This window comes from Candidatus Nomurabacteria bacterium, from assembly GCA_023898565.1.
Classification (GTDB): domain Bacteria; phylum Patescibacteriota; class Minisyncoccia; order Phycocordibacterales; family UBA918; genus OLB19.
This window is the reverse complement of the sequence record CP060228.1, coordinates 857,850-951,732: the sequence shown is the minus strand read 5'-3', so window position 1 is coordinate 951,732 and position 93,883 is coordinate 857,850. Positions and strand designations below refer to the sequence as shown.

Annotated in this window: 112 protein-coding genes (1 of these 112 running past the window's edge); 40 read left to right on the top strand and 72 right to left on the bottom strand. The window is 46.9% G+C overall.

Annotation, left to right across the window (positions count from 1 at the left end; all coding sequences use genetic code 11):
- Window positions 1–188 precede the first annotated feature (188 nt).
- Both H6780_04890 and H6780_04885 read right to left on the bottom strand, forming a co-directional pair.
- The gene (locus H6780_04890; protein USN88794.1) at window positions 189–2,054 is read right to left on the bottom strand and encodes an FAD-binding oxidoreductase; all 1,866 of its coding nucleotides are present in this window, start codon (window positions 2,052–2,054) and stop codon (window positions 189–191) included.
- Window positions 2,055–2,154: 100 nt separating this feature from the next.
- Window positions 2,155–2,538, bottom strand: a complete 384-nt coding sequence (locus tag H6780_04885) for a hypothetical protein (protein ID USN88793.1) — start codon at window positions 2,536–2,538, stop codon at window positions 2,155–2,157.
- A gap of 99 nt (window positions 2,539–2,637) precedes the next feature.
- Here H6780_04885 and H6780_04880 point away from each other — a divergent pair, with 99 nt between their 5' ends.
- The 3 genes from H6780_04880 (at window position 2,638) to H6780_04870 (ending at window position 5,015) form a co-directional block, all read left to right on the top strand.
- A complete protein-coding gene (locus tag H6780_04880) occupies window positions 2,638–4,344 on the top strand; it encodes an AAA family ATPase (GenBank protein ID USN88792.1) in 1,707 nt (568 codons plus the stop codon).
- Between the two features lie 9 nt (window positions 4,345–4,353).
- Window positions 4,354–4,749, top strand: coding sequence for a tryptophan-rich sensory protein (locus H6780_04875; GenBank protein ID USN88791.1), 396 nt, complete (start codon window positions 4,354–4,356; stop codon window positions 4,747–4,749).
- A gap of 65 nt (window positions 4,750–4,814) precedes the next feature.
- On the top strand, window positions 4,815–5,015 hold the full coding sequence (locus H6780_04870; GenBank protein USN88790.1) for a hypothetical protein: 201 nt from the start codon (window positions 4,815–4,817) through the stop codon (window positions 5,013–5,015).
- Window positions 5,016–5,531: 516 nt separating this feature from the next.
- Here H6780_04870 and H6780_04865 read toward each other — a convergent pair.
- Entirely contained in the window at window positions 5,532–6,167 is a 636-nt protein-coding gene (locus H6780_04865) for a DNA-3-methyladenine glycosylase 2 family protein (protein USN88789.1), read from the bottom strand.
- Window positions 6,168–6,185: 18 nt separating this feature from the next.
- Between H6780_04865 and msrB the strand changes: the two genes are divergently transcribed.
- From msrB to truB, 4 genes are read left to right on the top strand one after another with little or no spacing between them, the layout of a single operon-like run.
- Window positions 6,186–7,517, top strand: a complete 1,332-nt coding sequence (msrB, locus tag H6780_04860) for a peptide-methionine (R)-S-oxide reductase MsrB (GenBank protein USN88788.1) — start codon at window positions 6,186–6,188, stop codon at window positions 7,515–7,517.
- Between the two features lie 60 nt (window positions 7,518–7,577).
- A complete protein-coding gene (locus H6780_04855; GenBank protein ID USN88787.1) occupies window positions 7,578–8,810 on the top strand; it encodes a glutaredoxin in 1,233 nt (410 codons plus the stop codon).
- 16 nt (window positions 8,811–8,826) lie between these two features.
- A complete protein-coding gene (locus H6780_04850; GenBank protein ID USN88786.1) occupies window positions 8,827–9,777 on the top strand; it encodes a calcium/sodium antiporter in 951 nt (316 codons plus the stop codon).
- On the top strand, window positions 9,778–10,476 hold the full coding sequence (gene truB / locus H6780_04845) for a tRNA pseudouridine(55) synthase TruB (GenBank protein ID USN88785.1): 699 nt from the start codon (window positions 9,778–9,780) through the stop codon (window positions 10,474–10,476). It begins immediately after the preceding gene.
- 25 nt (window positions 10,477–10,501) lie between these two features.
- Here the strand turns inward: truB and H6780_04840 are convergent, their stop codons facing one another.
- Both H6780_04840 and H6780_04835 read right to left on the bottom strand, forming a co-directional pair.
- A complete protein-coding gene (locus tag H6780_04840) occupies window positions 10,502–10,957 on the bottom strand; it encodes a hypothetical protein (GenBank protein USN88784.1) in 456 nt (151 codons plus the stop codon).
- Window positions 10,958–10,977: 20 nt separating this feature from the next.
- Window positions 10,978–11,430, bottom strand: a complete 453-nt coding sequence (locus tag H6780_04835; GenBank protein USN88783.1) for a GatB/YqeY domain-containing protein — start codon at window positions 11,428–11,430, stop codon at window positions 10,978–10,980.
- A gap of 204 nt (window positions 11,431–11,634) precedes the next feature.
- Here H6780_04835 and H6780_04830 point away from each other — a divergent pair, with 204 nt between their 5' ends.
- The gene (locus H6780_04830; protein ID USN89264.1) at window positions 11,635–12,714 is read left to right on the top strand and encodes a DNA recombination protein RmuC; all 1,080 of its coding nucleotides are present in this window, start codon (window positions 11,635–11,637) and stop codon (window positions 12,712–12,714) included.
- 87 nt (window positions 12,715–12,801) lie between these two features.
- The gene (gene rplU / locus H6780_04825) at window positions 12,802–13,134 is read left to right on the top strand and encodes a 50S ribosomal protein L21 (protein ID USN88782.1); all 333 of its coding nucleotides are present in this window, start codon (window positions 12,802–12,804) and stop codon (window positions 13,132–13,134) included.
- 48 nt (window positions 13,135–13,182) lie between these two features.
- Here the strand turns inward: rplU and recR are convergent, their stop codons facing one another.
- From recR to H6780_04810, 3 genes are all read right to left on the bottom strand, one after another.
- On the bottom strand, window positions 13,183–13,791 hold the full coding sequence (recR, locus tag H6780_04820) for a recombination protein RecR (GenBank protein ID USN88781.1): 609 nt from the start codon (window positions 13,789–13,791) through the stop codon (window positions 13,183–13,185).
- A gap of 184 nt (window positions 13,792–13,975) precedes the next feature.
- Complete coding sequence (gene dnaB / locus H6780_04815; protein ID USN88780.1) at window positions 13,976–15,364, bottom strand: replicative DNA helicase; 1,389 nt, start codon at window positions 15,362–15,364, stop codon at window positions 13,976–13,978.
- Between the two features lie 129 nt (window positions 15,365–15,493).
- Window positions 15,494–16,945: a cysteine--tRNA ligase gene (locus H6780_04810; protein ID USN88779.1), complete on the bottom strand. Its 1,452-nt coding sequence runs from the start codon at window positions 16,943–16,945 to the stop codon at window positions 15,494–15,496.
- Between the two features lie 87 nt (window positions 16,946–17,032).
- Between H6780_04810 and H6780_04805 the strand changes: the two genes are divergently transcribed.
- The 3 genes from H6780_04805 (at window position 17,033) to H6780_04795 (ending at window position 19,593) form a co-directional block, all read left to right on the top strand.
- Complete coding sequence (locus H6780_04805) at window positions 17,033–18,370, top strand: S41 family peptidase (GenBank protein USN88778.1); 1,338 nt, start codon at window positions 17,033–17,035, stop codon at window positions 18,368–18,370.
- A 71-nt stretch (window positions 18,371–18,441) separates the two neighbouring features.
- Window positions 18,442–18,882 (top strand): 50S ribosomal protein L9, encoded by a 441-nt coding sequence (gene rplI, locus H6780_04800; protein ID USN88777.1) that lies wholly within the window; start codon window positions 18,442–18,444, stop codon window positions 18,880–18,882.
- 198 nt (window positions 18,883–19,080) lie between these two features.
- Window positions 19,081–19,593: a peptidylprolyl isomerase gene (locus H6780_04795; GenBank protein ID USN89263.1), complete on the top strand. Its 513-nt coding sequence runs from the start codon at window positions 19,081–19,083 to the stop codon at window positions 19,591–19,593.
- 135 nt (window positions 19,594–19,728) lie between these two features.
- Here H6780_04795 and rpmA read toward each other — a convergent pair whose 3' ends face one another.
- Window positions 19,729–20,010, bottom strand: coding sequence for a 50S ribosomal protein L27 (gene rpmA, locus H6780_04790; GenBank protein USN88776.1), 282 nt, complete (start codon window positions 20,008–20,010; stop codon window positions 19,729–19,731).
- Between the two features lie 49 nt (window positions 20,011–20,059).
- Between rpmA and H6780_04785 the strand changes: the two genes are divergently transcribed.
- The 8 genes from H6780_04785 (at window position 20,060) to H6780_04750 (ending at window position 25,832) form a co-directional block, all read left to right on the top strand.
- Window positions 20,060–20,419, top strand: coding sequence for a hypothetical protein (locus H6780_04785; protein ID USN88775.1), 360 nt, complete (start codon window positions 20,060–20,062; stop codon window positions 20,417–20,419).
- A gap of 21 nt (window positions 20,420–20,440) precedes the next feature.
- The gene (locus tag H6780_04780) at window positions 20,441–20,752 is read left to right on the top strand and encodes a hypothetical protein (protein USN88774.1); all 312 of its coding nucleotides are present in this window, start codon (window positions 20,441–20,443) and stop codon (window positions 20,750–20,752) included.
- A gap of 2 nt (window positions 20,753–20,754) precedes the next feature.
- A complete protein-coding gene (locus tag H6780_04775; GenBank protein ID USN88773.1) occupies window positions 20,755–21,351 on the top strand; it encodes a hypothetical protein in 597 nt (198 codons plus the stop codon).
- A 62-nt stretch (window positions 21,352–21,413) separates the two neighbouring features.
- Complete coding sequence (locus H6780_04770; GenBank protein USN88772.1) at window positions 21,414–22,148, top strand: TIGR00730 family Rossman fold protein; 735 nt, start codon at window positions 21,414–21,416, stop codon at window positions 22,146–22,148.
- Between the two features lie 13 nt (window positions 22,149–22,161).
- Window positions 22,162–23,415, top strand: a complete 1,254-nt coding sequence (locus tag H6780_04765) for a hypothetical protein (GenBank protein USN88771.1) — start codon at window positions 22,162–22,164, stop codon at window positions 23,413–23,415.
- A 7-nt stretch (window positions 23,416–23,422) separates the two neighbouring features.
- Window positions 23,423–24,262, top strand: coding sequence for an ROK family protein (locus H6780_04760; protein USN88770.1), 840 nt, complete (start codon window positions 23,423–23,425; stop codon window positions 24,260–24,262).
- Window positions 24,263–24,302: 40 nt separating this feature from the next.
- Entirely contained in the window at window positions 24,303–25,073 is a 771-nt protein-coding gene (locus H6780_04755; GenBank protein USN88769.1) for a slipin family protein, read from the top strand.
- Window positions 25,074–25,412: 339 nt separating this feature from the next.
- Window positions 25,413–25,832: a hypothetical protein gene (locus H6780_04750; GenBank protein USN88768.1), complete on the top strand. Its 420-nt coding sequence runs from the start codon at window positions 25,413–25,415 to the stop codon at window positions 25,830–25,832.
- A 47-nt stretch (window positions 25,833–25,879) separates the two neighbouring features.
- On the opposite strand, the gene H6780_04745 is transcribed toward H6780_04750, so the two are convergent.
- Complete coding sequence (locus H6780_04745; GenBank protein ID USN88767.1) at window positions 25,880–26,302, bottom strand: DoxX family protein; 423 nt, start codon at window positions 26,300–26,302, stop codon at window positions 25,880–25,882.
- A 66-nt stretch (window positions 26,303–26,368) separates the two neighbouring features.
- Here H6780_04745 and H6780_04740 point away from each other — a divergent pair, with 66 nt between their 5' ends.
- The 4 genes from H6780_04740 (at window position 26,369) to H6780_04725 (ending at window position 28,606) form a co-directional block, all read left to right on the top strand.
- On the top strand, window positions 26,369–26,827 hold the full coding sequence (locus tag H6780_04740) for an EVE domain-containing protein (GenBank protein USN88766.1): 459 nt from the start codon (window positions 26,369–26,371) through the stop codon (window positions 26,825–26,827).
- A gap of 75 nt (window positions 26,828–26,902) precedes the next feature.
- Window positions 26,903–27,241 carry a hypothetical protein gene (locus H6780_04735; GenBank protein USN88765.1) on the top strand — a complete coding sequence of 113 codons (339 nt, stop codon included), beginning with the start codon at window positions 26,903–26,905 and terminating at the stop codon, window positions 27,239–27,241.
- A gap of 172 nt (window positions 27,242–27,413) precedes the next feature.
- Window positions 27,414–28,196, top strand: a complete 783-nt coding sequence (gene murI / locus H6780_04730) for a glutamate racemase (GenBank protein ID USN88764.1) — start codon at window positions 27,414–27,416, stop codon at window positions 28,194–28,196.
- A gap of 92 nt (window positions 28,197–28,288) precedes the next feature.
- Window positions 28,289–28,606 carry a hypothetical protein gene (locus H6780_04725; protein USN88763.1) on the top strand — a complete coding sequence of 106 codons (318 nt, stop codon included), beginning with the start codon at window positions 28,289–28,291 and terminating at the stop codon, window positions 28,604–28,606.
- 822 nt (window positions 28,607–29,428) lie between these two features.
- Here the strand turns inward: H6780_04725 and H6780_04720 are convergent.
- From H6780_04720 to speD, 19 genes are all read right to left on the bottom strand, one after another.
- Window positions 29,429–30,685, bottom strand: coding sequence for a Glu/Leu/Phe/Val dehydrogenase (locus H6780_04720; protein ID USN88762.1), 1,257 nt, complete (start codon window positions 30,683–30,685; stop codon window positions 29,429–29,431).
- Between the two features lie 234 nt (window positions 30,686–30,919).
- A complete protein-coding gene (locus H6780_04715; GenBank protein USN88761.1) occupies window positions 30,920–32,227 on the bottom strand; it encodes a peptidoglycan DD-metalloendopeptidase family protein in 1,308 nt (435 codons plus the stop codon).
- Window positions 32,227–33,690 (bottom strand): glutamate--tRNA ligase, encoded by a 1,464-nt coding sequence (locus H6780_04710; protein ID USN88760.1) that lies wholly within the window; start codon window positions 33,688–33,690, stop codon window positions 32,227–32,229. Before H6780_04710 ends, H6780_04715 begins: the two co-directional genes overlap by 1 nt.
- Entirely contained in the window at window positions 33,680–34,792 is a 1,113-nt protein-coding gene (locus tag H6780_04705) for a UDP-N-acetylglucosamine--N-acetylmuramyl-(pentapeptide) pyrophosphoryl-undecaprenol N-acetylglucosamine transferase (GenBank protein ID USN88759.1), read from the bottom strand. The genes H6780_04710 and H6780_04705 overlap by 11 nt, the downstream gene beginning before the upstream one ends.
- Before the next feature lie 24 nt (window positions 34,793–34,816).
- Window positions 34,817–35,926: a cell division protein FtsW gene (locus H6780_04700; protein USN88758.1), complete on the bottom strand. Its 1,110-nt coding sequence runs from the start codon at window positions 35,924–35,926 to the stop codon at window positions 34,817–34,819.
- 4 nt (window positions 35,927–35,930) lie between these two features.
- On the bottom strand, window positions 35,931–36,989 hold the full coding sequence (locus tag H6780_04695; GenBank protein ID USN88757.1) for a hypothetical protein: 1,059 nt from the start codon (window positions 36,987–36,989) through the stop codon (window positions 35,931–35,933).
- A gap of 2 nt (window positions 36,990–36,991) precedes the next feature.
- Window positions 36,992–37,975 (bottom strand): D-alanyl-D-alanine carboxypeptidase, encoded by a 984-nt coding sequence (locus H6780_04690; GenBank protein ID USN88756.1) that lies wholly within the window; start codon window positions 37,973–37,975, stop codon window positions 36,992–36,994.
- Window positions 37,972–38,496 carry an SMC-Scp complex subunit ScpB gene (locus tag H6780_04685; protein ID USN88755.1) on the bottom strand — a complete coding sequence of 175 codons (525 nt, stop codon included), beginning with the start codon at window positions 38,494–38,496 and terminating at the stop codon, window positions 37,972–37,974. The genes H6780_04690 and H6780_04685 overlap by 4 nt, the downstream gene beginning before the upstream one ends.
- 47 nt (window positions 38,497–38,543) lie before the next feature.
- On the bottom strand, window positions 38,544–39,272 hold the full coding sequence (locus H6780_04680; protein USN88754.1) for a segregation/condensation protein A: 729 nt from the start codon (window positions 39,270–39,272) through the stop codon (window positions 38,544–38,546).
- Window positions 39,273–39,301: 29 nt separating this feature from the next.
- Complete coding sequence (locus tag H6780_04675; protein ID USN88753.1) at window positions 39,302–40,732, bottom strand: leucyl aminopeptidase family protein; 1,431 nt, start codon at window positions 40,730–40,732, stop codon at window positions 39,302–39,304.
- A 1-nt stretch (window position 40,733) separates the two neighbouring features.
- A complete protein-coding gene (locus H6780_04670; GenBank protein ID USN88752.1) occupies window positions 40,734–41,045 on the bottom strand; it encodes a hypothetical protein in 312 nt (103 codons plus the stop codon).
- Between the two features lie 70 nt (window positions 41,046–41,115).
- The gene (gene aspS / locus H6780_04665; GenBank protein USN88751.1) at window positions 41,116–42,468 is read right to left on the bottom strand and encodes an aspartate--tRNA(Asn) ligase; all 1,353 of its coding nucleotides are present in this window, start codon (window positions 42,466–42,468) and stop codon (window positions 41,116–41,118) included.
- 240 nt (window positions 42,469–42,708) lie between these two features.
- Window positions 42,709–43,071, bottom strand: a complete 363-nt coding sequence (locus H6780_04660; GenBank protein ID USN88750.1) for a hypothetical protein — start codon at window positions 43,069–43,071, stop codon at window positions 42,709–42,711.
- A gap of 11 nt (window positions 43,072–43,082) precedes the next feature.
- A complete protein-coding gene (trpS, locus tag H6780_04655; protein ID USN88749.1) occupies window positions 43,083–44,027 on the bottom strand; it encodes a tryptophan--tRNA ligase in 945 nt (314 codons plus the stop codon).
- A 46-nt stretch (window positions 44,028–44,073) separates the two neighbouring features.
- Window positions 44,074–45,750, bottom strand: coding sequence for a HAMP domain-containing histidine kinase (locus H6780_04650; GenBank protein ID USN88748.1), 1,677 nt, complete (start codon window positions 45,748–45,750; stop codon window positions 44,074–44,076).
- A 5-nt stretch (window positions 45,751–45,755) separates the two neighbouring features.
- Window positions 45,756–46,169, bottom strand: coding sequence for a hypothetical protein (locus tag H6780_04645; GenBank protein ID USN88747.1), 414 nt, complete (start codon window positions 46,167–46,169; stop codon window positions 45,756–45,758).
- Between the two features lie 74 nt (window positions 46,170–46,243).
- Window positions 46,244–47,167, bottom strand: a complete 924-nt coding sequence (locus tag H6780_04640) for a DMT family transporter (GenBank protein ID USN88746.1) — start codon at window positions 47,165–47,167, stop codon at window positions 46,244–46,246.
- Window positions 47,168–47,196: 29 nt separating this feature from the next.
- Window positions 47,197–48,507 carry a hypothetical protein gene (locus tag H6780_04635; protein USN88745.1) on the bottom strand — a complete coding sequence of 437 codons (1,311 nt, stop codon included), beginning with the start codon at window positions 48,505–48,507 and terminating at the stop codon, window positions 47,197–47,199.
- A gap of 8 nt (window positions 48,508–48,515) precedes the next feature.
- Window positions 48,516–48,923 (bottom strand): adenosylmethionine decarboxylase, encoded by a 408-nt coding sequence (gene speD, locus H6780_04630; protein USN88744.1) that lies wholly within the window; start codon window positions 48,921–48,923, stop codon window positions 48,516–48,518.
- A 111-nt stretch (window positions 48,924–49,034) separates the two neighbouring features.
- Here speD and H6780_04625 point away from each other — a divergent pair, with 111 nt between their 5' ends.
- Complete coding sequence (locus H6780_04625; GenBank protein ID USN88743.1) at window positions 49,035–49,454, top strand: hypothetical protein; 420 nt, start codon at window positions 49,035–49,037, stop codon at window positions 49,452–49,454.
- 44 nt (window positions 49,455–49,498) lie between these two features.
- Here the strand turns inward: H6780_04625 and H6780_04620 are convergent, their stop codons facing one another.
- Window positions 49,499–49,972, bottom strand: coding sequence for a hypothetical protein (locus H6780_04620; GenBank protein ID USN88742.1), 474 nt, complete (start codon window positions 49,970–49,972; stop codon window positions 49,499–49,501).
- A 75-nt stretch (window positions 49,973–50,047) separates the two neighbouring features.
- Entirely contained in the window at window positions 50,048–51,244 is a 1,197-nt protein-coding gene (locus H6780_04615; protein ID USN88741.1) for a hypothetical protein, read from the bottom strand.
- Window positions 51,245–51,310: 66 nt separating this feature from the next.
- On the opposite strand from H6780_04615, the gene H6780_04610 reads away from it, so the two are divergent.
- The 5 genes from H6780_04610 (at window position 51,311) to H6780_04590 (ending at window position 54,159) form a co-directional block, all read left to right on the top strand.
- Window positions 51,311–51,865 carry a hypothetical protein gene (locus tag H6780_04610; protein ID USN88740.1) on the top strand — a complete coding sequence of 185 codons (555 nt, stop codon included), beginning with the start codon at window positions 51,311–51,313 and terminating at the stop codon, window positions 51,863–51,865.
- A gap of 75 nt (window positions 51,866–51,940) precedes the next feature.
- The gene (locus H6780_04605; protein ID USN88739.1) at window positions 51,941–52,576 is read left to right on the top strand and encodes a hypothetical protein; all 636 of its coding nucleotides are present in this window, start codon (window positions 51,941–51,943) and stop codon (window positions 52,574–52,576) included.
- Between the two features lie 114 nt (window positions 52,577–52,690).
- Complete coding sequence (locus tag H6780_04600) at window positions 52,691–53,029, top strand: hypothetical protein (GenBank protein ID USN88738.1); 339 nt, start codon at window positions 52,691–52,693, stop codon at window positions 53,027–53,029.
- Window positions 53,026–53,430: a hypothetical protein gene (locus H6780_04595; protein USN88737.1), complete on the top strand. Its 405-nt coding sequence runs from the start codon at window positions 53,026–53,028 to the stop codon at window positions 53,428–53,430. The genes H6780_04600 and H6780_04595 overlap by 4 nt, the downstream gene beginning before the upstream one ends.
- A 135-nt stretch (window positions 53,431–53,565) precedes the next feature.
- Complete coding sequence (locus H6780_04590; GenBank protein ID USN88736.1) at window positions 53,566–54,159, top strand: VTT domain-containing protein; 594 nt, start codon at window positions 53,566–53,568, stop codon at window positions 54,157–54,159.
- 33 nt (window positions 54,160–54,192) lie between these two features.
- On the opposite strand, the gene H6780_04585 is transcribed toward H6780_04590, so the two are convergent.
- The 17 genes from H6780_04585 to H6780_04505 form a co-directional block, all read right to left on the bottom strand.
- Window positions 54,193–54,615 carry a YigZ family protein gene (locus tag H6780_04585; GenBank protein USN88735.1) on the bottom strand — a complete coding sequence of 141 codons (423 nt, stop codon included), beginning with the start codon at window positions 54,613–54,615 and terminating at the stop codon, window positions 54,193–54,195.
- Window positions 54,616–54,668: 53 nt separating this feature from the next.
- Window positions 54,669–55,730 (bottom strand): molecular chaperone DnaJ, encoded by a 1,062-nt coding sequence (gene dnaJ / locus H6780_04580; protein USN88734.1) that lies wholly within the window; start codon window positions 55,728–55,730, stop codon window positions 54,669–54,671.
- Between the two features lie 246 nt (window positions 55,731–55,976).
- Complete coding sequence (gene dnaK, locus H6780_04575; GenBank protein USN88733.1) at window positions 55,977–57,872, bottom strand: molecular chaperone DnaK; 1,896 nt, start codon at window positions 57,870–57,872, stop codon at window positions 55,977–55,979.
- Window positions 57,873–57,989: 117 nt separating this feature from the next.
- Complete coding sequence (locus H6780_04570) at window positions 57,990–58,589, bottom strand: nucleotide exchange factor GrpE (GenBank protein ID USN88732.1); 600 nt, start codon at window positions 58,587–58,589, stop codon at window positions 57,990–57,992.
- A 267-nt stretch (window positions 58,590–58,856) separates the two neighbouring features.
- Window positions 58,857–59,099 carry a hypothetical protein gene (locus H6780_04565; protein USN88731.1) on the bottom strand — a complete coding sequence of 81 codons (243 nt, stop codon included), beginning with the start codon at window positions 59,097–59,099 and terminating at the stop codon, window positions 58,857–58,859.
- A 373-nt stretch (window positions 59,100–59,472) separates the two neighbouring features.
- The gene (gene rpsI, locus H6780_04560; GenBank protein USN88730.1) at window positions 59,473–59,877 is read right to left on the bottom strand and encodes a 30S ribosomal protein S9; all 405 of its coding nucleotides are present in this window, start codon (window positions 59,875–59,877) and stop codon (window positions 59,473–59,475) included.
- 4 nt (window positions 59,878–59,881) lie between these two features.
- Entirely contained in the window at window positions 59,882–60,247 is a 366-nt protein-coding gene (locus tag H6780_04555; GenBank protein USN88729.1) for an uL13 family ribosomal protein, read from the bottom strand.
- Between the two features lie 5 nt (window positions 60,248–60,252).
- The gene (rplQ, locus tag H6780_04550) at window positions 60,253–60,609 is read right to left on the bottom strand and encodes a 50S ribosomal protein L17 (protein ID USN88728.1); all 357 of its coding nucleotides are present in this window, start codon (window positions 60,607–60,609) and stop codon (window positions 60,253–60,255) included.
- Between the two features lie 5 nt (window positions 60,610–60,614).
- Window positions 60,615–61,571, bottom strand: a complete 957-nt coding sequence (locus tag H6780_04545) for a DNA-directed RNA polymerase subunit alpha (protein USN88727.1) — start codon at window positions 61,569–61,571, stop codon at window positions 60,615–60,617.
- A gap of 40 nt (window positions 61,572–61,611) precedes the next feature.
- Window positions 61,612–62,226 (bottom strand): 30S ribosomal protein S4, encoded by a 615-nt coding sequence (gene rpsD / locus H6780_04540; protein USN88726.1) that lies wholly within the window; start codon window positions 62,224–62,226, stop codon window positions 61,612–61,614.
- A 6-nt stretch (window positions 62,227–62,232) separates the two neighbouring features.
- Window positions 62,233–62,664 (bottom strand): 30S ribosomal protein S11, encoded by a 432-nt coding sequence (rpsK, locus tag H6780_04535; protein USN88725.1) that lies wholly within the window; start codon window positions 62,662–62,664, stop codon window positions 62,233–62,235.
- 34 nt (window positions 62,665–62,698) lie between these two features.
- Entirely contained in the window at window positions 62,699–63,076 is a 378-nt protein-coding gene (gene rpsM / locus H6780_04530; GenBank protein ID USN88724.1) for a 30S ribosomal protein S13, read from the bottom strand.
- A gap of 7 nt (window positions 63,077–63,083) precedes the next feature.
- Window positions 63,084–63,200, bottom strand: coding sequence for a 50S ribosomal protein L36 (gene rpmJ / locus H6780_04525; protein USN88723.1), 117 nt, complete (start codon window positions 63,198–63,200; stop codon window positions 63,084–63,086).
- 22 nt (window positions 63,201–63,222) lie between these two features.
- Window positions 63,223–63,450, bottom strand: a complete 228-nt coding sequence (gene infA / locus H6780_04520; GenBank protein ID USN88722.1) for a translation initiation factor IF-1 — start codon at window positions 63,448–63,450, stop codon at window positions 63,223–63,225.
- A 58-nt stretch (window positions 63,451–63,508) separates the two neighbouring features.
- Window positions 63,509–64,855: a hypothetical protein gene (locus H6780_04515; protein ID USN88721.1), complete on the bottom strand. Its 1,347-nt coding sequence runs from the start codon at window positions 64,853–64,855 to the stop codon at window positions 63,509–63,511.
- 25 nt (window positions 64,856–64,880) lie between these two features.
- Window positions 64,881–66,113, bottom strand: coding sequence for a hypothetical protein (locus H6780_04510; GenBank protein ID USN88720.1), 1,233 nt, complete (start codon window positions 66,111–66,113; stop codon window positions 64,881–64,883).
- Between the two features lie 110 nt (window positions 66,114–66,223).
- The gene (locus H6780_04505) at window positions 66,224–68,164 is read right to left on the bottom strand and encodes an alanine--tRNA ligase (protein USN88719.1); all 1,941 of its coding nucleotides are present in this window, start codon (window positions 68,162–68,164) and stop codon (window positions 66,224–66,226) included.
- Window positions 68,165–68,306: 142 nt separating this feature from the next.
- On the opposite strand from H6780_04505, the gene H6780_04500 reads away from it, so the two are divergent.
- Genes H6780_04500 through H6780_04465 form a run of 8 tightly spaced genes read left to right on the top strand, consistent with a single transcriptional unit; the run spans window position 68,307 to window position 73,900 of the window.
- Window positions 68,307–68,540 carry an AtpZ/AtpI family protein gene (locus tag H6780_04500; GenBank protein USN88718.1) on the top strand — a complete coding sequence of 78 codons (234 nt, stop codon included), beginning with the start codon at window positions 68,307–68,309 and terminating at the stop codon, window positions 68,538–68,540.
- 1 nt (window position 68,541) lies between these two features.
- Window positions 68,542–69,291 carry a F0F1 ATP synthase subunit A gene (locus tag H6780_04495; protein ID USN88717.1) on the top strand — a complete coding sequence of 250 codons (750 nt, stop codon included), beginning with the start codon at window positions 68,542–68,544 and terminating at the stop codon, window positions 69,289–69,291.
- 60 nt (window positions 69,292–69,351) lie between these two features.
- Window positions 69,352–69,567 (top strand): ATP synthase F0 subunit C, encoded by a 216-nt coding sequence (locus H6780_04490; protein USN88716.1) that lies wholly within the window; start codon window positions 69,352–69,354, stop codon window positions 69,565–69,567.
- 45 nt (window positions 69,568–69,612) lie between these two features.
- Entirely contained in the window at window positions 69,613–69,993 is a 381-nt protein-coding gene (locus H6780_04485) for a hypothetical protein (GenBank protein ID USN88715.1), read from the top strand.
- Window positions 69,980–71,452: a F0F1 ATP synthase subunit alpha gene (locus H6780_04480; protein USN88714.1), complete on the top strand. Its 1,473-nt coding sequence runs from the start codon at window positions 69,980–69,982 to the stop codon at window positions 71,450–71,452. Before H6780_04485 ends, H6780_04480 begins: the two co-directional genes overlap by 14 nt.
- Window positions 71,449–72,300, top strand: coding sequence for a F0F1 ATP synthase subunit gamma (locus tag H6780_04475; GenBank protein ID USN88713.1), 852 nt, complete (start codon window positions 71,449–71,451; stop codon window positions 72,298–72,300). The genes H6780_04480 and H6780_04475 overlap by 4 nt, the downstream gene beginning before the upstream one ends.
- Entirely contained in the window at window positions 72,297–73,670 is a 1,374-nt protein-coding gene (locus tag H6780_04470) for a F0F1 ATP synthase subunit beta (protein USN88712.1), read from the top strand. Before H6780_04475 ends, H6780_04470 begins: the two co-directional genes overlap by 4 nt.
- A complete protein-coding gene (locus tag H6780_04465) occupies window positions 73,667–73,900 on the top strand; it encodes a hypothetical protein (protein ID USN88711.1) in 234 nt (77 codons plus the stop codon). The genes H6780_04470 and H6780_04465 overlap by 4 nt, the downstream gene beginning before the upstream one ends.
- Here the strand turns inward: H6780_04465 and H6780_04460 are convergent.
- From H6780_04460 to H6780_04360, 21 genes are all read right to left on the bottom strand, one after another.
- A complete protein-coding gene (locus H6780_04460) occupies window positions 73,893–75,722 on the bottom strand; it encodes a hypothetical protein (protein ID USN88710.1) in 1,830 nt (609 codons plus the stop codon). The two genes, H6780_04465 and H6780_04460, sit on opposite strands and share 8 nt — an antisense overlap.
- The gene (locus H6780_04455; protein USN88709.1) at window positions 75,700–76,287 is read right to left on the bottom strand and encodes a bifunctional (p)ppGpp synthetase/guanosine-3',5'-bis(diphosphate) 3'-pyrophosphohydrolase; all 588 of its coding nucleotides are present in this window, start codon (window positions 76,285–76,287) and stop codon (window positions 75,700–75,702) included. Before H6780_04455 ends, H6780_04460 begins: the two co-directional genes overlap by 23 nt.
- A gap of 11 nt (window positions 76,288–76,298) precedes the next feature.
- Window positions 76,299–76,601 (bottom strand): hypothetical protein, encoded by a 303-nt coding sequence (locus H6780_04450; GenBank protein ID USN88708.1) that lies wholly within the window; start codon window positions 76,599–76,601, stop codon window positions 76,299–76,301.
- 4 nt (window positions 76,602–76,605) lie between these two features.
- A complete protein-coding gene (locus H6780_04445; protein USN88707.1) occupies window positions 76,606–76,863 on the bottom strand; it encodes an MGMT family protein in 258 nt (85 codons plus the stop codon).
- Window positions 76,864–76,893: 30 nt separating this feature from the next.
- On the bottom strand, window positions 76,894–77,229 hold the full coding sequence (locus H6780_04440) for a hypothetical protein (protein ID USN88706.1): 336 nt from the start codon (window positions 77,227–77,229) through the stop codon (window positions 76,894–76,896).
- 53 nt (window positions 77,230–77,282) lie between these two features.
- Window positions 77,283–78,068: a PD-(D/E)XK nuclease family protein gene (locus H6780_04435; GenBank protein USN88705.1), complete on the bottom strand. Its 786-nt coding sequence runs from the start codon at window positions 78,066–78,068 to the stop codon at window positions 77,283–77,285.
- 79 nt (window positions 78,069–78,147) lie between these two features.
- A complete protein-coding gene (locus tag H6780_04430) occupies window positions 78,148–78,681 on the bottom strand; it encodes a hypothetical protein (GenBank protein ID USN88704.1) in 534 nt (177 codons plus the stop codon).
- Window positions 78,682–78,772: 91 nt separating this feature from the next.
- A complete protein-coding gene (locus H6780_04425) occupies window positions 78,773–79,606 on the bottom strand; it encodes an ATPase (GenBank protein USN88703.1) in 834 nt (277 codons plus the stop codon).
- Window positions 79,607–79,657: 51 nt separating this feature from the next.
- Window positions 79,658–80,719: a tRNA 2-thiouridine(34) synthase MnmA gene (gene mnmA / locus H6780_04420; GenBank protein USN88702.1), complete on the bottom strand. Its 1,062-nt coding sequence runs from the start codon at window positions 80,717–80,719 to the stop codon at window positions 79,658–79,660.
- 27 nt (window positions 80,720–80,746) lie between these two features.
- A complete protein-coding gene (mltG, locus tag H6780_04415) occupies window positions 80,747–81,781 on the bottom strand; it encodes an endolytic transglycosylase MltG (protein ID USN88701.1) in 1,035 nt (344 codons plus the stop codon).
- 6 nt (window positions 81,782–81,787) lie between these two features.
- Complete coding sequence (locus tag H6780_04410) at window positions 81,788–83,122, bottom strand: hypothetical protein (GenBank protein USN88700.1); 1,335 nt, start codon at window positions 83,120–83,122, stop codon at window positions 81,788–81,790.
- Between the two features lie 72 nt (window positions 83,123–83,194).
- Entirely contained in the window at window positions 83,195–84,220 is a 1,026-nt protein-coding gene (locus H6780_04405; GenBank protein ID USN88699.1) for a hypothetical protein, read from the bottom strand.
- Between the two features lie 91 nt (window positions 84,221–84,311).
- Complete coding sequence (locus H6780_04400; GenBank protein USN88698.1) at window positions 84,312–87,140, bottom strand: leucine--tRNA ligase; 2,829 nt, start codon at window positions 87,138–87,140, stop codon at window positions 84,312–84,314.
- A 103-nt stretch (window positions 87,141–87,243) separates the two neighbouring features.
- Window positions 87,244–87,456: a hypothetical protein gene (locus H6780_04395; GenBank protein USN88697.1), complete on the bottom strand. Its 213-nt coding sequence runs from the start codon at window positions 87,454–87,456 to the stop codon at window positions 87,244–87,246.
- Between the two features lie 16 nt (window positions 87,457–87,472).
- Complete coding sequence (locus H6780_04390; GenBank protein ID USN88696.1) at window positions 87,473–87,823, bottom strand: hypothetical protein; 351 nt, start codon at window positions 87,821–87,823, stop codon at window positions 87,473–87,475.
- A 12-nt stretch (window positions 87,824–87,835) separates the two neighbouring features.
- Window positions 87,836–88,066, bottom strand: coding sequence for a hypothetical protein (locus H6780_04385; protein ID USN88695.1), 231 nt, complete (start codon window positions 88,064–88,066; stop codon window positions 87,836–87,838).
- The gene (locus H6780_04380) at window positions 88,059–88,307 is read right to left on the bottom strand and encodes a hypothetical protein (protein ID USN88694.1); all 249 of its coding nucleotides are present in this window, start codon (window positions 88,305–88,307) and stop codon (window positions 88,059–88,061) included. The genes H6780_04385 and H6780_04380 overlap by 8 nt, the downstream gene beginning before the upstream one ends.
- A 2-nt stretch (window positions 88,308–88,309) precedes the next feature.
- Window positions 88,310–89,227: a hypothetical protein gene (locus tag H6780_04375; GenBank protein USN88693.1), complete on the bottom strand. Its 918-nt coding sequence runs from the start codon at window positions 89,225–89,227 to the stop codon at window positions 88,310–88,312.
- 22 nt (window positions 89,228–89,249) lie between these two features.
- The gene (locus H6780_04370) at window positions 89,250–89,657 is read right to left on the bottom strand and encodes a hypothetical protein (protein USN88692.1); all 408 of its coding nucleotides are present in this window, start codon (window positions 89,655–89,657) and stop codon (window positions 89,250–89,252) included.
- Window positions 89,658–89,671: 14 nt separating this feature from the next.
- The gene (locus H6780_04365; GenBank protein ID USN88691.1) at window positions 89,672–90,142 is read right to left on the bottom strand and encodes a hypothetical protein; all 471 of its coding nucleotides are present in this window, start codon (window positions 90,140–90,142) and stop codon (window positions 89,672–89,674) included.
- A gap of 69 nt (window positions 90,143–90,211) precedes the next feature.
- Window positions 90,212–90,700, bottom strand: a complete 489-nt coding sequence (locus tag H6780_04360) for a hypothetical protein (GenBank protein USN88690.1) — start codon at window positions 90,698–90,700, stop codon at window positions 90,212–90,214.
- 116 nt (window positions 90,701–90,816) lie between these two features.
- Between H6780_04360 and H6780_04355 the strand changes: the two genes are divergently transcribed.
- Window positions 90,817–91,086: a hypothetical protein gene (locus tag H6780_04355; protein USN88689.1), complete on the top strand. Its 270-nt coding sequence runs from the start codon at window positions 90,817–90,819 to the stop codon at window positions 91,084–91,086.
- A 309-nt stretch (window positions 91,087–91,395) separates the two neighbouring features.
- On the opposite strand, the gene H6780_04350 is transcribed toward H6780_04355, so the two are convergent.
- Genes H6780_04350 through sppA form a run of 3 tightly spaced genes read right to left on the bottom strand, consistent with a single transcriptional unit; the run spans window position 91,396 to window position 93,670 of the window.
- Window positions 91,396–91,617, bottom strand: a complete 222-nt coding sequence (locus tag H6780_04350) for a DUF167 domain-containing protein (protein USN88688.1) — start codon at window positions 91,615–91,617, stop codon at window positions 91,396–91,398.
- 58 nt (window positions 91,618–91,675) lie between these two features.
- Window positions 91,676–92,773, bottom strand: coding sequence for a redox-regulated ATPase YchF (ychF, locus tag H6780_04345; protein USN88687.1), 1,098 nt, complete (start codon window positions 92,771–92,773; stop codon window positions 91,676–91,678).
- Between the two features lie 54 nt (window positions 92,774–92,827).
- On the bottom strand, window positions 92,828–93,670 hold the full coding sequence (gene sppA, locus H6780_04340; GenBank protein USN88686.1) for a signal peptide peptidase SppA: 843 nt from the start codon (window positions 93,668–93,670) through the stop codon (window positions 92,828–92,830).
- A gap of 86 nt (window positions 93,671–93,756) precedes the next feature.
- Between sppA and H6780_04335 the strand changes: the two genes are divergently transcribed.
- Window positions 93,757–93,883 carry the beginning of a hypothetical protein gene (locus tag H6780_04335; GenBank protein ID USN88685.1) on the top strand. 407 nt of this gene lie beyond the right edge of the window, so 127 of the gene's 534 nt are visible here — the first part of the coding sequence; it begins with the start codon at window positions 93,757–93,759; the stop codon falls past the right edge of the window.

The window sequence follows — 93,883 nt, the reverse complement described above, 5'->3', positions numbered from 1 at the left end:
TACGGGGAATCGAACCCCGATTTCATGGATGAGAACCATGTGTCCTAGCCGTTAGACGATAGGGCCAAATTTATGGTGGCGGATGCCCATAAATTTGGCCCTAGTTATATCAAAAAAACCAAAGAGAGGAAAGGGGTGTTGGTGGGGAGTCAATTAAAAAACTGCGCTCTTGGCGCAGTTTTTTAATTTTAATTGTTTCTTGTTCGCATGCTTTCCTTGATGTCGAATCGTGGATTTACTTTCTTGCCAGGATTGAAGATGTCGTCTGGATCGAAAAGGGCTTCGGTCTCTTTGAAGAGTTCGAGCATTTTCTTTGAGAACATCTTCGAGAGGTGCGGGGTGCGGATGATGCCGTCGTTGTGTTCACCACAGATGTTGCCGTGGAATTTTACTGCTGTGCTGAAGAACTTTTCAGACATCTTTTCTACCAGGGCAGGGGTGGTCTTGTTGGTGAAGTCTAAGAGCGGGTAGAAGTGGAAGTGGCCGTTGCCGCCGTGCCCGTGCACTGCTGCAGTGACATTGAATTCCTTGAGAAGTGCCTTTACTTGAATGAAGAACTTTGAGAGATTTTCTGGCGGAACGGTCATGTCTTCAAGGAAAGCGGCTGGGCGCTTGGTGGTGTCTTGGAACTTAGAAAGGGTGTAGCTTGCGCGGCGAATCTGCCAGAACATTTCTGCTTCGACTGGATTGTTTACCACACGTGCTCGCACGCCCTTACTACTGATGCTCTCGGCAATTTCAGCGGCAGGGGTGGCGTCGGTCGTATCCTCATCGAGGGTGATAAGCACGGTAAATTCTGGTGTCTTACGGCGGAATCGCACGTGGTACGTGGTGTACATTGAAAGCATGACACGGTAGTACGCAGCGCCACTGAGTCGGTCTTTGAAGAAGCTCGGATTGCGGAGTGCTAGGTCGAAAGTGAGTGCATCAAATACTTCAACATTGATCGGATTGAACGTAAGTGCTTTTACAATTGCATCAGCCGCATCTTCAAGATTGAAAATAGGCACAGCAATGAGCGTGGTGTTCTTCGGAATACGAAGCGCACGCATGGTGATGCTTGTCATGATGCCGATAGTGCCCTGACTACCAGAAATGAGGCGAGTGAGATCGAAGCTGCCTTCACCTTTCTTAAACTTCGTCACACCCTGTGGCATCACGTTCCAGAGTGGGTAACCAGCACTATTCTTTTTGGTTTCAGGCTTGTTCTTTTGGATTTCTTTTTCATTTTTCTTGATGAGCTCAAATACTTCGCGCGCGATACGAGCATGCTCGTGATCTTGTTTGATGAGTGCTTGGAACTCACGGTAGGAAAGCGGCTTGATGGTGTAGGTGTGTCCATCGTGTAGTACAACATCCAGTGATTCTACCCAGTCAGCACAGTGGCCATGGCGAAGTGAGTCAGGGCCAGCGGCGTTGTTGGCGACTGAGCCGCCGACACTACAAATATCCTTAGAAGCTGGGTATGGTGGGAGATAGGCATCATGTTCTTTCAGTTTCTTTTCGACGTCGCGCCACATTGCGCCTGGTTCACAGGTGAAGGTGATTTTGTCTTTCTTCTCAACCACTTCGCCAATGTGGCGGAGGTGAGCGCAGACATCAATCACGATGGAGTCGGTGAGTGAACCGCCGCCAAGGCCAGTCCCGGCTGCGCGTGGGGTAAGTGAAAGAGATTCGAAGCGTTTGGTCTCTTTGCCGACTACGGTAGTTGCAATTTCAACGTCGCGGCGGTTTTTTGGCTGGAGTACTACCTGTGGTCGAATGCTGAAAATACTCTCATCGGTACTGTAGGTATCAAGCAAGTCTTTTTTGGTCGAAATACCACCGCGGAAGCCAGCTTCGCGCAGGGTTTTTTCGATGAGTAAGTGACCGAGTGGGTTACGTTTTACGTCGGTGGTCTTTTGGATTTTCTTTGCTACATTTGCAATTGCAGCAGCTGATGGCTTCTTACTAGTAACTGCTTTTCGCGCAGCGCGCTTTGCCGGTGCTTTCTTTTTAGCAACGGTTGTTTTTGTACTTTTTACTTTTGTTGTACTACCTGAAGAACGTGGCATTACTACTAGTATACCGTGTATATTGTTTCGTTCAGTTTGTTTTTCACATATATAAGAAAACAACCGCCTCGAGTGAGGCGGTGTTGGTGACGATGGCTCGTCAGTATGAGGCGGTGTCTTCGTGCACCATTTTTTCTTCAGCGTCGCTTAGCATGACTGCAACGGCCGCTGGGTTAATCAAGAAGAAAGGCTTTTTGTGGTTGGTTTTAAGGCGCACGATGTCCATGATGCGCTCGTGGAGCATGCGCATCTTATAGTTTACGAGATCCATGTATTGATTGCAGTCATCTGCCGCTTCCGTCCTCTTGAATGCCTCGAGGTGTTTATCAGCGTCTTGCAGAAGTTGGTAATACTCGGCAATGAGCTGTTTGACTTCGTCGGTCAAGACCTCCGAAAGCTGCGCAATAATCTTGTAGGTTCCTTCCGCAGGTTGCATCGAGAACGGAATGGTAAGTACTGCCGGCATGGCGCCGTCTTGAGCCATGGTTTTCTCCTTGAAAGTGGATGGAACAAAGTCAGTCCGTATTCTTGCTGCTAAAAGAGGTTTTGTCAACGTAAATTTACCTATGGTATCCTTACGCCTATGACACAAGACCGCGCGCTGGATATTCTGAAGACGGGAGCAAATGCTTTTCTCACTGGTGAACCCGGGGCGGGCAAGACGTATGTAATCAATCAGTACATTGCCTGGCTGGAGGCGGCTGGGCTTAGTGTAGCGGTGACGGCTTCGACTGGTATCGCAGCCACGCACATTGGCGGCATGACTATCCACTCCTGGAGCGGCTTCGGGGTGAAGAATGAACTGACTCCGTACGACCTCGACCAAATCGCTGGACGCGAACGCGTGGTGAAGCGAATTAAAAAAGCGCATGTATTGGTGATTGATGAAATCTCCATGCTCGATGGTCGCGGGCTTGATATGGTAGATCAGATTGCTCGCACGGTGCGGCAGTCTAGTGAGCCGTTTGGCGGGCTGCAGGTGGTGTGTATTGGTGACTTTTTTCAATTGCCGCCGGTGACACGGCAAGGCGACATTATGGTGTATGCCTTTGAGAGCAAGGCGTGGCTCAATATGAAGCCACTCATTTGCTATCTCACCGAACAGCATCGTCAGGAAGACGAGATGCTTTTGGGGCTACTTGGTTCAATTCGTCGTAATGAAATTGAAGAGGAACACTACACCTTACTACAGGAGCAAACTGAAATTGCCTACGAGAATATCGAGCCGACGCGCCTCTATACGCACAATGCCGATGTGGATTCGGTCAATGCTGGTGAGCTGGTGAAGCTTCCGGGTGGCGCCAAGCGCTACACCATGAAGGGGACAGGTAATAAGCAGCTCGTGGAAGCGCTCGCCAAAAACTGCCTCTCACCTGAGCAGCTCATTCTCAAGGAAGATGCAATGGTGATGTGTACCAAGAATAATTTTGAAGCGGGATATGTAAACGGTACACTGGCGCGCGTGATTCGCTTTGATGAAGGCTTTCCAGTGATTGAGACGCCAGACGGACGAGAAATTCTCATTAAGCCAGCTAGTTGGGAAATGATGGAAGACCAGAAAGTCTTGGCGGCGATTGAGCAGCTGCCGCTGCGCTTGGCGTGGGCGATTACCGTACATAAAAGCCAGGGGATGTCGCTTGATGCGGCGGAGATTGATCTCTCGCGAGCCTTTGTGTATGGACAGGGGTATGTGGCGCTTTCGCGTGTGCGTTCACTAGATGGGCTCAAGGTTTTGGGGATGCATCCAAATGCGCTTCAGGTAGATCCAAAGGTGGTGGACTATGATAAAAAATTCCATCAGGAATCGGAAATGGCCGAAGACGCCTTTATCGAAATGGATGATAGTGAAGTGCTCGAAATGCATGAGCGCTTTGTGGTAGCGCACGGCGGCAAAGTACCGGCCGATGATGAGGTGGGTGTGGTGCGTAGTGGTGCAGCGCGCGTGAAGGCCGAGAGTACGTATGCAGTCACTAAAGATATGCTACTTGAAGGAAAGGGGATTCACGACATTTCAGTCGCGCGCGACCTTACCGAGACAACTGTCTGGACGCATGTAGAGCGTCTCGTCGAAGATAAGGAGCTTACCTCAGAAAACATCGCACACCTCGAGCCAAAAGATATCGACTGGCGCGAAGCGCGTGAGATTTTGTTTACCGCCATGGACCATCACGGCACCGAAAAACTCAAGCCAATTTATGAAGCAGCAGGAGAGAAGTATGACTATGTCTGGGTGCGTTTGGCACGGATGCAGTATTTGCTTGAAGGGGTAGGTGGTGAGTCGGTGTGGTAGTTTATATATATGAACGAACAAGAAATTTATACTACTTGGCTGCAGCCGAGCTGGGCGCCGCCGGCTGAGGTGTTTGGTCCGGTGTGGGGTGTGCTTTATTTGCTGATTGTGGGGAGCTTTGGGTACGTCTTTTGGCAGGTGTGGCGCGGTGCGTGGCCAAAGTATGTTGCACTACCTTTTGCGCTCAATCTCGTTTTTAATCTTGTATTTACCCCGATTCAGTTTGGTCTCCAAAATCTCTGGTTGGCAGCGCTTGATATTGTGCTGGTATGGGGGACTATCGTATGGGCAATGTGTGCAGTCTGGCGGTACTCAAAAACGATTGCGTATCTACAAGTTCCGTATTTGCTGTGGGTGAGTTTTGCAACAGTCTTGCAGTTTTCGATCACATACTTGAATTGGTAGTTTGTCCGTTGACAAAACTGTTGTATATCCTATGTTTAGTATAGGTTTTTCTTGGAGCTAGAGTCATGATTAGTGGCGTAAGTAATAACAGTGTTTTTTCGATTGGTGTTATGTACTTCATGGTGATGTCAGTTATTTCATTTGGAATCACCCTCATTGCACACCACTCAAGTTTCCCGTTTGGCGTAACGCTCCTTGCTGGAGTGGTAAGTTTTGTATCGTTCATTATTGGTTTGTTGTATGCTCTTGATAGGATTCAGGAGTAGCAACTTTCTCAGGCACCCCTCTTTCTGAGGGGTTTGCTATTATATGCTGTATGTTTGGTTGGGGGAGAAAGCGTAAGGGGGCGCGGCGGCGCACTACAAGAGCACTTCCATTTTTATGGTCGACTAAAGTCTCCCTAAAAATTAGGTCGCGCCGCCGCGCCAGTAGTGTGACAAAACACTACGTAGAAAATAAAGAAGCAGCGCGCGAGCTGGTGCTCGCGCGCCTGGCGCATTTTAATACACATTACAATCTCAAGTGGAATCGTGTCGCGATTCGCAATCAGCGCCGCTGCTGGGGGACGTGTACTTCGCTCAAAAATCTCAATTTTAATTACAAAATTCTCCTCCTGCCGCCACATCTCCAGGACTACATCATTGTGCATGAGTTGTGTCACCTAAAAGAGCTTAATCATGGGCAGGCGTTTTGGGATTTGGTGGGGGAGCAGATTCCTGACTATCAAGCGCGCGTTGCGGAGCTACGCGCTATCGACACGCTTGGACATTCTGTGGCTGTGCTTACTGCGGTGCAGGCTCGTTATCAAGCGCATGCCATAGCGCCAGTGACGCCAGTGTCTGATGTGGCGACCAGCGCTCCACAGTCGTGCGAATCTTGCGGACATAGTGTGGTTTGTAGTTGTACTGCTGGAGCAGGCTCTTCATAAGTCCGAGGTCGCCATAGGAAAAGACATCTGCTCGGGCGAGTGAAAAGATGAGAAACATCTCGGCCGTCCAGCGACCAATGCCGTAGAGTTTGATCAGTTCGGTGATGATTGCTTCGTTTTCAAGATGCACGAAATTCCCGTAGGGAATTTCGTGCCAAACCTCAGCGTTGTGTTTTAGGTACTTGGTCTTTTGGTTTGAAAGTCCGCAGGCCTTTAGCTCGTCAAAGTCTGCATTCTGTACATTTTCAGGAGTAAGTCTACCAAGAAAATTAGTGACGTTTTTCCGCACCGAAGCAGCTGCTTTGGTGCTAATCTGCTGTCCGATAATGGCATTCATGAGGCTGGTGAAGTGCTCATCTGGTTTTTTTGGAGTGGGAATTCTAAGCGAGCGGTTTGATTTGAAGGCGTTCGTAAGTAGCTGATGCATGACTCCGTCAGCTTGTTTGAAATATTTGAGCGCCGCAGCAGTATCAATTGATGAGTTAATCATTACGTAATACTACACAGTATGGATTTTTTGAGTAGTCTCTTTATTTCAATCGCAGCACTTTTTGGCTTTGGTCAAAATACGCCAGAGCCTGTCCCTGCTCCGGTGTCGATAGAGGAGGTAGTAACGCCCGGTAGTGAAGAAGTTGCAGTTAACGACACCATGTCTGAGGCGTTTGAGACAGCTAATGAGACAGTGGTAGTAGAGGAGGAAGACTCTCCCGCTTCGCCAGACGAGGAGGTAAAGACGTTGCCAGAAGTAACAAGTATTGCCGCTACGTCAAAGCCGGTGGTGGAAGATTCTCCGTTGCCGCCAGCCACTCCAAATGTGCAGACAATGGTTGTGGCCGGCGGCTGTTTTTGGTGCGTTGAGTCTGATCTAGAGAAGGTGTCAGGAGTTATTAGTGTCGTGTCTGGGTATTCTGGTGGCACCACTGAAAATCCTACGTACAAAAATTACGGTGCAGGTGGTCACCGAGAAGTAGTAGAGGTTTCATACGATGCTAATGTAGTGTCGTTTGAAGATATTTTAATCGTGACCATGAAAACTACGGACCCGACCGATGATGACGGGACTTTTCATGATCGAGGAGATAAGTATTCTTCAGCCTTTTACTACGAAACTGCTGAGCAGAAAGAAATTATTGATAACTTGATTGCTGAAGTGAACGAGCATGGTCCGTATGACAAGCCGCTTGCGATTGATGTGGAGAAGCGACAAACATTCTGGCCAGCAGAGGAATACCACCAAGATTATTATAAGGGCACACTGTCTCATCTAAAGTATCAGTATTACCGCAATGCTTCAGGTCGAGATGATTTTATTATTAAGTACTGGGGAATTAATGATCATCGTTCGGATTTGCCGTGGCGCAACCAATCAACCATCACTAACCAATCATATATGTGGGATGCATACAAAAAACCAGCCAAAGAGGTTCTTGAAGAACAGCTGAGTGAGCTGGCATTTAAAGTGACGCAAGAAGAAGGGACTGAGCGTGCCGGCACCAGTCCACTTGATAAAAATTACGAGCCAGGAATTTACGTTGATATTCTTTCAGGTGAACCGCTGTATTCTTCAAAAGATAAATATGATTCTGGTACCGGGTGGCCGTCATTTACGAAGCCAATTTCTGAAGCGGCGGTAACTGAGCATGAGGACAAAAAGCTATTTTCAACCCGTACCGAAGTTCGCTCAGCGATTGCAGATAACCATCTCGGCCATGTCTTTACTGATGGTCCCAAAGACAGTACTGGACTGCGATACTGTATGAATGGTGCGGCGCTCAAATTTATCCCACTCGGTGAGATGGAAGCGGCTGGGTATGGTGATTTTATCAAGTATGTTGAGTAATTAAGAAAGCAGGGCCGGCGCCTACGGCGCCGGCCCTGCTTTCGTGTTACTATGCTGTTCATGAGAAAAATTCTGGCGAGCCTCGGTGCTCTCGTGGTCCTCTTCGGACTTTTTACTAGCCCAATATCAGCGCAAGAAGAAGCGCCGATGGTGACCGAAAATCCGACCGTCTTTATCTTTGGCCGCGATGACTGCGGATTCTGTAAGAAGTTATTTGCCTGGATAGAAACACAGGATGATTTGCGGTATGAATACTTGAACATTGTGACTGATTCACAGGCACGAGATTGGTATGATCAGGTCGCTGAAAAACACGAGGCAGCGAAAATTACTCCAATTACCGTAGTTGGTGAGCGGGTAATTGCTGGATTTGATGGTCCTGATACTACAGGCGCGAGTATTCGTGCGGCTGTTGAAGCGGCAAAAAAAACGGACATCAACTCCATTCAGGCTCACTTAGAACGTGCGCCGCAGCAAGAAGTGATCCTTGGTGGTGGTTGTACAGACCTTGAATGTGAGTTGGGCACAGATCAAATGGGTTACATTTTTGATTTGCCGTTTTTTGGAGTGGTTGATCTTAAGTCGTTCTCGCTCTTCTCGCTCTCCGCTATTCTCGGGGTGATTGACGGCTTCAATCCTTGCGCGATGTGGGTGCTTATCACTTTCCTGGTTATTCTGTCGCAAGCTGGCAGTCGCCAGAAAATGATCTTCTTAGCGGGCATCTTCATCGTGGCTGAGGCAATCATGTACAACCTTATTCTCAATGTTTGGTACAAGACGTGGGACTTTATCGCGCTTGATCAGTATGTGACGCCATTTGTGGGCGTGCTCGCACTTGGTGGTGGTATCTTCTTCTTGCATCGCTGGAATAAGAATAAGTCAGCGGATTTAGTTTGTGATATTACGGACATTGAGTCACAATCACGCACCATTGATAAGTTCAAGGCGATTGTAAACCAGCCAGTTACCATTGCGTCAATTGCGGCGATTCTTGTGATTGCGTTTTCAGTGAATATTATTGAGTTTGCGTGTTCAATCGGTATTCCGCAGGCGTACACCAAGATTCTTGAGCTTAATATGCTGACCTTTATGGAGCGTCAGTGGTACATCTTTATCTACACTATTGGCTACATGGTTGATGATTTAATTGTGTTTGGTCTCGCAATTTGGGGCTATGGAAAATTACAATCACACGGTGGTAAGTACGCACAATTATCACTCTTGATTGGCGGGCTGCTCATGCTTTTGCTTGGGGCAGTGTTGGTCGTTAACCCAGCGCTTTTGGTGTTATAAGGTATACTCAGTCAATATGGATTTAATACAACTGGCACAGTGGAGTGGAATATTATTGGTGGCACTTTTTGTGTTGATTCGCGGCGCCGATCTTTTTATTGAAGGAGCCAAGCAGATCGGCGCCGCGCTCGGCATGAGTTCGTTCGCGATCGGAGTCTTGATTGTGGGTATTGGCACATCGCTGCCTGAACTTGCTTCCTCTATTGCTGCGGTTTTAGCTGGGTCTTCAGAAATTGCGATAGCGAACGCTGTTGGTTCTAATATCACCAACATCCTTTTGATTGTTGGTGTGCTGGCGGCGCTTGGAGGTCCTGTCATGATTAACAAGAATCTGTTAAAGACCGAATTGCCAATTTTTTTCATTGCGACGGTGCACTTTGTAGCTAGTGTGTACGACGGTGTAATTGATCGCGTAGAGTCAGCACTTTTATTTGCAACATTTTGTGCTTATATCTGGTACTTATTTTCTTCAGACAACGAAGCCAAAAAGGAAATGGCCGTTAAAAATGGCAGAGGGAAAATCACGCTTCGTTCAGTTGTCTTTACTATTTGTGGTGTAGCTGCAGTACTAGTTGGTGCAAAGTACACCGTAGATATGGCGGTAAATATCGCAACCGGGCTCTCCATTCCAATTGGTCTTGTTTCAATCGGAGCGATTGCGATTGGTACGTCACTTCCTGAGCTTTTTGTGTCTCTGCAGGCACTTAAGACCAAAGAAACTGACCTTGCGATTGGAAATATCTTTGGCTCAAATGCCTTTAATATTTTGATGGTGGTCGGTATTCCTGGTCTTATTATGCCGCTTGAAGCAGGTGAGGTTGTTATGGAACTTGGTATTTGGATTTTTGTGGCCGCCTCACTAATTCTTTTTATCAACGGTTTGGCCAGACAGGTACAGAAATGGGAGGGTGTGGCCATGCTCATTTTCTTTGTCTTCTTCTTAGTTAAACTAGTAGCATTTGTGTAGATGAATTGGGAGCAAGAAATACTACTCATAGATAAACCTAAAGGAATCACGTCATTTGACGTGATTCGTCGTTTGCGTCGGCGGTATTCGGCTGAACATGAGGGGGTGAAAGCTCCCAAAATGGGACATGCAGGGACACTCGACCCACTGGCCACTGGACTGATGATTATTGGGGTTGGGAAGGGCACCAAGCAATTAACGTCACTTACGAAGCTCGAGAAAGAGTATGTGGCCGAAGTGCGCTTAGGTGAGCGACGCAGTACGGGAGACTTGGAGGGTGAGGTGTTGGAAGTGAAGGACGTGGTTGAGATGGCGGAGATTTTGCAAAGCAAAATCTCCGCCATCCTCACCGACATGCTCGGCGAACTGACACTCCCTGTTTCTGCGTACAGCGCGATAAAAGTAGACGGTATACCAATGTACAAACGAGCACGCAAGGCCGAGCGGAAGGGAGAAGTGGTAACCGAAGTGCCAGTGCGCACTATGCGTGTTGATGAGGTAGGGTTGGTCGATGTGTCTGTCGGCGGCGGCCGAGCAGTGGCAACTATTCGTTTTGCGGTCGGCTCGGGCACCTACATTCGCTCGCTCGCCGAAGAGCTCGGCCGCCGCCTTGGCTACCCAGCCACTCTCCAAAATCTCCACCGCACTAGAGTGGGTGAGTTCGCAGTTAAGGATGCATATACTCTTCAGAATAAATAAACCCGCGTACTGTTTGCGGGTTTAATTAATATCGTTCAGCTTTCATTTCTTTGATCTGCCGATTGATTTTTGCACGAGCCTCCGCAATCTCTTCCTCAGTGGTATTGAGTGTTCGTACGGTAGGAGGAATTGCTTCAGGGTACTCACTTTCTCGATTCATGTCTGTCAATATAGCATCGACTTCATTTGGGTCGTAGGGTAGAGTGTTTTCGAGATGATTTTTTTCTCTCGTGGCTTCCCATTCTTTTCTCTCGTAATCGATAGCCTTGCTTTCTTCATCAAAAAGCCTCGTCTTTTCATGGTCTGCTTTTCGCAGCTCCTCGAGTTCTGACTGCAATTCAGCTAATCGCCCCGCAAGCTCCCTTGCACCATCTATGTCTGAAGAGAGATTGCAACCATCAATCTGACGTTTCAAACTGCTAATGTCATCAAGAAGTTTTTGCGTGTGATTTGGTGGAAACGAGTTCTCAAATGATTTCATGGTAGTAATTCCTTATCTCTTTAGAAAAGTGATTCTGCTACTGACTTTACATCAGAACCATCGGCTTTGCCAGCCAGCTCTTTCATCACTGCACCAACGAGCACGCCAAGCTTGTTCTTGTCTTCAATCCCAAGTTCGGCCTTCTTCGCTTCTGCTACTGGGCGGATTTCTTCCTGACTCATCATCTGCGGAAGATAACTTTCAAGTACTACCAATTCCTCTTTTTCTGGCACTGCTAGCTCTGGGCGATTAGCGGCTTCGTATTGCTCAATTGAGTCTTTGCGCTGCTTTGCAAGGCGCTTGATTACGGCGAGCACTTCGTCGTCCCGGAGCATGTCCTGTGGCGTGCGGCTGGTTGCTACAAGTTCATTCGTGAAGGCGGTCAACATGCTGCGAACGGTACGCAAGCGCACCTGCTCCTTGGCTTTCAATGCTTCTTTGAGTTGGCCTTTTATCTGTTCGTGTAGTGACATAAATGATTTGTTTAGACTATTGTAGTATACCTTCAACAGACACGAGTCAAGCTCTCCGCTCGCAACGGATTTTAATAAAGAGGCTTCGCCTCTTGACAAAAACCCTGCTTCGCGAGGTCTGTTTCAGGTATCCTACAAGAGTCTCCTTGATAGATTGTCTGTAATTTTATCATGGTAAAAAGGAAATGGTATGATGTACCGCATATGGAAATTGTTTTGATTGGTCTGATAATAGTGCTTTTGTTGGTGAATGTATTTGTGGTCTATAAGTTGCTGCAGCCGAAGGAAGAAAGGAAAGATGATTCTGAGAGTATGCTGCTCTTGCAGCAGCAGCTCCAAGAGATGTCTCGCACTATGGACACTCGTTTGCATGAGGCCAATAAGGCGATGCAGGAGGGGAGTCGATCGCAATTTCGTGAAAGTCGAGAATTGATTCAGGAAATCAATAAAGAGATGAATGAACAGCTGCGCAATGTGGTGCAGAAGACGACTGAAGTGAGTGAGAGCTCCAAGCAGGTCTTTCAGGTGGCTGATCAGCTGAAGGAGCTGCAGAATATTCTGAAAAACCCAAAGCAGCGCGGTATTCTCGGTGAATATTATCTCGAGACAGTGCTTCAAAATGTACTCCCGCCGGAAAGCTTCCAGATGCAGTACTCTTTTGATGATGGTGAGATTGTTGATGCGGCCGTGTTTGTAAAAGGGAAGGTGATTCCGGTTGACTCTAAGTTTTCACTTGAAAACTACAATCGTTTTGTCGAAGCAGCCGACGGGGCGGAGAAGGTGCAGTTTGAAAAAGCCTTTGTAAATGATCTCAAACTCCGTATTACTGAAACTGCCAAGTATATTCGTCCGTCAGAAAAGACGACTGACTTTGCGTTTATGTTTATTCCCCATGAAGGAATTTATTACGACCTGCTGTCTAACAAAGTCGGGGCCGGGGAGGAAAATCTCATTCAGCGCGCAGCAGGTAAGTATAAGGTGATTATCGTGTCGCCAACGTCATTTTTGGCGTATCTACAGACAGTGCTTCAAGGGCTCAAGGCACTTGAGATTGAAGAGCGAGCGCAGGATATTATTAAGAATGTGGAGAAGCTCTCCGGGCATATTGCGAAGTATGAGGATTATTACCAAAAGCTGGGGAATACACTGGCTACGACGGTCAATCACTACAACGCTGGCTACAAAGAGCTCAATAAGATTGATAAGGACGTAACCCGAATTACAGGGGAATCAATCGATATGGACGTGCTCACGCTCGATAAGCCGCAAAAGCAGGATGAATAAGCTCTCGGCGCGCCCTTTGGGCGCGCCATTCACTGCCCAGCCCAGCTATTGCAAAAAACAACTATTTCTAGTACTATAGCGCGCACTATGGCAACAGAAACAACCAACACAGCACCATTTGCGGTTATCGCTACCGGCGGTAAGCAGTACGTGGTTCGCGAAGGTGATACTTTGCAAGTTGAGCTCCTTGGTGATCATAAGGAGGGCGATAAGATTGAGTTTGATACCCTCATGACTGATGATGGTAGCAAGGCAGCAATCGGCGCTCCAACTACTGGTACTAAGGTAAAGGCTACCTACCTAGGCGAGAAGAAGGGTCCTAAGTTGACTATCATCCGCTACAAGGCTAAGAGTAACCGCGACCGACGCATTGGACATCGTCAGCATTACGCTTTGATCAAGATTGATTCAATCAAATAATAAAACCTCCCAACCGGGAGGTTTTATTATTTTAATGGTCAGAATTAATTAGTTGCGATTATTGAGTGCACTTTTGATGGTCTCTGGGTCAGCGTATTCGAGCTCGCTGCCGGTTGAGAGGCCGCGGCCGAGGTGGGTGAGCTTGGTGGTTTCAGGCAGTACTGGAGAGAGAATTGACTCCACAAAACGAGCGGTGTTTTCACCGTCGGGATTGATAGAAAAGCCAAGAATGATCTCAGTAAGACCTTCGGGTAGGCGAGCCTCGACAGTTGCTTTGAGGGCGGCGCCACGAAGCTTGTTGTTTTCAGAGTTATGTAACAGTGGCACGGTGCCCCCAAGTACGAAGTATAGGCCGTCATATACTCCCGCGCGTTCAATGGCTTGTACGTCGCTATCACGTTCCACCACCAAGAGGCGGTTGTGATCACGGTTTTGCGAATTGCAGATAGAGCACGTAGTGCCTTGTTGGCTTACGTAAAATCGGTGACAACTCGCACATTCCACCACGCTACCTTTGAGCTCTGAGACTAGCCGTGCAAGCTCCTTGGTGTCTGCTTCGGGCATAGTAAGTACATAAAACGCAAAACGCTTCGCTTGTCGCGCGCCGACGCCTGGGAAGGATTCAAAGAGAGAGATGAGCTTGTCGAGGTTGTTCATGAAGGTTGATTATAACACTGTGATTTTCAGTGAGAAAAGGAAGACTTATTGATTTCCACGAACGTATCAGCCTCCGGCGGGCTGATACTGACGCTTCGCCGAAGACTTTCCCAAAAAAAGACCAAGCTCTTCGGCTCCAGAGTTTCGCTGCAACCAATAAGTCTTCCTTTTTGTGGCAAGCAAATTAAAAATCATCGCCGCCGCCATGTCCGCCGCCGGCTGCAGCGTGGTGAGTGTCGAGATTAAGGAAGCGTACATGCTGACCGTCGAAGTAGAGTTCGGCTGCGCCTACGGCGCCGTTACGATGCTTCTCGACGAGAATCTCAGCGATGTTTGGTCGCTCGGGTTCTTTGTCTTTGTTCATCTTGTCTTCACGATGGATGAACATCACAACGTCGGCATCCTGCTCGATTGAGCCAGAGTCACGGAGGTCGGAAAGGCGTGGCTTACCGCCACGTTGTTCAACTGCACGCGAAAGCTGGGAGAGAGCGATAACAGGAATCTCCATCTCCTTAGCCAAAATTTTGAGCGACCGAGAAATCTCGGTAATTTGCTGCACCATGCTGTCACTGCCCTTGGTGAGAGTGGGGCTCATGAGTTGGAGATAGTCGACAATTAACATGTCGAGGCCGTACTCATTTTTAAGGCGCCTGGCAGCAGAGCGCATTTTTACGATGTTCATTGACGCTTCGTCGATAATGTGGATTGGTGCTTTGCTGAGTTTTTCCATGGCCTGCTGAAGTGCTTCGTACTCACTGTCACTCGACAGTTTTCCGGTGCGTAACTTCCATGAGTCTACGCCAGACTCAGCTGCGAGCATGCGATCCACGAGCTGCTGGTCAGACATTTCAAGAGAAAAAATACCGACATGGGCACCGCCGATAAGCGCTGCGTTACGAGCGAGGTCGAGCGCAAAGGTAGTTTTACCCATAGACGGTCGCGCTGCCAAAATGACCAGGTCAGACTTCTGAAATCCGGCGAGAAGGTTATCAAGGGCAGTAAAGCCAGACGGTACACCACGCTTTTCTTGTGGGTTTTCTGCGAGGTGTTCAAAGCGTTCCCAGGCTTCATGCAAAGCGCTTCCAATCGGGCGGAATTTTTGTGATGAAGGCGCCTGCGTAGCTTGGAAGATTTTTTTCTCAGCTTGGTCGAGCGCTTCGTCTACCGTCTCTGGGTCAGAGTAGCCGATTTCAGCTATGTCGTCAGCGGCATGAATGAGGTTGCGTAGGGTGGCTTTGTTTTGCACCTGAGTCGCATAGTACATGGCGTTACCGGCTGCTGGTACCTGCTCGATGAGTTCAGTGATATACGCAGCACCGCCCACGCGGTCGAGCTGGTTCATTTCTTTAAGTGTGGTAACGACAGAGACGGTGTCAATTGGATTGCCACCGGAGAAGAGGGTAGCAATCGCCTTGAAGATCATGGCATGCTTGTCAGCGTAAAAGCTCTCAGGCCAAATAGTCACGGAGATGTCGTGCATCACATCGGGTTTGAGAATAATGGCTCCGAGAAGGGCGCGTTCGGCGTCGACGTTTTGCGGCGGAGTGCGCAGTGAGCGATTGTGTTCAGACATACGTGATTAGAATTCTATCACGCAGTGATGTTGCTGAGAGTTGACGTGTTTTACACATGGTTGTGGAGGGAGGGGATAAACCAAAGCGGCGCCCACTTCGTGGGCGCCGCGCTGGTTTATCTTTTATTACTATACTTTTGTCACTTTTGGTCCTTGGGCAGTGTCTTCAATTTCGTAGCCTTCCAGCTTGATTTTGTCGCGGAGTACATCCGCCATTTCCCAGTTGCGAGCAATGCGCGCTGCCTCGCGCTCATCGATGAGCGCTTGAATTTTTTCGGGCAAATCATCCGAACCAACCACCCCAAGAGAGCGTACACCATCGTAGATGTCGTCAGACAAGCCAATATCGAGCACTTCGTCCATCGACATCAGCGTGCCACATTTTACTTTGTTATCGAGCTTAGTGTCTTTGAGCATTTCCCACAGCACGGCAATTGCGCCGGCAGTGTCGAAGTCGTTGGCGAGGCAGGTGTCAAAGCGTTCTAGGTACGTACTGTCTGGCGTAGCAGTTTTCTGCTTGAAGTCTTCATAGACATGACGTTTGAGGCGGAAGAGGGCTTGCTTGGCGGCCTTCAGTGCCTCCCAGGAGAAATTAATCGGTGAACGGTAGTGGGCAGTAAGGAGCCAGTAGCGGTAGTCATCGCCGGAAAAGCCGCGATCACGCAAATGGCGCATGGTAATAGTATTGCCGAGTGACTTCGATACCTTGGTGTTATCGATAGTGATAAACGCATTGTGCATCCAGTATTTCACAAACTGCTTTCCCGTGACTGATTCGCTTTGGGCGATTTCGGCGTTGTGGTGGACGGGGATGTGGTCGATGCCACCGGTGTGAATATCAATCTGCTTACCAAGCGTGTCCATGGCCATAGCCGAACACTCAATGTGCCACCCCGGAAAACCTTTGCCCCAGCGACTGTCCCAGCCAAGCTCACCCTTTTTCCAAACGGCAAAATCAGCCGGATGTCGCTTTTCAGTATTTACTTCGACGCGAGCGCCGCTTTTTAGATTTTCTAGATTAATTTTGCCGAGACGGCCGTAGGTCGGGAATTTGGCAATATCAAAATACACGCCGTCTGAGGTTTCGTAGGTAAAGCCTTTTTCGTCGAGTGATTTTACCAGTGCGATTTGCTTCTTTACGTATTCGCTGGCGCGGGCGTAGGTAGTGGGTGGCAAGATACGGAGTTCATCCATGTCTTCTTTGAAGGCTTTGATGTAGCGCTCAGAGAGCTGTGTCATGGCGTCAAGCGTGACCGGAAGTCCTTCACGTTTAAGGCCTTTCATCATTTTATCTTCGCCAGCGTCACCGTCGTCGGAGAGGTGGCCGAAGTCAGTGAAATTTATGGTGTGCTCTACGAGGTAGCCATTTCGAATCAGCGTACGCTTCACTATGTCAGCAAACACATACGACCGCAGATTGCCAATATGGGCGTAGTCGTACACGGTTGGACCACAGCTGTACATTTTTACGGTCTTGTCGCTGAGGGGAGAAAAAACTTCTTGCTTGCCAGACTCGGTATTGAGCAGGGTAATATCTCTAGTGATCACAGGTGTTTTGGGTCCAAATAAACGGCTAAACATGAGGATAGTGTAGCAGAAACTGAATTAAAATCACGTGTCACCAGACATCATTTTGGCCTCAGTCTGCTTTGTGCGATAATAGCGCTAATGTCATTTGCACCTAAAAATATCCCTGTAGCCAGAACGGAAAAAACGCAAGGTCGTTCTAGCTGGGGTCTTGGAATTTCACTTGCGTTCTTGTTTGCACTTGGTGCATTTATTTCTGGGATGCAAATCGGACGTGGCGTTTGGGTAAGTTCTTCAGCGCAACCAGCTAGTCTCTTTAGTATTTTTAGTGCCAATGGTCAAACGAAGGCAGCAATAGAAACTCGCCCAGACTTGGCTGAATTTTGGAAGGTGTGGGACTTGCTCGAAGAGAAATTTGTCGTAAGTAGCTCCACCAGCAAACAAACAGATGAAGAACGCATCCAAGGTGCAATAGACGGCTTGGTTGATTCTTATGACGATCCGTACACAGTGTACATGCCTCCAGCTGATGCAGAGAAATTTAGTGAAGATATTTCTGGCAACTTCAGCGGTGTTGGTATGGAGGTTGGTTTACGCGACAAGATTATTACAGTCATCGCACCGCTCCCTGATACACCGGCCGAGCGAGCGGGAATGATGGCGGGAGATGCAATCGTAAAGATTAACGGCTCAAGTACGGAGGATATGAGTATCGATGAGGCAGTAAGTCTTATTCGCGGTGAGAAGGGAACGATAGTTGAGTTGCAAATATATCGAGAAGGGGCAACTGAATTCCAGACTATCTCTATTACGCGTGATACCATCAATATTCCAACAGTGCGCACCGAGCAAGTTGATGGCACTTTTATCATAGCGCTATATAGCTTCAATGCCATCGCTGAGTCTGAGGTCGCTAAAGCATTAGAAGAGTACACAAAAAGTGGAGCAAAGACTTTGGCGATTGATCTTCGTGGCAATCCGGGTGGCTTTCTGCAGAGTGCAGTAGCTATTGCCAGCTACTTTTTGCCGGCAGGAAAAGTGGTTGTGAGTGAAGATTTTGGTGGAGGAAAAGAAGGGGAAGTATTTCGTAGCCGAGGTCGACAAATTCAACATTTTACCCCGCAAAATCTAGTAGTATTAGTAGATGGCGGCTCTGCTTCAGCTTCTGAGATTTTAGCTGGCGCGCTTAAGGATCACGGCGTTGCAACGGTAATTGGCGCGCAGACCTTTGGAAAGGGTTCAGTGCAGGAGTTGGTAACCCTGGATGATGGCGCATCACTGAAAGTGACTGTAGCTCGCTGGTTGACACCAAATGGTACTTCAATCTCTGATGGCGGACTGTCACCGGACATTGTGATTAGTCGCACAATTGAAGATCGGCAGAATAACGTTGATCCGCAAAAAGAAGCGGCAGTGCGATTTTTGTCTGGTAAAACAGTGATTAGCGAATCGTCTGATTCGATTGAGGCTGGAGAATAAAGGTTGGTTTTGGTATTATATCAACCACAATACACAACCGCGTGTAGTTTACGGGAAGCTAATATAACGATATGAAAGTGATTCTTCTACAAGATGTAGCAAAAATTGGACGGCGCTTTAGTGTGGTTGAGGTGCCAGATGGATACGCCATTAATCAACTTATTCCAAAGAAAATGGCTGAGCCAGCAACAGCTGTTAATCTTAAAAAGATTGAAAAGCGCCAGGCTGATACTACTGCTTCTAAAGAGGCTAACGAAGCACGTTTTGATGCAGCGGTGGCAGCTCTCACTGCAGAAGCATTACTAGTTGCGGCTGAGGCGAACGAACAAGAACACCTCTTTCAGGCCGTGCATGAAGCAGATGTGGTGACGGCTGCAAAAGAAAAAGGAATCGACATAGATGCCGCAATGCTTAAAATTGCCGCACCAATTAAATCTCTTGGCACACATGAAATTGAACTGGTAATCGGCAGTAAGAAGAAAACTATTACTATTCAAGTGGTAAAGAAATAGGTAGGTATGAAGAATGATCTTGCAACACAAGCAAAGCCAATTTTACTACTGCTTGGGGTGTGTGCGGTGCTGGTAGGAGCAGTTGCTTGGCTAATAAACGGGGGTCCTCAGACTGCCGAACTGACCTCATCAGAGACTATCCCAGCACCGCTGACGGCAGAAAAATTAGCAGCGTACGACGTAGATATAACTAATGATATGAATCCTATCGCAGTTCTAAACACCAACATGGGCACAATCGAAATTGAGCTCTTTGAGGATAAGATGCCAATTACGGCAGGTAACTTTAAAAAATTGATTAATGAAGGATATTACGATGGTATTAAATTCCATCGAGTTATGGATGGCTTCATGATTCAGGGAGGAGATCCAATCACTAAGACAAATGAAGTGCTGAAGTATGGTACTGGTGGTCCTGGCTACTCAATTCCAGACGAATTTGTGAAGCATGATTTGCTCTCAAACGTTCGCGGAACACTGGCTATGGCAAATAGTGGTCCAAATACTGGCGGTAGTCAGTTCTTCATCAACCTGGTCGACAACACGTATCTAGACTTTGATAAAGCGCCACTTGAGTCAAAGCATCCTGTGTTTGGACGAGTGGTCTCTGGTATGGATGTGGTGGATGCAATTGGTCAGGTGGAAACAAACATGACCAATCTTCCGCTCGAAGATGTTGTGATCGAATCAGCGACGATAAAGAATCAGTAATAAAAACGCGTTGGCAAAAGCCAACGCGTTTTTATTCGTAGACCGCCCGAGTGAGCAGGTGCTCGTGCTCATGCGTGACGGTTATCATAAGTAAAAGCCGGCGATCCCTTTGGGATCGCCGGCTTTTAAAATTGGTTACGCAGCTTCTACTACGTCAACTGCCTTCTTAGTGACAGTTTTGCCATTGAAGCGAGTCTTGCGCATTTCACGAAATGAAACGACGCCGTCATTCATTGCAAAGAGTGTATGGTCCTTTCCGACCTTCACACCTTTACCGGCTTCAATCTTGGTGCCACGTTGGCGGACGATGATCTGACCAACCTTCACTGACTGACCGTCAGCACGCTTCACACCCAGATATTTTGGCTGTGAATCTTTTAGGTTTTTCGATGATCCCGCGGATTTTTTGGTTGCCATACGGTTACTGTATAATGCTTATGAATTTAACGGGTGGAGTATACGATACATGTACAAAAAACTCAAGTCTTTTTTGGCCGATGACGCCGTTTTTATGGCGCTTTTGATGATTTTGGTTGGTATTGCATCATTTGGTTTAGGACGACAGTCAATGATGGCTAAAAATATGGCTATTTCGAGTGGTTCCGATATGGGTGGGGTGATATTCACTGAGGCGGCGTCGGAAGTACCACAATCGACGGTGACGCAACTTCAGGTCGTTGCTTCAAAGTCAGGTACGAAGTACCATCTGCCTAATTGCCCAGGAGCGTCGCAGATAAAGGAGGAGAATAAGCTGTATTTTGATTCGCCAGAGCTGGCAGAGGCGGCCGGCTACACGCCGGCCGCCAATTGCCCGGGTCTTCAGTAGTTGTGTGTTATGATGAGTTTTATGAAAGAAAACGAGCCTTTGTACTCCAAAATTAATCATTACGAGTCTACGGTGTCTGACGTGCACTTGAGTGACGTGGAGTTCCTTGCCGAAGCATTGCCAGTTCGCGACTTGCTCGCGTCCTTCTCAGCTGAGGAACTGACCGTCCTCGACCAGCAGCTTAACCTAGAAGGTGAAGGGTTCAATATTTTCGGAGTGATTGAAGCAGAACAGGTGAGTGATTTGCTTGCCTGGTTTGGAGAATGGCGTACCGCTGATGCAGACCGTCAGAAGGAATTGGTGACCATAATTATTAAACGCATTACTGAATAGCTATGCTAGTAGTTGATGGAGAGTTTTCCGGCCTAAATTATGACAAACACTCAATTGTCTCGTGGGGGGCGATTGATTTACAGAATCCAGATAATCAATTCTATGCTGAGTGTCGAGTGTGGGATGGTGCTCATATTGATCCCGATGGGCTGGCAGTAAATGGTTTCACAGAGGCAGAAATAACCGATCCAAATAAAATGACCGAGGCAGAATTGGTGCGTAATTTTACCGCGTGGAGCGAGACGATTGCAGATCGTACACTAGCTGGCCAAAATGTTTCAGCCGACCGTGACATGCTGAGAGCAGCAACGCAGCGGGCAGGGTTTGAGTGGAACTTCGCTTATCGCACTATTGATACTCATACGCTATGTTGGATGCATATGGTGAAGCAGGGAATTGTGCCGCCAGTTGACGAAGTTCATCATCGAAGCGCACTAAATCTTGATGCTGTGCTAAATTATTGTGGCATCCCCGATGAACCAGAGCCGCATAATGCGCTCACGGGCGCTAAGTCTCACGCTGAAGTGATTTCGCGACTCTTGTATAGTAAGAAGTTACTTCCCGAATTTGAGCAGTTTGAGATTCCTTGGATAGCCTAGGTTTTGCCCAAAAAGGCGCGGCAGCGAAGCTGCCGCGCCTTTTTAAGTGGTACAATGAGCGCATGTTTGGAAATAATAAGCGAAATACGAAAAAGAAAGGAGAGCAGCCATGCCGCGTAGTGAGTGAGCTCTTAGATCCAGGAAATGTTGATGGTGATGCAGTACAGTCATGGAGAGTGTTTCGTATTATGGCAGAGTTTGTGCAAGGATTTGAGCTTCTACGCAATCACGGTTTAGCTGCTACATTTTGGGGAAGTGCGCGCACCAAGCCGGAAGATCCGTATTATAAGGATGCTGAAGAATTGGCAGCCAAGCTTGCCAAAAAAGGGTTTTCAATTATCTCAGGGGGTGGGCCAGGTATCATGGAAGCTTCAAATGTTGGCGCCTTTAAGGTGGGGGGGAAATCAATTGGTCTTAACATCCAGTTGCCATTTGAACAAAAGCTCAATCCATACACCACCGAATCTCTCAATTTTGACTTTTTCTTCTCACGCAAGGTCATGCTCACTTTTGCTTCAGAAGTGTATGTGTATTTCCCTGGCGGCTTTGGTACACTTGATGAACTATTTGAAATTGTCACGCTTATTCAGACCAAGAAGATTGAGCCAATTCCTGTCATGTTGTATGGCAAAGAGTACTGGACGCCGCTTATAGAATTTTTCCGCAATGATTTGCTTGAAAAACATCAAACGATTAGCCCTGAAGATCTTGATATTTTTGTGGTGGTAGATAGTGTTGATGAAGCAATGAAATATATTGAAAAGAACGTCCGCAAGACTAACGTGCGACAGATTTAACTCAGAGATAACCATGTACTACTCATATTTTGATGCAGATTTTATTACGGATAAAAAGCAGGCAGCGGAGATTAAGCGGTTGTCTGCGTATCGTGAGAAGGTGCAGCAGGTAATTACTGATCACGATTCAGCACAGAATGAATATTCGCTTGCTCATGTGCAAGACCCGGCACTACATGACCAGCTTGATGTGCTCAAAAAGCAGTTTCGAGGCATTAAGCATTTGGTGCTGGTTGGGATTGGCGGACAGAATCTTGGAGTGCATGCGGTACATTCGGCGCTTGATGAAGGAAAGGTGGAGCTTCACATGCTCGACACCACATCAGCGCATAGTATTGGTTTGCTGCTTCAGAAACTCGCGAAGGTAAAGCTCAATCAGCTTGCTGTTTGTATTAGTAGTAAATCTGGTAATACAGCTGAGACGCTCACCAACACCTCAGTACTTTTTGAGGCTCTAGAGGAGCGTTTTAAAAAAGAGATCTACACGCGCTCAGTGTTTATTGGCAATCCTAGCACAGAGCTTAATAAACTCGGTAAACGCGTAGGTGCAACGGTAATCACGATGCCAGAGGTTGTGGGTGGACGTTTTTCGGTAACGACCGAAGCTGGTTTGGTACCGCTGGCTCTTTTAGGACATGACGTTGATGCGTTTATATCTGGTGTGCAGGATGCAACGTCTGAGCAATTTGAGGTGGTGGTAGCGGAAAATGCTGCGCGTGTTTATCAGTATATCCAAAAGGGTTATCGACATTATAACTTTTTTGCATTTGAACCGCGCCTCGCTGCGCTCGGCGCCTGGCACCGCCAGCTCTTTGCCGAAAGTATCGGCAAGGCTGAAGACAGGGCTGGTAAGCCGATAACTAAGGGTATGTTACCAACTATTTCAACATCGGTTGAATTACATTCGATCGGACAGCTCTATTTGAGTGGTTTCCCGGGGGTGTATACAGATTTCGTGACATTCGACGATGACAAGATTGATTATAAAATTTCTAAGAAGGGCGCTGCTAAGGCATATGGTGGGCATACTGTAGCTGAAGTGGCGACCGCTATCTATGGCGGTGTCATGGCGGCGTATCAAGAGAAAAGCCTGCCGTATCGTTCGACGATTTTTGATGAAAATCTGACCTACTCACTTGGTCTTTTTATGGGGATGCGTATGCTCGAAACCATGTACATTGCTGAGCTTATGAATCTACATGCATTTGATCAACCAAATGTTGAACTGTATAAAATTAAAACGAGAGCAATTCTTGGTATTAAGTAAATAGAGTATGTCGTACATTGTATTTGATATTGGTGGTACTAAAACCCGCGTTGGTATCTCAGAAGATTTAGAAACACTTGGTCAAGTTGAATCCTTTAAGACACCGGTGAAGTTTGAAGAGGGTATTGCCAAAATCATCGAAGCTATTAAAAAGTTAACTGATGAAACTCCTAAAGGTATCTCAGGTGGTATTCGAGGTGCGCTTATGGAAGATAAATCTGGCATCCAGAATGATTCAGTGCTCTCAAAATGGGTTGATAAGTCTATCGTAGGTGAAATCCAAAAAACGTTTGATGTGCCTGTGTTCTTGGAAAATGACTCGGCAATTGCTGGGGTAGGTGAGGCAATCTATGGTGCTGGAAAAGATTTTGAGATTGTGGCGTACCACACGATTAGTACTGGCGTCGGCGGGGTGAAGATTGAAAACGGTGAGATTGATATGGCGAGCGTGGGATTTGAACCAGGACATCAAGTGCTTGATATTGACCGCACCATCTTGGGTGAAGATGTTAAGCCGACTCTGGAGAATCTCGTCTCAGGAACTGCTGTTAAGAATCGATTTGGCGTGGAACCCTACGAAATTCCACAAAGCGATGTGCTATGGGACGAGCTGGCCGAATATTTGGCACAAGGGCTACGTAACACGATTTTATACTGGTCGCCTGATGTGATCATTCTCGGTGGATCAATGATTGCTGGTAATCCGCGTATTGAGATTGACCCGATTCGAAAATACGTTGTAGAGACTCTCGATGGTTTTGTTCCGTCACCATTTATTACGATGGCAAAGCTTGGTGACGAGGTGGGTTTGTATGGTGCAATGGGTCTTCTAAAGAAACGACTTTAGGTCTATACTCAGTGTAGGATTATTCAGTAACTATTTTCTTATGGAGATAATTCCAATTGTTGTCGTTGTTATTGCGCTTGCGATTTTGCTGCTACGGGAAGTTAAGCAATATGAACGCGGCGTAGTCCTTACTATGGGTAAGTTTACCAGCTTGCGGAGCCCGGGGTGGAGTATTGTTGTGCCAATTTTCCAACAAATGGAAAAAGTTGATTTGCGCGTAAAAGCGGTTGACGTGCCAGATCAAAAAGTGATTACTCGTGACAATGTCTCAGCAAGTATCAATGCGGTTATCTATTACAAGGTAGCCGATGCTGCCAAGGCTGTTCTTGAGGTGGAAAACTTTCGCTTTGCAGTGTCACAACTTGCACAAACCACTATGCGTAACGTGGTCGGTAGCGCTGCACTCGATGAAGTGTTGTCAGAACGAGACAAGCTATCAGAACGGATACAGCAGATTGTCGATTCCGAGACTGACGATTGGGGAATTCGGGTTGAAAATGTTGAGCTTAAAGATTTTTTTCTCCCGCAAGACATGGAGCGAACGATTGCAAAGCAGGCGGAAGCGGAGCGTGAGCGGCGGGCGGTGATTATTAAAGCAGAAGGGGAGGTGGCGGCTGCAGAAAACATGGCAAAGGCGGCCAGTATCCTTTCTGGTGCCCCTGGTGCACTGCATTTACGCACGCTCCAAAGCCTCAATGATTTGTCGTCTGACCAGTCAAACACCGTGGTGTTTGCTACACCGATAGAAGTATTGCGTGCTTTTGAAGGAGCAAAAGACTGGATGCAGGCAGCGACAAAAAATAAGGAGTAAGTAGTATACGATGCTTAAAAAGAGCCCAAAACAAGGCTCTTTTTTGCTATTTTACAATCACACGAAAGCTAGAAAATGCAATAGATTTGTGCATAAGATTGACAAAATTAATTAAATATGCTTTAATAATAAAAACCCGCGCTGTAATGCTATAGTTTTGCGGTTATCGGTGTCGCACGGTGTATTGATTCCAAGTGGGATCTCCACCAATACGACCAGCTATTGAGGCCACATGATAGGCCAGAAATAGGGAAGTATACATTTCTGTATGCGGTTCCTGTCTCACCGATATTTAAGAGATAAGACCTTTGGCTTATTATATCGACAGTTATTCTCGCGTTGTTTACCGTAGCGACCGTTTCGGCGGTTGATGTAGGAGAGACAGCGTACGGAAACATTGCAGGTGAACAGAAGGTGGCGGTACTGGAGGCAACTCCATTGCCAGAAGCAACTGAAGCAGCCGTTCGATCATATTTTGCAGATGTGCCAATTATGATCGAAGTGGCTCGTTGTGAATCCACGTTTCGTCACCAGCTGGCAGACGGTTCGATCCTTCAAGGTCGTGTCGATCCTGCAGATACTGGGGTAATGCAAATCAATAAGCGTTATCACGAATCAACAGCTACAGCAATGGAGCTCGATCTCGACAATCTCTACGACAATATGGCGTACGCTCGGTATCTCTATGAGAAACAGGGTACGCAGCCGTGGAGCGCGTCGATGCCGTGTTGGGGAGGTTCCCTTGCGGCCAACTTCTAATACAAAACACCGACTCTTTGAGTCGGTGTTTTGTTGGGTGTTTGACTTTAATGCGAAGCTGGTTTGGTGTTTGTACCACCTGGTCCGTAAGCCATGAGGTACAACAGGCCACCAATAATCGCAAGATTTTTAAGTGTTTGGGTTAATTGCATTGGGTCACTAAAATCCATATGTGCAATTAATGTTGCCAGAATCGTGAATCCAATCAGCAGCGCGGAGGCGAGTCCAACGCGCTTCCCGATCATAATTGCACTACCAGCTCCAAGTTTGAGGATGATTACTAGCCAGACGGTCAGAGTGGCCATGGGAATTCCTATGGAATCAAACCAGGCGGCAGTATTGCTTGGTCCACCAATTAAAATGCTAAGGCCACTCATAAAGAAAAGGAATCCAATAAGAATTCTTCCTAGTTTTGTGCCTTTGTCTCGAACAAGGTCTCGTTGAGGTTCATTAAGCATTAATGTTGTCATAGTTAATTTTAGGTAAACTGATAAATCTATTAAAAGTATAGCAGGAAATAGAATATAATTTAGATTATGAACTATTGGTTGATGAAAAGCGAACCAGAGGAATATTCAATCGATGACCTCGAACGAGACAGAGTTGGTTTTTGGGACGGGATTAGAAATTATCAAGTGCGCAATATGTTGCGAGATGAGTTTAAAAAGGATGACTTGGTTTTGTATTACCACTCAAATGCGGGGAAGCAGACAGGCGTTGTGGGAGTGGCAGAGGTGGTGGGGGAGGCAAAGCCAGATCCGACGCAGTTTAATGTGCACAGCCGGTACTTTGACTCAAAATCATCAAAAGAAAACCCGCGATGGCTGGGCGTAGATGTTCGATTTAAAAGTAAGTTCTCAAAACTTATTTCTTTGCCGGAGCTGAAAGCAGATGTTGTATTAGCTGGGTCGCCACTAGTTAAAAAAGGTAATAGACTATCAGTTATCAAGCTCTCAGAGAAACAGTTTATGCATATAGTACAGAACGCAAAGTGATATTGACAAAACTAATATTTGTTATACTTTAAACTAAGTTTTTAGTTCAATTTTTGATGTAAAGAGAGGTTTTCCATGGTGTACGGTATCGCTGTGCGCAAATTGGCAAAACACTTTCAAACGCCGCGCGAGGCTCGTGAGTATCTTGGTCTCCCCGAAGAGGTGAGAGACAAGGACTGGAGTCTTCGACTGTCATATGTGAATGGTAAAGCAGCGGCACATGAGGGTGTTTGGTGGCTGCGGTGTAGTGATTTAAGAATCGTTACAGTGTGTCAGCCGGAAAGGATTGCGGAAGTGCGAGGGAAAACAAGAATTACTCGGGTGATTGGCAGTGTTCCGGGTCAATATTTTCAAATCGAATTTGGAGGTAATGACGATCAAAATGCCTCTAAATCGGAGAAGTCTGTGTTTTAAGACTGATTTGCTCCATTGATGATCGCGATGGAGTGGATCCGCAGTACTTATTCATGGATGCATACGGCCAGGAGGCTATTCTAACTATCAGGCGGAAGCGCTGAACGCGGAGATTGTGACAATGATCTCCGCGTTTTACTTTTTATTCGCACAGTAGGTTATATTTAATATTATGAAAATTGGTCTGTTCGATTCTGGATTGGGTGGCCTCACAATCCTGAAAGCGGTAGTGAAGGAGTTACCACAGTATGATTATGTGTTTTATGGAGATACGGCAAACGTACCGTACGGTGACAAAACTGAGAAGGAAATATACGAACTGACCCAAAAGGGCATTGTTTGGTTATTTGAGCGAGGTGTACGTTTAGTAATTGTGGCGTGTAACACAGCGTCGGCTGAAACAGTGCGAAAGCTGCAAAATGAGTTTTTGCCAGAAGTGTATCCAGGCCGAAAAATTCTTGGCATTATTGTTCCGACAGTTGAAGAGTTGTGTTTTGCTAAGCCGACAAAGGTTCTGTTGATTGCAACAAAGCGAACCGTTGAGTCCAAAAAATATGATATTGAACTTGCTCATAAAGGTGATGGAACGGCCGAGCTTACTTCTGTGGCGACCCCCGAGCTTGTGCCACTTATTGAGCTTGGTGAGCTTGAAGCAGCAACGAGTGCAGCAATAAAAAGAATTGATGCAGCAGGAGAGAGTGAGGTGATAGTGCTTGGTTGTACACACTACACGCAAATTGCAGAGGCGCTTCGTGGGCACTATAGTGATGCTAAGCAAATAATTTCTCAAGATGAGGTGGTGCCAGGTAAGCTGCAGTCGTACCTAGAAAATCATCCTGAAATAGCTAGTACGCTTACAAATACTAGCGAACGAACAATTCACCTAACCCTACACCGACCTGATTATGATGTAATTATGGGGCAATTGCTTGGTGGTGTGTATATGGCCGAGTAAATGCTATTGACTGAATAGTTTATTTTGATACCTTTATACCTCTGGCATTTTGCTAGAGGTAGTTCTTTATATAACCACACAGGAAGGACGCCATGCTGACAGGTGATGAAATTCAGAGTATGTACGTCGATATGCTTGAAGCGGCAGAAGAGGTCGCTGGGCGCACGATTGCAGCCGGAGAACAAATTGCAGCGGTGGTGCTGCAGGTGCAGTCTGAAGTTACCAATGCTGCGTTGGTGCTGTCGGCTGATCGTATGCGTATTCAGCTCAAGGCACTGCATGACATGCAGCATCGGGTCTTTGGCTTGATGCACGAGGTCAATCCGGCTGCTGTCGAAGAAATGCTTTCGAGTTTGCGAAATGATCTCGCAGAAGCTGAAGAGAAGCTGCAGCCGCGCCGCGCCGCATAAGTGGTGGGGGAGGTTACATGAAAATCCATGAGCAAGGTCTCATGGTAACCGTCGGATATCCGACGGTTTTTTATTTGCCTGCGAAAGTCCGTACTGAGAGTGCATATAAATAGGTGATTTAGGGAAGAGGGCCGGTGAGATAATCATTAGTGATAAATCTACAGAAAGTATTTTGTTGAAATGATACTAATTACGAGGGGAAGACTGGCTACAGCTATATTCCCTTATGTCGCACAATATATCTTTTGCGACATAAACAATGCGGTAAATAGGCATTGTATTGCAATGCTGGTTTGGACCCCGAGACTATATATGTCGCATATTGAGTCATGGTACTGTTTATGTCGCCTGCCGTGAGGCTTGTGGTGCTTGTAAATATTTTTATGCGATACTTCGATCATGATTTCTTACTTCTGCAGTTAGATATTTTGCTCGCATCAGTGATACGACTTTAACCCTCTAGAATGGATTTCCCGCCTCTTTGAATGTCCTGTATGCTGCTCATATCGTGTAGATAGTAGCTTTCTGTTTGTGGTCGCGTCTACGTAAATTTTTTTTCAAATTAATTTGTAAATTTTCAGCACGGAAAATGCTTTGCATTGTGCCTAGATGCAAAGCATTTTGATTCCAGCAGTCAGTCTGACTTACTTGGTGAGTGTGTAAAGGGTCTGTAATCACCTCGCCTACTCCCCTGACTTCCCTGATAAAATATTGTGCGACATTCAAAATAAGGAGCGAATTTATGAGTGACTATATTTTGAGAAGTACTCTTATGATATGGCACCCAAGGGTTGGCAAGTTCGTGCGTGCTATTTTATTAGCTCATCTACCTCGCACTTTAATTGCATCAAGGATGCGCTCCATGCCAATTAAAAACGCTGCTTGTCTTAGTGTGCACTGCTCGCGTTCTGCGCGTTCGTAAACTGTCTGCGTAGCATCCTTCATGGCTTCTTCAAGTCGTTCATTTACTGTTCGTTCTTTCCAAACGTCACCGGTTCGATTCTGAATCCACTCAAAATATGATGCTGTCACGCCGCCGGCATTGGCGAGGATGTCTGGGACGATGATCGCGCCGGCTGTGGCGAGAATAGCGTCGGCCTCAGGTGTCACGGGACCGTTGGCCAGCTCAAGGATTACTCTTGCTTTTATTTCTTTGGCATTGCTGGCATGAATTGCGCCATCAAGGGCTGCTAATACGAGTACGTCTACGTCAAGCTGCAAAAGCTCCTCGTTAGTAATGATGCTTATGTCCGCACTTCCGGTTGCGAGGGCACCTGTTTCCCGCTTCACTTTTTCTAGATGATGCACATCACACATGTGTTTGCAGTGTGCGCCGCCGCGTGAATCTGACACGGCAACAATTCGATAACCTCTCTCATGCATCGTTTTGGCAAACTCAGAGCCTGCGTTGCCAAATCCTTGGATTGCAATGGTAATATCGCTCGGTACTTTTCCAGCAAATAAAACCGGTTGGAGTTGTTCTAAGGCGTGAATGCCGCCGCGGCTCGTCGCGTAGCTACGGCCGAGTAAGCCACCGACTTCAAGCGGCTTGCCGGTAATGATCCCGGGTTCGCTTCGGTCCGTTATTGTTTCGTATTCATCAAGCATCCATGCCATAATTTGCGGCGTGGTGTTCACATCGGGTGCGGGGATGTCTTTCTGAATGCCAAATATGTTAGCTTCATTTGCAGCCCGCATGTATGCACGCGAGACACGTTCAAGTTCTGCTTCAGAAAGTGTCTTGGGGTCTATTTGCACGCCTCCTTTTGCTCCACCGTATGGGATATTCACGACGGCGCATTTGAGGCTCATGAGGCTCGCTAGAGATTTTACTTCTTCTAAATCTGCGTCGGGATGGAAACGAACGCCACCCTTAAATGGCCCTCGCGCATTATTGTGCTGTACGCGATATGCGTTTGCTGTCTCTTCAGTTCCATCGTCTCGTGAGAAAGTAAGCTTGGTTTCAAAAATGTGTTGCGGCTCAGTGAAGTGTTTGAGTAAGTCGTCGGTTAGTGCGAGTTTTTCAGCTGCTTCTTTGAGTGTGGTTACGTAATTTTCAAACGGTTTATTAATTGTCATGTATCTAGTACATCGTTTACGATGCGTTTCTTTCAGGTATAAAAAATCGCCAGTGATTGGCGCATGCTACTTTTCTAAGATCATTTACTTTGCCCAGAATCCCGCTCGTTGTGAGCGGGATTCCATTCGGGTAAGTTCCTACGATGCAGTGCATCGCACTTTTATTCTATACCCTATCCCCAGAGTTATCCACTAAAAAAAACCAAGTTATCCCCAGACGAGGTAATGCAGCCTTTAATATGGCGGTAGATACAGCATTGGATCAAGGTAGGCGTCAGTTGCGGCAACTGGTGTGGTGGCCGCTCCACAGCTGGTTACAGTTTTAATCTCGTTAAACTTACGGACGTTTACACCGTCTTTGGCGTATACTGTAAAATGCAAGTGCGGGCCGGTTGAGTAGCCGGTGTTGCCTGAGTAGCCAATAACTTCACCTGTCGTGACCTTTTGTCCAGGAACTACTGAAATGACGTCTTGATGGGCATACAAAGTTGAAAGTCCGTTGGCGTGGTCGATGAGTGTCCACTTCCCCCATGAGTAACAGCCCGGAACGGCGTCGGTATTGCCAGTGGCACGAACAACGCCGGTCAGTGGTGCGTGAATTGGTGTCCCGCGTGGCGTGCCAAAATCAACACCTGGGTGGTACGCACGTCCACCGTAGACACTGGCGTTGCGTGCCGCGAATTCAGTGCCGCCAAAATATTGAGTGATGATGATGTTGGTTAGCGGCCAGTCAAAAACGCGCGTCCCCGCAGTTGGGATGCTGTTTGGATCGAGAATGAACTGTAGCTTAGATTCAAAGTCTCGCATTTCCTTTTCAATTTGCTCCTTTGCCTCTTTTTTACTTGCGAGCAGTTGTTGGTAGTTCTTTTCTTCGTTTTTTGTCACCTCAAGTAGTTTTGATTGCTCCTGCTTATTGTTCACCAGTACAGTGTTTTGATCGGTATACTGATTCTTTAAGCTGCTTAGCTCGTCTCGCTTGTCTTCATTTTGAGCGCGTTTCTCTACCAAAAGCGCCTTAGCAGTGTCAAGGTCCGCCACTTTTGATGCCATGATGTCGCGTACGCTTTCGTGCGCTTCGAAGGTATCCCAGAATTCTGACAAGTGCTCATGTTGCAGCAAGAGCTCAATCAGGCTTTGTTCGCTATCTTTGTACTCTGAACGTATAATTGATGCAATTGCGTCTTCTGTGCTCTCTATGTCTTGCTCGGTACGGGTAATTTCAAGAATCAATTTGTTAATTTCGAGATCCGTTGAGGTAATGAGATTTTCGGTTTTTGATATCTCAGCGTTAACCTTTTTACGTTCTAGTTCGAGTTGGTTGATGGCACTCTGAAGTGTTTTCTTTTCGGCTCCCACCTCTTGGAGTTGTGATTCAAACTGAGCGATTTCTTTTTCAATCTCTGCTAAACGATTGCTGCGTGAATCTATCTCATTACGGAGACGGTCAATTTCTGAGTTTGCGAAGACGGCGCCAGGCGCTACAAACACGAGCTGTGGCAGCAGCACCCCGATAATAAAGGCTACGAACAAACGAAATCGCATTACCCTTCTATTTTATCACAAGCAGTTTTAATCCGTGAAATAGTCTCGTCTTTACCGAGTGTATAGGCGAGTGTGAATGGGTCTGGTGAGCGCTCAAGGCCAGACAGTGACACGCGGAGTGGCCACAGCACTTCCCCTCTTCCCTCCTCTTCTGCAAAGCTCCAAATGGCTGCTTTGATGGTATCTGGCGTGGCAAAGTCCGCGTTAGCGAGGAGTTCGGCTACCTTTTCTAGACGAGCCTTAGCGGGGGTAACTGATTCATCATTCTTCCACTTGAGTAGTGTAGTGTCATACTTTGGTGCATCAAAAAGCCAGCTATACTCCCCTGCTTCATGTGCAGCTTTGATTTCGACTTTGGTGTGAATACGCTCAAAAATACTTGGCGCTAGACGGTCGAGGCGTGTTTTGTTGTACTGTGGCAGACTTTGTACGTCGTCACCAAGAGCGTCAGCAAAGTAGGTTTGCTTGAATGTATCATCCTTTGTGGCGAGATGTTCCTTATTCATCCACTTGAGCTTTTCTTCGTTGAAAGCGCCGCCTGAGCGTTGGACCTTCTCGAGTGAAAAGAGATTGATAAGTTCTTCTCCTGTAAATACTTCTTGGTTGCCGCCGGGGTTCCAACCGATCAGTGCTAGGAAATTGCACATGGTTTCTGGCAAGTAACCATCTTTCTTGTAGTCAAGCAGGTCCTTTGCACCGTCTCGCTTACTAAGCTTCTTCTTGCCGTCTGGGCCCATGATTGGCGGTAGCGTGGCTATGATTGGTTTCTTGATACCTAACGCTTCGTACAGCGTGATGAACTTTGGAGTGCTTGAAATAAACTCTTCGCCGCGCATCACGTGCGTTACATTCATTTCAGCGTCGTCCACGATGTGGGCGAAGTTGTAGGTCGGATATCCGTCGGCTTTGATGAGAATGAAGTCGTCGACCATTTCCGCGCCAGCAGAAAGCTCGCCACGCACGGCATCGTGCCAAGTAACCCGGTTTACGTCAGGTGACTTGAAGCGGAGCGGCTTGGTACCATCCCAGGTTTCGAAGGTCTCAGGACGATGTTTTTTAAATAAGAACGGTCGTTTCTCGGCGTCTGCTTCTGCTCTAAAAGCAGTGACTTCTTCGTCGGTGTATGGATCTGGATATGCGAGTCCTTTGGCAATGAGTCCCTCAGCGTACTTTTTGTAGATATCGAGACGGTCTGATTGCAGGCATGATCCAAATGGACCAGGTTTGTCTGGACCATAATCCCATTCAATGTTTAGCCAACGGAGACTGTCTTCGATGTGTCTGATAGAGCCTTCGACTTCACGGTTTTTGTCGGTATCTTCAATACGTAAAATAAATTCACCGCCATGCTTGCGAGCGAAAAAGTAGGCATAGAGTGCGGTGCGAACTCCGCCAATATGCAAAAAACCAGTTGGTGACGGTGCAAAACGCGTCACGACTTTTTGTGTTGAATTATGATCCATGTTCGACGCCAATAGAGACTAGAATACTAGCAATCTTGTCCTCAGCCCCATCAATGTACATGCTTTTGGCAGCCTGCGCCATTGACTGATACTTTTGCGAATCGTTTAGAATGCTGGCAATTTCTTGGGCGAGTAGATGTTGCGTGAGGTTGTGTTCTTCAATCACTATTGCTCCCCCGCCTCGTGCAAAGGCGTAGGCGTTCGTACGCTGGTCGCGACTAACATCCTCAGGAATAGGGATGATAATGGATGGTTTGCCGTGATACGCAATTTCAAAGAGTGTTGTGCTTCCTGCGCGAGTTATTACCAGAGAGGCAGCGCTTAAGAGCGCAGAAACCATGTCTGGGGCGACGTTACCCTCCAGGTAGTAGTTGCTCTGGAGTGGTGTATTACCGAGAAGTCCTTGGGCAGCGAGGCGCAGTTCTTGAATATTGGCCGGACCAGTTTGGTGGAAGATGCGATACTGTGGTAAAAGGCTATTAAGAGATTGTAGAACAAGGTCATTGATGCGTGTGGCGCCGGTCGATCCTCCAGTAATGTAAATAAGGGGTTTGTCATTTGGAATACCAAGATACTCAAAGGGGTCAGCTGGTGGATTTTTAATTTCCTGGCGCATGGGAATGCCGACGAGCGCAGTTTTTTCCGGAGGAAAAAACTGCGCCGCGTCATCATACGCAATGCCAATATACTGGGCAGCCTTGAGTGCAAGCTTGTTTGCTCTTCCAGGGACAGCATCTGATTCATGAATCACAATGGGAATACGAAGGAGTTTTGCTGCAGTGAGAATTGGTACGCTCGTATAACCGCCCTTGCTGAAAATCACGTCTGGATAGATAAGATAGAGTTTCCAGATGGCAACAAAAACGCCAAAAAAGTTGCGAAACACATCGAGGAAGTTTTGAATTGAAAAGTAACGTCGCAGTTTCCCTGCCGGACACGACACAAAACGTATATCGTGTCGTTCAAGCGCTTCTTTGTCGTAGGGTGATGGCCCGAAGTAATATAGCTCTGGAGAGTACTGTGAAGTACTAAGCTTTTCAGCTACGGCAATAAGCGGATAGAAATGACCGCCTGTGCCACCTCCTACAAAACCAATTCTCATATGGCTCTAGTGTAGCACGTGTCCTTAGCGCAATGTTCGGTATTTTGACACATTGAGCACAATACCCAGCGACGCAAGAGTGACCATGAGTGCTGTTCCGCCATGGCTGATAAAAGGGAGTGGAAGCCCAGAAAGTGGTGCAACTGCAAGCATTGCTCCGATGTTCAGAAATGCCTGTGCGATGATAATCGTAATGAATCCAATAACAAGTAATGTGCCAAAAATATCGTTTGTTTCAGCTGCCGTTTTATAGCCACGCAACGTTAAAAATACCAAACTACAAATGAGCAGCAGTGAGCCTACGAACCCAAATTCTTCAGCGTATACCGCAAAAATAGAGTCGCCGATTGGTTCTGGCAAGTATTCAAATTTTTGAATACTTTGTCCAAAGCCGCGTCCCGTCACTCCCCCCGCTCCAACAGCAATGAGTGACTGCTGAATTTGATACCCGCTGCCAAGCGGATCTGCTTCTGGATGTAAGAAGGTAGTAAATCGATCCATGATGTATGGTCGAAAGATTGCAATTGTCGCTAGCATGAGTACGCCAGACAGAATAATGAGACAAATATCACGCCAGTTCGCTCCAGCTGTTAAATACATAGCCATTCCTGCAAATGCGATAATCATAAATGTATCAGTGTCAGGCTGGGCAAGCATAACAAGTCCTACTACTCCGGTTATTGCTGCAAAGGGGCCAAGGCCAAACCGCCAGTCAGAGATTTTCCCGTGTACTCCCGAAAGCCACGTGGCGAGATATACCACAAAGCCGATTTTAAGAAATTCGGATGGTTGGATAGTGGTAAAACCGAGGTCAAGCCAACGGGTGGCGCCCGCGTGTGTCATCCCTATGCCGGGAATGAAAACTGCCACAGTGAGTAGGAGGCTGCCGGCAAAAAGATAAAATGCGTATTTGCGTAAATTACGATAATACACATTGCTCATAAGTAGCAAAGCTAGACTCCCGCCAATTACTCCGAAGATAAATTGACTGGTCGCTACCGACCCGAAAGTGGCGCCATCGCGCGCCATAAGGCCGAGTGAGGCTGATGAAAAAATCAAAAAACCACCTGCCACCATAAGAATGATAAGGCCAAGCAAAATTGTGTCGATTGATTTTGGTTTTTTGACTGCCATGGTGCTACGCGAGAGTTGCGATGATAACACCTACTACGGCGCATATCAGACTGATAATCCAATATCGCATGGTGACTTTGTATGAAGGCCAACCAATCGCTTCGAAGTGATGATGCAGCGGAGCAATGCGGAATAATTTCTTGCCTGTACATTTACGATATGAAACTTGGAGCACATTTGAGGCAACTGTTGCAATAAGGGGAAAGCCAACAATCGGGAGTAGCACGATACCATTCCCTTCGCCGAGCGTATCGGTCATGAACACTACTGTCGCCAAAGAGAGCGTGAGCGCCATTGAGCCAGTTTCGGTCATCCAGAAGCGTGCTGGTGGAACATTGAACCACAAGAAGGCCATAATAGCGCCCACTACTGTGGCGCAAAAAACAGCGAGATCAAATTGCGATTGCACCACAGCAATACCGGTATACGCTGCAAATATGGAGGCAAATACACCACCAGAAAGACCGTCAATGCCATCGATAACTCCACTTGCATATAGCATGAGTGTCAACAGCACAAAGAATGGAATAATCAAAACGCCTAGTTCAAGCACACCATCAAAAGGAATACTGATGCTGGAAACACCGAGCTTAAAGTAAAACCACCATCCAAGCACGGTAGATAAAATAGTAATTAACCCCAGTCTGATTGACAGTCGTAATCCTTTACCGTCATGAGCCACATCATAAAAATCATTTAAAAAACCGATACATGCTCCTACAAGCAAAGTGGCTGCGGGGATGAGGGTTTGTGATCGGCTAAGGTAGTCAAGACGCGCGAAGATTGAATCTGGAAAAATAGCAGCAAGCGCATATGTGCCCCCAAGTGTGATAAGCACGCTTCCCCAAATAACAATGCCACCCATGCGTGGAGTCTTTGTTTCCTCAGCTCCCTTTAAACGATTGAATTCGGTTGCCTCATGGCCACCGAGCGCTGTTTTACCGCCTTGTTTCTTCCAAACGCGATGCTTATACAAGAAGTGTGTCACGATAGGTGTAATAAAAATACCAATCACAAACGCGAGCAATGAAGGAATTAGTACATTAAGTAAGAGGCTGTGCATAATTATTCAATATTTCCTAGAACATCTTGCGTTGCCTTTACCAAAGCAAGAACATCGCTAAAGCGTTCATCGCGAGTTGATCTCAAAACAGTAATGATAATTGGTCGATCAAAGCCAGCATCAAAAGCGATGGTAAGATTCCCCCCTGCCAAATCTGTAAACCCAGTTTTTGATCCAATCATATTTGGGATTTCAAGGGCTACTTCGTTGGTGTTGCTGATTTCGTGGTATGCTCCTGCTGTATTGTAAATGCGCGCAGCTGCCTCTTGGGTTGGGGTAATGATTTCAGGGTAATGCGTGATGATATATTCCATGAGGAGTGATACATCTTTGGCGCTACCAACAGCGCCAGGTTTTGTGTTCGAGAGATCGAGGCCGGTGGGATTCCAGTACTCGAGTGTATCAAGACCGAGTTCATCAGCGCGGATATTCATTGCGGCTACAAACTGTGCATTAGGATCCTCATCTCCAAGCAATGATCCTACGCTGGCACCGAGTGCGAACGCGGCATCATTGGAAGATGATATAAGTGCGAGTTTACGGAGCTTCTCTGCACTCAAGCGTTCGCCTACTGAAAGGCCGCTACTCCCCTCTTGTTTAATGGCGGAGAGCGGCATGCTTGTCACTGTGTCGTCCGTGATTAATTCGTATGCGACAAGTGTGGTCATGAGTTTTGTAATCGATGCCAGTGGCAAAACCTCATTGGCATTTTTTTCAAAGAGAGCTCGCTGCCCTTTTACGTCGAGTACGTAAGCTGCCTTAGCGCGTAAGGTGACGTTTTCTATAGTAGCTGTGCTGAGGGGGCGCGCTTCTGGAAGGGGTCTAATGGCGGTCTCCATTGGTTCGCTCGCAATCTCCTCTGTATCATTAGAAGGGAGCAGAAGCGCGCCAAAAACACCGACTAATATAAACAGTAAAATACCAAGCTGAGCTAAGATTGGGAAGCGTTGATGCTGCTCATTTGTGTAGTCGGTGAGGTTATTCATGATTCAGCTTTATCAAAGTCATCAATTGCGTTCATAAAATCAGAAAACTGAGGCAGTTCTTGTTTACTGCTTACTCCAAGGTGCGTGAGTAAGGCTGGACTGATGCGGAATTGATAACCGTTGCCAGTGATGGATTCACGGCTAATGAGCCCGCGCATAAGAAGATTACGTAAAATAAATGATGAATTCACACCGCGAATGCGGTCAATCTCAACTCGAGAAATGGGTTCGCGATACAAAATTATCGCCAGCGTTTCTGCACCTGCTTTACCGATGTCGCCATTCATTTCTTGCTTTTGAAGCGATTCGACAAATTCAGAAAGTTCGGAAGCAGTGGCTAAGGTGATTTCAGTTTCAGTTTCAATGAGTCGTACTGCACCGGATTTGAGTCGATTGCGAAGGGTTGTGAGGGCAGCAGAAAATTCTTCTTCTGATACAGCGAAAATCTTCGCAAGTTTTTGCTTGTTCTGTGGGCTCGCTTTATAAAAAAGCAGCGCCTCGATGAGCACGTCTAGGTTCATATGGGCATTCTAGCACGAAATACATGGATTTTAAGGCAATCCTGTGTCTAGTAGTAGCGAGGTGTAGAAGCTCTGTCGAGCTCGATTTCAATGTCATCAAAGCGGTTGTTTTGCGTAATAATCATGTTTCCTTGCTTGAAAAGCTCAAGGACTGCCAAGAAGCTTACAATAATATTTTTATGTTCGGTTTCCCCGGCTCTGATTTCTGAAAATTTTGTGCGCATTTGGTTTTCGATGCGACGCTGGAGCTTGTCCATCATTTCTTCGAGCGAGATGGTTGGACGAACTTTCGCCACTGGCTTTAATTCGGTTTTAGGGAGTGCGCTAAGTACTCGGTACATTGCTGCCTCTAATTCAGTGAGACTACTGTAGTGGTCGGGTGCAAAAAGTGGATTTCGTGGTGGCGTGAATTCTGGTTCGTAGGATTTTTGGTGGCCAAATCTAGATTGTAGCGTAAGTCCGATATCACGATATATCTGATATTGTCTCAATCGTTGCTCAAGATCTTCAATCGTCGCCTCTTCCTCGGTAGTGAGATCAAGCACTGGTAGTAGTGATTTTGATTTGATAAGAAGAAGTGTGGCGGCAAGGGTGACAAACTGCGCAGTGTTTGGCAGTGAGAGTTCTTGCATCATGCTTACCGTCTGCATGTATTCGTCCGTGACTTGTGCGAGTGAGATGTCATTGATAAGTAGCTTTCGTTTTTCAACGAGTTCAATGAGGAGCTCCATAGGGGCCTCAAAGACCTCAGTTTTAATGGCAAAAGCCGTGTTCATGAGAATATTTTAGCACGGCTTAATTTTTGTTAGTTAGTCTCAATAAAGCGGACGAGAAGACGGACAGGTTCCCCAGTTGCGCCTTTAGCAAGCTTGTCGCTAGGGATGCTTTCCATGCGTGGTGCGATATCGATATGTGCCCAGGGTGTTTTCTTGGGAGCAAAGTGAGCGAGGAAAATACCGCCTTCGATACAGCCCGCGTAGCGAGAGAAATTGGTGGCGATATTGCTAACGTCAGCGCGAGTACTCTTAAGCATCGCTTTGTATTCGTCCCAAAGCGGGAGTGGCCACACGAGGTCGCCGGATTCTTCACCGAGTTTTACGAGCGTGTCAGAAAGGGCTTGATCTTTGGTAAGGATTGCCGAGGTATGTTGGCCAAGTGCAGAGAGCGACGCGCCGGTAAGCGTAGCGGCGTCGAGCATAATGCGTGGTGCGAAGTGCTTTTCGGCGTAGGTCATAGCGTCGGCTAAGATGAGGCGACCTTCGGCGTCGGTGTGCAATATCTCCACGGTTTTGCCAGACATGCTGGTGGCGATATCACCGGCGCGCATGCTGCGTTCTGAGATGGCATTTTCAGCGGCTGGAATCACTGCCACCACATTCTTTTTAAGGCCAAGCTTGGCAATCGCGCGCATGGTGCCAATCATGGCTGCACCACCAGACATGTCCATGTGCATTTCGTGCATGTAGCCACTCGGTTTTACATTGAGGCCGCCCGTGTCATAAGTAATACCTTTGCCAATGAGTGCAATTGGCGCCTTGGTTTTGTCTCCTTTCTTGGCTGGTTTCCCGGCGCCCCAGTACTCAATTACAATCAGACGCTCACGGTCTTCAGCTCCTTTCCCGACGGCTTCAAGGAGTCCCATCTTTTCACGCTTAATAGCGGCTGCATTTAGCACCCGCACTGCCGCCTTGGTGCCTTTGAGGATATTCTTTGCCTCCTCAGCGAGCTTGCTTGGAGTAAGGTCGCCGCCAGAGGTGTTGGCGATGTCGCGGGTGTGATTCATCGCTTCGGCCACAATTAGTCCGGCAGCAAACGAGTCTTTTTGTGCCTTGCTACTTACGCCGCAAACAAGAACTTCCTTCAGTACACCTTCGCTTTTCTTGCTGGTTTTGTAGTGGGTAAATTCATATGCGGCGAGCGAAAGATTTTCGGCAATCGTGCGGTAAAACCACGTTTCGCCGTACTCAGCGAGCTTTGGGTAATTGGCATGGTCTAGCTCCAGAGCAATTTCGCTTACTTGGTGTGACTTTGCTGCTTGCACAATACTACGCACGAGTGTGCGGAAGCTACGCGCCGTCATGCTCTTCCCTTTTCCAGCTCCAAGGCGATATTCCAAAACACCATCAGCGCGCTCGACGAGTCGGTGCCAGCTTGGCTTGGCATCAGTAACTACAATTCGGCAATACTTCTTCGCGGCTTCTGAAAGCGGCTTGGTGGTGCTGGTGATTTTTGTCATGTTACTTTAGTGACTTAATATTTACAGGTGTTTTAATGATTGCATCAACAAATAGTCGGTAAGCTTCTCGGGATTCGTTGTGTTCGTTGTGAGTAATTTTAATTCCGAGAATGTGATTATTTTGGCAAGTTAACTCCTTCTTTTTGTGGTTTGTTGTTTGGTCAAACATCCTGTCAAGATACATTCTACGTAAATTGCCCGGTCCGTCTTTTTGATAGAGGCAGATTGGGTCGTTGCATTTTCTGCAAATAATTTTATACAACCTGGAATACCCTCCTCTGCTGTTTTTGTATTCATCAGCAATAAATTTCATTTTTTTATTATAGCAAAAAGCGGGCGGAGCCGAAGGCTCCGCCCGCTTTTTGCTTTGCTGGACTTTGGAATTAAATTTCCGCCGTCTCGCTCTGGTCCTTCGAGGTTAAAGTGTCGATGCGGTTGATGTCGCGTGGGAACATCGTCGCTTCTTTTACGTTCCCTACTCCGCAGAACTTCGCCGTGAGACGTTCAAGGCCCATGCCGATGCCGCCGTGTGGTGGGATGCCGTATTTGAAGGCTTGGAGGTAGAACTGGAACTTGTCTGGATCGAGTCCTTTGCTCTTGAGGCGCTCGATTAGTTCTTCGTACTTGTGCACGCGCTGCCCGCCAGAACACATCTCGAGGCCGCGGAACAAGAGGTCGAAGCTGCGGGTGAAGTCTGGGTCGGCTGGCTCAATATGGGTGTAGAACGGTCGCTTCTTGGTTGGGAAATGTGTTACGAAAACAAAGTCTGAACCAAGGTTTTTGTTGGCGTATTCGCAGAGAAAACGCTCATCTTCTGGTTCGAGGTCTGGTTCTGATGTCTTGTCGACGCCAGTTTCTTTCTTGATAAGCTCCTGAGCTTCATGCAGTGTCATGACTGGAAATTTCTCTGGCGCGAGCGCTTCCTCTACGCCAAGGAGCTTCAGTTCGGCTGCGCAGGTGGTGTTGATGTGTGCAGTAATCGCCTTCATAAGTTCGGTCACCAGTGCAATCACATCAGTGTGGTCTTTGATGAATCCCATCTCGAGGTCGAGCATAGAGATTTCGCTGAGGTGGCGCGTGGTCGCGCTCTTTTCGGCGCGGAAAGTCTGGCCAACCGCAAAGACACGCTCAAAGACACCAACCATAATCTGCTTGTAGAGCTGTGGGCTGGTTGCGAGTGAGGCGTCGACTCCCTTGAAGTACTTCACCTTAAATACCTCCGAACCACCTTCTGCGTCGCCACCAACGAGCTTTGGCGCTTGGAATTCGGTAAAGCCGTTGTCAGTCAAGAAGCGGCGGTACGCGTTTAGGATTTCATGCTGCACTTTGAATATCGCGCGCTCGCGTGGTCGACGCAGTGTCAGTGGTCGGTAGTCGAGCAAGGTGTCGAGGTTGAGTTCACCGTCCATATCAAATGGCATGGCGTCAGATGGGTTGAGAACTTCAACGCCGGTGATTTCGAGTTCGATATCGCCGTTTTGCACGCCTGTGTTTACCATCTTTTCTGGGCGTTGGTTCACCATTCCTTTCACGGCCACTGAGTATTCTTGGGTAAGGTCTTTGGCAACTTCAAGCACTTCAGGCTTGCCGAAAACAACACCTTGAATGATGCCTGAGCGGTCACGAAAATCGAAAAAGGCCATCTTGCCCTGCTGACGTGCAACATTGACGACAGCGTTAATTAAAACTTCTTCTCCAATGTGGCTGTGGAGATCAGCTATGAGTGTTCGTTCCATAAATAATTGCTTTATAGGAACGCAATCGCCCCTATAAATGTATTAACTTAATAATATATTTATAGGGGCGATTCCCATCTGTGATGAGTCGCGGTGCCACCCTACTTCATCCTCGAAGAGGACCTTCTTTGTTCTCGTCATTTGCCTCCACAGTGTCATCTGCTTCTTGGGCGTATAGGTAGCCTAGCTCGAGTTTTTCATTTCGTCAATAAAACGGCCCTTAGGCCGTTTTGAGAAGATTTATCGTTTGAAGGGGTTGCTAATCGAAATCATATAGCTGACACCCGCAGTATCGATGTCGGTGAAATACTTTTCATCTCCAGGCTTGAGTTCGACGAGGAACAGTATGGATGGAGCGAACCGCCGAGGCAACTCGCGCCTTAGAAGCGACAGACACTCTTGTGTCTCCTCGAGTGTCGGGCCGCCCTCAGGTGTGTGTAGCTGTATGAGGAGTTCACTCGGATTAGGATAGCTGCTTAAATCATAAAATGAGTAACCAGCCTCCTCCATGATTGTCTTTACTGCTGGTCCTGCCAAGTAAATAGTGTCCACCTTGTGCTCCAAACAAAGGTACAGTACGTGAGTACTGTACCTTTGTTTCATGATATGTCAACTTAGCGAATACCGATTGAGTGCCGCACCTTGCTCATGGTTTCGTTTGATATTGTGCGCGCCTTTCCTGCGCCAGTTGCTAGTACTGCTTCCACCATTTCATCGGTAATGGTATCGCGCTTTTCGCGCATCGGAGCAATCATAGCTTCGAGGTCTGCTGCGAGCAGCTTCTTGAGATCGCCATAGCGGCCTTTGTGCCTTTCGTAGATTGGATTGAGCTCTTCTGCTGATTTTAGCAAGCGATGAATTGCGTAGACGTTCTCAGGTCGGTCGCCAGCGGAGTCGGTCACGATGCCCATTACAGCCTTTTCAATTTCTTCCTTAGTACCAAAGAGTGGAATGGTATTGCCATAGCTCTTGCTCATCTTTTGGCCATCAGTGCCTGGTACCACGCCCACTCCTTCGAGAATCATTTCTTTTGGTTCTTTGAGTAGCTCACCATAGGCGCGGTTAAATTTCCCGACTGCTTCACGGGTGTACTCAAGGTGTTGTCGTTGATCTTCACCGACTGGCACTACATCTGCATTATAGAGAAGAATATCGGCGGCCATGAGCATTGGGTAGGTAAAGAGGCCGGCGTTTGGTTCGATGCCTTTGGCGACTTTGTCCTTATATGAGTGCGCCTGCATCAAAAACGGCACGGTTACGAGACAGTTAAGTACCCAGCCGAGCTCGGTGTGGTCTTGGTTGTCTGACTGGCGAAAGATGATTGCTTTCTCGGGATCAACACCAATAGCGAGATAGTCGCGTACAACGTTGTACGTATTGGTGCGGAGTGCGTCTGCGTCACGCAGGCTGGTGAGCGCGTGGTAGTCTGCCACCATGATAAAACTCTCGAAATTCTCGTAGCTATCTTTAAAAGGCTTAAGAGCTCCAAAGTAGTTGCCGATATGGAGCGTGCCGCTTGCTTGTATCCCGGTAAGAAGTCGTTGTTTGCCGTTTGTCATAGAGCAATAGTACCAGAAATTGCAGCTCAAACAATTATCTTTCGTTCTACAGCGCAAGTGGGAAGGTGATCGTAAAGCACGAACCTTTGCCGTCGCCGTCTGACGCAGCTTTCACTTCTCCGCCCATAGCTTCAGTCATCATCTTGGCTACATAGAGGCCAAGTCCGGTGCCGTGCACATTTACGCTGTTGGCGTTATCAGCGCGTTCGAATTTTTGGAAAATGGTCAGGAGCGTTTCTTTGTTCATGCCAATGCCGGTATCAATGATATCAACGTGAATTTTTTTGCGCACCACGTCATCCCGAACAAGTACCTTAATACTTCCCTCCTTGGTGTACTTGATTGAGTTGTGAATGAGATTTTGAACAATCTGTACGGTTTTGCCTAGGTCAGCGTGGATAATTCCTCGACTCATAAGATCGCTGCGGAAAATGAGAGATAGCCCGTTTTTAATAGCATCTTGCCGGAGATCGTCACAGATATGCTCAACCTCATCCTTGAGATTAAAATCTGAGTAATTGTATTTCATGTTGCCTGATTCAATTCGAGAAACATTGAGATAGTCTTCAATTGCGTATGTCATGAGCCGGGAAGACTTTTCGATTCTTTGTAGGGGCTCAATGGCGTTTTGTGGCAGTGGTCCGTAGTCGCCGTCAAGTAAAAGTGATGCATAGCCTCGCACAGCTGTGAGTGGGCTGCGTAGCTGATGTGAGGCAATAGACACAAATTCTGATTTCTGCTTATCGAGTGCTTTCAGACGGGTATTTGCTTGTTCAAGATGTTGTGCAAGTCGTTCGATTTCCTTTCGTTGTGCAATCTCCTTTTTGACACTCCTAATCAAAAGTATGCCTGTGACGCCGGTGACAATAAGTGTAATCGCGGTAAGCATCTTGCTTGTGTTGTTGGGAGCAAAAGTGAACTGGGATCCAATCAAGATTACCAAAGCTACAATAAGCGCGCTCGAAGTGGTTATTCCTGCATTGAAAGCTCTAAATTGTACGATTAAAATGCTCATAAAAATCATAAAGATAGTCATTCCGAACAATCCGTACAGTTCTAGGCTTGAGTCTGGGAAGATGCCAAGTCCGGTCAAATACGTGGCGATAAAAGTAAAGAAAGAAAAACTAAATAAGAACGACTCAATACCGATACCCATGAGTACGATTTGTTTGCGGAAACTTCCTTCCGCTTTACGATACTTTGCAATGAGTAAAGCTCCAATCCATCCCATTGCTAAGAAACCTAGTCCAGTGTAGTAGATTTTATAGGCAAGTCCTTCATAGCCAAAGGAATCACACGCAGCGAGATTAAATCCGCTTACACTTACGTCGGTGTGAGCAAATATGAGTACAGGCGTAAGTAGTGCAAGAAAGAGCAGTTTTAATGTAAAGCCAACGTCACGCTTATTGAGGAATACGTAAATAAAGTAAATACTGAAAACAGAAATGAGTGCTTGAAAGACGCCGAATAATGGCCAGGTAAACAAGATGAGATCGCCATGAATATTGGTCCATGCGATGAGGCTGATGAGCGTCCATCCCGAAAAGCAAAGCGAAATCAACAGGAGCAGTCGATTGAGTAGTAAATGCCGTGCGTTAAAGAAAACGAACAAACCAACGAGCAGAGCGATAATGGTGGTTGGAACGTGAGAATAATACAGCAACTGCGGTAGGTCAGAAGTGAAGAAAAAATAAGTTGGTTCATCAAATAAATAACACTCCATACGCTTTACGATTCAGTTAAGGATTCCTCACCTGCCGGTTGGTTGTCGAGAGTATCGCAGGAGATTGTTTCAGTATTTGGGTCGCAGTAACTGACAGTGCAATCATTTTCCCAATCCATACAATAATCAGCCGCTTCGCAATCAGTGACTGAGTCCCCGCAAAGATTGATTAAATCTTCGCCGTATCGCTCTATTTCTGCGTAGTAAAAAAGTTGATCACCGGGACAGAGCGCCAGGTCTTCTACCGCTTCATTTTCACAAAGAACAAAGCAACTTTCAAACTCAGGGTCACAAGAGGCCTCGTATGAGACCAGATAGTTGTGTAGTACTAAGAAACGATAATACGAAGCGGAAACCATCAATATAAAAAGCGGTGTCAGAGTGTACTTCAAAAAGTTGTCTGTAAGGTGCTGCATCATACATCCAAAGAGGACTGACTCTTACGATGAGTATAACAAACACTTTATTTAGAAGTGCGAGTGCGAGTGTATATCTAACCACCAAAGTGTAGCAGCATGTAGGTTCCGATACCGGTGATTACTATTGCAGTAATTTTTTGTGCAAGGTGTCTACCGCCCATTTTCTCGCGCCCGAGTGCTGGGAAGAAAGTGGTTAGGAAAATACCAATAGCAAGTACGAAGAATGGCTGAAGTGACTGTGTGAGCAAGACAAATGCAATTGGTGCCATAAGGTACGCGAAAGCAACTGCGCCATTGCCGAACATATACAGCCCTTCATTGAGTACGTTAAGTGAGAGAATTTTCTTTGAGTTGGCACGCATGGACTCGAGGAAGTGTTTGCGGTAGGTCGGAACAAGTGCAAAGATAAGTAAACCAACTATTTCAAGAGTAACATGCTCCCAAAAGAGTGAGCGCCAGACATTCTCTTCAAGTGCAGCAACTTTGAAAATGACCGAACCTAGCGCCCAGCAGAGAGAAGCGGCTGTCATGAAGAGGATGGTGCGGGTGCGGAGTTTTACCTCCCCCTCCCCATCGAGCTCAAATGAAATAATAGTGGTACCAAGAATAACAATTGCCATGGCTACTAGCTGAATTAAGGTTGGCACCTCATCAAGCAAGAAATAGCCTAGGACAGCGCCAAAGACTGGCACAAGCTGATAGAACACAATCGTGACTGATGCCTCCTCTTCTTCGAGCGCCATCAGGTAAAACCATAGCAGAGCTGTGTTGAGGAGGCCGACAATACACAGAATGAAAATATTGAACGGATCAACATCGAGGACAGTCGGGTCGGCAAAGAAGATAATCGGCAGCGCGAGAATCGACGCAAGTGATGAAAAGATGAGAAGTGTCCCTACTCCACTAACGCTAAAATACTTTTCGAGGAGGTGCTTATCAATGTGATTTGTAATGGCGTACAAGATCGGGCCAATCAAGGCGACGAGAAACCAGGTCATGTGTGTAGTGTATCAGTGTTAGGTAGTAATTATGCAATCCATCCCCACTCACGAAGTGTGGTTTGCTCATGGGTTAGAAAAGCGGAGCCGATATCAGTGCGGTACATCATTTTCGGAATAAAGATTTTTCGTACAATATCGTACGCTTTCGTGCGCGCTTCTTCGACCGTCTTCCCCTTTCCGGTTACGTACAGTGCGTAGCCGTGGTGTCCGCCAAGGAAATGGCGAGTGGAACCATCACTGAGTGTGGTTTTTGATACTTCTTCAAAGTGTACGTGTTGCATGTCTTCGTCAGTAAAATCATCAGCAAAGAAAACGGACATGCCTTTTGAAGTAAGGATGCCTGCACCTGAAGCGTTGTCTGGAGCAAATGGAAACGGTGGTACGGTTACTGATACTACAATCCCGTACTCATCGTGATACTGCAGGTTGTATGCTTCGCCGTCAGCAATGCTTTTTAGCATGTCGCCCCATGGTGAAATCTGCAGTTCACACTGGAGTTCGGTGGATGGGGTGCCAAAGCGCGTAGTGGTCTCAAGTGGCCAGACGCCGTCCTCGTTTACAATACAGCCGACATCGATATCGCCCTTGTAGCCTATCTCGGTGAGGTATGGTTTTAGTTTGGCGAGTGTCGCTTGGAAGATTGGCTGGGACTCGTCTGTCTCATACCACATGAGCGTACCCATTTCAGCTGTGAGCGGCCCGATGCTTTCATTCATCAGCGGCTTGTGCTCCATGTTAATTTCAATCGGACCAACCCAGTCGGTGCCGTTAAAATACCGCGCTACACCGATTTCGATACCGGTCGCTTTCTTCTGGAGGTGGAGTGGTGCAATACCCATGTCTTTGTAGTATTGCAACATATCGAGAATATCTTGCCCGTCTTGTCGGAGTCCTACATAGTTGAGGGCGCTGATGTGCGAGTTTTGTTTAATTACCCATTCGCCTGGATTTTCTTTTACGAAAGTCATCGCTTCGTCGGGGGTGTCGAAATCGAAAGATGGCAGTGTCGCAATACCAGCATCTGCCATGATGCGTTGAAACAGCTCACGGTCGAGCTCAATATCACTACTGGCTTTACTGCCACCAAACACACTATATCCCTCGGCGCGCAGATTATCGGGAGTGTCACCAAAGGTAACATCATCAAACACAATCAGACCGTCCTTTCCTACCCAAGGTAGTTCGTCGTGCCAATTATCAGTGCGCACAGCAAAACCCCGCAAACAGTCGTGGCGGTCTTTGTGTGCGACAAACAATTTAACCTCGTGTCCCTCTTTAATGAGTTGATGAACGACTGCTGAGCCGATAAGTTCTCCTGAGATAAAGAGTACACGCATAGGGAGGATTATTTAGAAATGTCTTCAGCTGGGTATCTGGTACCGCGTGGCAAGACATGGGTTTCAAAATCAGTAATCTTGAAACTGTCCACGAAAAGCTTAGTGAGCTTATCGGTGTCCATTTCGTTTTGACACGTGTAGACGTCGGCGGTAATAAAACCACGATTTGGAAAAGTATGGAAACTGATGTGGCTTTCTGCAATCATCACAAAACCGCTGACACCCCCTGGGTCCTTGCGGTTTTTGGGGCCAACTTCCACAACAAGTGGTTCTGATATGGCGTGCATTCCCATGCTAGCAGGGATTGTTCGCAAGATATCAGTGAGTTTGGTACTGTCTTTGAGTGTGTCTGGGTCTGCTCCGTATCCATCAAACATGAAGTGCAGCCCGAATTGTATTGAATCTTCTGTTGTCATTTTTGGTGCGTATATTTTAAAACAAACAATTGATTTGTCAATGTTCAAGCTGTGTACAAATACGTGTTAATTGACTTTGCTGCTTATTTATGTTATAAAGTAAGCAGTTTTTTGACCCCATACCTAAAGGAGATTCAGATGCTGGACATCAAAATCAAAACCATTCCGCATGAACATCAACGATACAACACTGTTGGTGACTATCAGACTGATGAGGGTGGTAAGACGACCATTCTCGTCTCCGATATGGGCAACGACTCTTGGTCGCTTGCCATCGGCTTGCACGAGCTCATCGAGAGTCATCTGTGCAAGCTGGCAGGTATTTCCGATGAGGTCATCGACAAGTTTGACCAATGGTTTGATGAAAATCGCGAGGACGATTGGCCGGAAGAGCCCGGCGACCATCCGTTCTGTCCGTACTACAAGCAACATCAGTTTGCTTCTCTCATTGAACGTCAGTTCATTCATGAGGTTGGCGAGAACTGGCAGGACTATGACGGCACCATCATTGACATGATGGATCGCGACTGAATTCGTCCCTCCTCTTTCTTAAACGCAGCTTCGGCTGCGTTTTTCTATACGACGTACAAGATTGCGAGTGGCGCCAAGAGCCACCAGAAGAAGAATTCTTTTGGGGCAAAGAGTGACTGAAGTGGTGTGTCGGCGTTAAGTAGCTCCCCTACTGATAATAATTGGAAACAAATGGCGATGGTGAGCACCGTTGCACCAAACGACAGGAGTAGTTTCTTCCCCATGCTTTCAAAACGTTTTTCTTGAAACTCTTCCGGCATGATGCGGAAGAAAAGCAGTGTAGCTAAGAGTGCAATGAAAGCAAAGAAGCCAATCTCTGGCAGTGCCTTAGAGGCGTCTGGGAAAATAGTGCTGTAATTCGGGAAGTATGTCGTGACAACAATCGCGAGGTAAAGTCCAGCGGTTACATTCATCACTGCCTGCCTGCCTTTTAAAACAGCAAACGCTATAAAAAAAGTAAAGACGCCCAAGAAGAAGGCAAATTCATACGTGAGGTCCAAGAAGTATCCAAGGTCCATATGATTCCATTATAGAATATTTTTGGCGGCGAAGGCTATGTGAACGGCCGAACAACTGCGTGTAACTCACCGTCTTTATAGGCCTACGTCAGCGCGACGTAGGTTTAGTTGAGTGAGAAGGTCGTCGATAGAAGCGCCAATGAATCTGCCTGTTTTCGCTGCGTATTCAACCATTTCAAAAAGATGTTGCCAGTACTTTCGGTCAGCTTTACCTTCTCGAATCATTTGTGCAAATTCAGGCTCCCAACTCGCGTAGCCAAGTTGTGCAACATCAGTCAGGGCCATGAGGGGGATGAGTAAATGATTGGTCAGCAATGGACTTTGCTTCCCTTCGGAAATAAGTCCGAGTGCAACCACTTCGTTGGAAAGAAACTGTTCGTCTTTATTCCAAGCTGCTAGTGGGAAGAGTACGCGTGCAATGGCGCCATTGTCATAGCGGGTCGCGTCCCACCAGTATTTTGATTCCTCTGACGAAAGTGGCAATTCAGTGAGCGTGTAGTTACTTACTGTTGTTCGTTTTGATTCTTCAAATGCTCGGTCGCTTTCGCATTGTGGTTTGCCGTTATATACGGACATTTGGTCACGCGATAAGCCGATCAGAATGAGCGGGATATGCAGTTTTGCCGCAAGGTGCCGTCCAATATCAAATCGTAATTCGCCATCTAAAACATCAATTGACTCTGCAGAACCCATTTTACTTGGGTGTGTAAATGCGTAAGCAAAAAGTTTTTTGTACAACGTACTTGGCGGTTTAAGAATCATGTACTCTACATCAAGGCGAGCAATGGTTTGTTTGATGTTGCTCATTGCAACGGGGCTCATAAATCCATTGTCGACAGTAATTGCCAAGAGTCGCAGATTGGGATAGTCAATCTTGAGTCGATGCAGCAAGTAGGTACTGTCTTTGCCGCCACTGTAGAATACAAGCGCATCATAGAGAAAACCTCCTGTTCCCTGTGCTCCAGATAAAGCATTTGCAATCTGTGCGTGCATAGCAGCCTCTTGTTCCTCAGAAATTGCTACGGTATTACTGGTGGTTTTAGAAGATTTTTGTAGACAAATCGGACAGATACCGTCCGGACTAAAAGTGCCCGAAGCTCGTTCTGAAATTGCACATTTGGTGCAGCGCTTAGTTAGATGATGCTTTACAAAAAGTCGGTACGTCGGCCAGACGCGCTTTATGAGAAATTCTAAACGTTGACGCTCTTTGATTGCAGTTGTAGTTTCGCTCATGTGTGCAAAGGTGATGTGGGTATGTGTATATCGTACCATGAGTCAAAAGTTCTGATGCTTTGCCATTTTGAGCGGCTTGTTGAATTCTGGTAAACTGAGTTGCTTATGAGAAATACTCTACATCGAACATTATTACCACTTCCGGATGGCTGGGATAGTAGTGTGAAATCAAGACAAGCATGCGGTCCTGTCTCTATTGAGTTGCTGCTGTGTCGGCTTGGTCGAATTCCGCGCATTCACCACGAGCCATTTTCTGTGAGTATGACCGTCTTTGAAATTGGCGCCATGTTGCCATACGATATGGTGAAGTCGCTCGAAGATCTTGGTGTGACTGCGTCGATAACACACCAAAATAGTTCGCAAGTGTCCTATCTGAAGGATAGAATTGATCAGGGTTTGTGTTCTATTATTTTCACGAGAAGCGGCCTTGGTCATTGGTTAGTCGTGTGGGGGTATGACGAAGATTCGTTTTACTGTTTTGATACGTCATTTTTCTCAACTCAAGATGAACAAGGACTCACTCGGTATCCATATTCGGAGCTGATTCATATTTGGGGCAAGTTGCCTTTTATTGTTGGTTTTTTGCTAAATTTTCTAGCGATACTTTGGCCTCGATTTGCAGTGCGGCCGTATACTTCCATCGAGTATCGAGAAAGCTAGAGCGGCATATTTTGGGCCGCGTGTCTGTCTAGCTACGTCAGCAGAATAGTGTTCTCATGTTAGAATCCAATGAATATGTTTGAGAATCTGTTTATATATTTTGAAACATTCTTCCTCACTGACGCCTCTATACTGACTGCTTTTATGGTGTGGGCGGCTACTATTTCGATGGGTGAAATTGGTGGTCTGCTCTCAATCACGATGGCGTTGCAGGGGCATCTACATATTGCAGTTGCGCTCTTTTTCACTTTCCTGGGATCGCTTTCTGCAGATGTATTTTGGTACGGCGTTACTCGCTTCACGGCTTGGTCATGGCTTAAGGACTGGTTTCAAAAGAGAGAGCTGACGAAGACAAAGCCAGCCAAACAGTCATTTTTTGCGCTGGCAGACAAGTATCCATACGTGTTACTGTTGTTCATTAAGTTCATGGTGGGTATGCGGCTGGTGTTAACCATCTACGTGGTTGCGAAGCATCAAATACCTTTTGCTAAATACTTATTTTTCAACGTGTTGGCTAATGTTTTATTTATTGGCACTTTGTTTGGTTTCGTTTTGATTTTTAGTCAAGGAATGACAGAGTTGCTCGATATTGAGCGCGGCGCAACTGACTTACTCATAAGTGTGGCCGCTGTATTTGTTGTTGGGCATGTTATTTCACGCCTAGCACAGTATGTTGCTCTCAGGCTTGCTTCTGTTGACAGTGGTCGGTAAGCGTGTTTTTTTGATTCAGCAGTCTGATTGTTTGGTATAGTCAGCGAGGAAGCTGGGTTTTTTACGGCAAAGTGTATCGGTGTGTATTGGCCATTTTCTTTTGGAGCGTGGATTATGGAAAAGCATTGGACCGCTCAAATTGAGCATAGAATCAAATCAATGGTGTGTCCGCTTGGAGTATTGCGCGCAAGTAAGAAAAAAATGGATAGCCATAACGCTGCGTGCGTGAATGCTGTGAAGGCCAGCGGAGGTCAACTTACGATTGTTTTGCACGGTATTCTGGCAAACTACTATACTACGGTATTTCCGTTTGTTCAGTGGTTTAAGCGTTCGGGCATCGATGTCATTTCAATTGGTTTTGATTACCGAAATGATCTTGAGAGCGCGGCGCTTGAGGTAAAAGCACAAATCGATGCAATATCGATGAGTGTGGCGCAACGCAGATTCATTTGATTGGTATCAGCCAGGGTGGTGTGGTCGCTCGGTATTACGTTGAAGCTCTTGGAGGGAAAGAAATTGTCTCGAAGTTGGTGACGGTTTTTAGTCCACTCAAGGAACAGGAAGCTCCCAACTATAGTGTTCCAGCGATGATGCACCGGTTTTTGGCCAAGAAGGGTGCTTCACAGGTGAGTGTTAATCAATACAAGACTATTGAACGATCCTTCTCTGTGCCGCAGTTGGCCCTCTATGGCACGAGAGATCTCATCATAGGTAGATTGGCTCTGCCTACAGTTTCGTCGCAAAACGTCAAACTTGTTCCGATGTCGCGTGGTCATGTGCTTATCTGCTTTAGCATTGCCGTGATGGAAAAAACGCGTGCATACTTAATCGGTGGTCACATTGACCATGTGTGACCATTTGCAACGATTTAAACCCACGAAACTCGTGGGTTTTCTTTTGATTGTATAGGCGTGTGTTTGATTTTCTAAGCTATTTTAAAATTACGCAGTCTGTGTTTTACTAGCTGTAGTTCTTTTTAGGAGTTGCTCATGGAAGCAATGATGAACGATTTGGTTCAGCAGTATGGCTATTTCGCCATTTTTTGCTTGATGATTCTTAACGGCATGACCTCCGCTCCGTCTTCACCACTTGTGTATCTACCGGCTGGCTACTTTGTAGCAGTTGGCCCCCTCGACTTCTCGTATGTTGTTTTGTCGGGAACTGCTGGAAACACAATCGGTAACATGGTGGTGTATTACATAGTGCGCAGGTGTGGGCTCGAACAGTTGTTTGATCAGGTTGTCTTTCTGAAAAAACGCCGGGTTGCGTTTGATCATTTTAGGCGAGTGTTTGATCGGAGCAATGTAAAAATATCCTTCATGGGCAAATTTGTTCCAGTGGTAAAAGTGTTCGTTCCTGTCGCAGCTGCGGTGTGTAACATGAAGCAACAAGTCTTTTTGTTGGTGATTGTGGCTGCTTCTACGATTTGGGCTGTTGGTGTTGTATTGCACGGGTACTACCTGACAACAGCAATCACCGAAACAGACGGTAAGACACAAACGATACTGATAGCACTTGGCCTGCTTTCATTGCCGTTGGTCGTGTGGTGGTTTCGAAGGCAATTTAAAACGCTCAGTGAGTAGTAAAACACCAGCTGGTACAGCTGGTGTTTTTTATTATGGCGATATGTTTTGAATGGCATATCCAGTGGCCTCTTGGAGGTGTTTGAAGCGGTCATTCATGAGCATGACGCCCCCGAACCACCTGGTGACACAAATGACCGCGTCCACCACATCCTCCTTTTGCATGGCACGCAAAATCACCATGCCAGCGCCAGTCTCGCCATCGTCTGATTTGGTCTCGTAGATAGTGCCTTCGTGCGAGATGCGCGCTGCCCAGCTATTGTGGGTGGCGCTGGCGTATTTCTTTTTGCTTTTAAGTGTCTTCAAAAATTGCTTGATGTCCTCCCGACCAGTCACATGCCCGATACTCACTGAGTATTTACTCCCGCGATCCTCAATGATGCGTTCATGGAGCGTGAAGGTGCTGGAAGGTGTTTTGTTGTCGCCGAAGTCAAAGCGGGTGGATTGGGTGGGCATGGAGGTTAAGCGTATCATAAAAAGTGCGCATGGACTTTGTCCATGCGCACTTTTTATATCCCTTCTTCTCGCAGCTCCTGTACGAGTTTCTCGGCTCTTTTTGAAAGTTTCTTGGGGGTTTCGACCGAAATCTTCACCATGAAGTCGCCGCGACCGCCGCGGTCGGTTGGTACGCCTTTCTCCTTGATGCGGAGGAGTTCGCCGTGTGTAATGCCGGCTGGGATTTTGATATCTACAGCACCGTCGAGTGTGGTGACTGCATACGTAGCACCAAGTAGCGCGTCAGTGAGCTTAATCGGCAGCTTGGTCATGAGGGTAGAGCCGTCGCGCTTGATGGTGGCGTGCTGCTCGACATGAACTTTGATGTAGAGGTCGCCAGGCTCGCCGTGCGGCATCGCCTCGCCGCGACCAGTCATGCGAATGACTTCCCCGTTTTGGATACCGGTAGGCACTTTGATGGAAATCTCCTCTTCAGTACGGGTGATACCAGCACCAGCACATTTGCCACAACGCTCCTTCGGCACCTGGCCAGTACCGTGACAGGTAGAACATTCGCGCACCGTTGTAAACGCGCCCATGATGCTCTGACGCTGTTCACGAATCTTACCTTGCCCAGCACAAGTGCTACATTCAGTCGTACCAGCTCCCTTTTTGCCGCCTGAGCCATCACAATCACTACAAGTGTTGTTCTTAGTAATGAGGAGTTTGCGGGTTACACCAAAGATAGATTCTTCAAAGGTGAGGTTGATATCTATAGAGACATCGCGGCCACGCTTGCGCTGCTGCCCGCCGCCGCCAAAACCAAAGTTTGAGAAGATGTCGTTGATGTCGAATTCAAAACCTTGTCCGCCAAACCCTTGCTGGAAACCAGAGAAATCGAATCCGCCAAAACCGCCGCCGCCAGCACCGTTGAATGATTGACCGTAGGTATCGTATTCAGCCTTTTTCTTTTCGTCACCTAAAACAGCGTACGCTTCAGTGACTTCTTTGTACTTTTCTTCGTCGCCGGTCTTTTTATCAGGGTGATACTTGGCGGCCATTTTGCGGAACGCTTTTTTCACCTCGTCCTTTGACGCTCCTTTTTCAAGGCCTAATATTTGGTAGTAATCTTTCATGTCTTCAAAGTAAATCTTAATAACTGCTTTGTGTGCAAACTCAGCGAGTAGCGACTATGTGCGGGCGGGTTTGGCTGGGGCGCACAAGGAGTGTGCGAGTCGAGTTTGTACCAAAGTAGTTTGTTGAAGCTCTACTGAGCTTTAGGGCGGCAAAAACCCTTATACCACAAGGGCATTTCCGTTTTTATAGTCGCTGTCGCTCCTTAAAAACTAGGTTGGGTTTTTGCCGCTAAAAGCTAACTAGAGTTATTTAGCTTCTTCAGCGTCACGAACGGTTGGTTCGTCATCATCCTTCTTTCCTTCGGTTGGAGTGCCTTCTGCTCCCTTCTGTGCTGCCTCAGCCGCTTTCTGCATAATCTCGCCAATCTTCTGAAGTGAAGTTGAGAGTTCGTTTACGGCGCTTTCAATCGCTGCTTTGTCATCCTTTCCTTTCGCTTCGTTTGCCAGCTTAATCTTGTCGTTGATTTCAGTCTTTACATCTTCTGGTACTTCTTTCTCATGATCCTTGAGTGCCTTTTCTGCGGTGTACACCATCTGTTCTGCCTGATTGCGAACTTCGATGAGTTCCTTCTTCTTCTCATCTTCTGAAGCGTGATCTTCTGCTTCCTTCTTCATGCGTTCGATGTCTTCTTCGGTAAGACCTGAGTTGGCTTCGATGCGGATAGATTGTTCTTTGCCAGTCGACTTGTCTTTGGCGGTTACATTGAGTACGCCGTTGCTGTCGACATCGAAGGTCACTTCTACCTGTGGTACGCCACGTGGTGCTGGCGGAATGCCGTCGAGCACAAAACGTCCAAGTGACTTGTTATCATTTGCCATTGGGCGCTCACCTTGTACGACATGGATCTCAGTTGAGGTTTGATTGTCCGCGGCGGTTGAGAAGACTTGCTGCTTCTTGGTTGGAATGTGGGTATTCTTCTCAATGAGCTTGGTGTTTACACCACCCATGGTTTCGATGCCAAGAGAAAGCGGGATCACATCTACAAGTGTAATGTCCTGTACGTCACCCTGGAAAATACCTGCCTGAATCGCCGCGCCTAGTGCTACTACTTCGTCTGGGTTGATAGTACGGTTTGGTTCCTTACCAAAGAGTTCCTTCACGCGTGTCTGAATAATCGGCATGCGAGTCTGGCCACCAACAAGAATGATTTCGTCGATTTCTTCCTTCTTGAGACCTGACGCTTCAAGAGCACGCTTGGTGATTTCGATAGACTTGTCGACGTACTCATGAGCAAGTTCTTCTAGCTTGGCACGAGTGAGCTTCACGTCCATGTGGAGTGGTCCATCAGAACCCTGTGAGATAAATGGAATGTTGATGTCTGTTTCGTTGGTTGAAGAAAGTTCATGCTTCGCCTTCTCAGCAGCCTCATCGAGTCGCTGGAGCGCAAGCTTATCCTTTCCGAGATCTACTCCATTTGTCTTCTTAAATTCTTCAATCAAGAAGCGAACAATTCCTTGGTCGATGTCGCGTCCACCCATGTGTGCGTCGCCGTCGGTAGACTGTACTTCTACGACGTCGTCTCCTACTTCAAGTACGGTTACGTCAAAGGTACCACCACCGAAGTCGTATACTACAATCTTCTCGTCCTTCTTCTTATTAAAGCCATACGCGAGTGCTGCGGCGGTTGGTTCGTTGATGATGCGCTTTACTTCAAGTCCTGCAATCTTGCCAGCATCCTGAGTAGCCTTGCGCTGTGAGTCATTGAAGTACGCTGGTACGGTAATCACTGCTTCAGTGATTTTCTCGCCAAGCTTCGCTTCAGCGTCAGTCTTTAGCTTGGTAAGAATCATCGCAGACACTTCCTCTGGACGGTATTCCTTACCATCCATCACTACGACTGCACCACCGTCAGCTCCCTGCTTGATTTCGTATGGGACAATATCCTTATCCTTCTGGACAACAGAGTCACTAAAGTTGTGCCCCATGAAGCGCTTGATGCCGTAAATGGTATTTGTCGGGTTAGTTACCGCCTGTCGCTTCGCAATCTGACCAACGAGTCGTTCGTTTGTCTTTGAGATTGCCACAATCGACGGTGTAGTGCGATTGCCTTCGCTGTTTTCTACAATAGTTGGTTCACCAGCTTCAATGATGGCCATTGCTGAGTTGGTGGTTCCAAGGTCAATTCCAAGTATCTTTGCCATATATTTTTTCGTGAGTATACAATATTTTCTAGTAATTAACAGATTTCCTTTGTCTAGTGATTTGCACTAGGAATGGTGCAAATCAAGACATAAATTCGTAATAGTCGCTACGCTCGTTTACTCATTCATAATTCCAGTGGTTACCCGAGCATGTCGTATGACTGTCATTTTCCCGTCTACTTCCATTTCAAATCCTCGCTGTACGACGGTTACTACTGTATCGACGAGCTTTTCATCGGTTACCTTTTCGGTACCAATTGCTTCGTCGCGGTGTGGGTCAAACACTTCGCCTTGGGGGTCAATCGCCTTCACTCCGTATGAATCAAGAATGCGATTGAGTTGGCCGTTAATACCTTCGACACCTTTGCGCCAAGCTTCATCAGCTTTTTCCCAGGCTTCCTTATTGCTCATCGCCATATAGAAGCTGTCGCAAAGTGGCAGTAACTCTTCTACGTGTGCTATTTTTGCCCGGGCGCGGTCACGGATGCGTTCCTCGTCGAGTCGTTTTCGGGCATTGAGGAAATCTGCGCGTGCGCGCTGGAGCTCGTCTTGAGCTTCTTTCTTTTCTTCTTCTGCACGGCGCAGCTTCTCTTGCAGTTTTTTAATCTTGTCGCCGCTCTTCTCTTCTACGTCTACTAATTCAGTTTCTTCTAAGTCAATATCATCGTTGGTGGTTTCTACCTCTACTTCGTCGTTTTCATTGTTCATATACACCATACGGGGCGCATTATAAATAGAAAAATGTCTGCTGTCAAAAAAACGACTCCAGGAAGGAGTCGTTTATGTAAGTGTGTACAACAAGTACACAAGTGCAATGGTGGTAGCGAGTTTCGCTAGAACACTCTGTGCCTTGTGGCTGCTGGTAGTGAAAGTGCTGATGCTCAGTGAGAACACAAGTGCGAAGACGAGACTGAGTACAAAATGGTTCATATGGTCTCCAGGGTGTCATGAAGTGGCCCGCGCTTTGCGCGGGCCAAAATTGTGTTACTGCTGCACGAGCTTCAGGAAGTCGATGATGTACTTGAAATCCTTTCCTTTTTCTCTGTATGCTGTGTTGGGAGGGAAAAGTTCTGCCCGGATGCGGTCTGGGTGGTCGGTGTGGACCAGGCAGGGCACCCAGCGTTTCCAGGTCACTGCTGTCCAGCAGATGTCTGCTGCAGAGGGGTTGTCGGGGCCTTGATCGTACTCCATGATAATCGCATCTGCTTCGTTAGGGCCGAGAGCCATTGCTCCTTTGCTGTGAGAGATACAGATGACTTTGTGGTTGCATTGACGAAGCAGGTGCTCGATGAGAAAAAGGTCGTCTTGGTTCGGTTCAATAACAGCAATTCGCATGATGAACTCCTGTGGTTTATCTTTTAATACAATACAACATTTTCATAAAAAGTAAATAGAAAACAGCGCCCGGAGGCGCTGCGTGTCGGTGCTTATGTTGGTATGAGCGAGGCTAGTACCAATCCGAGGATTGCTATCAGCAAAAGGAGTTGAATAATGGTAATACCGCGCTGTGTCTTCATGGTCGTGTCTCCCTAGTATGGCTCTAAAGTATTTATAACATACAAAAACTCCCCACTGGGGAGTTTTTGTGTAGTCTGTAGGACTATCGCTTTGACCACGCTGGTCGCTTGCGAGCTTTGCGAAGACCGAACTTCTTGCGTTCCACTGAACGTGGGTCACGCTTGAGGTAGCCTTCAGCCTTGAGTGCACCACGACGTGATGCCTTTTCTTTCACAAGAGCGCGAGCGATACCGAGACGGATAGCTTCAGCCTGAGCTGAGATACCACCACCTACTACCTTAGCGGTAATAGTGTAATTTTCGATACCGGCGTCCTTTGTTTCAAGAACTGACATCACATCCTTCTGGTGACCGAGGTTGCCGAAGTATGCTGTAAGTTCCTTACCGTTTACGGTAACCTTCGTTTCTGAAGCTGGTGTAAGGCGTACACGAGCCGTCGCTGTTTTGCGGCGTCCGAGTCCTTCCACGTATACTGTGTTAGTTGCCATACGATTATTCAGTTACGATTAGTTGCTTCATAAGACGCTTCTTGAGCTTGTTGTCAGGAAGCATGCCAGCAATTGTGCGGCGCACTACTTCGCTGTAGCCGAGACGTTCACCGAGGTGCTCGAGGGTTTCAGTGCGGCGACCGCCTGGGTATCCTGAGTAGCTCTGGTAAATTTCGCCCTTCTTTCCTTCAGGAATATCCATCTTGCTTACATTCTGGATTTCAACCGTTACAGCTTCCACTGTGTGGCGAGCAAATGTAACCTGATCTTTTCCTTGCAGAACAGTAGCAGCTTCTGTTGCTACTTTGCCAAGACGCTTTCCTGTAGCATCAATCGTGTGTACACGAGTTGTGTTTTCTGTAGTAGACATAGGCATTATTCAACGAAAGCAATAATTGCTTCATCGCGTCCTGGTGAAGTCCGACCAAGCTTCACAATGCGAGTGTACCCTCCGTTGCGTTCTGCAAACTTTGGCGCGATCTCGCTGAACAGTTTCTTCATAATAGTTTCGCTAGGTTCACCAAGCGCTGACGCTACATGACGGCGAGCTGGAATAGTTCCTTTCTTCGCATGAGTCACGAGACGTTCGATGTTTGGCTGGAGTTCCTTAGCCTTCGCGAGTGTGGTCTTGATTTGACCATCGCGGATGAGTGACACTGCCAAACCACGGACCAGAGCAGTGCGCTGGCTGCGGGTGCGGCTGAGTGTACGTGTTTTACTTGCGTGTCGCATAGGCGTTATTCTTCAAGCTTCAGACCCATCTTTCCGAGGAGGTCTTGAATTTCTTCAAGTCCCTTTGGACCGATGCCGTCTAGAGCAAGAATGTCATCTGTTTTCTTACGAACCAAACCACCGATAGTGCGGATTGACGCCTCTTCGAGTGCTTGGAGCGTACGGCTAGTAAGGTCAAGTGTTTCAATGCGAGTCTTGAGAACCTCTGGATCAGGTTCTTCTGACTTAACTTCTTCTGCTACAGCTGGAGCTGCAGGGGCTGAATGCTGATCCTGGAAACCAATCACAGCTTTGAGCTGATGAATCATGATCTCGATAGACTTCTCCAGCGCCTCACGGGCTGAGTATGAGCCGTCTGTCTCGATGATGAGTCGAAGTCGGTTGTAATCTGTTCGGTCACCAACACGCATGTTCTCTACTTCGTAGTTTGCGCGACGGATTGGGGTAAAGACAGCGTCCATAGCAATGGTGCCGATTTCTACCTTGTCTTTCTGGTGCACCTCACGTGGTACGTAGCCAAGACCGCGCTCAATTGTAAGTTCAATGTTGAGCTCAGTTTTAGCATTGGTGATTTCAGCAATGTGCTGTTCCGGGCTCAAAATCTCAATTTGAGACGGAGCGTCGATATCAGCGGCAGTTACTGGACCAACACCCTTCTTCTTAAGAGTGATGGTAAGCGGCTCTTCTGCGTGCATGTTAAGGCGAACGCGTCGAAGGTTGAGGAGGATGGTAATAACATCTTCTTTTACTCCGTCGAGCGCAGAGAATTCGTGTTCAGCGCCATCAATCTTCACCTGGGTAATAGCAGCTCCCGGGAGTGAAGAAAGAATAATGCGACGAAGTGAGTTTCCGAGTGTGTGTCCGTAGCCAGGATAGAGGCCGTCGATCTCAAAGACGCCGCGGTTATCTTCCTCAGATACAACGCGTGGCTTTGACGGTAGAGTTACATTTGTTTCCAACATAATGTGTTTTTACTTGCTTATTTTAGTAAACCTCTAATCCTTATCGACTGTAGTATTCCATCACTTGTTCAGGGTCAAACAGAGATTCGGCTGGATTATAAACGGGTGCTGACTTCATGATTCCCTCCATCTTCTTTACGTCGAAGGTTACCCAAGCTGGCACACCGGCTGCTTCGTGTGTTTCGCTTAGGTTAACAAAGAGTCCTGACTGACGACTACCCTCGCGGATAGAAATCACATCGTTTGGACGGACTTTATGAGATGGAATGGTCATCTTCTTGCCGTTCACACAGATGTGTCCGTGTGAGACGATTTGACGAGCAAGACGGCGAGTCTTAGCAAGACCCATTCGGTAAATGACGTTATCAAGACGCGATTCAAGTCGATCCATAAGAATTGCTACTGGCTGATGACCTTCTTTAGCAATTGAATCGTCTACGTAGCGACGGAGCTGCTTTTCAGTAATTCCGTACGTGAATCGCATTTTCTGCTTTTCGATGAGCTGACGCTTGTAGTCACTCATTTGGCCTGGACGACGTCCACGGCGCTGGTTGCCACCGCGAGCGAGTGAGAGTTCAAACTTTGCAGACTGTGTCTTTTCAAAGATTGGTGCTCCAAGACGCTTGGCAATCTTAAACTTAGGTCCAATTTTCATAAGCTACTAGATATTTCGTGGCTTAGGTGCTCGTGGTCCATTGAATGGCACTGGAGTCTTGTCAGTAATCTTGAGGATACCGATTCCTTTTCCAGCGAATGCGCGGAGAGCTGATTCACGACCAGCGCCTACACCACGGACGACGACCTCTGCGTCCTTCATTCCCATCTGCTGAGCTTTTTCTCCGATAATTTCACCTACCTTGGCTGCGGCAAATGGTGTGCTCTTGCGAGATCCCTTGAAGCCGAGTGCGCCTGATGAGGCAGACATAACAGCATTACCCTTGCTATCGCAAAGTGTAACGAGTGTGTTGTTGAAGGTAGCGAGGATATTAAGCTTACCAGTAGCAAGCTTACGCTTTGGGATGCGGTTTAAGGCACGTGAAGTACCAGCCACATCTGATCCCCCGCTCTTCTTCATAATTCGTTTCTTACCCATATGTCGGATAGATTATGAATGAATACTAATAATTCTAGGTCTTTTCGAGCTTACGGCGACCGCTACCCATAGTCTTCTTCGCACCCTTAAGTGTGCGTGAGTTGGTCTTCGTGCGCTGACCTCGAGCAGGAAGGCGCTTAGCGTGACGTGAGCCACGGTAAGAACCAATATCCTTAAGACGCTTGATGTTCGCTGACACCGTGCGCTTGAGCTCACCTTCGATGGTGAAAGATTCTACCTTTTCACGAATCGCATTTTCTTCTTCTGTAGAAAGCTCAGTAGCCTTCTTAGTGTGAGGAATAGACAATTCGTCGAGAATCTGTGCAGAGCGAGAGAGTCCAATACCATATACCGCTGTAAGGGCGTATGACAGGTGCTTCTCGTCTGGAATAGTAATACCTGAAATTCTCATATCTTACTTAGCCTTGACGCTGCTTGTGGCGAGGCTTCTTCTTATTGATCACGTAGACGACACCTTTTCGCTTAACGATGATGTCATCAGGACTCATTTTTTTTACTGATGATCGAACTTTCATAATAATATTTGCTTTTGTTTACTTAGAGGCGCTTCGTAATACGCGCTTTACCTCCATATGGATCGGTCACCATGCCGACTTTGTCGCCAACGAGTACGCGAATCCGGAATCGTCGCATTTTCCCCGAGAGGTATGCGAGAACGGGCTCTTCTTCCCCTTCTACGGTGACACGAAAAAGGGCGTTCGGCAGTGCTTCTTCCACAATGCCGTACACCAAATCGTCCTTAACCGTTGATGTCTCTTGATCCATTAAACCCGAAGAGTCTAACAAATAAACAAAGCAACGTCAATATAAGTAATCAGACCGCCTACTCTTCACTAGAAATTTGTTCAATGACAGTGATTTCTTCTGGATCATCTGGGAACGTACGCTGCCAGAATGGCGTCATATTGAGTTCGGCACGTTGAATTCCTGGATAGGCTGGAACAGCGTTTGTTAGAGCGGTTTTAGGAAGTCCTGCTAAATCCGTTTTAAGCTTTTCTGCGTCATATTCCCAGACAAGAAGAGGCTTTCCGGTTAAACGGAAGCTGAGGGAAGGTTCGTTGGCGATAATGCTTGCACTGGTGGTGCTAGAAAGATAACTAAAACTAAGAACGGTTGGATCTTCTACCCGCACAGGATTGCCGTTATATGTGGCTACTGTTTCCTTTGCCAGGTACGAACCAAATTCAGTTTGCTTAAATAACGGAATCTGAAGAATGGCTTGTTCACGTATGGTTACCAAATCACCTGCGTACTCCACAGCAGGAAGTTGATTGTAGGTAACTGCAACTGCACTTGGAAAAGCGATAAAGTCAGCCGGCTTTTCATTATCTATGCGTAACAGGAGATTATCGCGCAATTCAGTTTGAAGAGCCTGACGAGCTGTCTGGAGTTCTGCTTCATCAATCTGAAATTGTGGTCCGCTGAACCCACCGGTGAAGGCTTGCGGTGCGCTGGCACTAATTGCTTCATATAGTGCAGTGTAACCACCCTCTTTAAAGCCTGGGACATCAAATGTGGTGCCGGCAGGTGCGTTGTACTCTTCACCAACGTCATCTGCGAATACTTCAGCTTGGATAGTGCCTGCTACTAATTGCCCGCTTTCATTCTTTACTGCTCCAGGCACCACTACTGATTCTTGGATACGGAAAATGAGTCCGCTAGAAGTGCGGAATCGCGTATTTTTAATAAGTCTTTCGGCTCCAGGAGTGGTTTTCTTAATTTCGATGATGCCCGTAGCTAGCTCCTCCACTTGCACTTGCCCACTAGCCTTAACTTGCTTTTCACCTGTCGCCTCTAGCGTCATGATTTCGTACGTTAGTTCACCTTCTCGCTTGTCAGGATATGCGGTAATTTCTGCGCTAACATTCGGCTCACGATTGACTGGGTATATAGTAAGTTCTGTTTTCCCCATTACAGCGCTGAGTGTTACTGCGCCACCAACAATCACAACAAACAGTGCAATTGATACCAGTAGTCGTTTCCGATTGTTTTTATTGCCGTCTTCAATGACGATGCTTGGGATATGCTCTCGGTCGCTTGGAGGTGTTATTGGTCGTTGTTGTGAGGTCTCCATTTCAGCACTCGTGTCTACGGTGCGCATTTCTGGTGGAAGTCGACGCTTTCTCGGCTCAGCTGGTCGAATATCCTGCAGGTTCCATTTTTGTGCCATACGTATATTTTATAACATAAACAGATTAAAGGTACTCAAAGCTGTGTGCACTGAGTTGGTCATGGAAGAATTGTGCTGACAAAAGCAGCGCAGTATCTTTGGGGAGTTGCTTTTTTGTGGCGGGGTCAATCGTCTCATATGTCTGTTGTAGGATTTCTTGTGAAATAGGCATAATGCGTGGTTCGCTTTTGATTGATCGTTTAACTGCTTTTTCAATTAAGTCAGAAAAGAGTGTTTCACTGTTTAAGTCAGCGTGAAGCGAAATTTGCTTAGGAATTGAAAGTGAGTCACCAGTTTCGTGGAAGAGTTTGCTAATTTGTTGTATATACGCATCAAAAACAGACTCAATTTGCCCCTGTTGATTGTCCGGGAGTGATTTGATAAAGCTATATGGTGACTCGGTATGTAGGTATCCAAACGCTTCGTGCAGAGGAACTCCTGTGACAGCTGAGATTTCTCGCGCGAGTGAGAAAGAGCCAAATGGAGCGTGTGTGCAGTATGAGAGTACGCCATCACGCACAATGCCAATTTCAGTCGCTTCGTATGTGATATCTATGAGGCATACGTCATAGCTTTGATTAAGGAGTCTGCGGGTTACTGCGTAGAGCATAAGTATAAAAGACAACTTACGCGCTGCTGTATTTGGGAAGAGCTTGTTTTGCATTTCGGTTATCGCGTCTATCAAATACTCTTGAGTGACAACCGTTGTTTTTGATAGGGTGAGTTCGGTTGCTTGTTCACCCTCAGGATCCTGAACGCGATAACCGTTTGACAGCATATCCATGGTGTTTCGCGTGATTGCCTGCAAGCCGAGGTCTTTTAGAGCAGCACTAGAAGCTAAGTCGTTTTCTACCTTTTTGTTGATTGTGCTTGTGAGTTCTTCGAGCAGTTCTTCAGTGATGATGAAAGGTGCTCCTTGCTTGTAATTAATGGTTTTGGTGACGGTGTATGCCCAAGGTGCAGCAATGCTGCACTGAAGTTCACTAAGGACAGCGGCTTGGTCGTAGTCAAACAAAGCTTTTCTTCCTTCTGCGTCAAGACGCATTGATGAATTCATTAAGGCAGTCATGACTGCTTTAGCACTCTGTTCGAGTGAGTCAATATTGCGCAAAGGGGCGTGCTCTCGATGCGACCAGATAATGAAAGGATATTTATTTTTAGGATTGGAATATATGATGGCGGTGAGTACGCTGCCTGAGCCAATGTCAATGAGCACGCCGTACCTGTCGGTGCTTTTCTTGAGTCCAAAGAGTGACATGCAGATAGTATAACAGCATACGTGAGCGCATTTATCAGTCCGATGTGATAGTTGTGAAAACGACGGCCGGGCCCTTTGGGCCCGGCCGTCGTTTTCACAACACACAACCTCTACTGAAGAACGGCCTTAATGCGGCGTACACCAGCAGAAGACGATTCTTCCTTAGTGATTTTGAAAGTGCCTTCAATATCTTCAAGCTTCTCGACGTGCGGTCCTCCACAAAGCTCTTTTGAGAAGATGGTGCCGTCATTGCCGGTCATGACGTAGACCTTTACTTCGTCTGGATACCGATCCCAGAAGCTGCCTTCGATGGCTGGGTCTTGCTCGGCAGCGTCTTTGCTCATGGTTTCAATCGTCACCACTCCCCCGGTCTTAATGGCGTGGTTGACCCAAGCTTCTACCTTATCTAGCGTTTCTCGCGCTACTTTTTCTCCGTGCGTGAAGTCGTAGCGGAGTCGTTCGCCAGTAATGTTTGAACCGGCCTGATGGACGTGCGTGCCGAGAATCTCGCGAAGCGCTGCGAGCATCAGGTGTGTTGCTGTGTGATACTGTACTACCTTTTCTGAGTTGTCGGCTAGCCCACCCTTAAATTTCTGCTCTGCGCCAGCGCGAGACTTTTCGCGATGTTCAGTCATGAGCTTTTCAAAGCCAAGGCGATCTACCACGAGGCCTTTTTCAGACGCGATTTCTTCAGTGAGCTCAATCGGGAATCCGAACGTAGTAAAGAGATCAAAGGCATTTTTTGCGCCAATGGCCTTTCTGGTCTTTGCCCCTTCAATCTTGCCGGTTGCTTTGGCTTGCTGTAGTTCTTCTTTGCTGAGGTGTACTTGGAGTTCAATTTTATTGAATTGCTTCAGGCCGTTTTCCAGTGTCTTACGGAATTGCGCTTCTTCTTTCTCAATTGCTTCCTTAATAACGTCACGCTTCTCGCCGAGATTGGTGTAGTGAGCTTCGTAGGTAGTAATGACACTTTCAGCTAGGTTCTTAAATTCGCCAGCTGGAATACCGAGCTGGTCAGCGTATCGTACCGCACGACGCAAGAGGCGGCGTACAAAGTACCCCTGCTCACTGTTGCTTGGGAACACACCGTCACCAATCATAAACACTGCGCCACGGATATGGTCGGCAATCACCCGAAACGCCTCCTCATTATCGATGTAGAACTTTCCGGAAAGTTTCTGAATTTGGGTAATGACGTTCCAGAGGAGATCGATCTTAAAGACGTCAGGTTCGTTGTTTACGGCGGCAGCAATACGTTCAAGTCCACCACCAAAGTCGATGTTGCGGTTCTTGAGTTCTTCAAACTCCCCTTCACCCTTCTTGATGTACTGCATGAAGACGTTGTTGCCGATTTCCATGAAGCGACCACAGTCACAGTTTGGGTGGCAGTGTTCGCCCCACTTCGGGTCGTGTTCGGTACCGAAATCATAAAACATCTCAGAGTCAGGACCCCCTGGTTCACCAACGGGCATATTTTGCGGCACGCCAGCTCGGCTCCACCAGTTTTTCTTGGCGTTGTAGTAGAAAATCCGCTCCCCTTCTTTCATGCCGCGCTTATAGCCATCTTCTTCGCTACCCATGTGTGCTACCCGTGCATCAATTCCTTTTTCGCCAAACAGACGCTGCCAGTGCTTTGGTGCTTCGTCGTCGATTGGTACGCCACTGGCTTCATCGCCGCCAAAGGCTGTGATGTAGAGCTTATTTGGGTCGAGACCGAGTTCGTCTACTAAGAACGTAAACATCCAGTCGATTTGTTCTTCTTTAAAGTAATCACCAAATGACCAGTTGCCGAGCATCTCAAAGAACGTAGTGTGACGATTGTCACCCACTTCTTCGATATCTTCAGCGCGGAAACACTTCTGTGAGTCGGCAATGCGAACGCCCTTTGGGTGCGTTTCGCCAAGCAAATACGGCACCATTGGCTGCATACCACTTCCGGTGAAGAGTGTGGTTGGGTCGTTGTCTGGCACCAAGGCTGAAGACGGCACAACAGCGTGGCCTTTGGCGGCCATAAAATCTAGATATTTTTTACGAATGTCGTTTCCCGTCATCATAGTAATTTGCTTAGGTTATAAGGCTTTGAATATACCAAATTAATGCGTCTCGTCCAATCAGTCAGGGCTGGTAATCGGTGATTTTCCGAAAGAATGAATACGTGCACGTGCTACACTGATACGTGAACGTTCCACGTACATGAATAAAGAAGATGGCTTCAAATTTTCATACGCTCTTTCGCTGGCGACTCAGCTCGGTTTTTTGATGGCATCGTCGGTTGCGGGCTTTGTGTTGCTTGGCTATTGGCTCGATGGCAAACTCGGTACGAGTCCGATTTTTATTATTGGCGGCGCGCTCATCGGTATCGTGCTCACTATCTATGAGGCGTACCACATGATGAAGCCGCTTATTACTAAGTCAGTGCAAAAATAATATGCCCGGCATTAGTATTCAGTCTGAATATGTGCTCTCCGTGTTTGGGTTTTTAATTACCAATACGTTTTTTACGACTTTGGTTGCCTCACTGCTCTTGATGGGTTTGGCTTGGTACTACCATGTGCATCGGCGAGAGTCTGAGAATAGTAATGTGCTGCTGAAAGGTTGGCATATCATTGTGATGGAGCTGCTCCGACTCGCTGATACGGTCACGCAAAGTCGCGCACTTTCAAAGCGCGTGTTGCCGCTCATTGCGACACTCTTTCTATTTATCTTTACCACTAATCTCATTGCTTTGTTGCCGGGTTTTTTGGGTTCTTTTTACGTTGCGACCGATGCTGGCGAGGTGTCACTCTTTCGCTCGCCAAATAGCGACCTTACCACCACGCTTGCGCTCGCTATTGTGACCGTCTTCTCGATTCAATGGTTTGCAGTGAAAGCAAGTGGTTGGCAGGGCTATCTCAAACACTTTTTCAATTTCTCAGGCATTATTCCGTTTATCCTCGGCTTGTTTGAAGCAATGTCAGAAAGCATGCGTATCCTTTCGTTTTCATTTCGTCTCTTCGGCAATGTGTTTGCTGGCGAGGTGCTGCTCATCGTGATTGCGTTTCTTGTGCCGTACATTCTCCCGGTGCCGTTTATGGTGCTGGAGTTTTTTATTAGCCTGATTCAAGCCTATATCTTCTGCGTGCTCGCACTTACCTTTGTGCGGCTCAGTACTGAGCATTTGCCAACAGAAAGAGGATAATCGCGCGTATCACGATTTGTCCTTGGTATACTTTTAGTAAAGAGGTAGTAAGAAATTTTTATGATTCAAGATCCTTCAGCATTTGCGATTGCGATTGGCTCCATTGGCCCTGCGATTGCCATCGGCATGATTGGTGCGGCCGCGCTTATCGCTATGGGGCGCAATCCAGACAATTCCGACAAGATTCAGCTGGCAATGATTATCGCGATTGCTTTTGCCGAAGCGATTGCTATTTACGTACTGGTGGTAGCGCTCATTCTTAAGTTTGTTGGATAACAAACGCCCTCTTGGTTGACGGACAACGTGTCCGATTAGTTTTGTATGCACTTTCTCGGGAATTTAGGTATTGATATTGGATTGCTGATTGCACAGCTGATTAATTTTGTATTGTTGCTATTTGTGCTTACCAAGTTTGTCTATCGCCCGCTCATCAAGCGGATTGAAGCAGATGAAGCATCGCTAGAAAAGGCTGCGGTTGTCGAAGCTGAGCTTGCAGACAAAGCTGCCAAACTTGCTGAGAAAGAAAAGCAGTACATGACTAAAAGTCGCAACCAAGCGAAAGAAATTATTGCTGAGGCTGAAGCAGTTGCAGAAGATATTCGTATGCAGGCGCAGCAGGAATCAGCCGCCGAAAAGGAAGCGGTAATTGCTCAAATTAACCAGCGACTTGCTGAAGTGCATGCGCATCATGAGTCACGTTAGGCACACAAAAAAGAATACGGGGCAGATTGTCACGTTTTATGCTGGTGTAGCGAAACTCTCTGGTCTGGCAGAAGTGTTTATTCATGAGTTGTTAGAAGACACAAATCATCAGCCGGCAGCATTAGTAATTGGTTTTACGGACGAGTATGTAGAAGCGTTATTTATCGACGCTCATTTTGACACCACCCAGCCGGTCTATCGCACGGGTAAGCAATTTTCAGTGTCGGTATCAGATGCGTATATTGGCCGCGTGGTAAACGCGCTTTCAGAGCCGCTTGATGGCTTTGCGCCGGTCCCCGATGGCGTCGAGACCTCTGTCTTTTTGGAGGCGCCGCCAATTATTCATCGTAAGCCAATTACGCGCCCGCTCATGACTGGTATTAAGGTAATTGATGCTACTTTACCGCTCGGGAGAGGTCAGCGTGAGCTAATCATCGGTGATCGTAAGCTTGGGAAAAGCACCATTGCTACCGATATTGTGCTTAATCAAAAACATGAGGCTGAGCCGGTGTATTGTATTTATGTATCGTGTGGTCAGCGTACACAGAAGCTTGATGAGCTCGTGAACGACCTCGAGGAAAACAATGCTCTCCTCTACTCCACTGTGGTGGCGGCTACGACTAATGATTCGTACTTCGCACAGTACATTGTGCCGTTTGTGGGCTGTACGGTCGCTGAGCATTTTCGTAATTCTGGGCGCGATGCACTTGTGGTGTACGATGATTTGTCTCGTCATGCCAAAGTGTACCGCGATATCTCACTTATTCTTGGTCGTGTGCCGGGACGTGAAGCCTATCCGGGTGATGTTTTTGCGCTTCATGCCACGCTCTTGGAGCGCGCCGCACAATTATCTGATGATCAAAGTGGCGGCTCACTCACTGCCCTGCCGATTATCGAGACCCTTGAAGGCGATGTGACTGCCTATATCCCGACAAATATTATTTCGATTACTGACGGTCAGGTGTACCTTGAGCGTGGTCTGTTTCAGAAGAATTTTTTGCCAGCGGTTAATGTCGGCTTGTCAGTGTCGCGTGTTGGTTCGCAGGTGCAGCCGCCGGTCCTTAAAGAAGTGCTTAGCGGTATTCGGTTAGCACTCGCGCAACACAAGGAGCTGCAGAAACTTTCGCAGCTTGAAACTACGGTAAGTGAGTCGGTTAAAAATGAAATTCACCGCGGTAATCTCCTGTTAGATTTACTGAAGCAAGATAAACACACTTGCGTTACATTTGCTGAGCAGGCTGTGCTTTTCTATGCGGTCGAACATGGTTTCTTTGATGACTTTAGTGAAAATACTTGGAGTCACTTTATGAATTATCTACTCGAACTCTTTAGAAGTCGCCATCGTGCTCTGCTTAAGAAAATTGCCACTGGCACTTTTGACGAGAAGACAAAAGTTCGGGTGAAAGAAATCATCGAGGATTTTAAACATGATTTTATAACTAACGAAGCAGTAGTATGAAATCCTTCACAGACCATAAAAAGCAGCTAGCGGGCTTTGAGGACGTGCTGGAGACGGTGCAGGTCTTAGAGAAAATCGCAGCCGGAAAACTGCATGCGCTTGAGGATCAAAGCATAAAATTAGCTTCGTACACTGAAGTGATTGCCAGACTGATGGTGCGGCTTGAAGGTTTTACATCAGCGTCATTTAAAACAGCATCCGCTCGGTGTGCGAAAGATAAACCGCGGACACTTTTGGTTGTGCTTTCTGGTGACCGTGGTTTGGTGGGCGACCTCTGGCATCGGCTCTATGATCATTATTTTGAAGCAGCACTCGAGACTCATGACATGCTTGTAATTGGCGCGAAAGCGCAGGCGCTCTGGCCAGCAGCTGACGGTGTAACTCATTACATGTTTGCAGACCGCTTCCCGACAGATGCTGAAGTCATGGCGTTGGCTGACAGACTTTCTAATAAGGTGCAGTCTGGTACTTACGCTGCAGTGAAATTCCTCTACCCTAAGCCGCAGTCACTCACCGTCTATCATCCCGTCATTGCTGATTTGCTGCCACTTGCGGTCGATGAGTCGGTTTTACCTACAAATGAACCACTAACTGGATTCCCCATCATTGAAGGGGTGGTTGAGGATTACAAACAGTCACTCTTAAAGAAGTATCTGCTTGCGCGACTTCATCAGTTTTTGCAAGAAACTGCCTTGGCAGAGTTTTCAGCTCGTACCGTAGGACTCGAGCATGCGGGTGCAAAAACCGAAACCATCATCGCCGATACTATGCGACAATACAGAAGATGGCGTCGACATGAAGATACGGCGAAGCAGCTTGAACGTTTTTCAGCCATTTCATCACTATGAGCGAGATACTAGGTATAGTTACAGCAATCAAAGGCGGCGTGGTAGATATCACGTGTGCTGGCGCATTGCCGCCCGTTCACGCGCTCCTTAAAACTGCTGGGCAAGGAACTTTGCTTGAGGTGATTGAGCAGTCGAGTGCAACGAGCGTGCGTGCTATCGCCCTCTCTCGCCTCTCCTACGTGAAGCGTGGTGAAGCGGTGGTGCTTACAGATGAGGTGCTACAAACCGCCGTTGGTGATGCGATGCTTGGTCATGCCTTTAACATTTTTGGCGAACCGATTGATGGTACTGAGGTGGTGCTGCATGATAGTCGACCACTGCACGGCTCGCCACTTACCTGGAATGCGCAACAGGCGCATGCCAAAACCACCGTGCTTGAAACCGGTATCAAGATTATTGATGTGCTGACGCCGTTTCGATCCAATGATCGTGTGGGGCTTTTTGGCGGCGCGGGTGTTGGTAAGACGATTTTGATGACTGAGCTGATTCACAATAGTGCGCTCGCCGATTCAAGCGCGGCAGTATTTGCTGGTATCGGCGAGCGCATCCGTGAAGGTAACGATCTGCTTACCATTCTTGCTGAACTCGACATTTTACATAAGACCTCCCTCTATTTTGGTGAAATGGATAAAGGACCTGGTGTGCGTTCGCGTACTGGCTTGGCAGCCGTGACTGCTTCTGAGTACATTCGCGACGTACTCGACAAAGATGTCTTTTTGTTTATTGATAATATCTTCCGTCACGCTATGGCCGGGATGGAAGTTGGTTCTATGCTTGGACATATTCCATCTGAGCTTGGCTATCAGGCAACCCTTGAACAAGAAATCTCAGCCCTCCAAGAACGTATCCGCGGTAACGGTCGCCGGCACATTACGTCCTTGCAGACTGTCTATGTACCAGCTGACGACATTACCGATCCAGCTGTGGCTGCGATTTTTGCCCATCTCGATACGTCGATTGTGCTCTCGCGTGATATTGCCGCCAAAGGAATTTATCCCGCAATTGACGTACTTCGGTCGAGTGCACATGCACTCGACCGAGACATTGTCGGTGACCGGCATTACGAGATTGCTAGCGATATTCGCACCCTCTACCAGAAGTACGAAGAGCTGTCGCATATCATCGCTATTCTTGGTATTGATGAACTGCCTAAGGCAGATCAATTGGCAGCAAAGCGCGCTGAGCGTCTTCAGCGCTTTATGACCCAACCACTCCATGTTACTGAACATTTCAGTGGTGAGCCGGGTGTGTCCGTCTCGCTTGAGGAAGCGCTTGATGGCTGTGAGCGCATTTTACAGGGAGAATGCGATGATTGGTCGCTAGAGGATGTCTATATGATTGGCGCGCTTCCTAAGCGTAAAAAAGCATGATTTGTCGTGTCGTCAGTCCGCTGAAAGAATCGTTCGTCAAAGACGTTGTGGCAGTGACGCTACCCACCATTACCGGAATAGCTGAAGTAAAGCGTGGTCACGCTGAGTATTTTACGAGTCTTGTGCCGGGCGTAGTGGTTTGCCAATTAGAAAACGGCTCCCGCGAAGAAATTGAAGTTGCGGAAGCCGTTTGTTGGGTCTATCACGATGAAGTGAAGATTGTTATGTGAGTTTTTTAGTAAGCTTCTCTAGCTCCTTAATTTCCTCTTCTTGGGTTTTAAGACTCTCTAGAAATGTTTCAACTTTATTAGTGTTGATACCAATTGACTTAAAGATGTTTTCGACGGTGTCGCTTCCACCGGCGTGCAGGAATTTTTTAATTTTGCCGAGATAGGCTGGATCAGCTGTCACTTTTTTAATCATTAGGTTACTAACAAGGTGTCCGTATGAGTAGGTGTACACGTAAAAGCCGTAACGAATATGTGGAATGTACACGTAAGAGTACCCATCATCTTCGGTGACGGTTACACCCTCTCCGAGATACGATTCTAGATGCTTTTTCATCATTGCTGCCAGCTCTTCTTTTGTGGCTAGGCCATGTGCTCGAATGTGTTCATGCATCTCAAGTTCAAAATTGAAAAATGCAATTTGTCGCTGCACGGTAGCAATGTCACGAGAGATTTTGTTGTGCAAGAAGATCACTTTTTGTTCGTCGGGTAACACGTCAAGCAATTTACGCATGGTCAATTGCTCAAAGAGTGTGCTGGCAGTTTCGGCAGTTGTAGTTGAAAATTCTTCGTATATAGCAGGCTGCACTTTGCTAAATTCTGCATGAATAGCATGGCCGACTTCATGCGCCATAGTCTCCAAAGACTTGAAGTCTGTGGTGTGATTGAGCATGACGTAGGTTGGTAAGCCGATTGTTGCCGACATAAAGGCACCGCCCCGCTTCCCCTTCTTAGGAAACGCGTCAATGTGACCATTCTCGAGCATGCGATCGAAAATTTTTCCGAATTCTTCATCTAGTCCGTAAAATGTGTCGCGACATGCGCGTACCGCAGTTTCAAAATCTGGATGACTCAAATCACCAATAGGATCGTACTTATTGGCGTAAGGAATAGAAGAAAGCTTATGAAGCTTGGCCTTTAGTTTGTAAAATTTCTTACTGAGGGCAAAGCCTTTAGTAGAAATAGCATCAACGAGTGCCTCAACCGCTTTTTCATTGTTTTCATATCCTTGCACCGTAGCAGAATATGGTTTTTTGTACTTTCGTAGTTCATCGCTGACTTTGCTGTGCGTAACAATGGCAGTTAGTTCATGTTCTGCAACTTCACTGATTTGCTTCATTTCTAGCAGAATGAGATTCCAAAGCGTGTTCTTATCATTCCAAGAAAGTGCGTCCATGCGTTCAAGTGCTTCTGGCACAGGAATAGTTTCCTTTTTGAAAGTTACCGAGCGGTTGCTGATAATTTTTTCAACCGCATCCGCCCACATTCCGCTCGACGTGTTTGATCGTAAGCTCAAAATTCGCTCCTCGGCTTCGCTAAGATGATGCTTTGCATCCTCAAAGTTTTGCTTTAAGAGGTAGCGATATGGACTTAAAAGTTCGCTTTGTAAGTATTTCTTTTGCGTCGCAATGTCAATTTTTCCAATTTGCAGTGGAAAGAACAGCATTTCGTTACCAAGTTTTCTGAATCGTTCACCAAACTGGGCAAGTTTTCGGTTCGCAGCATTGTCGTTCACGTCTAATACTCCTCTAAATGAGAAGTAGCGCACAATTTTGCTGCCAGTTGCTAGTTCTTCGAGCTTGTCGCTGTCTTTGAGTGCAGCGAAGAGTTTTTCTTCATTGCTCGTAAAGTCGCTGGTTTGGTACTTTTTAACAAAGGCCCTTACGGCTTTTTCGTACGCTTTTGCGTCTTTTTCAATTTGTGGGTCATCTTCGCTTTGGTAGTAATGACTAGCCAAATCCCACTCGGTCTTGATGGTACTAAGGGGTGGAAGTTCATTGGTTGGTGTATAGGTAAATTTCTTACTCGATGCTTTCTTTGACATTGAAAATGAATTCTTTAAACTCTTTAAACGTGTGATTGAACTCGTGTACTATACCATCAGACAGTCGGCTGTTGATGGCGTTTGCGATAGTCTGATATGCTTCAAGACGACCGTCTAGATCAGTGCCAAACTCACGAAGGAATAAATCGTGATTTTCATAGTAGTCTTCGACCATAGTACGGAAGTTGTGTGATTTGTCAGCAGCGGCAATCATGACTGCTTCAAGAGGACCTTGCTTGAGTTGATTTGCATATTGTTTTTTAATCTCTATCCAAGAGAGGTGCTTATACTCTGGCCCTCTTGGCTCAGTTACCACTTTTACAATTTTTGCCACCTCTTCTCCGAAATCATCAACAAGCTCGTCATATGTGTAGTCGGTGTCTTCGAGTGTGTCGTGAAGAAGGGCGGCGACTAGAGTGGTTTCGTCGCTGGTGTAGTCACGCAGGATAAGCATGGTTGCTACGAGATGAGTAACATAAGGTAGCTGTGCGGGCCCCTTTCGAAGTTGGTCTTGGTGTAAGATTGCGGCAGCTTTGATGGCTTGTTCGACTTTGTAGGTGTACATACAAGTGGTTGCTAAAATCTTCGTCTGCGGGCTCGATCTTCTGCGACTTTGGAGATTTGATTTGGAGCCGCAGCTTCTCGCAGTCTGTTTTCAATTCTGGTTAGTTCTATCTTCTTGTTCGCAATTTCAAGCTGTATTTCCCGTTGCCTATTTTCGGCTGTTTCAATTTTTCTTTTAAACTCACGCTTTAACTTCTCCACTTCGTAAAGCTCGCTATTTTTTTCTCGTGAGATAGTAAAATTCAACTGTTCGTGCTCACGCTGCAGTTGCTCCATTTGTGCTTTGATGCGGTCACGTTCGTAGCCTTGATCCATATAGCTATAATACAACACCTTCGCTTGCTAACAAGCGGCGCTTTGCCTCTTCTCCACCTCTGTTGTATCCACCCAGTGCACCGTCAGAGCGAATGACGCGGTGGCATGGTATCTCGGGGTCATAATTGGCCGCCATGATGTTGGCCACTGCCCGGGCGGCTTTCTCATTCCCTGCTGCCTTGGCAACCTCAGCGTAGGTCATAGTCTTTCCGGTCGGGATGCTTTTTACCACTTCGCGTACTGATTCGGTGAAGGATTTCATGTGTATATGATAAACGAAAACACCGGTGTTTCAACCGGTGCTTTTAAGTACTGCTTTTGAGAGCAGCTTCCATAATTTGATTAGAAATATGAGAGTTGCCAGTAGGATTATGAAGCTGGCAGTGATGCATGCAAACAGCTTTGCTATAATCACAATAAGAGGCCATGTCTCAATGCTTAAAATTTGCGTGAAAGAAGGCCTTATCTCATTAAGTGTAAGTATGTCCGGATATCCTGCGCCAGCCCAAACTCCAAGCGGTACTGCAAGAATGTACATTCCCCAGTTGGGCGCATAGAGTATCCAAAGACTTAACCAGAGTAGGCCAATATAGGCAAACTTAACCGTTTCAATTTCGGTTGCTTCCATCTGACTCTCCTAAGAACTTTTGTGTATTCTACAACATAAATATCTGGTGTCAATTACTTTTTATTTGCGAAATGAATCGCTTGGAGTTTCTTCCCAGAAGCTTCACGGTAGGGGCAGAATTCGCAGCTCGGGCCGGTTGGCGGTAAGTCCTTACGGTCCAAGCAGGCCTTGATATCCATTAGGGCTGGCTCAATCCATGAGATGTCAGTTGTCACTGGTACGAGCGTGGTATCAAATACAAGTTTGTCGTCAAAGCCAGGTTCGTCTTTGCTGGCGTTGGCGTACACCAGGTAGCCAGTTTTCTCTACCTCAAAACCATTCTGCTCTAGGAGCCAACGGTAGACGCCAAGCTGGCGAGTGTACTGCTGTTCCCAAGGTGAGTCGCCCAGTTTTTCAATCTTTCCTTCTTTGGAGGTTGATTTGTAGTCAGCAATAATAAGCTTGCCTTCTGACGTAACCCAAATATCGTCGACTCCTCCACTTACTATGAGGCCAGTTGGCTCGTGTGTGTGCATGATGCCAACAAACGGATCGCGCCACTCGTCCATGCTCTTGTGCTCAAATGGTAGTGCGTCGAGATTGTATTTCTCAAAAATAGGATGCTTGGTTTTGGCGGCACGGTGTACATCGAATTCTTTTTTAAAGAGTTCGTCTACGGCGATGTTAAGGTTAAAAGATGGAAAGCCTGGACGCTTTGTGCCAAGAACATTATCAAGATAAAAGCAACGCGGACACTCAAAGAAAAAGTCAATTTTGGAGCGAGAGAGCTTCCATTTTGCTCCGCCGTAGTTCCAGTCGGCATGTCGGTTTGGGTTGTATTTTTTTACGTATTCAGCCATGGATGCAGTATACCATTTAGGGGAGGCACGAAAAAACTGGCCCTTTAAGGGCCAGTTTTTTCGTGCCTGCTATGCAAGCTTATTGAGCAACAAAGGTGTCGAAAATTTGGTCGATTTGCACGTCACCTGAGAGATTGAAGTCAAAATCTCCGTCTTCCGTAAAGATCACAATTGCGTAGCGGTTGCCAGCAGTGGTTGCACGTTGTAATACAATTTCGTCTGGCACGAGTCCTTGTGATTCGCTGAAGCGCACAACACCAAGAATATAGCCAAGCTGATCACCGTTGTACTCACGTACACCGATCCAGCCTTCACTTACTGGATACACGGCACTTTCAAGCGCTATGGTTGCGCTTGCTGCTTGATCCTTCACTTCAACAGAACCTTCTCCAACCACGAGTGTTGGTATGGCTATTTCTGCTTCGGTTTCGGTTGAGTGCGCTGTTTCATCACTAGCGTCGCTCGCTTCCTCCGTTGTTACGATCTCGTTATCAGTGGTTGGAGCTGCCGCGCTTGGGCCAGAAAATGCCCACACTAACATTCCGCCGATAAGAAGTCCGACAATAAAGGCCACGAGGGTCTTCTGTCCGTCTTGCTGTTCTTCTGCTGCCATATAGAAAAAATGATTTGCTGACTAAGTAATGCCGTGAGTATAGCACAGGCATGATGTGGCAAAACATTGACAGATTCGTGCAGTTTTATCGTTATTTTTCACCACAAAGCAAGCGAGCTTCATGTATTAATGACTCATGTTTACGTTTTGAGATACGGAGGTGACGTAGCATTTGTTCATTGTCAAGCAAGTCTCGACAAACAATAATGTCTTTCGCTATAAGAGTTTCGGCCTGTGAGGCTGATAGGCCTTGCAGAACAGTGATTGGATAAAGACCTGCGCGTTGAATTCGATCGTGCAGGTTGTCGTGCTTTGGATAGTCCCAACTTAGCATGTTGAGTCCAACACATTCGCCGTACTCTTGAGCCGTTGTGGTAAATTTTGTGTTAGTAATGAGCCAAAACTCTTGAATGCTGCAAATGTCTTCGGTGCAGACTTGTTGTCCGCGCAGGTCCAGCAAGCGTGCGTATGAGTACATTGCAACTTGCAAATCAGATTTTACCCCAGGCCGAGAATGAAATTTAGCTTCTGCTACAAAGCTGTGGTTACTTTTGTACGCTGCTACATCAATTTCGTGTGGTGCACACTTGCCTCGTATAGTAATACCTGTTTCAGTTTTGTAACCCTGCTGCGCAAACAGACGAGCCAAAAAACGCTCAAACGGAAAGCCAGTTGGCCCAAGGTTAAATAATGCGCGACGTAGTGAATAACGGGCTGCTGCAGGTGGTCTGCTTGTGCGGAGTAGGTCAAAGGCAAAGCGGTAGATTTCCTGTGTTCGAATGCCTTCGTAGATGGTTTTGTCTACTTCACTGATGATTTCGTGTATCTCTTTAGGGTCAGCGCCAGCCCGTCTCAGGGATCGTCGCAGTTTCTCAACTTTAAAATATTCAGAAGTGCCGTCAGCTTTTGTGATAAGGGTTGGCATGAAAAAACAAAAATAAACATCCGCGTATAGCGCGGTGCGCTTGTACGCTGTTTACGCAATCATACCACCTCCGATGCAGTGTGACCCTAGGTACAGTACACAGGATTGCCCAACTGCTGGTTTGGCGGTTGGCGACACTGGAACAATGATGATTTTATTGACTGAAACTTCTACGACAGTGACGGTACATGGTGTCTGACGATATCTAAACTGTGCTTCAACGGTATCGCCTACACTCACGGTTGTGCGTAGTATTGGGTTTTCGAGTGTCATGGCGGTGTCTGCTGTGGTTTCTGGTTGAGTACTACTCACCGTGACGGTATTTGCATCTATATCTTTTGCGGTTACGAACATCGCCTGACGCTCAGTGTTATGGGTGGTGATGGTAAAGCCGTGGCGCTGTCCGAGTGTATATACAAGCGCGCCTTGATGGGTGCCAATCATCTCTCCGTTTTCGTTCAAAACATCTCCAGGCACTAAGTTGACATAGTGTGAGAGGAACTCAGGAATATCTACATGTCCAAGGAAGCAGATACCCTGACTGTCTTTTTTTTCGGCAACCGGAAGGCCTGCTATTGTCGCCTCCTGGCGAATTTGTTTCTTGGGTGTGTCGCCGACTGGAAACAATGTCATTTCAAGCTGTTCTTGTGTAAGAGTCCAGAGAAAATACGTTTGGTCCTTATTTGTGTCAACCCCACGATGCATCTCTGGTCCCTTCGCACCATCTGTGCGTCTGGCGTAGTGTCCGGTGGCGATGAAGTCGGCGCCTTTTTGCTGCGCAAAGCGCAAAAAGGCGCCGAACTTCACGTGCTGATTACACATTACATCGGGATTTGGCGTCCGCCCAGCTTTGTATGATTCGATGAAGTACTGAGCTACTTCATCGCGATAGGCCGCTTCAGCATCGCAGGTGAGAAACGGAATATTCAGGTGTGCCGCCACTCGCATGGCGTCGAGCCGTTCTTGCTCCCAGTTGCAAACCATAAAGTCGGGATGCCAAACCTTGATAAACACCCCGACCACATTGTATCCAGCTCGTTGCAATCGCAAAGCAGCCACGGATGAGTCCACGCCGCCCGAAAGTCCAACAAACACTGTCTTCATTTTCTTCATATTCTGTACGCTATCACATCAAACAGCTTAGCGTAAGTACGCCTCAATATTTTGCAGGTGTTCTTGGTAGGTTCTCGCGTAATGGAACTCACCTTCTTCGTCAGTGATGTAATAAAAGTAGTCGCTCTTTGCTGGTTCAAGCACTGCCATGATTGCATCAAGTCCGGGGTTGCCTATCGGAGTCGGAGGTAGTCCCGGGTATAGATACGTATTGTACGGACTATCTATGTCTAGGTCTTCCGGAGTCAGCTCCGCGAGTGGTTTGTCTAGAATGTATTCAATTGAAGCATCAGCCTGTAGGGCCATGCCAATCTCCAGACGGTTTTGCAGCACGCTAGAAACTAAGCGCATAGACTCGGGAGTATTGGCTTCGCGTTCAATGATCGACGCGAGAGTTAGAATGTCGTCAGTGGAGAACGTGCTGCTGGCTTCTGTGATGATCGGTAAAACTCGTTCGTCGAAGGTGTTTTGTAGTAAGGCAAATAAGTCAGTATCAGTGTACGTTGCGGGAATTAGGTACGTGTCTGGATAGAGTCTGCCTTCGTAGGGTTCAGCAATTTCAATAAAGCTCGCCTCGTTAAAGTCAGGCAGGAGCTTCGCTGCATTCTTTGCTATTTTTGTTGCACGCTCTCCTTCGAAATGTGTGAAGCGAATAAGGTCAGTGTCAAAATCCCCTTCAGTCAAGCGCTTCGCAATTTCTGTTGTCTTGAGAGGTTCTTCGAAGATATAGGTACTGGCTTTGATGGCGGTTGGGTCATGAAAAAAAACGATAACGTAATACAGTAGTGAGCTTGAACGAATAATATTTTCGCTCTCAAGAATCGTTGCAATATCTTTCACTGACATTCCTTCCGAAATGGTAATTGGTTGATTGAGCGGGAATAACTCGTCTGGCTGGTTGAGAGTTGCTGCTTCATGTGCGGCAAAAAGTGCCAAAAGAAAAGCAAAAAACACGAAATACATACCAAGTCGCATCAGTTTCCTGATAGTATTTCGTCTAGGTAGTGTCTCTTTGGTTATGCTGTGTGGCGTAAATTGCTCTGCTTCAGGAATGTTGTTCATAGAATTCTACAGACTGTACGTGCCGATTGGCAAATTTGAAGGAGCTTCACGACGTGCGTTTTCTACACGTGAAAGACCTGGAGTAACGATGGATGTGCCAGGAATATGGTACATGGTTGCGATTTCTTCAGTTGACATGACACGCTCTCGATCGATGTGATTTTTTTGGTCACCGTCATAGTACGAGCGGTGTTTATAGAGCTCAAGCTCGCGTTGTTTAAGAGCGATTTTGCGCGAACCAGTGAAGTCCTGAAAGAAATTATAGTCAAAATCAGTGCGCCACATTGGGCCAACGCTGGCGCGACCAATCATGTCATACTGTGCAAAGCTACGAAGCATCGGGCCAATCATATCGCCGTCAAATTTTCCTGCTTGGGTAATGTAGAGAGCTCTAATAGCAGTGTTGTACCCGTACTTACTGACATTGCGTTCGATAGCAGAGATTGTTTCTCGCTCACCGTAGGTTAGAGCTGGTCGATTTTCGGTTTCTTCCATCGCTCCTTTATCTCTGCCAAGCATATTGTCAATTTTTTTCTTTGCAGCAGCTTCCCAGGTGCCCGACTTACTTAACGATCCAGTTTTAAAACTCTTTTTGACGTGTGGTGTCATGAGAATTTGAATCCAAATCCGTTCGTGTGGCTTGACGTTGCCAAGGTGTTCAATAAGCGGTGACATTGGCTCAAACTTCAGCTCCTCTTTCGGCTGCAGGTCCAGCTTGTAATCGATGTAGGTTTTAATCGGCAAAACATCGTCATCTCGTGCCATAGTTTTTTTGCAGATGTGGAAGGCCATCATATCCCACTGCTTTTGGTTCCAGACCACCTCAGCAGTGTAATCAATCGGCTCTTCAACTACTTCAATGCCAGGATATTGGGCGTATAGTTGAGTTTCCAGTGCATTTTTGATCTTCTTAGTGGGTACATTCATGTAAAAACGCACTTCACCGCCGATTGAAACAATCTCTAGACTTGAGGTGAGTGGACGTTTTCCGTCGAGGTAGGTTTGCATGAGGTTGTCAGGACCGTTTGGTGAGAAAATCTGATTAAGAATACTCTCCATAGCTTCTGGAGATTTTAAAACTTCTTGTGGCGGTCTGATGCGCAAAGTGGTACGGCCGTTTTCAAACTTAAACTTTTCTCCGACTGACCACATCCACATTTCAAAGGTGATGTAGAAAAGAGCTAGTGGAAGCCAGATTGGTGAAAACGCAATGAGCATAGAAATCATTGGTTGGATGTTGATGTTCATCTTCGACATGAAGAAAAACATAAAGCCAAGTGCAACGAAGAAAAATAGCGGTACCATGATGGCGCCAATGATTGTACGGAACGCTGAGCCCATAGATGTGTATATTGTACCACCAAAGAAAAGCAGCTGGCTGGGATTTTCCCAGCCAGCTGCTTTTCTTGTGTGCTACTCAGCGAGTGTGTATGTGCCGTTAGCGAGCTTCTTAAAGAGGTTTGTGTCTTGAAGATTGACGAGGATAGTGTTGTCTTTCACGTATCGCTCCTTGCGCACTTTGTCGATGATTTCTTCTCGCGAGAGAGGGCCTTCTGCCTCGAGAATCTCACGGAGTACGTCTTTAACAACGCCTGCTGTGTACCCCCATTCAGTAAGTGCGTAAAGACCGCGACCTACGAGTACGAAACGCGCATCTTTGATGAGTTCGTTGTGAGTGGTGGCAATATGGGCCTTGTGGCCGAAGAGTTCTTGAATTGCTTCTGCAACTTCACGGAAATGCATCGGTGAGCCATGGCGCTTTACCGCAAGGTACGCGTAGTCTCGGATTCCTTTTACGCGAATATTTGGGCTATCCGCTGGACCCCAGTCGCCAAGTGGATTGCGGCCAATCTGCTTTGAGATTGAGAGCCAGCGTTTAAGCACTTCTTCATTGTGGTCGGCAGCGATTTCTGCTAGTTCTGTGCGAAAGCGGTTAACAATTTCGTGTTCGCTCACGAGCTCGTCACGGTTGAGGCTCTTATAGACTGCTTGCAGTGCCTTCTCTACGTTGTCAGCAATTTTCCGCTCAGTAAACCAACGATGGGCGTACTGTGGATTTTCCTTACTCTTGTAGAATGGATCGCCTACCACCAAAAGGAAGTACAGATGATTGCGAGTGGCTGGGTCGCTTGAGAGTTCATCAAGAAGCACGTGTTCGGCAATGAGACCGCCGCCGAGCTGATCGATGAGCTTTTGGAGTTCAATAAACAGCTCATAATGCTTCTTATAAGCATCGGACTTCTGGATTGACTGAATGCCGTAGTTCTCAATTTGGCGTACACGCTCACGAGTAATCCCGTACGACTGACCAATGGCTTCAAGAGTGAAAGTTTCACCGTCTTTACCAAGGCCGTAGCGCTTTTCAAGCACGTCACGGGCACGTTCAGGAAGAACCTCTAGCAAGGTCTTACTAATTTGTTTCGGTTTAAATGAAATCATAATAATTCGAAGGTTGTTTGTTGTTCAATCTTCAATGCGTGGCCAAATTTATAACATAACCAGAAGTTTTGGTCAACACTTTCAGTATACACTATTCTTGAACGATAATATTAAGGATTCTGCCTGGTACGTAAATGACTTTTTTTATCTCTTTTCCGTCAATTCGCTTGGCGAGTGATTCGTCTCTTTTGAGGGTCTCGAGAGCATCGGCTTCGGTGGCGTCGGGAGCGATTTCGATTTGTCCGCGCGACTTGCCGTTAAACTGTACGCCGATTACAACCACATCGTCTTTCGCAAGCGATGCGTCAAATACTGGGAATATGCCGGTGTGTACGCTGTCACTCTTCCCTGCTTCGTGCCACAGTTCTTCGGTAATGTGTGGTGCGAATGGCGCGAGGAGCTTGAGGAACGTCTCGTAACTTTCTTTGCTGATGCCTGTTTTCTCAGCCTGATTGAGGAAAATCATCATGGCGCTGATAGCAGTGTTGAACTTAAAGCCTTCAATGTCCTCAGTCACTTTTTTAATAGTTTTGTGAAGTAATGAAGTAGTTTCCTTAGGTTCATCACCAATGTGCTCGCTAAGGCCATTGAGGCGCTCTAGGAAGCGTCTTGCGCCCGCGAGGCCGTCCTGGCTCCAGGCGATGGTGTTTTCAAAAGGTCCCATGAACATTTCATAGATACGGAGGGTGTCCGCACCCACAATAGCTACTACGTCATCCGGGTTGATTACATTTCCCCAACGTTTACTCATCTTGCGGCCGTCTTCCGCCAAGATGAAGCCAAGAAACTCAAGTCGCTGGAATGGTTCGATGGTAGAAACAACATCGATGTCGTAGAGGAATTTGTGCCAGAAGCGCGCATAAATAAGATGACGCACTGCGTGATCACCGCCTACGTAGACATCGACTGGTGCCCAGTATTGTTCGTTTTCTTTCGAAACTAATGCGTCGTTATTTTGTGGATCCATGTAGCGGAGGTAGTACCATGAAGAACCTGCCCATTGTGGCATGGTGTTGGTCTCGCGCCGGCCGGCTCCGCCACACGCTGGACATGTGGTGTTCACCCAATCCGAAATATTCGCAAGCGGACTCTGGCCGTCGCCGGCCGGCTCATACTGCTCCACGTCCGGCAACGTCACCGGTAGCTGCTCTTCTGGCACTGGCACCGCTCCACAGGTATCACAGTGCACAATTGGAATTGGCTCGCCCCAGTAGCGCTGACGACTAAAGACCCAATCTTTAATTTTATAGGTTGAAGTAAGTCGCCCACCAACTTTTTCAGTAATAGCGACTTTCGCTTCCTCTGAGGTCATGCCGTCAAATTCGCCGGAGTTAAGAAGTGCGCCACATTCTGGTTTTGCAGTGGCACTATCAAATTTAATGAGATACTTCAGTAACTCTGAACGTGAAGCTTCTCCAGCATCAAGTGTTTTATTTAGCTTCTCTGGAGCGACCCAAACTAATTCTAAGCCGTCCGCAATTTCATCATCAGTAAGTGAGACATGGCCCTGCTCTGATGTAGAAACAGTTGCACGATAGACGGTCGTTTTATTTCGAGCGCTCTTACCATCTTTGCGTGAATTGTGATCGTAGAATACAGTTGCAACTTTCTTGGCTGTAGAAAATGATGCAAAACCGCTTTCTTCAGCCATTTCTCGCTTTAGGCAGTCTTCTTCAGACTCGTCACCTTCAACACCTCCGCCAGGCAACCAATAAAAGTTTTTGTTTCTAAAATACTGAAGTAAATACTCGCCATTCTCATTTGTGATAAGCCCATATACGCCACGACGATGCACTTCAACGTTCTTAAATTGATTGAAAATTTTTCCGACTACTGGCCTAACTTCAATCCCAAACTTCTTCGCAAACGCGAAGTCACGTTCATCATGAGCTGGTACAGCCATAATGGCGCCGGTGCCGTACGAAGCAAGTACGTAATCTGCAATATAGACTGGAATCTCCTCACCGGTTGCTGGATTGGTTGCAGTAATACCTTCAAGCTTCACTCCGGTCTTCTCCTTAGTGTCGTCGAGGCGGTCCATTTCTTTTTTGTTTGCAGCTTCTTTTACATACGCTGCTACCTCATTCCAGTTGCTGATAGTCTCGTGATGCTTAAAAACCAGCTCGTGTTCTGGTGCAAGTACCATGTACGTAGCGCCAAAAAGTGTATCAGGACGTGTCGTGAAAACAGTCACTGTGTCTCCAGTTGAAAGTGTAAAATCAATCTCGGCTCCTTCGCTTTTGCCAATCCAATTGCGCTGTGCCTCTTTGATATGTTCTGGCCAATTGAGGGTGTCGAGGTCTGCGAGCATGCGGTCGGCGTACTCACGAATTTTAAGCACCCATTGACGCATTGGCTTCTTTTCGACGACGCTATCACAGCGTTCACAGGTGCCGTCGGCATTTAAGTCTTCATTTGCTAAGCCAGTCTGGCAGCCTGGGCACCAGTTGATAGGTTCATTGCTCTCGTAGGCCAAGCCTTTCTTGTAAAGTTGGATAAAAATCCACTGTGTCCACTTGTAGTAGTTTGGGTCGGTGGTGTTGATTTCGCGTGACCAGTCATAGTCAAAGCCGAGCACTTCAAGTTGTTCTTTAAAGCGTGCCACATTTTTCGCTACTGCAGCGCTTGGGTGCACTTTGTGCTTGATAGCGAAGTTTTCTGCCGGCAAGCCAAAGGCATCCCAACCCATCGGGTGGAGTACTTCGTGGCCAGTCATGCGCTTGAAGCGTGAGTAGATGTCGGTCGCGATATAGCCCTTAGGGTGTCCGACATGCAAGCCTTCGCCTGACGGGTACGGGAACATATCCAGCACGTACGTTTTAGGTTTTGTGCTGTTATCGGTGGTTTTATAGATACCACTCTCCTTCCAGGTGTCTTGCCACTTTTTCTCGATAGTTTTGTGATTAAATCGTTTATTCATAACGTTCCCTATTTACCCAAGTAATATAATGGTCATTTTGCCATTATTTTTGCAATAGTCAAAGAATGAAAAACCTCGCAGCTATGCTGAGAGGTTACCTTGATCAGGCTTTGACTTTGAGCTTGGCCACTGTTCCGCCATCTCGAAGAACGAGGTGGTAGTCCTCTTCGCCGCGCCCTTCATCAGGATAAAACTCAATATCACACGCCGCGAGAAATTCTGCAGCAAGCTTTTCTCGCTGTTGAGGCAGCGACTTTTTGCTGTACCCAAGGAGCAGTGAATCATCCGAGTCTAACTTGAAGGAAAACTTTAACACTGCTCCCTTTTAAGCGTTAGGACTCAAGCTTGGTGCTGCTGGCTGTGTTTGAAATGGAAACACCTGAATCGCCATGAAATAGTGAAATGTTACGGCTCGTGTATTTATCTACAGCAATTACTGCAAGCGCTACAATAAAAACACCAAATGCAAAGCTAATAATTGGTTTGTAGTTAATAAGAAGCTGGTACCACCAAGAGTTTTTCTTTTTGTTAAGTTCGTCTCGCTTTTCCGCGAGTTCCTTTTGAATATCGTGCACCTTCTCAATAGCTGAGTTGTATTGTGTTGTTAGCGTAACAATCTCGTCTTTCCAGCGTTCGGTTTGGGAAATGAGTCGTTCTACCATTTTCTTCAATTCAGGATCCATACCAAATGTTTGTTAGGCTACCAGCTCAGGATACTTATTTTTTGATTCAATGAGACTACGTTCAATGATGTTGGTAGTGTCGGCGTAGAAATCATTAAGAATGTCGATGGGGTGTTTGTCGATGATGGCTCTTGTTGTGAAATCAAACTCAGTATATGTGTCCGTACAGTGAGTTACCACCTCTGCGGTGAGGTAGGTAGAGTGTGAGGTTGGGTTGTTGAATGGAATGAGGAGATTATTCATTTTCAGCTTCCACTTTAGTTAATACTTCAATAACTCTGCGCGCGTGGCTTCTCTCAAGATAGACAGTTTCGAGCAAGACAGCCGGCGCCTTCTCTTCAGGAGGTTGCGTAAAAAGGCTCATGACAATCCCGCCTTCGTTGGTTTTCCTAAAATTAATGTTTGTGACGAGTTTTGGAATTAATTTTTCGGGTGCTGCCATGACGTTCATGTCCTCGATTTTCTCCGTTTTTTCTTCTGACATGCCTACAGTGTACCACCAGTCACTTTTCGTTCAAAGCACCACTCGCCTGCTCCGTGTTCCCAGTTGTCAGGATTTGCAATCACTGGTCCGCCAGCAGTGTTTATTCCGTATGGGGTCGCATAATAGTAGTCATCTCTTTCTGATGGATTGGCAAAAGTGGCGCAAAGAGTAAAACCATAATCAGTTTGTTCGTATGTGTACGCGGGTCGGCCTTCTGGTGCGCTTGGCGCTTCTACACCACTGTAAAGCTCTGAAATGGTTTCTGGCAAGGCACCAGTTTTATAGAGATGATCTTGAATTCTCGATTGTGTATTTTGCAAGTCAGTGATTTGCGTTTGATCGAGCTTTTGCTCACGAACATCGGTCGGTGTTTTGATGTTAATAAAGCCAAGAATCACTGCTAGTGCTACTGCAACCGCAGCAATTGTTCCAAAAGTAATTGATTGCTTCTCGTTAGTCATCCAGTGTCCTTTCGCGTCAAGTGTGTAGTAGTAAAAGGCTGCTCCTACCACGACTAGAACAGCTAATGCCTTGTAAATAAAGCGTGCGGTAATTTCACCATTGAGGAAAGTGTTGATGACCGTAACAAGGTCAATCAAGAGCGCGGCGCCGCCAATGAGTAATGAAAGGTAGATGAGCCAGCGAGTAAGGCCGAGATAGCTGTGTTCACGGTCGCGGCGCCGCGCCGTATTTACGATCCTCGTCAAAATAACGTATGTAGGGAAAAAGACGATTGTCATCGAAATACCTAGACGTACCATTTGGCTGGCGCTTTCTATCTGCCATACACTATCAACGGCGTCTGGGAATATAAGATTAATAACACCAAAAATTAAGACCAATAAAAAGCTCAGTGACAGATATAGGCTTGCGAGCGAGCCAAGCTGTAGCACAAATTGTTTAGCGGTATGATTTTCCATATATCCTAATACTATGCCTGTTTTACTCAGGTTGCAAAGGTTGATTTGGTGTTTTTATTTGTAAGAGGTGTAGATGGAAGTGTTGCGGAAGAGACTTATTTTTCGGGACTGATTCCATCAACATTTGGTACGTGTCATTGATGTGTCCGATTTTAAGTTCCCGCAACTCCTGCAGCTCAATTGCTGTGAGGTCTTCTTCCTTCTTGTGTACTTTTGGAACAATCATGTCGTGACGTCGAGCAATTTCATCATAAGGAAATTTATTTTGAATAATTCTCCAGTGTTCAAATTCAATTACCGATGGCGCCTCACATATGTGGCAAAAAGAAGGATTATTGTACTCGCCTGATTCAATTGCTTCGGCGTAGGCGTTGTGAGTATGCAGCGTACGCCAGCCACGTGGTCTGGAGCGAAAGGGTGTGGTTGTCATGAAAATAGTATACCCTACATAGTCTTTTGATCGTGGTACTTGTACGATAATTTATTGTATGTTTTTGTGTCATACAGCTTAGGACCGCTCTCGTGCCAAAGTCCAAAATAAGCAATGCCAACATCAAGTGCTAGACGGCTGCATACCGTGCAGTACGGTTGTCCAGAAAAGAGTAGTTCTCCTTCGTCGGTAGCACGAGCAAAGTATAGTGTGGTTCCAGTAACATCATGTCCTTGCTGTAAAGCGTCTAGAATGGCACGCCATTCAGCGTGCATGCAGCAGGTACGATCTGACTTTGGTTTTGGTGAGTTGCGCTGGTTTTTGTGACACATGGCATTGCAGGATTGGTCTTGTGGAGGTGCATTATAGCCTTGACCAATAATTTTGCTGTCTTTCACTATGATAGCGCCACATTTTGCGCGGCTGCACTGTGCAGATTGTGCACATACTACGGCGGCTTGGAACCAAGCTTCGTCTGATTGCATATGCTGTGCAGTATAGCGCCGTTGTAGACATAAGAAAACGGCTGACCAGAAGTGATCAGCCGTTGAGCCTTAGGGTGTGTCAGAGAGCCAGTCTGCTGCGTCGGCGAACGGCATGTTGAACGGTCGTCGACCCGGCTCATGACCAACAGCAAGACCGTTATTCCCAGCTTCCAGAACGATTGCTCGTCCTGTTTGTTCTGCCGTGATTCGCATCAGTCCGCCATTGTTGAGTGCTGTTTGAATAATTTCACCTTTACACGACACTTTCGCCAACAGCAGGTCAATCAGGTTGACTAGGGTTGGGGGCAAGGTTGCCGGGTCTCGTAAGAATTCCGCCGCTGCCTTCAGATTGTCTATACCTGCGGCCATTGCGCCGTAATGGCGAGCACTACCCTGCGGGCCGGTGTAGATGATGGTTTCTGTCACCAGCGCAAAACGGCCGTTGAGATAAAAGTATGTCCCGAAGCCATCCGCACATTTGAGAACGACTCCGGTGTCTTTCAAGTACTGTTCCAGCAGCCAAGCTGGGTTTCGTGCGAGTACTTCAGTGTGTTCCATGGTGTTCTCCCCACAAAATGAACGAAAAACTTTCAAAAGAATACAACTATTATACAAAACGTCAAGGGTCTAATTGTTAATTCGTGTTCTTGGGTAAAGCGCAGTATACTGATGCCATGAAACAAGAAGATTTAAAAAAAGCTCCAAAATTATTTTGTGAAAGCGTAACTGTCGCATTTACACCGGAGTACTTTGTGATGGCACTTACATCAGGTAGCCAAGCGTCTATTTACAGTTTTACGCCAGAGCATGCTAAGCGTTTACAGCAATACCTAGAGCATCAGGTGAAAGAATACGAGGAAAAAAACGGAGAAATTGATGCTAAGTGGGATCCTAGTATTGTGAGCCCGGTACAGCGCATGAATCCACCTACTGAGCTTAGTTAAAAAACCGCCCAACAGGGCGGTTTTTGTTGCACGTAGGCCTACTTTCCTCTTGTGCCACGACGTCGGAATCCGCATTTATTGTGGATCCTGGCAAACTTTGCCGGAGGAAGCATCTTCTGCTTGGCTGGTCGAGAATTGAGAGCAGCAAGTGGAAGTGTTTTTCCGTGCTGAGCATACTGCAGAAGTGACGTGGTCTGGTGCAGTGGCTGAAAGATCAGAACAAATACTGAACTCGCGCGTCTCCTGAACATGTTTTTCTCCAAAAGGTCAATCCTTTATGAGATTCACATAAAATTAAAAATATGGCAACTATTTTGTGACGTCAAATACTTTAGTTGGCGAATGGTGGCCGGTGATGATACGAACGTCTTCAAGGCGGGCGCCTTCGGCGCCCGCCAGCAATTCTCTCACTCGCTTATTTGCCAAGTTTCGTTCCGCTGGTTCTTTTACAGCCATATAATACTCAGTATCACTTACTTTCTGTACCTGCTCTTTGCGAGAGCCAGCTTTTACCCGAATGCGAATATACATAGTACGCAGCATAGTACAGACTCAACAAACAAAAAAGACCTGCTGTGCAGGTCTTTCCCTAAATCATGAATTCAATCACGTCTCCGTCTTGTACTACATATTCCTTCCCTTCAGTACGGAGCTTGCCTTGTTCTCTCGCGGCAGCTTTTGAGCCGGTTTCAACCAAGTCTTTAAAAGCGACTACCTGTGCACGAATGTATTTGTCTTTAAAATCAGTATGGATCGCAGCCCCTGCTTCTGGACCAGTTGACCCGATCGGTACCGTCCAAGCCCGGGTCTCTTTTTCGCCAGTCGTAAAATAGCTCATGAGACCGAGGCGATGATAAGCGGCTCTAATGAGTGCCTCTACCCCACTATCTTGTGCACCATATTCACGACGAAACTCTGTTTTTTCATCCTCGCCAAGGTCTTTGAGCTCGTGCTCCATACCCGCATCTACGATTACGTACTCAGAACCTGTGTCTTCAAAGAAGCGAAGGAGCTCCTCCCAGCGTTCGTCGTTATGTTCGTCCAGATTGAACGAACCTTGCTTTTTGTTGCAGACATACAAAAACTGCTTCATAGTAAGAAGATGCAAGCCCTTTACAAGCTTGAGTTCATCATCGTTCATGCCGAGCATGTTGGCAAGGTGCCCAGCTTCGAGGTGTGGCAAGAGTCGCTCGAGAATAGCCTTCTCGGCGACTGCTTCCTTGTCGCCACGCTTAGCATCGCGTTCGACGTTACCTAAGCGTTTAGCAACTGTCTCAGCATCGGCCATGATGAGTTCAAGGTTGATGGTTTCAATATCTCCCATCGGATCAACGCCTCCCGATACGTGATGAATTTCGCTATCTTCAAAAATGCGTACAACTTCTGCAATCATGTCGGTCTCGCGGATGTTGGCGAGGAATTTATTGCCGAGTCCTTCACCGGCCGATGCTCCCTTCACCAGACCAGCAATATCCACGAATTCCACTACCGCGGGAATAATGTCGGTTGAGCCGGAAATCTTTGAAAGTGTCTCTAAGCGAGCGTCAGGCACTGCAACAACACCCACAGATGGGTCGATGGTGGCAAAGGGGTAATTTGCCATCAGCACCTCCTTTTTGGTGAGCGCATTAAACAAAGTTGATTTACCTACGTTTGGTAGGCCGACGATTCCAACAGATAATGACATAGTATTTACAATCTTAGTGCGCGCACTATAACAGAATTTTTATTGCTGTACATCCTAAAACGGCAAGAAACCACTATCGTACTCACAGAAAACAATATCCTCAGCACGTTCTTTCTCGAGTATTTTAGTGAATGCTGCGCGTGCCTCCTTGCGGCTTCCGAGCTCGTCGACAAGGCCATTTTCTAGTGCGCGTGTGCCTGGCATTGATGCGCCATCAGCGATGAGCGCCACCTGGTCGCGTGGTAATTGGCGGTAATCGGCAACGAGATCTACAAACTTGTCATGGACAATCTGAAGATCTGAAAGTAAAAGATTACGTTCTTCGTCGGTGATTGGGCGGTTGGGGCTGCCAACGTCTTTAAATTTTCCGGTAGTGAGCTGTACGTACGTTAGCCCTTCCTCCTTATTTTTTTCTGATTCCTCGACGTACGACATGTTTACACCGATACTGCCGACGTCTGACATTGGTGATGCAATAAGGTAGTCAGTGGCAGCGGCAATCATGTATCCGCCAGATGCTCCGATATCACCAATCAGGCCGACAACCGGCAGGTAAGTGTCTCTGAAGCGGGTGGCAATACGTTCTGAGGCAACGGGAGTACCCCCAGGGGAGTTAATCTCGACCAAAACCCCCTCTATCTCACTTTCTTCTTCAACTGCTCTCATAAACGACTCTACCATTTCTGGCGTGGTAACCATGTCGAATTCACCGAGTCCGTAAAAAGGTAAAATAGCGCCTTCAATTGGCAAAACGGCGACATTGCAGGTGCCGTCACTAACGCCTGTTTCAGCTTCGTATAGGCTAGAAATTGCACCAATAACAACGATGATGGTGAAAACCACGACGGCTGCTTTCATGAGCATGTCTGCGGTCTCTCTAAGAAAGGATTTTTGCATAAACCACTACATAGTAGCATGTGACACTTGCAAATTGTGCAATAATACCTATAGTTTGTCACTGGCGCTAATTTCGGGAGAATCCGATGAATCAGTATGAGTTCTATTCTTTGTTGTTAACGCCGTGTATCGGCGACTTCTTGGCTGCTGACTCGCTCTTCAAACGCTCACCTTTTGTGGCTGCTGACAAGGAGAATGTTCACGCGTATCTTG

Coding starts and splice junctions, on each gene's coding strand:
- dnaK (USN88733.1), bottom strand. CDS start 57,872: ATGGCAAAGATACTTGGAATTGACCTTGGAACCACCAACTCAGCAATG.
- H6780_04700 (USN88758.1), bottom strand. CDS start 35,926: ATGGCAGTCAAAAAACCAAAATCAATCGACACAATTTTGCTTGGCCTT.
- rpsI (USN88730.1), bottom strand. CDS start 59,877: ATGGCAACTAACACAGTATACGTGGAAGGACTCGGACGCCGCAAAACA.
- H6780_04810 (USN88779.1), bottom strand. CDS start 16,945: ATGTTTAGCCGTTTATTTGGACCCAAAACACCTGTGATCACTAGAGAT.
- recR (USN88781.1), bottom strand. CDS start 13,791: ATGAACAACCTCGACAAGCTCATCTCTCTCTTTGAATCCTTCCCAGGC.
- H6780_04605 (USN88739.1), top strand. CDS start 51,941: ATGTTTGAGAATCTGTTTATATATTTTGAAACATTCTTCCTCACTGAC.
- H6780_04375 (USN88693.1), bottom strand. CDS start 89,227: ATGGAAAATCATACCGCTAAACAATTTGTGCTACAGCTTGGCTCGCTC.
- H6780_04695 (USN88757.1), bottom strand. CDS start 36,989: ATGCACAGCCTCTTACTTAATGTACTAATTCCTTCATTGCTCGCGTTT.
- H6780_04690 (USN88756.1), bottom strand. CDS start 37,975: ATGAATAACCTCACCGACTACACAAATGAGCAGCATCAACGCTTCCCA.
- msrB (USN88788.1), top strand. CDS start 6,186: ATGGATTTTTTGAGTAGTCTCTTTATTTCAATCGCAGCACTTTTTGGC.
- H6780_04555 (USN88729.1), bottom strand. CDS start 60,247: ATGTCTACTACAGAAAACACAACTCGTGTACACACGATTGATGCTACA.
- aspS (USN88751.1), bottom strand. CDS start 42,468: ATGGAACGAACACTCATAGCTGATCTCCACAGCCACATTGGAGAAGAA.
- ychF (USN88687.1), bottom strand. CDS start 92,773: ATGTCATTATCTGTTGGAATCGTCGGCCTACCAAACGTAGGTAAATCA.
- H6780_04405 (USN88699.1), bottom strand. CDS start 84,220: ATGATTTCATTTAAACCGAAACAAATTAGTAAGACCTTGCTAGAGGTT.
- H6780_04545 (USN88727.1), bottom strand. CDS start 61,571: ATGTTGGAAACAAATGTAACTCTACCGTCAAAGCCACGCGTTGTATCT.
- H6780_04830 (USN89264.1), top strand. CDS start 11,635: ATGGAAATTGTTTTGATTGGTCTGATAATAGTGCTTTTGTTGGTGAAT.
- H6780_04590 (USN88736.1), top strand. CDS start 53,566: ATGGAAGCAATGATGAACGATTTGGTTCAGCAGTATGGCTATTTCGCC.
- H6780_04745 (USN88767.1), bottom strand. CDS start 26,302: ATGACAACATTAATGCTTAATGAACCTCAACGAGACCTTGTTCGAGAC.
- H6780_04390 (USN88696.1), bottom strand. CDS start 87,823: ATGGATCCTGAATTGAAGAAAATGGTAGAACGACTCATTTCCCAAACC.
- rplU (USN88782.1), top strand. CDS start 12,802: ATGGCAACAGAAACAACCAACACAGCACCATTTGCGGTTATCGCTACC.
- H6780_04440 (USN88706.1), bottom strand. CDS start 77,229: ATGGAAGCAACCGAAATTGAAACGGTTAAGTTTGCCTATATTGGCCTA.
- H6780_04495 (USN88717.1), top strand. CDS start 68,542: ATGCCCGGCATTAGTATTCAGTCTGAATATGTGCTCTCCGTGTTTGGG.
- rpsM (USN88724.1), bottom strand. CDS start 63,076: ATGAGAATTTCAGGTATTACTATTCCAGACGAGAAGCACCTGTCATAC.
- H6780_04460 (USN88710.1), bottom strand. CDS start 75,722: ATGTCAAAGAAAGCATCGAGTAAGAAATTTACCTATACACCAACCAAT.
- H6780_04675 (USN88753.1), bottom strand. CDS start 40,732: ATGACAAAAATCACCAGCACCACCAAGCCGCTTTCAGAAGCCGCGAAG.
- H6780_04425 (USN88703.1), bottom strand. CDS start 79,606: ATGCCAACCCTTATCACAAAAGCTGACGGCACTTCTGAATATTTTAAA.
- H6780_04465 (USN88711.1), top strand. CDS start 73,667: ATGATTTGTCGTGTCGTCAGTCCGCTGAAAGAATCGTTCGTCAAAGAC.
- H6780_04370 (USN88692.1), bottom strand. CDS start 89,657: ATGACAACCACACCCTTTCGCTCCAGACCACGTGGCTGGCGTACGCTG.
- H6780_04670 (USN88752.1), bottom strand. CDS start 41,045: ATGAAATTTATTGCTGATGAATACAAAAACAGCAGAGGAGGGTATTCC.
- H6780_04760 (USN88770.1), top strand. CDS start 23,423: ATGTCGTACATTGTATTTGATATTGGTGGTACTAAAACCCGCGTTGGT.
- H6780_04795 (USN89263.1), top strand. CDS start 19,081: ATGAATCCTATCGCAGTTCTAAACACCAACATGGGCACAATCGAAATT.
- H6780_04720 (USN88762.1), bottom strand. CDS start 30,685: ATGACAATTAATAAACCGTTTGAAAATTACGTAACCACACTCAAAGAA.
- H6780_04885 (USN88793.1), bottom strand. CDS start 2,538: ATGGCTCAAGACGGCGCCATGCCGGCAGTACTTACCATTCCGTTCTCG.
- H6780_04475 (USN88713.1), top strand. CDS start 71,449: ATGAAATCCTTCACAGACCATAAAAAGCAGCTAGCGGGCTTTGAGGAC.
- H6780_04725 (USN88763.1), top strand. CDS start 28,289: ATGCTGACAGGTGATGAAATTCAGAGTATGTACGTCGATATGCTTGAA.
- H6780_04645 (USN88747.1), bottom strand. CDS start 46,169: ATGATGCAGCACCTTACAGACAACTTTTTGAAGTACACTCTGACACCG.
- H6780_04635 (USN88745.1), bottom strand. CDS start 48,507: ATGCGTGTACTCTTTATCTCAGGAGAACTTATCGGCTCAGCAGTCGTT.
- H6780_04840 (USN88784.1), bottom strand. CDS start 10,957: ATGAAATCATTTGAGAACTCGTTTCCACCAAATCACACGCAAAAACTT.
- H6780_04490 (USN88716.1), top strand. CDS start 69,352: ATGATTCAAGATCCTTCAGCATTTGCGATTGCGATTGGCTCCATTGGC.
- H6780_04385 (USN88695.1), bottom strand. CDS start 88,066: ATGAATAATCTCCTCATTCCATTCAACAACCCAACCTCACACTCTACC.
- H6780_04660 (USN88750.1), bottom strand. CDS start 43,071: ATGAAACAAAGGTACAGTACTCACGTACTGTACCTTTGTTTGGAGCAC.
- H6780_04430 (USN88704.1), bottom strand. CDS start 78,681: ATGGCAGCAGAAGAACAGCAAGACGGACAGAAGACCCTCGTGGCCTTT.
- sppA (USN88686.1), bottom strand. CDS start 93,670: ATGCAAAAATCCTTTCTTAGAGAGACCGCAGACATGCTCATGAAAGCA.
- H6780_04565 (USN88731.1), bottom strand. CDS start 59,099: ATGGCTCTCGGCCCTAACGAAGCAGATGCGATTATCATGGAGTACGAT.
- H6780_04610 (USN88740.1), top strand. CDS start 51,311: ATGAGAAATACTCTACATCGAACATTATTACCACTTCCGGATGGCTGG.
- H6780_04865 (USN88789.1), bottom strand. CDS start 6,167: ATGATTAACTCATCAATTGATACTGCTGCGGCGCTCAAATATTTCAAA.
- H6780_04715 (USN88761.1), bottom strand. CDS start 32,227: ATGCGATTTCGTTTGTTCGTAGCCTTTATTATCGGGGTGCTGCTGCCA.
- rpmJ (USN88723.1), bottom strand. CDS start 63,200: ATGAAAGTTCGATCATCAGTAAAAAAAATGAGTCCTGATGACATCATC.
- H6780_04685 (USN88755.1), bottom strand. CDS start 38,496: ATGAACCTAGACGTGCTCATCGAGGCGCTGCTTTTTTATAAAGCGAGC.
- H6780_04350 (USN88688.1), bottom strand. CDS start 91,617: ATGTATATTCGCATTCGGGTAAAAGCTGGCTCTCGCAAAGAGCAGGTA.
- H6780_04400 (USN88698.1), bottom strand. CDS start 87,140: ATGAATAAACGATTTAATCACAAAACTATCGAGAAAAAGTGGCAAGAC.
- H6780_04365 (USN88691.1), bottom strand. CDS start 90,142: ATGCAATCAGACGAAGCTTGGTTCCAAGCCGCCGTAGTATGTGCACAA.
- H6780_04680 (USN88754.1), bottom strand. CDS start 39,272: ATGAACACGGCTTTTGCCATTAAAACTGAGGTCTTTGAGGCCCCTATG.
- H6780_04775 (USN88773.1), top strand. CDS start 20,755: ATGCTAGTAGTTGATGGAGAGTTTTCCGGCCTAAATTATGACAAACAC.
- H6780_04485 (USN88715.1), top strand. CDS start 69,613: ATGCACTTTCTCGGGAATTTAGGTATTGATATTGGATTGCTGATTGCA.
- H6780_04755 (USN88769.1), top strand. CDS start 24,303: ATGGAGATAATTCCAATTGTTGTCGTTGTTATTGCGCTTGCGATTTTG.
- H6780_04615 (USN88741.1), bottom strand. CDS start 51,244: ATGGTACGATATACACATACCCACATCACCTTTGCACACATGAGCGAA.
- H6780_04890 (USN88794.1), bottom strand. CDS start 2,054: ATGCCACGTTCTTCAGGTAGTACAACAAAAGTAAAAAGTACAAAAACA.
- H6780_04735 (USN88765.1), top strand. CDS start 26,903: ATGGTGTACGGTATCGCTGTGCGCAAATTGGCAAAACACTTTCAAACG.
- H6780_04505 (USN88719.1), bottom strand. CDS start 68,164: ATGACGGGAAACGACATTCGTAAAAAATATCTAGATTTTATGGCCGCC.
- H6780_04770 (USN88772.1), top strand. CDS start 21,414: ATGTTTGGAAATAATAAGCGAAATACGAAAAAGAAAGGAGAGCAGCCA.
- murI (USN88764.1), top strand. CDS start 27,414: ATGAAAATTGGTCTGTTCGATTCTGGATTGGGTGGCCTCACAATCCTG.
- rpsD (USN88726.1), bottom strand. CDS start 62,226: ATGAAAATTGGACCTAAGTTTAAGATTGCCAAGCGTCTTGGAGCACCA.
- H6780_04445 (USN88707.1), bottom strand. CDS start 76,863: ATGAAATCCTTCACCGAATCAGTACGCGAAGTGGTAAAAAGCATCCCG.
- infA (USN88722.1), bottom strand. CDS start 63,450: ATGGATCAAGAGACATCAACGGTTAAGGACGATTTGGTGTACGGCATT.
- trpS (USN88749.1), bottom strand. CDS start 44,027: ATGACAAACGGCAAACAACGACTTCTTACCGGGATACAAGCAAGCGGC.
- speD (USN88744.1), bottom strand. CDS start 48,923: ATGACAACAGAAGATTCAATACAATTCGGGCTGCACTTCATGTTTGAT.
- H6780_04515 (USN88721.1), bottom strand. CDS start 64,855: ATGGCACAAAAATGGAACCTGCAGGATATTCGACCAGCTGAGCCGAGA.
- H6780_04410 (USN88700.1), bottom strand. CDS start 83,122: ATGGGCTCAGCGTTCCGTACAATCATTGGCGCCATCATGGTACCGCTA.
- H6780_04435 (USN88705.1), bottom strand. CDS start 78,068: ATGGCTGAATACGTAAAAAAATACAACCCAAACCGACATGCCGACTGG.
- H6780_04360 (USN88690.1), bottom strand. CDS start 90,700: ATGGAACACACTGAAGTACTCGCACGAAACCCAGCTTGGCTGCTGGAA.
- H6780_04570 (USN88732.1), bottom strand. CDS start 58,589: ATGGTGTATATGAACAATGAAAACGACGAAGTAGAGGTAGAAACCACC.
- H6780_04710 (USN88760.1), bottom strand. CDS start 33,690: ATGGATCATAATTCAACACAAAAAGTCGTGACGCGTTTTGCACCGTCA.
- H6780_04640 (USN88746.1), bottom strand. CDS start 47,167: ATGACCTGGTTTCTCGTCGCCTTGATTGGCCCGATCTTGTACGCCATT.
- H6780_04875 (USN88791.1), top strand. CDS start 4,354: ATGAACGAACAAGAAATTTATACTACTTGGCTGCAGCCGAGCTGGGCG.
- H6780_04805 (USN88778.1), top strand. CDS start 17,033: ATGTCATTTGCACCTAAAAATATCCCTGTAGCCAGAACGGAAAAAACG.
- H6780_04880 (USN88792.1), top strand. CDS start 2,638: ATGACACAAGACCGCGCGCTGGATATTCTGAAGACGGGAGCAAATGCT.
- H6780_04470 (USN88712.1), top strand. CDS start 72,297: ATGAGCGAGATACTAGGTATAGTTACAGCAATCAAAGGCGGCGTGGTA.
- rpsK (USN88725.1), bottom strand. CDS start 62,664: ATGGGTAAGAAACGAATTATGAAGAAGAGCGGGGGATCAGATGTGGCT.
- H6780_04835 (USN88783.1), bottom strand. CDS start 11,430: ATGTCACTACACGAACAGATAAAAGGCCAACTCAAAGAAGCATTGAAA.
- dnaB (USN88780.1), bottom strand. CDS start 15,364: ATGTCTGAACACAATCGCTCACTGCGCACTCCGCCGCAAAACGTCGAC.
- H6780_04870 (USN88790.1), top strand. CDS start 4,815: ATGATTAGTGGCGTAAGTAATAACAGTGTTTTTTCGATTGGTGTTATG.
- rpmA (USN88776.1), bottom strand. CDS start 20,010: ATGGCAACCAAAAAATCCGCGGGATCATCGAAAAACCTAAAAGATTCA.
- H6780_04650 (USN88748.1), bottom strand. CDS start 45,750: ATGGAGTGTTATTTATTTGATGAACCAACTTATTTTTTCTTCACTTCT.
- H6780_04785 (USN88775.1), top strand. CDS start 20,060: ATGTACAAAAAACTCAAGTCTTTTTTGGCCGATGACGCCGTTTTTATG.
- mltG (USN88701.1), bottom strand. CDS start 81,781: ATGAACAACATTCCTGAAGCAGAGCAATTTACGCCACACAGCATAACC.
- H6780_04355 (USN88689.1), top strand. CDS start 90,817: ATGAAACAAGAAGATTTAAAAAAAGCTCCAAAATTATTTTGTGAAAGC.
- mnmA (USN88702.1), bottom strand. CDS start 80,719: ATGAAGAAAATGAAGACAGTGTTTGTTGGACTTTCGGGCGGCGTGGAC.
- H6780_04450 (USN88708.1), bottom strand. CDS start 76,601: ATGGATCAAGGCTACGAACGTGACCGCATCAAAGCACAAATGGAGCAA.
- H6780_04380 (USN88694.1), bottom strand. CDS start 88,307: ATGTCAGAAGAAAAAACGGAGAAAATCGAGGACATGAACGTCATGGCA.
- H6780_04740 (USN88766.1), top strand. CDS start 26,369: ATGAACTATTGGTTGATGAAAAGCGAACCAGAGGAATATTCAATCGAT.
- H6780_04600 (USN88738.1), top strand. CDS start 52,691: ATGGAAAAGCATTGGACCGCTCAAATTGAGCATAGAATCAAATCAATG.
- dnaJ (USN88734.1), bottom strand. CDS start 55,730: ATGAAAGATTACTACCAAATATTAGGCCTTGAAAAAGGAGCGTCAAAG.
- H6780_04510 (USN88720.1), bottom strand. CDS start 66,113: ATGTCACTCTTTGGACTCAAGAAAAGCACCGACAGGTACGGCGTGCTC.
- truB (USN88785.1), top strand. CDS start 9,778: ATGAATTGGGAGCAAGAAATACTACTCATAGATAAACCTAAAGGAATC.
- H6780_04585 (USN88735.1), bottom strand. CDS start 54,615: ATGCCCACCCAATCCACCCGCTTTGACTTCGGCGACAACAAAACACCT.
- H6780_04850 (USN88786.1), top strand. CDS start 8,827: ATGGATTTAATACAACTGGCACAGTGGAGTGGAATATTATTGGTGGCA.
- H6780_04500 (USN88718.1), top strand. CDS start 68,307: ATGAATAAAGAAGATGGCTTCAAATTTTCATACGCTCTTTCGCTGGCG.
- rplI (USN88777.1), top strand. CDS start 18,442: ATGAAAGTGATTCTTCTACAAGATGTAGCAAAAATTGGACGGCGCTTT.
- H6780_04620 (USN88742.1), bottom strand. CDS start 49,972: ATGGACCTTGGATACTTCTTGGACCTCACGTATGAATTTGCCTTCTTC.
- H6780_04480 (USN88714.1), top strand. CDS start 69,980: ATGAGTCACGTTAGGCACACAAAAAAGAATACGGGGCAGATTGTCACG.
- H6780_04855 (USN88787.1), top strand. CDS start 7,578: ATGAGAAAAATTCTGGCGAGCCTCGGTGCTCTCGTGGTCCTCTTCGGA.
- H6780_04705 (USN88759.1), bottom strand. CDS start 34,792: ATGAGAATTGGTTTTGTAGGAGGTGGCACAGGCGGTCATTTCTATCCG.
- H6780_04780 (USN88774.1), top strand. CDS start 20,441: ATGAAAGAAAACGAGCCTTTGTACTCCAAAATTAATCATTACGAGTCT.
- rplQ (USN88728.1), bottom strand. CDS start 60,609: ATGCGACACGCAAGTAAAACACGTACACTCAGCCGCACCCGCAGCCAG.
- H6780_04765 (USN88771.1), top strand. CDS start 22,162: ATGTACTACTCATATTTTGATGCAGATTTTATTACGGATAAAAAGCAG.
- H6780_04455 (USN88709.1), bottom strand. CDS start 76,287: ATGTACACCTACAAAGTCGAACAAGCCATCAAAGCTGCCGCAATCTTA.